We start from the raw sequence: 106129 nt of genomic DNA, 5'->3' as shown, positions 1-106129 counted from the left end.
GCTCGGGTATATACCAATGTTGTTAGTCCCCGTGATTGGCTGGGTGCTGGACTGTATAAAATTACTCTTACCATCCAGCGTGTCAGCCGCGGCCCCCCGGGGGGGGGGGCCCCGCTTCTCGTTGTGCGGAACGGCCGAGCGACGGCCGGGGCCGCTGCGGTACCCTGGCGCCATGCGTGCCGTACGCCTTCTGCTTACCGAGCCGCGCTGATCAGTACCGACCCTTCGAGACGGTCGGCATCGGCGCGGCGTCCCCTCCTGTGCGAGGGGTTTTTTCGTTTGGGCAGGCAGAGACGGCAGAGACGATCGATGGAGCTTCAGAAATCATGAGCGAGACGAACACCCCGGCCCCCGAGGCGGCCGAGGGGCACCGTTACACGGCTGCCATGGCCGCCGACATCGAGGCACGCTGGCAGGACGTATGGGACGCGGAGGGCACCTACGAGGCGCCGAACCCGAGCGGTGACCTGGCCGGTGACCCCGCGGTCGTCGCCCGGCCCAAGAAGTTCATCATGGACATGTTCCCGTACCCGTCCGGCGCGGGGCTGCACGTCGGCCACCCGCTCGGGTACATCGCCACCGACGTCTTCGCCCGCCACCAGCGGATGTCCGGCCACAACGTCCTGCACACCCTGGGCTTCGACGCCTTCGGCCTGCCGGCCGAGCAGTACGCCGTGCAGACCGGCACGCACCCGCGCGTGTCGACCGAGGCGAACATCGCGAACATGAAGGTCCAGCTGCGCCGGCTGGGCCTGGGCCACGACAAGCGCCGCTCGGTCTCCACGATCGACCCCGAGTACTACAAGTGGACGCAGTGGATCTTCCTGCAGATCTACAACTCCTGGTACGACACCGACGCGAACAAGGCCCGCCCGATCGCCGAGCTGGTCGCCGCGTTCGAGGACGGCACCCGTGAGGTCCCCGGCGGCCGCTCCTGGGCGGAGCTGACCGCGGGCGAGCGGGCCGACGTACTGAACGGCTTCCGGCTGGCCTACGCCTCCGACGCGCCCGTGAACTGGTGCCCCGGGCTGGGCACCGTACTGGCCAACGAGGAGGTCACCGCGGACGGCCGCTCCGAGCGCGGCAACTTCCCGGTCTTCAAGGCCAAGCTGAGCCAGTGGAACATGCGGATCACGGCCTACGCCGACCGCCTGCTGGACGACCTGGACGCGCTGGACTGGCCCGAGGCCATCAAGCTGCAGCAGCGCAACTGGATCGGCCGCAGCGAGGGCGCGCGCGTCGACTTCCCCGTCGGTGACGCGGGCGCGATCACCGTCTTCACCACCCGCCCCGACACGCTGTTCGGCGCGACCTACATGGTCCTGGCGCCCGAGCACGAGCTGGTCGGCTCCGTCGTCCCGGCCGCCTGGCCCGAGGGCACCCACTCCGTGTGGACCGGCGGCTACGCCACCCCGGCCGAGGCCGTCGACGCGTACCGCAAGCAGGCCGCCTCGAAGTCGGACGTCGAGCGGCAGGCCGAGGCCAAGGACAAGACCGGCGTCTTCACCGGCGCGTACGCGACCAACCCGGTCAGCGGCGAGCAGGTCCCCGTCTTCATCGCCGACTACGTCCTGATGGGCTACGGCACCGGCGCGATCATGGCCGTTCCGGCGCACGACGCCCGCGACTTCGAGTTCGCGCGCGCCTTCGAGCTGCCGATCCGCTGCGTCGTCGAGCCCACCGACGGCCGCGGCACCGACCCGGCCGAGTGGGACGACGCCTTCGTCGCCCACGACGCGAAGCTGGTGAACTCGGCCGGTGAGGGCATCTCCCTGGACGGCCTGGGCGTCGTCGAGGCCAAGGCCGCCATCACGGACTGGCTGGCGGGGCGCGGCATCGGCGAGGGCACCGTCAACTTCCGCCTGCGCGACTGGCTGTTCAGCCGCCAGCGGTACTGGGGCGAGCCCTTCCCGATCGTCTACGACGAGGACGGCGTCGCGCACCCGCTGCCCGAGTCGATGCTGCCGCTGGAGCTGCCGGAGGTCGAGGACTACTCCCCGCGTACCTTCGAGCCCGACGACGCCACCTCCAAGCCGGAGACCCCGCTGTCGCGCAACGAGGCGTGGGTCGACGTGGAGCTGGACCTGGGCGACGGCGCGGGCGTCAAGCGCTACCGGCGCGAGACCAACACCATGCCCAACTGGGCCGGCTCCTGCTGGTACGAGCTGCGCTACCTGGACCCGACCAACGCGTCGGCCCTGGTCGACCCGGAGATCGAGCAGTACTGGATGGGCCCGCGCGAGGGCGCGCCGCACGGCGGCGTCGACCTGTACGTGGGCGGCGCCGAGCACGCGGTGCTGCACCTGCTGTACGCGCGCTTCTGGTCCAAGGTCCTGTTCGACCTGGGCCACGTCTCCTCGGCCGAGCCGTTCCACAAGCTGTTCAACCAGGGCATGATCCAGGCGTACGCCTACACCGACGCGCGCGGCGTCTACGTGCCGGCGGCCGAGGTCGAGGAGCGCGACGGCGCCTACTTCTACCAGGGCGAGCCGGTCAAGCGCGAGCACGGCAAGATGGGCAAGTCCCTGAAGAACGCCGTCACGCCCGACGAGATCTGCGAGGAGTACGGCGCGGACACCCTGCGCCTGTACGAGATGGCCATGGGTCCGCTGGACGTCTCGCGCCCGTGGGACACGCGCGCGGTGGTCGGCCAGTACCGGCTGCTGCAGCGCCTGTGGCGCAACGTCGTCGACGAGGAGACCGGCGCGGTCACCGTCGTGGACGCGGAGCCGGGCGAGGACACCCTGCGCGCCCTGCACAAGGCGATCGACGGAGTCGGCGGGGACATGGCGGGCCTGCGGTTCAACACCGCCATCGCCAAGATCACCGAGCTGAACAACACGCTGACGAAGGCGGGCCGGCCGCTGGAGCGCTCGGTCGCCGAGCGGCTGGTGCTGCTGGTCGCCCCGCTGGCGCCGCACATCGCGGAGGAGCTGTGGCACCGCCTGGGCCACACCGACTCGGTGGTCCACCAGGACTTCCCGGTCGCGGACCCGGCGTACGTGGTGGACGAGAGCGTCACCTGCGTGGTGCAGGTCAAGGGGAAGGTCAAGGCGCGCCTGGAGGTGCCGCCGACCATCTCCGAGGCCGACCTGGAGCAGCTGGCGGTCACCGACGAGGGCGTCGTGGCGGCGTTGGGCGGGGCCGAGATCCGCAAGGTGATCGTGCGCGCGCCGAAGCTGGTGAACATCGTCATCTGAGGGTGACCGGCCCGCCCCCGCGGCGGGTCATGAGGGTCATCCCGTACGGGCAGGTTGGGGGTTCGTCTGGAACCCCTGGCCTGCCCGTGGCGTTTACCGTGGAGGGAGCGGGGACGGCGGACGAAAGGGAACCTCATGGAGGCGGGCGCTTTGATCATCTTTGCCCTGTTGGTGCTGTTCGCCTTTCTGGGGCTGGGTGTGTGGGTCACGGTGAAGGCCGTCGGAGCGGCCAAGCGGGGCGTTGACCGGACGATCAGCCAGGCCCGGCGCACCGTCGAGGACACGACCCTGAAGGCCAAGAGCTTCAGCCAGGTCGGGGTCACGGGGGCGCTGGCACAGCTGCGGCTGGACCTGCGGACGTCGATGCGGGCCACGCAGCAGGCGCTCTACCAGGGGGTGCAGTCGGACGCCTCCCTGAAGGAATCGATCTCCCTCTTCGAGCGGCTGAGCGCCCACGGGCACGAGCTGGACGACGAGCTGAAGCGGCTGGAGCAGGAGCCGGACCGGCGGCGCATCGCGGAGGGCCTTCCCGACCTGCGGGAACGCACCGCGAAGGTCACGCAGGCCGCGGATTCGCTGCGGTGGGCGGCGCGCGACCGTGCGCGCAGGTTCGCGGACGACGACCTGACGGCGCTGTCCGAGCAGATCGAGATGGAGTCGGGCGCGCTGCGGGACTGGTCACGGGAGTCGGTGGACGACCTCGCCGCGGCCGCGGCCGCGTGGGACGCGGGTGTGGACGCGGGTGTGGCGGGCGGGTCGGTGCCCGGGACGCAGCGTGGTGCGGGTGCGGGTGCGGGTGCGGGCGTCGAGGGCAGTGGGCAGTCTGAGCCGCGGGGTGCGGCCGGGGAGTCACGGCCGGCCGCGCTGAACCCGGCGGCACCGGCTGCCCGGCACCCCTGGCAGAAGGCCCCGCGGCCGGAGGCCACCACCTGAGGGCGGGGTGCCAGGTGGGTCCGCAGGGGCGGGTGCGAGGGTCCGGGCTGCCGGATCGAGGCGTGTGGCGGTAACCTCCGGCTCATGTCCCGCCATGTCGCGATCGTCACCGATTCCACGGCCTACCTGCCCCCTTCGGCGATGGCGCGGCACGGAATCACCTCCGTCCCCCTGACCGTGGTCCTGGGGGACCAGGCCCTTGAGGAGGGCACGGAGATCTCGGCCCGCAGCCTGGCCGTGGCCCTCCAGAAACGCCGGTCGGTCACGACCTCCCGCCCCGGCCCGGAGGAGTTCGTACGGGCCTACCGGGCGGCGGCGGAGGCGGGCGCGACCGGAATCGTCAGCCTGCACCTCTCCGCCGAGTTCTCCGGCACCTACGACGCCGCCGTGGTCGCGGCGAAGACGGCTCCCGTACCGGTCCGGGTCGTCGACACCGGGATGGTCGCGATGGCCCTCGGCTTCTGCGCCCTCGCCGCCGCGGAAGCGGCCGACGCCGGGGGCTCCGTCGACGAGGCCGTCGCCGCCGCCGAGAAGCGGGCCGGGGAGATGTCGGCGTACTTCTACGTGGACACCCTCGACTACCTGCGCCGCGGCGGCCGGATCGGGGCCGCGCAGGCGCTCCTCGGCTCGGCACTGGCGGTCAAGCCGCTGCTGACGCTGGACGGCGGGCGGATCGAGATGCTGGAGAAGGTGCGGACGGCCTCGAAGGCCATCGCCCGCCTGGAGGAGCTGGCGGTCGAGCGGGCCGGGACGCGGAGCGTCGACGTCGCCGTGCACCACCTGTCGGCGCCGGAGCGGGCCGAGAAGCTCGCGGAGCGGCTGCGCGAGCGGATCCCCGGTCTGGTGGAACTGCACGTGAGCGAGGTCGGGGCGGTGATCGGCGCGCACACCGGGCCGGGGCTGCTGGCGGCGGTCGTTTCGCCCCGCTGATCACCGGAACGGGTGACGGGGTTATCCACAATGGGGGCTCCATCCACCGGAATTGAGGGTTCCGAACGGGGGTCGGGGATCGGGCCTAGCGTCGGGGCATGACGACTTTGCGAGCGCGTGTGGCGAGGCCCTCCGAGGCCTCCGAGGTGGTGGACGGGGCGCCCGGCGGTGAGGGGCCTGACCCCGGTGCCGGGGTGGTGGGCCGTGCGGCCGGGGCCGGTGGTGGCGGGGCCCGGGTTGGTGGGGCCGGGGTCCGGGCTGGCGCTGCCGGCAGCGGGCCGGGGCGGTGGCGCGGCTCTGACGGACGGCTGCGGGAGCGGAGGCGGGCAGGGCCCGACCCCGCCGTACTGCGGCGCCGTGCCGAAGCTCTGTTGGGGGGTGCGGCGCCACCGGGGGTGGTGGGCGCTGAGTCGGGTGCGGGTGCGGGTGCGGGTGCGGGGGCTGAGGCCGGTGGGGTTCGGGTGGCCGATCCGCCGGGGGATGTGGAGCCCTGGCTGGGTGCCTATCCGCGGGCTTGGCCCGAGCCGGCGGGGGCTGCTGCCGGGGCCGTGGGGGCGGGGGTGGCGGGCGGGCCGCCGGACGAGGGCGGCGGGGGCGAGCGGCCGGTGGAGAGGGCTGCGCGTGGTCCGGAGCCGGGTGGGGGTGCCGTCGAGGCCGGTGCCGGGGCGTCTGCCGGTGCCTTTGGGGGAGCCGGGGTCCGGGAGGGCGTCGGGGGTGTTGCCGCCGGGGCGGGGGTTCCGGGTGGGTGGCGGCTGGGGGTGCGGGAGCGGCTGCCGGTGTGGTTGCAGGCCCGGTGCGGGGTGGAGCCGCGGACGGTGGCCGCCGTCGCCGTGGTGCTGGCCGCGGCCGTGGGGTTCGCCGCCCAGCAGTACTGGTCCGGGCGGCCGCAGGCGGTCACGGCCCCGGCGGTGGTCGCCCCGGTATCGGCAGCGGCATCGGCCGTGCCGGTGGGGCCCGGGTCCGCTACGGCGGGCACCCGCATCGTGGTGGACGTCGGCGGCAAGGTCCGGGAGCCCGGGGTGCGGCGGCTGCCCGGTGGCTCCCGGGTCCAGGACGCGCTGACCGCCGCCGGAGGAGTGCGGCCCGGCACCGACACCACCGGGCTCAATCTGGCCCGGGTGCTGGTGGACGGCGAACAGGTGCTGGTGGGGGCCACCGCGCAGCCCGCTCCGGGGGGTGGTGGGCCCGGGGGCGGGCCGCCCGGCCCCGGCCCGCTGAGCCTCGCCACCGCGACCGTGGAGCAACTGGACGGACTGCCCGGGGTGGGCCCGGTGCTGGCCCGGCACATCGTCGACTTCCGCACCGCCCGGGGCGGGTTCCGGGGTGTGGAGGACCTCCGGCAGGTCGACGGCATCGGCGAGCGCAGGTTCGCAGACCTGCGCGGGCTGGTGCGGCCGTGAGCGCCCCCGGGGAGCTCGGCGTGGCGCGCGGTGGGCCGGAGCAGGCCGGGCTCGGGCCGGCGGCGGGGGCCGGGGCGGGGGCAGGGGCGACGGACCTGCGGCTGGCGGGGCCCGCGGTGGCCGCCTGGGGGGCTGCCGCCCTCGCGCTCGGGCTGCCCGTGGGGTGGACCGCCGCCGGGGCGGGGCTCGCGGTGGCCGCGGCGGGGGTGCTGCTGCTGGCGGCGGGTCGCCGGGCGCAGCCGGCCTGGCGGGTCGGGGTGGCCGCGGCTGCCGCGCTGCTGTGCGCGGCCGCCGGGGCGGGGGTGGCCGGGCTGGAGCGGGCCGAAGCCCGGGCGGGGCCGGTGGCGGGGCTGGCCCGGGAGCACGCCCGGGTCCTCGCGGAGCTCACCGTCGGGTCCGACCCCCGGGCCGCCCGGGGCGGGAGCGGGCCGCCCGTGGTGGCGCTGGACGCGGTGGTGACCCGGGTGACGGGGCCGGACGGGACGCGCACCCGGGTGCGGACGCCGGTACGGGTGCTGGCCGGGCATCCGGGATGGGCCGGGCTCCAGCCGTCGACCCGGGTGGCGGTGGTCGCCCGGCTGGCGCCGGGCCGGGACGGGGAACGCGCCGTGGCGCTCCTGCGTCCGGCGGCGGACGCCCCGCCCGTGGTGAGCGGGGGCCCCGATGCGGCGCAGCGCGTCGCCGGGACCCTGCGCGCCGGGCTGCGGGAGGCCACCGAGGGGCTCCCGGCCGATGCCAGGGCCCTGCTGCCGGGGCTGGTGGTCGGGGACACCTCCCGGGTGCCGCCCGATCTGCACGCGGCGTTCGAAGCCACCGATCTGCTGCACCTGCTGGCCGTCTCCGGATCCAACCTGACGGTGGTGCTGTACCTGCTCATCGGGGCCCCGTCCCGGGCGCAGCACGTCGAGCGGAGCGGGCTCGCGCCCCGGCTGGGGCTCTCGCTGCGGGCCACCGCGCTGGGCGGGGCCGCGCTGACGCTGGGCTTCGTGGCGGTGTGCCGGCCCGAGCCCAGCGTGCTGCGGGCCGCCGCCTGCGGGGCGGTGACCCTGCTCGCCCTCGCCACCGGGCGGCGCAGGTCCCTGATCCCGGCGCTGGCCGGGGCGGTGCTGCTGCTGGTGCTGTACGACCCGTGGCTGGCCCGGAGCTACGGGTTCCTGCTCTCGGTGCTGGCCACGGGGGCGCTGCTGACCCTCGGGCCCCGGTGGGGGCAGGCCCTGCGGCGGCGCGGGATGCGGCCGCGCCTCGCCGACGCCCTGGGGGCCGCCGCCGCGGCGCAGGCGGTGTGCGCGCCGGTGGTGGTCGTGCTTTCCGCCCGGGTGAGTCTCGTCGCGGTGCCGTGCAACCTGCTGGCGGAGCTCGCGGCGGGGCCGGCCACGGTGCTCGGCTTCGCGGCGCTGGCCATGGCCCCGGTGTGGATGGGGGCGGCGAAGCTGCTCGCCTGGTGCGCCGGGGTGCCGGCCGGGTGGATCGCCGCCGTGGCCCGGACCGGGGCCCGGCTGCCGGGGGCGGAGCTGCCCTGGCCGGGCGGGCTCGGCGGGGGGCTGTTGCTGGGGGTGGTCACGCTGGCCGTCGTCGGGTTCGGGGTCCGGTACGGGCGGCTGCGGGCGGTGCGGTGGGGGCTGGTGGTGTTGCTGCTGGTCGTGGTGCTGAGGCCGCCCCTGCTGACCCGGACGCTGACCGGCTGGCCGCCGCCGGACTGGCGATACGTCCAGTGCGCCGTCGGCCAGGGGGACGCCGCCGTACTGTCCGCCGGGCCGGGGACGGCCGTCGTCGTGGACGCGGGGCCGGAGCCCGCGCCGGTGGACGCCTGTCTGCGCGCCCTGGGTGTGAGTCGCGTCCCACTGCTCCTGCTGACCCACTTCCACGCGGACCACGTCGGAGGGCTCTCCGGGGTGCTGAGGGGCCGGTCCGTCGGTGTGATTCAGACCACCACCCTGGAAGAGCCGCCCGGGCAGGCCGCGATGGTGCGGCGGCTCGCCGCCGCGGCCGGGGTGCCCGTGGTGGCGGCGGGTGCGGGGGAGCGGCGCCGGGCCGGGCCGCTGGAGTGGCGGGTGCTGTGGCCGTCAGCCTCCGGGCCGCCGCCGGAGGGACCCAACGACGCCAGCGTCGTCCTGCTGGTGCGCACGGCGGGGCTGACGCTCCTGCTGCCGGGCGATCTCGAACCGCCTTCCCAGCAGGCCCTCTTGAGGGAGCATCCGGAGCTGGGGCCGGTGGACGTCCTCAAGGTGGCCCATCACGGTTCGGCGCACCAGGACCCCGGGCTGCTGGAAAGGATCCGGCCACGGCTCGCCATCGTCCCCGTCGGTGCGGACAACCGCTACGGGCACCCCGCACCGGGTACGCTCTCGCAGCTGAAGGCCCGTGGGACGGCCGTGCTGCGCACCGACGAGGACGGCTCCGTGGCCGTCACCGCGAGCGGTGCGGGAATGCGAGCGTTTCCGGCCGGACGGCGGCGGACCCGGCCCGGGCATACCGGGCGCCACCGCTCTGTTTGCCCACAACCCGACAGCATGATCGAATGCGTCTTCGCCAGAGCGGTCCAAGTCCACACAGCACGGGGGTGCATCAGCCATGTTCGGACGCCGACGGGGGATGGAGACGGCCGGAAGTGCCGGCTCACACACATCAGCGACCCTGACCCTGCCGCCCACGGCCCGGCTGCTCAGCTGCCGGGTGCTCGACACGGTCCACCAGCCGGTGCGCCAGGCCAAGTTCGAGGTCACCGACCCGATCGGCAGACGGGTCGTCACCGGGGAGACGGACCCCTACGGGGGGTTCACGGCCGCCGTGCCGGAGGGGGAGTACCGGCTCTCCGTCACCGCCGAGGGCTACGCGCCCTTCCACGGAGCGACGCTGGTGGGGGACCCGGCGCAGCCCGGCACGGCGGAGATCATCCTGGACGCGGTGGAGCCGCCGCTGCTGCCGCAGCCCGGGCACTGGGAACTCGACCCGACGCACTCGTCGATCGTGTTCACCGCCCGCCACATCGGCTTCGCCCGGATCCACGGCCGGTTCACGACCTTCGCCGGCGCGGTACGGATAGCCGAGCGCATGGAGGACTCCTCCATGCACGTCATCATCGACGCGGCCAGCATCGACACGGGTCTGCGGATGCGGGACGACCACCTGCGGTCCGCGGACTTCCTCGACGCCGCCCGCTACCCGACGGTGGAGTTCTACAGCGAGCGCTTCATCCACCGCAGCGGCAGCCGCTGGGCGGTGGCCGGGGCGCTCACCCTGCACGGCGTCAGCCGGTCCGTGACCCTCGACACCCAGTACCTGGGCACCGGTACGGGCCTGGAGGGGGAGCCGCGGGCGGCCTGCCGGTCCACCGCCGAGCTGCCCCGCGAGGACTTCGCCCTGAACTGGCAGTCGATCCTGGCGCACGGCGTCGCGGCGATCGGGCCGAGCGTGGAAGTGGGGCTGGACGTCCAGATCGTCCACAAGGCGTAGGCGCCGGTCCGCCGTTACGGGGCTTCCAGCCAGCCCTCGTACTCGGCGGCGAGGCCGTCCAGCGCGGTGGCGTCGAGCCGTTCCCGCGGGTCCTCGACGACGACCAGCCACTGGGCGTCCTCGGCGTCGTCCTCGCCGGCGAGGGCGTCGCGGACCAACTGGGGTTCCTCGGGCAGGCCGAAGCGGTCGGCGGCCTCCCGGGCCACCTCCTCGGCGGCGTCGCGGTCGGGCAGGACCAGTACATGTCGCACGTTCACCCGACCATTCTCGGGCACCGGGAGCGGGGGACTGTCGGTGGGCCGTGGGATGCTGGGGACGATGGCCACCAGGAAGAACCCCACCGACGAACCGCTTGCCCCGCTCACCCTCGCGGTGGGGCAGGAGGACCTGCTGCTCGACCGTGCCGTGCGGGAGGTGGTGACGGCGGCCCGCGCCGTCGACACCGACACCGATGTGCGCGACCTCACCTCCGACCAGCTCCAGCCCGGCACGCTGGCCGAACTGACCAGCCCCTCGCTGTTCTCCGAGCGCAAGGTCCTGATCGTCCGCAACGCGCAGGACCTGGGCGCGGACACGGTGAAGGAGGTCAAGGCCTACATCGCCGCGCCGTACGAGGAGATCTCCCTGGTCCTGCTGCACGCCGGCGGGGTCAAGGGCAAGGGCCTGCTGGACGCGGCCCGCAAGGCGGGGGCCCGGGAGGTCGCCTGCCCGAAGATGACGAAGGCGGCGGACCGGCTGTCCTTCGTACGGGGCGAGTTCCGGACGCTGGGGCGTTCCGCGACCCCCGAGGCGTGCCAGAACCTGGTCGACGCGATCGGCAGCGACCTGCGGGAACTGGCGAGCGCCGTGACGCAGCTGTGCGCGGACGTCGAGGGCACCATCGACGAGGCCGTGGTCGGCCGCTACTACACCGGCCGGGCCGAGGCCTCCAGCTTCACCGTCGCCGACCGGGCGGTGGAGGGGCGGGCCGCCGAGGCCCTGGAGGCCCTGCGCTGGTCCCTGTCCACCGGGGTGGCACCGGTACTGATCACCAGCGCGCTGGCCCAGGCGGTCCGGGCGATCGGGAAGCTGGCCTCCGCACCGCGCGGGGCCCGCCCGGGCGACCTCGCGCGGGACCTCGGCATGCCGCCGTGGAAGATCGACCGGGTCCGTCAGCAGATGCGCGGCTGGTCGGCGGACGCCGTCTCCGACGCGCTGCGCGCCGTGGCCGCGGCCGACGCGGGGGTCAAGGGCGGCGGCGACGACCCCGAGTACGCCCTGGAGAAGGCGGTCGTCGCCGTGGCCCGCGCGGCCCGCCCCCAGCGCCACTGACCGCGCCCCCGGGCAGCACGAAAGCCCCGGTCGCCGCCCTGGGGAAGGGTGGTGGCCGGGGCTTTCGTCTACTGCTGGAGTGCGCCGCACCCGCGTGGCGAACGCAGGCCGCGTGCGGCGCGGTGAGCCGGTCCGGAGCGGGAGAGAGGGCCCGCTGGGTCCTTACCGGCGTTTCACATCAGAGCTCAGCCCTGGAGGGTGGCAACCTTGGTGGCCAGCGCCGACTTCTTGTTGGCGGCGGCGTTCTTGTGGATGACACCCTTCGAGACAGCCTTGTCGAGCGCACGCGCGGCGGCGCGGGAAGCCACGGTGGCCTTCTCGACGTCACCGGCGAGGACGGCCTCGCGGGCCTTGCGGATCGCGGTCTTGAGCGACGACTTGACGGCCTTGTTACGCAGGCGCGCCTTCTCGTTGGTCTTGTTCCGCTTGATCTGGGACTTGATGTTCGCCACGAAAGAGCCTTTTCAGGTTCAGAGTTTGATCTTCGGATTGTGTCCCGACAGCTGAGAGGGCATACGAGACACAGCTGCCCAGGCTACCAGGCGCGCTCCGACCGGCCCAAACCGAGCGCACTGCCCCGTCCATGGGACCATGGGAGTCTGCGTAAAGATCCGACGAGAGCCGGAAACGCTTCCGACTGCGACCCGAGAATCAGGACACTGCGTGCCCGCGATCCCCAGCCACGTGCCCGAGCCGAGCCGTACCGACCCGGCGCTGATCCGCAACTTCTGCATCATCGCGCACATCGACCACGGCAAGTCGACGCTCGCCGACCGGATGCTGCAGCTCACCGGCGTCGTCGACCAGCGGCAGATGCGCGCCCAGTACCTCGACCGCATGGACATCGAGCGTGAGCGCGGCATCACGATCAAGTCGCAGGCGGTCCGTCTGCCCTGGTCCCCCACGGAGGGTGAGGGGCAGGGCAACACGCACATCCTGAACATGATCGACACCCCCGGCCACGTCGACTTCACCTACGAGGTCTCGCGCTCCCTCGCCGCCTGCGAGGGCACGGTCCTGCTCGTGGACGCCGCCCAGGGCATCGAGGCGCAGACCCTCGCCAACCTGTACCTGGCGATGGAGAAGGACCTCGCGATCGTCCCGGTCCTGAACAAGATCGACCTGCCGGCCGCCCAGCCGGAGAAGTTCGCCGAGGAGCTGGCGAACCTGGTCGGCTGCCAGCCGGAGGACGTGCTGCGGGTCTCGGCGAAGACCGGTCTCGGCGTGGACGCGCTGCTGGACAAGATCGTCGCCACGGTTCCGGCCCCGGTCGGCCCGAAGGACGCCCCGGCCCGCGCGATGATCTTCGACTCGGTCTACGACTCGTACCGCGGCGTCGTGACCTACGTCCGTGTCGTCGACGGCCAGCTCAACAAGCGCGAGCGCATCCGGATGATGTCCACCGGCGCCACCCACGAGCTGCTGGAGATCGGCGTCTCCTCCCCGGAGATGACCCCCTCCGACGGTCTGGGCGTCGGCGAGGTGGGCTACATCATCACCGGCGTGAAGGACGTCCGTCAGTCCAAGGTCGGTGACACCATCACCAGCCTGAACAACGGCGCGACCGAGGCCCTCGGCGGCTACAAGGACCCGCGTCCGATGGTCTTCTCGGGCCTGTACCCGCTCGACGGTTCGGACTACCCGGACCTGCGCGAGGCCCTGGACAAGCTCCAGCTCAACGACGCCGCGCTGGTCTACGAGCCGGAGACCTCGGCGGCGCTGGGCTTCGGCTTCCGCGTCGGCTTCCTCGGCCTGCTCCACCTGGACGTGGTCCGCGAGCGCCTGGAGCGCGAGTTCGGCCTCGACCTGATCGCCACCGCGCCCAACGTGGTCTACCGGGTGGTGCTGGAGGACGGCAAGGAAGTCACCGTCACCAACCCGAGCGAGTTCCCCGAGGGCAAGATCAAGGACGTGTTCGAGCCGGTCGTGCGGGCCACCCTGCTCGCGCCCTCCGAGTTCATCGGCGCGATCATGGAGCTGTGCCAGCAGCGCCGCGGCACCCTCCTCGGCATGGACTACCTCTCCGAGGACCGCGTCGAGATCCGCTACACCCTCCCGCTCGCGGAGATCGTCTTCGACTTCTTCGACCAGCTGAAGTCCAAGACGCGCGGTTACGCCTCCCTCGACTACGAGCCCACCGGCGAGCAGGCCTCCGGCCTGGTCAAGGTCGACATCCTGCTGCACGGCGACAAGGTCGACGCCTTCTCCGCCGTCACCCACAAGGACGCCGCCTACGCCTACGGCGTGCGCCTGGTCGCCAAGCTGCGCGAGCTCATCCCGCGGCAGGCCTTCGAGATCCCGATCCAGGCCGCGATCGGCTCCCGCGTCATCGCCCGCGAGACCATCCGCGCCATCCGCAAGGACGTCCTCGCCAAGTGCTACGGCGGCGACATCTCCCGCAAGCGCAAGCTGCTGGAGAAGCAGAAGGAGGGCAAGAAGCGGATGAAGATGGTCGGCTCCGTGGAGGTCCCGCAGGAGGCCTTCATCGCCGTCCTCTCCAGCGACGAGTCCGGCGCCAAGAAGAAGTAACCGGCCGGTAACCGACAGCTGCCACGAGCCGCAGTACCAAGCGGTCGCCAAGGGCGGGTCAAGAAGCACCCTCACCCCATGTCGGACAAAAGGGCCCACATGCCTACGCATGGGGGCCCTTTTCGTTATCAAGCGGCCGCTCGGGAGCCCTTACGCGGCGGGCGCACGGCCTCTACGCTGATCACTGCTCGATGGTTACTCGCCAGTTTCAAAAGCTGCCAGCACCACCCGCCCGTCCCAAGCGCCCCCACGCCCACGCCCTGCCGCGTGGACCGGTCCGGAGGATGTCGTGAGCGACACACAGACCATGATCGAGAACCGCCCGCCCACCGTGGCGGCCCTCTTCCTTGACCGCGTCGCCGCCACGCCGAACGCGGAGGCCTACCGCTTCCCCGTGCCGGCGGCCGGTCCGGAGGGCGGCCCCGACGACTGGAAGTCGCTCAGCTGGGGCCAGGCGGCCGAGCGGGTCTTCGCCATCGCCGGCGGTCTGATCTCGCTCGGCCTGCGCTCCGAGGAGCGCGTCGCGCTCGCCTCCAACACCCGGGTCGAGTGGATCCTCGCCGACCTCGGCGTGATGTGCGCGGGCGGCGCGGTCACCACCATCTACCCCAGCACCAACGCGGAGGAGTCCTCGTACATCCTCGCGGACTCCGAGAGCCGGGTGCTGATCGCCGAGGACGCGGCCCAGCTGGCGAAGGCGCGCGAGCGCCGGGCCGGCCTGCCGAACCTCGCCCACGTGGTGGTCCTGGAGGCGGCCGACGCGGTTCCCGCCGAGGGTGACCCCGAGGGCTGGGTGCTCTCCCTCGCCGACCTGGAGGCGCGCGGCAACGCGCACCTCGCCGAGCATCCCGAGGCGGTCCGGGAGCGGATCGCGGCCATCACCGCGGACCAGCTCGCCACCCTGATCTACACCTCCGGCACCACCGGCCGCCCCAAGGGCGTCCGGCTGCCGCACGACAACTGGTCGTACATGGCCAAGGCCACCGTGGCCACCGGGCTGATCACCAAGGACGACGTCCAGTACCTGTGGCTGCCGCTGGCCCACGTCTTCGGCAAGGTGCTGACCTCCGGGCAGATCGAGGTCGGCCACGTCACCGCGGTCGACGGCAGGATCGACAAGATCATCGAGAACCTGCCGGTCGTCCAGCCGACCTACATGGCGGCCGTCCCGCGCATCTTCGAGAAGGTCTACAACGGCGTGGCCGCCAAGGCCCGGGCCGGCGGCGGCGCCAAGTACAAGATCTTCCAGTGGTCGGTGGGCGTCGCCCGCGAGTACGCCAAGGTCACCCAGGACAACTTCCGCCGCACCGGCCAGGCCACCGCGCCCTTCGGCCTCGCCACCAAGCACAAGATCGCCGACGCGCTCGTCTACTCCAAGCTCCGCGAGGCCTTCGGCGGCAACCTGCGCGCCGCCGTCTCCGGCGCCTCCGCGCTCGCCCCCGAGATCGGGTACTTCTTCTCCGGCGCGGGCATCCACATCCTGGAGGGCTACGGCCTCACCGAGTCCAGCGCGGCCTCCTTCGTCAACCCCGGCGAGGCCTACCGCACGGGCACCGTCGGCAAGCCGCTGCCCGGCACCGAGGTCCGCATCGCCGACGACGGCGAGGTCCTGCTCCGCGGCCCCGGCATCATGCAGGGCTACCACGGCCAGCCCGACAAGACCGCCGAGGTGCTGGAGAGCGACGGCTGGCTGCACACCGGCGACATCGGCGAGCTGTCGCCCGACGGCTACCTGCGCATCACCGACCGCAAGAAGGACCTGATCAAGACCTCGGGCGGCAAGTACGTCGCCCCGGCCGAGGTCGAGGGCCAGTTCAAGGCGATCTGCCCGTACGTGTCGACCATCGTCGTGCACGGCGCCGACCGGAACTTCTGCTCCGCCCTGATCGCCCTCGACGAGCCGTCGATCCTGGTCTGGGCGGCCGAGAGCGGCCTGGAGGGCAAGACGTACGCACAGGTCCTGGCGGCGCCCGAGACCAGCCGTCTGATCGAGACGTACGTCCAGACCCTCAACGAGGGCCTCCAGCGCTGGCAGACGGTCAAGAAGTTCCGCCTCCTGCCGCGCGACCTGGACGTCGAACACGGCGACCTCACGCCCAGCCTCAAGCTGAAGAGGCCGGTCGTCGAGCGCGAGTTCAAGTACCTCATCGACGAGATGTACGAGGGCGCCCGCGAGGCCTGACCGGGCGCGCCGGCGAGCGCGTAAACGACCTTCGGGCAGTGCGGGACAATGGATCCATGCCTTCCGCACTGCCCGACGGTGAACCCATGCCCGAAGACGGCTCGCTGCCGTCGCACGCCCTGGCGGGTGCCGGGGACCGGCCGCTCGGGTTCTACCTGCACGTTCCGTACTGCGCCACGCGCTGCGGCTACTGCGACTTCAACACCTATACGGCCACCGAGCTGCGGGGCACCGGCGGCGTGCTCGCCTCCCGGGAGAACTACGCCGACACCCTGATCGACGAGGTCCGCCTGGCCCGCAAGGTGCTCGGCGACGACCCCAGGGCCGTACGGACCGTCTTCGTGGGCGGCGGCACGCCCACGCTGCTGCCCGCGCGGGACCTCGTACGGATGCTCGCGGCGATCCGGGACGAGTTCGGGCTGGCCGAGGACGCCGAGGTGACCACCGAGGCCAATCCGGAGTCCGTGGACCCGGCGTACCTCGCGGAGCTCCGCGCGGGCGGCTTCAACCGGATCTCCTTCGGCATGCAGAGCGCGAAGCAGCACGTCCTGAAGGTGCTGGACCGCACGCACACCCCCGGCCGGCCGGAGGCCTGCGTCGCGGAGGCCCGCGCGGCGGGCTTCGAGCACGTCAACCTGGACCTGATCTACGGCACGCCCGGCGAGTCCGACGAGGACTGGCGGGCCACCCTGGCCGCCGCCCTCGGCGCGGGCCCCGACCACATCAGCGCCTACGCCCTGATCGTCGAGGAGGGCACGCAGCTGGCCCGCCGGATCCGCCGCGGCGAGGTCCCGATGACCGACGACGACGTCCACGCCGACCGGTACCTGATCGCCGACTCCGTCATGGCCGCGGCCGGGTACTCCTGGTACGAGGTGTCGAACTGGGCCACCACCGAGGCCGGGCGCTGCCTGCACAACGAGCTGTACTGGCGCGGCGCCGACTGGTGGGGCGCCGGTCCCGGCGCCCACTCGCACGTCGGCGGGGTCCGCTGGTGGAACGTCAAGCACCCCGGCGCCTACGCGGCGGCCCTGGCCGAGGGGCGCTCCCCGGGCGCGGGGCGCGAGCTGCTGTCGGCCGAGGACCGGCGCGTGGAGCGGATCCTGCTGGAGCTGCGCCTGGCAGACGGCGTCCCGCTGTCGCTGCTCGCCCCGGCCGGGCTCGCCGCGGCCGGCCGGGCGCTGGCCGACGGGCTGCTGGAGGCGGCCCCCTATGAGGCCGGCCGCGCGGTACTGACCCTGCGCGGGCGGCTGCTGGCCGACGCGGTGGTCCGGGACCTGGTGGACTGACCGGCCGGCCCCGCCCCCCGGGCGGGGCCTACGCCGGGGCCGTGACGAAGTCGATCAGCTCCTCGACGCGGCCCAGCAGGACGGGCTCCAGGTCCCGGTACGAGGTCACCCGCGACAGGATGTGCCGCCAGGCGGCCCCGGTGTTCTCGGGCCACCCCAGGGCCCGGCACACGCCCGTCTTCCAGTCCTGGCCGCGCGGGACCACCGGCCACGCCGCGATGCCGAGCGCGGACGGTTTCACCGCCTGCCAGACGTCCACGTACGGGTGGCCCACGACCAGCACGTCGGGGCCGTCCACGGACGCCGCGATCCGGGACTCCTTCGAGCCCGGCACCAGGTGGTCCACCAGTACGCCGAGGCGGGCGTCCGGGGCCGGGGCGAAGCCGGCCACCACCGCGGGCAGGTCGTCGACGCCCTCCAGGTACTCCACGACGACCCCCTCGACGCGCAGGTCGTCGCCCCAGACCCGCTCCACCAGCTCGGCGTCGTTGCGGCCCTCCACGTAGATCCGCCCCGCCCGCGCCACCCGGGCCCGCGCGCCCGGGACGGCCAGCGAGCCCGAGGCCGTACGGGCGGGCGCGGCGGACGCCCGCGAGGGGCGGACCAGGGTCACCGCCGCGCCCTCCAGCAGGAAGCCGGCCGGCTCCATCGGGAAGACCCGCCGCTTGCCGAAGCGGTCCTCCAGGGTCACGGTGCCCGCCTCGCAGCCCACCACGGCCCCGCAGAAGTCGGTGCCCGCCACCTCGACCACCAGGTCGGGGTCGGCGGGCACCTCGGGCACGGGCCGGGCGCGCTTCCACTGCGGGGTCAGGTCGGGGGAGTACTCACGCATCCGGCCGACGATAGGAGAGCGGCCCCGCTCACGCCTCCGACACGCCGAACCGGGCGGCCAGTGTGGCGCGTTGCGCACGGACGAAGGCGGCGTCGACCACCGCACCGTGCCCCGGCACGTACAGGGCGTCCTCCCCGCCCAGGGCGAGCAGCCGGTCCAGGGCCGCGGGCCACTGGCCGGGCACCGCGTCCGGGCCGGCCTGGGGTTCGCCCGACTCCTCCACCAGGTCCCCGCAGAACACCGTCTCCCGCTCGCCCGGTACCAGCACGGTCAGGTCGTGCTGCGAGTGCGCGGGCCCGAGGTTGGCCAGCAGCACCCGGGCGCCGCCCAGGTCCAGCGTCCGCTCGTCCGACACCGGGTGCTCCGGCGCCCGCAGCAGGGCCGCCGACCCGGCCGCCTCCGCCCCGTCCAGACCGTGGTGGGAGGCGCTCGCGCACAGCTCCTCGCGGCCGCCCGGGGTCCCCAGGAGCCGGTCCAGGCCGACCGCCCCGTAGAACGCGGCGTCCGCGAAGGCGGGAGAGCCCAGCACGTGGTCGAAATGTCCGTGGGTGAATGCGATATGGGTCACGCTCCGGCCGGTCAGCCGCTCCGCTTCCGACCGCACCAGGGCCCCCTCGCGCACGCACGAACCGGGGTCGACCAGGAGCACCGACTCGTCTCCCACCACCAGTCCCACCGTGCAGTCCCACACCGGAAGCCGTCTGCGCCCGACCCGTCCGGTCAGCCGTTCCCAGCCCGCCTCTTCCCAACGTACGTCCATGCGGCGACGCTACCCTGGCGGGCCGCCCTTGCCCGGGGCGTACCGCCCACCCGTACACTGACCGGGGGTTCTCTGGCACTCGGGTGCTCAGAGTGCCAACGAAGGGCCGGAAGGGCCCGGGGTGACCCGGCCGCGACCGGTCCGCCGGGAGCGATCGACGACCGATCGTGACCGACCGATGACCGACCGATGACCGACCGACCGCATCCGGAGGTGTGCGCGATGCTCAGTGAACGCAGACTCGAAGTGCTGCGCGCCATCGTCCAGGACTATGTCGGAACGGAGGAGCCGGTCGGCTCCAAGGCCCTCACCGAGCGGCACCGGCTCGGCGTCTCGCCCGCGACCGTGCGCAACGACATGGCCGTGCTGGAGGAGGAGGGCTACATCGCCCAGCCCCACACCAGCGCGGGCCGGATCCCCACGGACAAGGGCTACCGCCTCTTCGTCGACCGCCTCGCCGGGGTCAAGCCGCTGTCCACGCCCGAACGAAGGGCGATCCAGAACTTCCTCGACGGCGCCGTCGACCTCGACGACGTGGTCGGCCGCACCGTGCGGCTGCTCGCGCAGCTCACCCGGCAGGTCGCCGTCGTCCAGTACCCCTCGCTGACCCGCTCCACCGTCCGGCACGTCGAGCTGCTGTCGCTGGCCCCGGCCCGGCTGATGCTCGTACTGATCACGGACACCGGGCGGGTCGAGCAGCGGCTCGTCGACACCCAGACCCCCTTCGGCGAGATCTCCCTCGCCGATCTGCGGGCACGGCTCAACAGCCGGGTCGTCGGCCGACGGTTCACCGACGTGCCGCAGCTCGTGCAGGACCTTCCGGAGTCTTTCGAGGCGGACGACGACCGGGCGACCGTCAAGGCCGTCCTGGCGACGCTCCTCGAAACGCTGGCCGAGGAGGCGGAGGAGCGGCTGATGATCGGCGGCACCGCCAACCTCACCCGCTTCGGACATGATTTCCCCCTGACGATCAGGCCGGTGCTCGAAGCGCTTGAGGAGCACGTCGTGCTCCTCAAGCTGCTGGGCGAGGCCAGTGAGTCGGGGATGGCCGTACGCATCGGTCACGAGAACGCCTACGAGGGGCTCAACTCCACGTCGGTCGTCTCGGTCGGCTACGGTTCGGGCGGCGAAGCAGTCGCCAAACTCGGCGTGGTCGGACCGACCCGCATGGACTACCCCGGAACGATGGGAGCGGTACGCGCAGTGGCACGTTACGTCGGACAGATCCTGGCGGAGTCGTAAGTGGCCACGGACTACTACGCCGTACTCGGCGTGCGCCGCGACGCTTCCCAGGACGAGATCAAGAAGGCCTTCCGGCGCCTCGCGCGTGAACTCCACCCGGATGTGAATCCGGATCCGAAGACGCAGGAGCGCTTCAAGGAGATCAACGCGGCTTACGAGGTGCTCTCGGACCCGCAGAAGAAGCAGGTCTACGACCTCGGCGGCGACCCGCTGTCCTCCTCGGGCGGCGGCGGTGGCGCCGGCGGCTTCGGAGCCGGCGGCTTCGGCAACTTCTCGGACATCATGGACGCCTTCTTCGGCCAGGCCTCGCAGCGCGGACCGCGCTCGCGGACCCGCCGGGGCCAGGACGCCATGATCCGTCTGGACCTGGAACTGGACGAGGCCGCCTTCGGGACGACCAAGGACATCCAGGTCGACACGGCCGTCGTCTGCACCACCTGCTCGGGCGAGGGTGCCGCTCCCGGCACCTCCGCGCAGACCTGTGACATGTGCCGCGGCCGCGGCGAGGTCTCGCAGGTCACCCGGTCCTTCCTGGGCCAGGTCATGACCTCGCGCCCCTGCCCGCAGTGCCAGGGCTTCGGCACCGTCGTCCCGACCCCGTGCCCCGAGTGCGCGGGCGACGGCCGGGTCCGCTCCCGCCGCAGCCTGACGGTCAAGATCCCGGCCGGCGTCGAGAACGGCACCCGGATCCAGCTCGCGGGCGAGGGCGAGGTCGGCCCCGGCGGCGGCCCCGCCGGCGACCTGTACGTGGAGATCCACGAACTGCCGCACCCGACCTTCCAGCGCCGCGGGGACGACCTGCACTGCACCGTCACCATCCCGATGACGGCGGCCGCGCTCGGCACCAAGTGCCCGCTGGAGACGCTGGACGGCCTGGAGGAGATCGACATCCGGCCCGGCACCCAGTCCGGCCAGGCGATCCCGCTGCACGGGCGCGGCGTCACGCACCTGCGCGGCGGCGGCCGCGGCGACCTCATCGTGCACGTCGAGGTCACCACCCCCGCCAAGCTCGACGCGGCGCAGGAGGACCTGCTGCGCCAGCTCGCGAAGCTGCGCGGCGAGGAGCGCCCGACCGGCCAGTTCGCCCCCGGCCAGCAGGGCCTCTTCAGCCGTCTGAAGGACGCCTTCAACGGCCGCTGAGCGACACCGAACGGCCTGTACGAGCCCGGTCCGGGGACGCCCCGGACCGGGCTCCGTGCTTCCCTCACGCGGGCAGGAAAGCGGACTATGCCAGGCGAATTGCCGTGATTCGGTGCGGTGCGCCGGACGTGGCACGATGCAGTCCATGTCCTCCGCACCGAACGGTCTCCACCAGTACCCGATCGTGCAGGCCCCCATGGCGGGCGGGGTGTCCGGCCCGGCCCTCGCCGCCGCCGTGTGCGAAGCGGGCGGGCTGGGTTACCTCGCCGGCGGCTACAAGACCGCCGACGGCATGTACCAGGAGATCAAGCAGCTGCGCGGGCTCACCCGCCTGCCCTTCGGCGTCAACCTCTTCCTCCCGCAGACCGGCTACGTCGACCCCGCCGCCGTCGAGGCCTACCGCGGCCAGCTCGCCGGCGAGGCCGCCTGGTACGGGGTCTCGCTCGCCGAAGAGGACATCATCGGCACCTGCGACGACGGCTACGACGCCAAACTCGCCATCCTCCTGGAGGACCCGGTCCGGGTCGTCTCCTTCACCTTCGGCTGTCCCGCCCCCGAGGCCCTCGCCCGCCTGCGCGCGGCCGGTACGCACACCGTCGTCACCGTGACCTCCGTCGACGAGGCGCGCGCCGCCCAGGACGCGGGCGCCGACGCCGTCTGCGTCCAGGGCGTCGAGGCGGGCGGCCACCAGGGCACCCACCGCGACGACCCGGAGACCGACGGCACGGCGGGCGTCGGCCTGCTCGCGCTGGTCGCGCAGGTGCGCGAGGCCGTGGCGCTCCCGATCACCGCCGCGGGCGGCCTGATGCGCGGCGCGCAGATCGCGGCGGTGCTCGCGGCGGGGGCGGAGGCGGCGCAGCTCGGCACGGCCTTCCTGGTCTGCCCGGAGTCCGGCGCGCACCCCCTGCACAAGAACGCCCTGACCGACCCGCTGTTCGGGCACACCGAACTGACCCGGGCCTTCTCCGGCCGCCCCGCCCGGGGTCTGGTCAACCGCTTCATGCGGGAGCACGGACCGTACGCTCCGGCCGCCTACCCGCAGGTCCACCACATCACCGCCGGGCTGCGCGCGGCGGCCGCCGCGGCGGGTGACCCGCAGGGCATGGCCCTGTGGGCGGGGCAGGCGCACCGGCTGGCGCGGGCCCTGCCCGCGGGACAGCTGGTGGAGGTGCTGGCGGCCGAGCTGGCCCAGGCGCAGAGCGCGTTGAAGGTGTTGCAGATGAGGAGAGCGTCATGACGGCCCCCGTGTTCGTGGTCGAAGAGGTCCCCGTGGGGCCCGAGTTCGTGCTGGACGGCCCCGAAGGGCGGCACGCGGTGTCGGTCAAGCGGCTGAACCCGGGGGAGGAGCTCGTCCTCACCGACGGCCGGGGGCACTGGGCGGACGCCGTCGTCAAGGCGGCGGAGGGCAAGGACCGCCTGGTCGTCTCCGTCACCGCGACCGCCGAGGAGCCCGAGCCGGCCGTACGGATCACCGTGGTGCAGGCGCTGCCCAAGGGCGACCGGGGCGAGGTCGCCGTCGAGACGATGACGGAGACCGGCGTCGACGCCATCGTCCCGTGGCAGGCCTCCCGCTGCATCACCCAGTGGCGCGGGGAGCGCGGGGCGAAGTCCCTCGCCAAGTGGCGGGCCACCGCCCGGGAGTCGGGCAAGCAGTCCCGCCGGGTGCGGTTCCCCGACGTGGCCGAGGCCCTGTCCACCAAGCAGGTCGCCGCGCTGCTGGCCGGGGCGGACCTGGCCATGGTGCTCCACGAGGACCGGGAGACCGCCTCGCAGGCCCTGGCGACCGCCCCGCTGCCCGCCGCCGGCTCCGTGGTGCTCGTCGTCGGCCCCGAGGGCGGGGTGTCCCCCGAGGAGCTGGCCGCCTTCGCCGGGGCCGGGGCCCACCCGTACCGGCTGGGCCGCTCGGTGCTGCGGACCTCGACGGCGGGGACGGCCGCCACCGCGGTCCTGCTGGCGCGCACCGGCCGCTGGTCGTAGTCCGCTACAGGCGAGCCCGACGGCCGGCGGGCGGGCGGTTACGATGCCCCGACCGATCAACGACACGGGAGGCACGGCCATGGCCGGGGAACCGCAGGCGGACTGCCTGTTCTGCAAGATCGTCGCGGGTACCATCCCGGCGACCGTGGTCCGCGAGACCGAGACGACCGTCGCCTTCCGCGACATCAACCCGCAGGCGCCGACGCACGTCCTGGTCATCCCCAAGGCGCACTACCCCGACGGCGCCTCCCTCGCCGCCGCCGAGCCGGCCATCGCCGCCGACGTACTGCGCGAGGCCGGGCAGGTCGCGGCCGACGAGAAGATCGTGGAGCACGGCTACCGGGTCGTCTTCAACACGGGTGCCGGAGCCGGGCAGACCGTCTTCCACGCCCATGCGCACGTCCTCGGCGGCCGCGGCCTCCAGTGGCCCCCCGGATAGCGCGTGTCCGTACGAGAGTTCGTGGTCCTGGGCACCGCCAGCCAGGTACCCACCCGGCACCGCAACCACAACGGCTACCTGCTGCGCTGGGACGGCGAGGGCATCCTCTTCGACCCGGGCGAGGGCACGCAGCGCCAGATGCTGCGGGCCGGGGTCGCCGCGCACGACATCAACCGCATCTGCGTCACCCACTTCCACGGTGACCACAGCCTCGGCCTGGCCGGGGTGATCCAGCGGATCAACCTCGACCGGGTCCCGCACCCGGTGACCGCGCACTACCCGGCCTCGGGGCAGAAGTTCTTCGACCGGCTCCGCTACGCCACCGCCTACCGGGAGACGGTCCGGCTGCGCGAGGAGCCGGTGGAGCGGGACGGGACCCTGGCCGACGGGCCCCCGTACCGCCTGGAGGCGCGGCGGCTCTCGCACCCGGTGGAGTCCTTCGGCTACCGGGTGACCGAGCCGGACGGGCGCCGGATGGTTCCGGAGCTGCTCGCGCGACACGGGATCAAGGGCCCGGACGTGGGCCGGATCCAGCGCGAGGGGCGGCTGGGCGAGGTCTCCCTGGAGGACGTCAGCGAGCACCGGGCCGGGCAGCGGTTCGCCTTCGTCATGGACACCCGGCTGTGCCCCGGGGTGGACGAGCTGGCGCAGGGCTGCGACCTGCTGGTCATCGAGTCGACCTTCCTCGAAGCCGACGCCGCGCTGGCCAGCGACCACGGCCACCTCACCGCGGGCCAGGCGGCCCGGGTCGCCCGGGACGCGGGCGTGCGGCACCTGGTGCTGACGCACTTCTCGCAGCGCTACCCCGACCCGTCGGAGTTCGAACGCGAGGCCCGCGCGGCCGGCTTCGAGGGCGAGCTGACGATCGCGGCGGACCTCGTACGGGTTCCCGTGCCCAAGCGCCCGTAGGCCCGCCCGCCGCCCGCTGTCCGCCGCCCCGCTGTCCGCCGCCCCCGTGCCGGCCGGCTTCCCGTCCGGTGCGGGGCGTGACCGGGCATGTGCGCGCGGTGAGGTGCGTCACACTGGGTTTCGTTCCTGTCGGACACGGGCAGGGCTCGCAGCTTTCCACCCCTGCACCGCAAACACAGAAACGACACTTCAACGGGGAGCACATCGTGACCAGTCGGGACAGCCGCACCATCCGCCCGGGCAAGCTGGACCCGCTGGGCCCGCTGCGCGATCCCCAAGACCCGGCCTGCGACGTCTTCCTGACCGGCACGGTCTTCCTCGACATCATCTTCACCGGCCTCGACTCCGCCCCCGTGCGCGGTACGGAGTCCTGGGCGCGCGGCATGGGGTCCAGCCCCGGTGGCGTCGCCAACATGGCCACCGCCCTGGCCCGGCTCGGCCTGCGCACCTCGCTGGCCGCCGCGTTCGGCGACGACCACTACGGCGAGTACTGCTGGGACGCCCTCGAACAGGGCGAGGGCATCGACCTGTCGATGTCGCGGACCGTCCCCGGCTGGCACAGCCCCGTCACCGTCTCCATGGCCTACGAGGGCGAGCGCACGATGGTCTCCCACGGCCACGAGGCCCCGCCCCCCACCGGCCCGGGCCCCTTCCCCTGGTGTCCTCCGCAGACCCGCGCCGCCGTCGCCTCGCTCGCGGCCGGCCCGGGCGAGGGGTGGGTCGCCGAGGCGGCCCGCCGGGGCTCGCGGATCTTCGCCGATGTCGGCTGGGACGACACCGGGCGCTGGGACCTGGACGCCCTGCCCGACCTCGGCCACTGCGAGGCCTTCCTGCCCAACGCGGGCGAGGCGATGCGCTACACCCGGACCGAGTGTCCGCGCGCCGCGGCCCGCGCCCTCGCGGAGAAGGTGCCGGTCGCGGTGGTGACCATGGGAGCGGAGGGCTCGTACGCGGTGGACGGCCGCACCGGGGAGACGGCCGAGGTCCCGGCGATCACGGTGGACGCCCTGGACCCGACCGGCGCCGGGGACGTGTTCGTGGCCGGCTTCGTCACCGGCAGCCTGGCGGGCTGGCCCCTGGCCGACCGGCTCGCCTTCGCGGGGCTGACCGCCGCCCTCTCGGTGCAGGAGTTCGGCGGCTCCCTCTCGGCACCGGGCTGGCCCGAGGTGGCCCACTGGTGGCGCACCGCCCCGGAGGCCCTGCGCGGCCGCTACGGCTTCCTCGACGCCCTGCTGCCGCCGGGTGCCACCCCCGCCGCGCGCCGCCGCGCGGTGCCCACCATCGGCTTCCGCCACCCCGTGTAGGCCGGGCCGGGGCGGGCCCCGGGCCGCCCGCCCGCGTCCCGTACGGGAACGGCGGGGGAACACCCGGGTGCCGGACCGGAAAACCCCTCGGGGATGCCCGGGCGTGGACGTACCCTTGGTACTCCGGAGGTCGACGACCCGAGCGGCCCCTCAGCGGGAGGTATGCGCAGGCCACAGTGCCGGCCCATGACTCAGACACCGACAGCCCACACCCCCGCGCCGGGCCAGGCGCGAGCCCACTTCACCGTACCGGCGAAGCACCCGATGGTGACGGTGCTCGGCTCGGGCGACGCGCTGCTGCGCGTGATCGAGAAGGCTTTCCCGAAGGCCGACATCCATGTTCGGGGCAATCAGGTCAGCGCGATCGGACCGGCGGACGAAGTCGCCCTGATCCAGCGCCTGTTCGACGAGATGATGCTGGTGCTGCGCACCGGGCAGTCGATGACGGAGGACGCAGTGGAACGCTCGATCGCCATGCTCAAGGCCAACGGCACCGGTGGTGGCGAGGCGGAGACCCCGGCCGAGGTGCTCACCCAGAACATCCTCTCCAGCCGCGGGCGCACCATCCGCCCCAAGACCCTCAACCAGAAGCGGTACGTCGACGCGATCGACAAGAACACGATCGTCTTCGGCATCGGCCCCGCCGGTACCGGAAAGACCTACCTCGCCATGGCCAAGGCGGTCCAGGCCCTGCAGTCCAAGCAGGTCAGCCGGATCATCCTGACCCGCCCGGCGGTCGAGGCGGGCGAACGCCTCGGCTTCCTCCCCGGCACCCTCTTCGACAAGATCGACCCGTACCTGCGCCCCCTGTACGACGCCCTGCACGACATGCTGGACCCGGACTCGATCCCCCGCCTGATGGCGGCGGGCACCATCGAGGTCGCGCCGCTGGCCTACATGAGGGGTCGCACGCTCAATGAGGCCTTCGTGGTGCTCGACGAGGCGCAGAACACGACCACCGAGCAGATGAAGATGTTCCTGACCCGGCTCGGCTTCGATTCGAAGATCGTGATCACCGGTGACGTCACGCAGGTGGACCTGCCCGGCGGCGCCCGCAGCGGTCTGCGGCAGGTGCAGGACATCCTCGAAGGAGTGCCCGACATCCACTTCTCGCGCCTCACGTCCGAGGATGTCGTCCGGCACAAGCTGGTCGGCCGTATCGTCGACGCGTACGAGAAGTACGACGACGGCCAGCAGGCCGCGAACGGCCACCAGCGGAAGTAGAGCTCAGCGCACCATGTCGATCGACGTCAACAACGAGTCCGGAACCGAGGTCGACGAGCAGGCGATCCTCGACATCGCCCGCTACGCGCTCACCCGGATGCGGATCCACCCGCTGTCCGAGCTCTCCGTCATCGTCATCGACGAGGACGCCATGGAGCAGCTCCACATCCAGTGGATGGACCTGCCCGGACCGACCGACGTCATGTCCTTCCCGATGGACGAGCTCCGGCCGCCGTCGAAGGACGACGAGGAGCCCCCGCAGGGGCTCCTCGGTGACATCGTGCTGTGCCCCGAGGTGGCCAAGAAGCAGGGCGAGGACGCCCCGACGCAGCACTCCATGGACGAGGAGCTCCAGCTCCTGACCGTCCACGGGGTGCTGCACCTGCTCGGCTACGACCACGAGGAGCCGGACGAGAAGGCCGAGATGTTCGGGCTCCAGGCGGCCATCGTCGACGGCTGGCGCGCCGAGCGCGGCATGACCGGTCCGTCGCCCGCGCCCACCGTCTCGTGACCGCGCCCCAGCTGATCGCCGGCGCGGTACTGCTGGTCGTGGTGGCCTGGTTCGCGGCGTGCGCCGAGTCCGGGATCGCACGGATCTCCAGCTTCCGGGCCGAGCAGGCCGTACGGGAGGGGCGGCGCGGCAGCGCGAAGCTGGCGCAGGTCGCCGGGGACCCGACCCGCTACCTGAACGTGGCGCTGCTGGTCCGGGTCACCTGCGAGATGGCGGCGGGCGTGCTCGTCACGTACGTGTGCCTCGATGAGTTCGGGGAGAACTGGACCGCGCTGCTGGTGGCCATCGGCGTCATGGTGCTGGTCTCGTTCGTGGCGGTGGGCGTGTCCCCGCGCACGATCGGCCGCCAGCACCCGCTCAACACCGCGACGGCGGCCGCGTACGTCCTCGTGCCGCTGGCGCGGGTGATGGGGCCGATCCCGCAGCTGCTGATCCTCATCGGCAACGCGCTCACGCCCGGCAAGGGCTTCCGCAAGGGGCCGTTCGCCTCCGAGGCGGAGCTGCGGGCGATGGTGGACCTGGCGGAGAAGGAATCGCTGATCGAGGACGACGAGCGCCGGATGGTGCACCAGGTCTTCGAGCTCGGCGACACGCTCGTGCGCGAGGTGATGGTGCCGCGCACCGACCTGGTCTGCATAGAGCGGTACAAGACGATCCGTCAGGCGACGACGCTCGCGCTGCGGTCCGGCTTCTCGCGGATCCCCGTGACGGGGGAGAACGAGGACGACATCGTCGGGATCGTGTACCTGAAGGACCTCGTGCGCCGCACGCACATCAGCCGCGAAGCGGAGTCCGACCTGGTCTCGACGGTGATGCGGCCGGCGGTGTTCGTGCCCGACACCAAGAACGCGGGCGACCTGCTGCGCGAGATGCAGTCGGTGCGCAATCACGTGGCCGTGGTCATCGACGAGTACGGCGGCACGGCGGGCATCGTCACGATCGAGGACATCCTGGAGGAGATCGTCGGTGAGATCACCGACGAGTACGACCGGGAGATCGCGCCGGTGGAGGAGCTGGGCGGGGACCGCTACCGGGTGACGGCGCGGCTCGACATCACGGACCTGGGCGAGCTCTTCGGGGTCGAGGCCTTCGACGACGAGGACGTGGAGACGGTCGGCGGGCTGCTGGCCAAGGCCCTGGGCCGGGTCCCGATCGCGGGGGCCTCGGCGGTGGTGGAGCTGCCGGACGGGCGCCCGCTGCGGCTGACGGCGGAGTCGCCGGGCGGCCGGCGGAACAAGATCGTGACGGTGCTCGTGGAGCCGGCGGAGCCGGTGGACGGGGCCGCGGAGGAGGAGGACGGATGACCCCGGCGGAGCTGCGCGCCCTGTGCCTGGACTTCAACGCGGCCGTGGAGGAGTTCCCCTTCACGCCGGAGACCTCGGTGTTCAGGGTGCTGGGGAAGGTGTTCGCGCTGACGGCGCTGGATGCCGAGCCGCTGAAGGTCAACCTCAAGTGCGATCCGGAGGAGGCGCTGCGCCAGCGCGCGGAGCACGCGGCGATCGTCCCGGGCTGGCACATGAACAAGCGGCACTGGAACACGGTGACGGTCGGCGAGTTGCCGGACGCGCTGGTGCGGGAGCTGGTGGAGGACTCGTACGACCTCGTCGTGGCGGGTCTGCCGAAGGCGGAGCGGCTGCGGCTCGACCGTCCCTGAGCTTCCGTTCCATGGAATGCCCGAGGGTCGAAGGTCATGGGGAAGCGGGACCTTCGGATCATAGGGAACGCGCACGGTGCGCTTAGGTTTGTCCCTGTGCCCGAGGGGTGGGGACGGAGGGGAGGGCGCCTCGGCGGGGTCGTCGCACGACCGCGCCGAGGCGCTCCCTAAGCTTTCCCCCATGAGCGAGAGCACCGTGGGCACCGGGATCGACCCCGAGGACAGCAAGATCATCACGTTGGCGCGCAGCGCCCGGGCCCGCAACGGGGTTCCGGAGGGCGCGGCGGTCCGCGACGAGACCGGCCGTACGTACGTCGCCGGGACCGTGGAGCTGGACTCCCTGAAGCTGAGCGCCCTCCAGACGGCGGTCGCCATGGCGGTGGCCAGCGGGGCCCGGTCCCTGGAGGCGGCGGCCGTGGTGAGCGCCGCCGACGCGCCGGCCGAGGCCGACCGCGCGGCGGTCCGCGACCTCGGCGGCCCGGAAACCCCGGTCCTGCTGGCCGGCCCGGACGGCACCCTGAAGTCCACGACTCCGGCGGGCGGCTGAGGGCTAGGCCGTCAGGAGCCGGGCCGTCTCCGTGTGACCGAAGCGGGCCGCCCACTGGGCCGGGGTCCGCTCCCGCCAGGGCAGACGCGGGTCCGCTCCGTGTTCCAGGAGGATCCGGGCCGTTTCCGTGTGCCCCTCGGCCGCGGCCCGGCCCAGGGCGGTGGCGTGCAAGCGGTTCCGCCGGTCGGGCCGGGCCCCGGCGGAAAGCAGCTGCCGCACGACGGCGGTGTGGCCCCGGGTGGCCGCCTGGACCAGGGGCAGTTCCTCCCGGTACGGGCCCGTGACCTGCTCGGGGTCCGCGCCGGCCGTGAGCAGGAGCCGTACCGGATCCGCCCGGCCCGCGCAGACCGCGAGGTCCAGCGCCGTACGGCCCTCGGCGCTGCGCGCGTCGGCGTCGACGCCCCGGCCCAGCAGCCGCGCGATCTCGGCCGCGTCGCCCGCCTCCGCCGCCCGTACCAGCTCGTCCGCGCCGCACCTGTCCGTCGTATGGTCCACGGGCCCATCCTGGCACCCCGCCCCCGGCCCCCGGGCCCGTTCAGGCGGCGGCCGCGGCCTCCGTGGGGGCGGGTCGGCGGCGGATGACGACCGCCATCAGCGCGGCGATCGCGCACAGCGCGCCCGAGGCGTACCAGACGAGGTCGTACGAGCCGAAGGCATCGCGGGCCAGGCCGCCCAGGAAGGCCACCACCGCGGCGCCCACCTGGTGCGAGGCCAGGACCCAGCCGAAGACGATCGCGCCGTCCTCGCCGTAGTGCTCGCGGCACAGGGCGATCGTGGGCGGGACGGTCGCGACCCAGTCCAGGCCGTAGAAGACGATGAAGAGCAGCATCGGCGGATGTACGGAGGGGGCCAGCAGCATCGGCAGGAAGAGCAGCGAGACCCCGCGCAGCGCGTAGTAGACGACGAGGAGGCGGCGCGCGTCGAAGCGGTCCGTCAGCCAGCCGGAGAACACCGTGCCGGCCACGTCGAAGACGCCGATCACCGCCAGCAGTCCGGCGGCCGCCGTCACCGGCATGCCGTGATCGTGGGCCGCGGGCACGAAGTGGGTCTTGACCAGGCCGTTCGTCGAGGCTCCGCAGATCGCGAAGGTGCCCGCGAGCAGCCAGAAGGGGCCGGTCCTGGCCGCCTTGAGCAGGACCGTCACCGCCCGGCGGGCGGCTCCCGGGACGGGCGCCGGCTTGGCCGCGTACGTGCCCCCGTACGGGGTGGTCCCGATGTCGGCCGGATGGTCGCGCAGCAGCAGCCATACGAAGGGCACGACGGCCAGGGCCGCCAGCGAGACGGTGACCGCGGCCGGGCGCCAGCCGTGGTGCTCCACCAGCCAGGCCAGCAGCGGCAGGAAGATCAGCTGGCCGGAGGCTCCGGCGGCGGTCAGGATGCCGGTGACCAGGCCGCGCCGGGCGGTGAACCAGCGGTTGGTCACGGTCGCGGCGAAGGCCAGCGCCATGGAGCCGCTGCCCAGGCCGACCAGGACACCCCAGTACAGGACCAGCTGCCAGGCGGAGGTCATCCACACCGTGGCCACCGAGCCGACGGATATGACCGTCAGCGCGACGGCCACGACGCGGCGGATGCCGAAGCGGTCCATCAGCGCGGCCGCGAAGGGCGCGGTGAGCCCGTAGAGCGCGAGGTTCACGGAGACGGCGAAGCCGATCGTGCCGCGCGACCAGTCGAACTCCTGGTGCAGCGGCTCGATGAGCAGCCCGGGGAGGGAGGCGAAGGCGGCGGCGCCGATGATCGTCACGAAGGCGACGGCCGCGACGAACCAGGCTCGGTGGATGCGGTGAGTGGTGGCCGCGGGGGCGGGCGAGGGTGCTGTCTGCGTCGTCACGACGACAGCTTCCGGCCCGCGGGACCCCGTACGACAGTGGCCTGACCGACATGCTTCGATACGATCGGGCCATGGCCACCGACCGTGAGACCCCGGACGCCACCGCATCCGCATCCGCGTCCGCCACCGCCACCGGCGCCCCGGGCGCGCCGCGGGCCCACCGCGTCGTCGTCCTCGCTCTCGCCGGGCTGCTGCCCTTCGAACTCGGCATCCCGCACCGGATCTTCGGCCGCGCCAAGGATCCGGCCGGGCGGCCCTGCTACGAGATCCTCACCTGCGGCCTCGCCCCGGGCCCGGTGCCCACGGACGCCGACTTCGCGGTGACGGTCGAGCACGGTCCGGAGCTGCTGGCCACGGCCGACACGGTGGTGGTCCCGGCCTCCTACGAACTGGGGCCGGTGCACGACGAGGGACGGCTGACCGGCGAACTCGCCGCCGCCCTCGCCCGCATCCGGCCCGGCACCCGGCTCGTGTCCATCTGCACGGGCGGGTACGTGCTGGCCGCCGCGGGCTACCTGGACGGCCGCCGGGCCACCACCCACTGGGCCTCGGCCGAGCACTTCCAGCGGATGTTCCCGGCCGTACGGGTCGACCCCGGGGTGCTCTACACGGACGACGGCGACGTGCTCACCTCCGCCGGGGTCGCCGCCGGGATCGACCTGTGCCTGCACATCGTCCGCCGCGACCACGGAGCGGCCGTCGCCAACGAGGTGGCCCGGCGGACGGTCGTGCCGCCCCACCGGGAGGGCGGGCAGGCGCAGTTCATCGACCGGCCCGTGCCCGAACCACAGCAGGCCAGCACCACGGCCGCGCGCGCCTGGGTGCTGGACCGGCTGCACGAGCCCCTGCGGCTGACCGACCTCGCCCGCCAAGAGGCCGTGTCCGTACGCACCTTCACGCGCCGCTTCCGCGAGGAGTCGGGGGTCAGCCCCGGGGAGTGGATCACCGCCCAGCGGGTGGAGCGGGCCCGGCGGCTGCTGGAGCGGACCGAGCTGCCGATCGAGACGGTGGCGCGGGAGACGGGCTTCGGGACGGCGCAGTCGCTGCGCAAGCACGTCCAGGCGGCGCTGGGGGTGAGCCCGACGGCCTACCGGCGCACCTTCCGGGCGGCGGAGCCGGGCGGTCCGGGGGCTGGGTCCGCCACCCCGCCATCTCCTGATGGGCCATCAGTCGCTGCCGGGTCCGTGCATTGACTTCTCCCGGCGCCCGCTCGTGAATGGCCCCCTGTCGGGGCGACGGAACGCGGGGGGCGGGCAGTGCGAACAGGCGCGCGCAGCAGGGGATGGCGGGCGGCCGTCGGCATGACGGTGCTCGCGGCCGCGAGCGGGGGCGCGCTCGGCGGGCCCGCCGCCGCCGTGGGGGAAACGCCCCCGGGCCGGGTGGAGTTCCCCACGCGCTGCCTGCCGCCCCAGGAGGCCGGAGCGCCGCCCGCCGACGGCCCCACCACGGCCCGGATCAGCGTCGACGACCCGGCCCCTCGGGTGGGCGACACCGTCACCGTGACCTACCGGGTGGCCCGGACCCCCGCCGTGAACCCGCTGACCTCCACGCTGCCCGCCGACGTGCTCACCCCGGCCGGCCGGGTGGTGCTCGGCGGCGCGCAGAGCGGCGAGGTCACCGTGGTCGGTGCCACGCACAACGAGCCCGTACCGGCGGGGGCGGCCCTGCCCGAGGTCACCATGACCGGCACCTTCACCGTCACCGCCCCCGGCGCGATCACCCTCGCCCCCGGCGGCTACACCCTGCACACCGGCCACCTGCTCGATCTGGACACCGTCTGCGAGGTGACCGGCGCGCCCGTCTCCGCACGCCTCACCGCGACCCCGCTGCCCACCGCCAACCTGCGCCGCGTCCTGCTCACCACCGCCTACGGGGCGCCGGGCGCCCGGGCCCGGGTCACCGCGGCGGGCTTCGCCCCGGGCACCGCCGTGACCGTGGCCGGCCGTGCGGGCGCCGCCGAGACGGCCGACCGGGCCGCGGGCACCGCCGACGCCCGCGGGGAGGTCACCGTCGAGCTGCCCGTCACGGACCGGGCGACGACCGCGCTGGTGGCGTACGAGGGCCCGGCCTGGTCGGCGCGGCGAGGATCGGCCCCGGCCCCGTACGCGGTGGTCGAGCCCGCCGCACCGGCGCGGGGCACCCAGCAGGTGACCGCCACCGTCGAGCCGGGCACCCTGGCCATGACCCAGACGGGGGACGCGGTGACCCTCGGCGCGGTGCCGTACGGGGACGGCGGCGCGGCCCCGGGCCGGATCGGCACCGTCACCGTCAAGGACGCCCGCGGCGGCCCGGCGGGGTGGTCCCTGACCGGCCGGGTCACCGACTTCGCGGGCCCCGGCGGCCTGCGCCTGCCGGCCGGCTCCCTGTCCTGGACGCCCTCCTGCACCGCGGCGCCGGGCAGCCCCAGCCCCTGTACGCCGGGCAGCGCGGGCCCGGTCGGCCCGGACGCCGCGGTCCTGGCGGCCGCCCCCGACGCCCCGGTGACCGGGGGAACCTTCACCGTCGACGCCACGGTCGAGCTCCGCCTGCCCGCCTACACCCCGCCGGGGGCGTACACGGCGGTGCTGACCCTGACGCTGTCGTGACGCGGGTCGGCCCCGCCGGGCACCGCTGCGGCCGCGTGCCGGGCGTGGCACTGGCGGTCCTGGCGGTCCTGGGGGTGGCGTTCGGGCTCGGCCTCTTCCCGCTGCCCGGGACCGCCGCCCCGGCCGCCGCCGCCGACAACGGGCAGTGGTCCGTCCTGCCCGCGGCCACCGCCGTCGGTCAGCGCCCGTACTTCTACCTCGCCGCCGCGCCCGGCGGGACCGTCCGGGACACCGTCACCGTCGCCAACCGCACCGACCGGCCGCGCACCTTCCGGCTCTACGCCGCCGACGCCTACAACACCGCCCGCGACGGCGGCTTCGCGCTGCGCGGCCCCGACGAGCCGCGCCGGGCGGCGGCCGCCTGGGTACGGCTGGACCGGGAGCGGGTCACCGTGCCGCCCCGGGGCGCGGTGGACGTCGGCTTCGGCCTCACCGTCCCCGACCGGGCCGAACCCGGGGACCACCCCGGCGCCGTCGTGGCCCTGGAGGAGGACGCCTCGGCCGCCGCGGGCGCCCCCGGCATCGGTGTCCGGCAGGCCGTCGGGGCCCGGCTGTACCTGCGGGTCAGCGGCCCCACCGCCGCCGCCCTCGCGGTGGAGGACGTACGGGTCGCCGCCGACGGCCGGGGCGCGGAGGTCTCGTACACCCTCCACAACCTCGGCAACGTCACCCTGCGCCCCCGCGCCGCCCTCACCGCCGCCGGGGCCCTGGGCCGGCCCCTGTCCGGCCGCGCGCTCGGCGGCCTGCCGGCCGAGCTGCTGCCCGGCCGGCAGGTCCGCCTCTCCACCCGCTGGACGGACCCGCCGGCCCTGGAGTGGGCCCGCGTCACGGTGCGCGCCGAAGCCTCCGGAGTGAGCGCCACGGGGGCCGCCGACCACGCCGCGCACCCCCTGCTCGTAGCCTTCGTGGCACTCGCGACGGCCCTCGTGGCGGTGGGCTGGTCGGCGCTGGGAGCCGCATCGGGGAGAATGGCCCGTATGAGCGATCGTTCCCCCGAGCCCACCGCCCCGCACCGCGCGGGCTTCGCCTGTTTCGTCGGCCGCCCCAATGCGGGCAAGTCGACCCTGACCAACGCGCTCGTGGGCACCAAGGTCGCGATCACCTCCAACCGGCCGCAGACCACCCGCCACACGGTCCGCGGCATCGTGCACCGCCCCGACGCCCAGCTCGTCCTGGTCGACACCCCCGGCCTGCACAAGCCGCGCACGCTGCTCGGCGAGCGGCTGAACGACATCGTGCGGACCACCTGGGCCGAGGTCGACGTGATCGGTTTCTGCCTGCCCGCCGACCAGAAGCTCGGCCCCGGCGACAAGTTCATCGCCAAGGAGCTCGCGGGGATCAAGAAGACCCCCAAGATCGCCATCATCACCAAGACCGACCTGGTCGAGTCCAAGGTGGTGGGCGAGCAGCTCATCGCCGTGCACCGGCTCGCCGAGGAGCTCGGCTTCGAGTGGGCCGAGATCGTCCCCGTCTCGGCGGTCGGCGACACCCAGGTCCAGCTGCTGGCCGACCTGATCGCCCCGCTGCTGCCGGAGAGCCCCCCGCTGTACCCGGAGGGCGACCTCACCGACGAGCCCGAGATGGTCATGGTCGCGGAGCTGATCCGCGAGGCCGCGCTGGAGGGCGTGCGCGACGAGCTGCCGCACTCCATCGCCGTGGTGGTCGAGGAGATGATCCCGCGCGAGAACCGGCCCGCGGACCGGCCGCTGCTCGACATCCACGCCAACGTGTACATCGAGCGCCCCAGCCAGAAGGGCATCATCATCGGCCCCAAGGGCTCGCGCCTGAAGGAGGTCGGGATGAAGTCGCGCAAGCACATCGAGGCGCTGCTCGGCACCCCGGTCTTCCTCGACCTGCACGTGAAGGTCGCCAAGGACTGGCAGCGCGACCCCAAGCAGCTCCGCAAGCTCGGCTTCTAGGCCGCCGCGGCTAGCGCAGCCGCCGCACCACCACCGCGTTGTCCGTACGGGTCCCGGGCGTGCCGTCAGGCAGGTTCTGGACCCGTTCGTGTTCCGCGGCGAGCAGCACCTCCCAGGCCCCCTCGGGCAGTTCGAGCTCCGCCACGACCTGGTCGGGGGTGGGGAAGCGGACCGCCCGCTGGTCCTCGTCCATGGCCGCGGTGTCCTGCCAGGGCGCCCAGCCCGCGTGGCCGGCCACCAGCAGCACCCCGCCCAGGGCCACGGCGCGGGCGGCCGTGCGCAGGATCCGCTCGCGCGGGAACGCGCCGAAGGTGTGCAGGAAGCAGGCGGAGACCAGGTCGTACTCCCCGGCGGGGAACGATTCGGCGAGGTCGTGCCGCTCCCACGTGACGCGGTCGCCGACCCCGGCGTCACGGGCGTGGGCGGCCGCCCGCTCCAGAGCCACCCCGGAGATGTCGGTCCCGGTGACCCGCCAGCCCCGCCGGGCCAGCCAGAGGGCGTCGCCGCCCTCGCCGCAGCCGAGGTCCAGGGCGCGGCCGGGGGCCAGGCCGGAGACCTCGCGGACCAGGATGGCGTTGGGGTCACCGCTCCAGACCCGCTCGCGGTAGCGGTCGTCCCAGTAGGACTCCCCCCAGCCGCTTCCGGTGCTCTGCTGCTGCTGTGCGTGCTGCTGGTGGTCGGACACGGGGCCTCCGAGGTGGTGCCGGTAGGGACACCGCCGATGCTGCGCCGCCCGTACGGACCCGGCAAACATCGTTGCCGTTCCGGCAAATCCGGCGGCCTACGCCTCCGGGGCCTACGCCTCCGGGGGCTCCGCGATCAGGGCCGTTCCGACGCGGCGGAATCCGGCGCGGCCGTAGATCCGGGCCACGTCCTCGTCACCGGCCGACAGGAACACCGTCCGGGCCCCCCGCTGCCGGGCCTGCGCGACCAGGGCGGCTGTCACCGCGAGGGCCAGCCCCTGGCGCCGGGCGGCGGGCAGCGTCCCGACGCCGACCACCTCGGCGACGTCGCCGACCGGGTTGTACTGGCCGGAGCAGAGCACCACCCCGTCGCGCACGGCCGCCGCCATGCCGGTGCGCCCTTCCCTCAGCATCGCTGCGACCCGGTCCCGGCGGGCCCGCGTCTGCGGGTCCTCCAGCGCCCGCGCCAGTGCGGCGGGGCCGGCCTCGCCCGGGGCCGTCCCCGGCGCGGCGAAGGCCAGGGCGGGCACCGTCACCGCCGCTCTCAGCAGCGGGTCGTCGGCGCCGATCAGCCGTACCTCCGGGTGCGGCGGGAGCGGCTCGGCAGTGGCGTCCAGCACCATCAGCGGGTGCGCGTGGACGTGCAGCCCCGCCGCCTCCACCGCGGCCCGCAGGGAGGGGCTGGATTCGGCCACCCATTCGAAGGACTCGGGCACCTTCAGTTCCCGCTGCCGCTCCAGCACCTTCCGTACGTCGGCGGCGGTGGCACCGGAGCCGCCGGGCGTGGGCCGGGCGTAGTAGGCCCAGCCGTCGCCCTCCTGGACGAAGAGGGTCAGGGGGCCGAAGTCCTCGCCCCGTGCGCCGCCCACACGGGGGACGGTGTCGTAGTAGCGCTCCAGGGCGGCCAAGATCGTTTCAGTCACCCGGACATCCAAGCAAAGCCGCCGCGCCCGGTCACCCGGTTTCGGCGGCCCGCCTCAGGCGCCCTCCTTGAGCAGCCGCGAGATCAGGCTCCGCTGGGCGTCCGAGAGGTGCGGGTCCCGGCAGGACACCGTCCGCCCGTCCACCGTGATCCGGTACGAGAACCCGTCCCGCACCCCGTCCGCGCCCCGGGCGGCCCCCGGGGCGGGCCGCAGGGCCAGCAGGGCCAGGGCCCGCAGCTCGTCCTCGTCGGCCCGGCCCGAGGTGTCCACCTCGGCCCGGCGCTCGATCCCCGCGAAACCGCCCGTCCGCACCACTTCGATCCGCATGCGGCCTTCCTACCCCGGAACCGCCCGTTACCCCAGACCCACCGTCGCCCAGGCCTTCTGCAGGGCCCGGTGCTCGGCGCCGCCGTCCCCGTAGCGGGCCACGGCCGCCGCCACCGACAGCCGGGCGAAGTCCGCGAAGTCCGCCCGCGCGTCCAGCTGCCCGCCGGTCAGGGTGTCGTACCAGATCTGCCCCGCCCGCTCCCAGGCCTTGCCGCCGAGCTCGCTCGCCGCGATGTAGAAGGCGTGGTTGGGGATGCCGGAGTTGATGTGGACCCCGCCGTTGTCGCTGGAGGTGGTGACGTAGCCGTCCATCGTGGCCGGCTGCGGGTCCTTGCCGAGCTCGTCGTCGTCGTACGCCGTGCCCGGCGCCTTCATCGAGCGCAGGGCCACCCCGCTCACGTTCGGCCCCAGCAGCCCGGCCCCGATCAGCCAGTCCGCCTGGTCGGCGCTCTGCCCGAGCGAGTACTGCTTGATCAGGGAGCCGAACACGTCGGACATGGACTCGTTGAGGGCTCCCGACTGGCCGTGGTAGTCGAGGTTCGCCGTGTACTGGGTGACGCCGTGGGTCAGCTCGTGCCCGATGACGTCCACCGACACGGTGAAGTCGAGGAACAGGTCCCCGTCCCCGTCGCCGAAGACCATCTGCCGGCCGTCCCAGAAGGCGTTGTCGTAGTCCTGGCCGTAGTGCACGCTCGCGTCCAGCGCCAGCCCGGAACCGTCGATCGAGTTCCGTCCGTAGCCCTTCAGGAAGAGCTCGTACGTGGCGCCGAGCCCGGCGTAGGCACGGTTCGCGGTGGCGTCCTTGACCGCCTCGTCGCCCTCCCCGCGCACCTTCTTCCCGGGCAGCCGGGTGCGGTGCTGGGCGTCGTAGACCGTCCGGCGGGGCCCCTCCCCGCCCGGCGCGTCCGCCCCGTCCGCGACGATCCCGCGGACGGCGCTGACCCGCCGCCGGGTCCGCAGGGAGGCGTCCAGTTCGAGGGTGCGCTGTGCGGCGTCGGCCCGCGCGGAGTCCGCGGAGCGGGCCACGCTGTCGAGCAGGTGCGGCGGGACGACGGTGCAGAAGACGGGGTGGGCGGCGGAGGTGCGGCGGGGGGAGAGGTAGGCATCCATGCCCGGCAATGTGGCAGTGGGTCACTCCTGTGTCACTAGCCGCAACCATGATTCATTCGACTGTCTGAAAGGCGTTACGGCGCGTTGACGGATCACCCCGACCTCGGTCGAACACAAGAGACGTAGCTCACAAAAGGTACAAATCGGACACGAGGGTCTTGCATACTGAAACACGTCCTCGCGATGCGGGGCAGCTCGGTTAGGCTCGGCCCATCATGCGTTTCGGGCTGCTTCTCCTTAGCTGCCGCGGCGAGGGTCTGTAGTCGTAGGCCGGCCCCCTCCCCGCGGAGTTTGGTGTTGCGGTTTTTACGACCGCCGCCGGCCGTCCCAGCGAACTACACGCGGACACGCGAGGAGCCCCACACCATGAGCCAGCAGCCTTTTGTCGGTCGCCCCACGCCCATCACCAACGCGACCCACACCCAGAAGTCCTCCGGCATGCCGATCCACAAGTACGGCCGGTACGAACAGGTGGACATCTCCGACCGGACCTGGCCGGACGCCCGCGTCACCAAGGCCCCCCGCTGGCTCTCCACCGACCTGCGCGACGGCAACCAGTCGCTGATCGACCCGATGACCCCCGCCCGCAAGCGCGAGATGTTCGACCTGCTGGTGCGGATGGGCTACAAGGAGATCGAGGTCGGCTTCCCGTCCTCCGGCGAGACCGACTTCGCCTTCGTGCGCTCCATCATCGAAGAGGGCGCGATCCCGGACGACGTCACCATCTCCGTACTGACCCAGGCCCGTGAGGACCTGATCGAGCGGACCGTGGAGTCCCTGGTCGGCGCCCGCCGCGCCACCGTCCACCTGTACAACGCCACCGCCCCCACCTTCCGCCGCGTGGTCTTCCGCGGCTCGAAGGAGCAGATCAAGCAGATCGCCGTCGACGGCACCCGCCTGGTCATGGAGTACGCCGACAAGCTGCTGGGCCCGGAGACCACCTTCGGCTACCAGTACAGCCCGGAGATCTTCACCGACACCGAGCTGGACTTCGCCCTGGAGGTCTGCGAAGCCGTCTGCGACGTGTGGCAGCCGGCCGAGGGCCGCGAGATCATCCTGAACCTGCCCGCCACCGTGGAGCGCTCGACGCCCTCCACCCACGCCGACCGCTTCGAGTGGATGGCCCGCAACCTGACCCGCCGCGAGCACATCTGCATCTCCGTACACCCGCACAACGACCGCGGCACCGCCGTCGCCGCCGCCGAGCTGGCCCTGATGGCCGGCGCCGACCGCATCGAGGGCTGCCTGTTCGGGCAGGGCGAGCGCACCGGCAACGTCGACCTGATCACGCTGGGCATGAACCTGTTCTCCCAGGGCGTCGACCCGCAGATCGACTTCTCGCAGATCGACGAGATCCGCCGCACCAGCGAGTACTGCAACCAGATGGAGGTCCACCCGCGCCACCCCTACGCGGGCGACCTGGTCTACACCGCCTTCTCCGGCTCCCACCAGGACGCCATCAAGAAGGGCTTCGACGCCATGGAGGCCGACGCGGCCGCCAAGGGCGTCACCGTCGACGACATCGAGTGGGCCGTCCCGTACCTGCCCATCGACCCCAAGGACGTCGGCCGCTCCTACGAGGCGGTCATCCGGGTCAACTCGCAGTCCGGCAAGGGCGGCATCGCCTACGTCCTGAAGAACGACCACAAGCTGGACCTGCCGCGCCGCATGCAGATCGAGTTCTCGCGGATCATCCAGGCCAAGACCGACGCCGAGGGCGGCGAGGTCACGCCGAAGGCGATCTGGGACGTGTTCTCGGACGAGTACCTGCCCAACCCCGAGAACCCGTGGGGCCGCATCCAGCTGCGCTCCGGTTCGACGGCCACCGACAAGGACGGCACGGACACGCTGACCGTCGAGGCGGTCGTGGACGGGGTCGAGGCCGTGCTGACCGGCACCGGCAACGGTCCGATCTCGGCCTTCTTCGACGCGCTGGCCGGCATCGGCGTCGACGCCCGCCTGCTGGACTACACCGAGCACACGATGAGCGAGGGCGCCTCCGCCGTGGCCGCCTCGTACATCGAGTGCGCGATCGACGGCCGTGTCCTGTGGGGCATCGGCATCGACGCCAACACCACCCGCGCCTCCCTGAAGGCGGTCATCTCCGCCGTCAACCGCGCGGGCCGCTGACGCCCGTACGAGAGCCCCGTCCCCGCCGGCCGCGCGGGGACGGGGCTCCGTCGTCCCCGCGCCCCCGTACGGGCCCCCGGCGGCCCTCGGCGGGGGCAGGGCGGCGGGCCTCGGAGGGGCTCGGCGGCGCGCCCGGCCGCGGGGGCGCAACTCGGCCAACTGCGGGCCCCCGCACGAGGTTGTCTTGTCACACGACTGACGCATGCTCACCGATGTGGCTAACATCACGCCAACCCGGCGATGTTGCCGGAAGGTTACGGAGGTGCGACGTGCTGCCAGTTCGGGGTGGGGACGGCCGGAAGCTGACGGCCTGGGGCATCCGTACCACCTGGAGCACCGTGGGCGACGGGGAGTTCTTCTGCCCCGGCTGCGGCGGTGACCGCAACTACCGCAGGCGGACCGGACGCCGGCGCTTCACCGTGCTGGGCGTTCCGCTGCTGCCGCGCGGCCACGCCGGGCCGGTCGTGGAGTGCCAGGCCTGCCGCCGGCGCTTCGACACCGAGGTGCTGGACCACCTCACCACCACCCGCTTCTCCTCGCTCCTGCGCGACGCCGCGCACACGGTGGCGCTGGCCGTGCTGGCCGCGGGCGGGACCGCCTCGCGCAGCGCGCTGGAGGCCGCCGTGTCGGCCGTACGGGCCGCCGGGTTCCAGGACTGCACCGAGGAGCAGCTGGAGTCCCTCGTGGAGTCCCTGGCCACCGACGAGGGCCGGATCGGGCTGTACGACGGGCCCGAGTGCTGCGGGGCCGCGCTCTCGATCGAGCTCCACGAGGCGCTGGAACCGCTGGCCCCCCACCTGGCCGGTCCGGGCCGCGCCTCGATCCTGCTCCAGGGCGCGCGGATCGCCCTCGCCGACGGGCCCTACATCCCGGCCGAGCGCGAGGTGCTGGCCACCGTCGGCGCCGCGCTGCGGATGGGCTCGGACGAGGTGGCCCTGCTGCTGTCGGCGGTGCGGGCGCCTTAGCGGCCGCGCGTACGCGGTTCCGGGCCCGGCGGGGGACCTCCCGCCGGGCCCGGCCGCGTTCCGGGCCGGCCGTGTTTCCGGGCCGGCCGGGGGCCCGTCCCGGGGGCCGTGCCGCCCCCGCTCGTATCCGAAAGCGTCCGGATCCCTTCGTTCCGAGGTAACGATCCGGTCCGGCATGGCCGAACAGCGGCGGTTCGCGGGCCGCGGCCGGGGGCGGAGGCCCTTCCCCCCGCGCCTGCCGGTCCACGCCTCGGACGGCCGGAACCCCGTACCCGCACAGGCGCCTCCGGGCCTGTGTGAACCCCGTACCCGCAGGTCGGGGCGGTGCGGTGGGCAGGCACGCAAGGGAAGCCGGGTCGTTCGCGCCCCGTTTCCCTTACCGCTGTGACACGCCTCGGCGCCACTGGTGGAATCTCCAGATCGGGCCGCCCACAGCCTCAACACTTTGTGGAAGTCGACGATATGTGTGAGACCTCCCACAGGCGTTCAATTCCGGTCACACGACGAGACGCCGCCGGAAACACAGCGGGGCTTCGATCTACGTGTTCTCCCTGACACCCCGGCGGACCAACGGGTTAGCGACCCACTCCGTCCGGGGACCACCAGATTCCTCTCACTCACCTACCTTTCGAAGGGCAAGGCAGAGATGGCACGTGTCGCCGCCCGGCTTTCCACCGACGGAGAGCAGAGCACGCACCCGGTCGACGAGGTGCTCCCCCTCCCCAAGCTCGCGCTGTACGGCTTCCAGCACGTACTCGCCTTCTACGCCGGCGCGGTGATCGTCCCGATCATCGTGGGCAGCGCGCTCAAGCTGACCCCGCAAGAGCTCGTCTACCTGATCAACGCCGACCTCTTCACCTGCGGCATCGCCTCGATCGTGCAGGCCTGGGGCATCGGCCGGGTCGGCGCCCGGCTCCCGATCATCCAGGGCGTCACCTTCACCGCCGTCTCCCCGATGATCGCCATCGGGCTCGGCGCCGGTGGCGGTACGGCCGCCCTGCTGGTGATCTACGGCGCGGTCATCACCGCCGGCCTGGCCACCTTCGCGTTCGCCTGGCTGCCCGCCAGGGCCTTCCGCGCCGTGATGCGGCTCTTCCCGCCGGTGGTCACCGGTACGGTCATCACCATCCTCGGCATCGTGCTGCTGCCCGTCGCCCTCAAGGACACCGTCGGCGGCGCCCCGCTGGTCGGCGACGGCGGGGACCCGGCGCAGCTGGCCTACGCGGCCGGCACCATGTTGTTCGTCCTCGTACTGATGCGGGTCGGCGGGCAGTTCCTGTCCAGCATCGCCGTCCTGCTCGGCCTCGTCGGCGGCACCCTCGTCGCCTTCCTGCTCGGCGACGCGAAGTTCGGCGCGGTCTCCACCTCGGACTGGATCGGCGTCACCACCCCCTTCCACTTCGGCGCCCCGAAGTTCGAATGGTTCCCGATCTTCCTGATGCTGATCGTCATGCTGATCACCATGGTGGAGACCACCGGTGACACCTACGCGGTCGGCGAGATCGTCGGCAAGGACATCGACAGCGAGACCGTGGCCCGCGCCCTGCGCGCCGACGGCGCCGCCACCGCCGTCGGCGGCCTGCTGAACTCCTTCCCGTACGTGGCCTTCGCCGAGAACGTCGGCCTGGTCCGGGTCACCAAGGTCAAGAGCCGCTTCGTGGTCGTCGCCGCGGGCGTCATCATGATCGTCCTCGGGCTGCTGCCGAAGGCCGCCGCGATGGTCGCCGCGATCCCGCCGGGCGTGCTCGGCGGCGCCGCCACCGTGATGTTCGGCATGGTCGCCCTGGCCGGCATCCAGACCCTCGGCAAGGTGGACCTGAAGGAGGAGAAGAACGCCCTCATCGTCGGCGTCTCCCTCGCCTTCGCGCTCTTCCCGGCCACCATCCCCGCCTTCTTCGAGAAGCACCTGAGCGCGGACCTGTCCTCGCTGCTCAACAGCGGCGTCACCCTCGGCGCCACCGCCGCGATCGTGCTCAACCTGCTCTTCAACGGGCTCTCCAAGGGCGCCGGGCAGGATGCCGGGCAGGACGCCGCGCCCGATCCCTTGGGGGCCGCGGAGTCCTCCCCGGCCGTGCCCGCCCCGGTGCTGTCCGCCGCCGTGGTGCCCGCCCCGGCCGCGCCCGCCGAGGTGCCCGCCGCCGGAGCCGCCGCCGGGGCCGAGAAGGCCGACGACGCCGCCACCCCGGCGTCCTGAACCTCCCAAGGGGTGCCGCCCCCGCCCGGACCCCGGTCCGGGCGGGGGCGAGCGCTGTCCCCGCGCGGGGCCCCGTACAGGTGACAATGGGCGCATGAGTCTGTTCCGCGACGACGGCATCGTGCTGCGCACCCAGAAGCTGGGTGAGGCGGACCGCATCATCTCGCTGCTCACCCGCGGTCACGGCCGGGTACGGGCCGTCGCGCGCGGGGTGCGGCGCACGAAGTCCAAGTTCGGCGCCGGGCTGGAACCTTTCTCCCACGCCGACGTGCAGTTCTTCGCCCGCGGCAGCGAGCTGATCGGCCGCAGCCTGCCGCTGTGCACGCAGACCGAGATCATCGCCCCTTACGGCAACGGCATCGTCACCGACTACGCCCGCTACACGGCCGGCACCGCGATGCTGGAGACCGCCGAGCGCTTCACCGAGAACGAGGGCGAACCCGCCGTCCAGCAGTACCTGCTCCTCGTCGGGGCCCTGCGCACCCTCTCGCGCGGCGAACACGAACCGCACCTCATCCTCGACGCCTTCCTGCTGCGCTCCCTCGCCGTCAACGGCTACGCGCCCAGCTTCGAGGACTGCGCGAAATGCGGCATCCACGGCCCCAACCGGCACTTCTCCGTCGCCGCGGGCGGGGTGATATGCGGGGACTGCCGCGTTCCCGGCTCCGTCGTACCCTCGTCGGAGGCCATCGCCCTCCTCAGCGCGCTGCTGACGGGCGACTGGAAACACGCGGACGCCTGCGAGGCGCGCCACGTCCGGGAGGGCAGCGGGCTGGTCTCGGCCTATTTGCACTGGCATCTGGAGCGCGGGCTACGCTCCCTGCGATACGTCGAGAAATAGGAGCTGGGCACATGGCACGACGCGGGATTCTGGGACGCTCTCGCCGCGAGTACAAGGTTCCCGAGCCGCACCCGTCCGGTGCGCGCCCCCCGAAGATCCCCGGTGAGCTGGTCCCGAACCACGTCGCCGTCGTCATGGACGGCAACGGCCGCTGGGCCAAGGAGCGCGGTCTGCCGCGCACCGAGGGCCACAAGGTGGGCGAGGGCGTCGTGCTCGACGTGCTCAAGGGCTGCCTGGAGATGGGCGTCAAGAACCTGTCCCTGTACGCCTTCTCGACGGAGAACTGGAAGCGCTCGCCCGACGAGGTCCGCTTCCTGATGAACTTCAACCGCGACGTGATCCGCCGCCGCCGCGACGAGATGAACGAGCTGGGCATCCGCATCCGGTGGGTCGGCCGCATGCCGAAGATGTGGAAGTCGGTGGTCCAGGAGCTCCAGGTGGCCCAGGAGCAGACCGTCGACAACGACGCCATGACCCTGTACTTCTGCGTGAACTACGGCGGCCGCGCCGAGATCGCGGACGCGGCGCAGGCCATCGCGCGGGACGTGGCGGCCGGGCGGCTGGACCCCTCGAAGGTCAACGAGAAGACCTTCGCGAAGTACATGTACTACCCGGACATGCCGGACGTGGACCTCTTCCTGCGCCCCAGCGGCGAGCAGCGCACCTCCAACTACCTGCTCTGGCAGAGCGCGTACGCGGAGATGGTCTACCAGGACGTGCTGTGGCCCGACTTCGACCGCCGCGACCTGTGGCGGGCCTGCCTGGAGTACGCCCAGCGCGACCGCCGCTTCGGCGGCGCGGTCCCGAACCAGTCGGAGAACCCCGCGGGCTGACCGCCCGCCCGCCCGCCGCCGGCCCGGCCCCACCGGTGGGGGCCTAGGCTGGGCTGTCATGGACATGTATGGGGGGAGCGTCGAGCTGGTGTACCGGCTCACGCCGCAGGACATGGCGTACGGGCTGGACGCGCGGGCCCGGGCCACGCGGGCGGGGCGGCGGGCGCGACGGCTGCTGGTCGCGATCGGGGTGCTGCTGCCGCTGGGCGGTGCGCTGGACCTCTGGAAGGGCGAGCGGCCCGCCACGGGCGCCGTCATGGTGGCCCTGGGCGCCGCCGCCTGGCTGCTGCGGTGCTACGGGACCCGGCTCACCGCGCGGGGCTTCACGGGACTGCTGGCCAAGGCGGGCGAGATGCGGACCACCGTGGACGACACCGGGATCCGGCTGGTCGCGGCCGACAGCGACACCCGGGTCGGCTGGCGGCTCCAGCCCCGCTACGTCGAGACGGAGCACGTCTTCGTGATGCTCAGCGAGGACCGCAGGGCCGTCGGGCTCACGGTGCTGCCCAAGCGTGCGGCGACGGACCCGGCCGACATCGACCGGATCCGTTCGATCTTCGACCGGAACCTGACCCGGGCGAGCTAGCCGGCGGCCGCGCAATCGGCGCAGGTGCCGAAAATCTCCACCGTGTGGGCCACGTTCACGTAGCCGTGCTCGGCCGCGATGGACTCGGCCCACTTCTCCACCGCGGGGCCCTCGACCTCCACCGCCTTGCCGCACTTGCGGCAGACCAGGTGGTGGTGGTGCTCACCGGTGGAGCAGCGCCGGTACACGGACTCGCCGTCGCTGGTGCGCAGCACGTCGACCTCGCCGGCGTCCGCCAGGGACTGGAGGGTGCGGTAGACGGTGGTCAGGCCCACGGAGTCGCCGCGGTGCTTGAGCATGTCGTGCAGCTCCTGGGCGCTGCGGAACTCGTCCACCTCGTCCAGCGCCGCCGCCACGGCGGCCCGCTGCCGGGTGGACCGTCCTCGTACTGGCGCGGTATTCATCTCGCCAGGCGCAGTCGCCACCGGTTCCTCCTCGTTTCGGCCTCGGCTCATTGTGCCAGGCGGCCGCTCCGGCTAGACCTCCACGCCTTCCCGGGTACAGACCTGCTCGGAGGTCACGGCGGCCCGCGCACGGCGCCTGGCCAGCGGCGCGGACAGGGCCGTGGTCGCCGTGAAGACCGCGATGGCGAGCAGCACGATCGTCGCTCCGGACGGCGCGTCGATGTAGTACGTGGCCGTCGTGCCGGCGAGCGAGACCACGACGCCGATGACCATGGCCAGGGTCAGGGTCGCGGTGAACCCGCGCGTGATCCGCTGGGCAGCGGCGACGGGGATCACCATCATGGCGCTGACCAGCAGCAGGCCGACGATGCGCATCGCGACCGTCACGGTGACGGCGGCGGTGACGGCCATCAGCAGGTTCAGGGCGCGCACCGGCAGCCCGGTGACCCGGGCGAACTCCTCGTCCTGGCTGATCGCGAACAGCTGGCGGCGCAGCCCCAGCGTGACGGCGACGACGAAGAAGGCGAGGACGACGACGGCCGTGATGTCCTCGGCCGAGACGGTGGTGATGGAGCCGAAGAGGTAGCTGCTCAGGTTGGCGGTGGAGCCGCCCGGCGACAGGTTGATGATCATCACGCCGCCCGCCAGACCGCCGTAGAAGAGCATGGCGAGGGCGATGTCCCCGCTGGTCTTGCCGCGGGAGCGGATCAGCTCCATGCCGACCGCGCCGATCACCGCCACCAGCGTGGCCATCCACACCGGGCTGGCGTTGAGCAGGAAGCCGAGCGCGACGCCGGTCATGGCCACGTGCCCGATGCCGTCGCCCATGACGGCCTGCCGGCGCTGGACGAGGTAGGTGCCGATCGCCGGAGCCGTCAGACCCACCAGGAGGGCCGCGAGCAGGGCCCGCTGCATGAAGGCGTAGTCGAGGATCTCCATCAGCTCAGCAGTCCCGTCCGCAGGGGTTCGGCGTCGTGCGCCGCGTGGGGGTGTACATGGTCGTGGCCGGGCAGGGCGTGCTGCCCCACGGCCTCCGGGGGCGGGCCGTCGTGCGTGACGCAGCCGTCGCGCAGGACGACGGCCCGGTCGATCAGCGGCTCCAGCGGGCCCAGCTCGTGCAGGACGAGCAGGACGGTCGTACCGGCTGCCACCTGCCGGCGCAGGGCGTTCGCCAGGACCTCCTGGTTGGCCAGGTCCACGCCGGCCATGGGCTCGTCCATGATCAGCAGTTCGGGTTCCACGGCGAGCGCCCGGGCTATGAGCACCCGCTGGTGCTGGCCGCCGGAGAGGGCGTTGACCGACGCGTCGGCGTACCCCTCCATGTCGACCAGGGCCAGGGCGCGCTCGACGGCGGCCTTGTCCGCCTTGCGCAGGAGCCCGAAGCGGGTGCGGGCCAGCCGGCCCGCGGAGACGACCTCGCGGACGGTCGCCGGGACGCCGCTGGCGGCGGTGGTGCGCTGGGGGACGTAGCCGATCCGCGACCACTGGCGGAAGCGCTGGAACTCGGTGCCGAAGAGGGACAGGGAGCCGCCGGTCAGCGGGACCTGTCCGACCACGGCGCGTACGGCGGTGGACTTGCCGGAGCCGTTGGCGCCGAGCAGGGCGACGACCTCTCCGCTGCGCACCACGAGGTCGATCCCGCGCAGCACGGGGCGCGAGCCGAGCGAGGCCGTGGCCCCGCGCAGGGATATGACGGTCTGGTCCGGGCCCTCTTGCGGCGTGGACTGCATGGCGCGCGCCTCCGTTACTGCCATTACTTGCTCCCGAGTGCCTTCTGGAGGTTCTTCAGGTTGGACCGCATGACCTCGAAGTAGTCAGCGCCCTGGGACTTGTCGGTGATTCCCTCGAGGGGGTCGAGGACGTCGGTCTGCAGACCGGTGTCCCGGGCGAGGCTCTTGGCCGTCTTGTCGCTGGCCAGCGTCTCGAAGAAGACGGTGGAGACATGGTCCTGCCTGGCGACGGCCTGGAGCTCCTTCATGCGGGCCGGGCTGGGCTCGGCCTCGGGGTCGACGCCCGAGATGCCCTCCTGATCGAGCCCGTAGCGCTCCGCGAGGTAGCCGAAGGCGGAGTGGGTGGTGATGAAGGTCTTGGAGGCGCTGTTCTTCAGCCCGTCCTTGAACTCGGTGTCCAGGGCTCCCAGCTTGGTCACCAGCTCGTCGGTGTTCTTGCGGTAGTCGGCCGCGTGGTCCGGGTCGGCCTTCTCCAGGGCCGCGCCCAACCCCTTGGCGATCTCCGCGTACTTGACGGGGTCGAGCCATACGTGCGGGTCCGCGCCGCCCTCGCCGTGGGCGTGATCGTGGCCCCCGGCCTCGCCCTCGGCGGCGTGGTCGTGGCCGTCGTGGCCGGAGGCGCCGTGCACTTCCAGCGGCGTGAGGGTGGCGGCGTCGACGACGTTCTTCACGCCGGACTGGGCCACGGCCTTGTCCACGGCGGGCTGGAGGCCCTTGAGGTAGAGCACCACGTCGGACTCGGAGAGCCGGCCGGTCTGCTTCGGGGTGATCTCCAGGTCGTGCGGCTCGACGCCCGGCTTGGTGAGGCTGTCGACCGAGACGTGGTCCTTGCCGATCTGCTCGGCGAGGAACTGCATCGGGTAGAACGACGCCGTCACGGCGAGCTTGCCGTCCTTGCCGCCACCACCGCCGGAGGCCGTCCCGGAGCAGGCGGTGAGGGCCGTCGCGGCGAGGGCGACGGCACCGGCGAGGGCGGCGGTGGGTATGAGGCGTCGTACGTTCATGACATCCATTTTCATCAAAGATGGAAACGATTGTCAAAAACCCAGGTGGGCGGCCCGCGCGCCCCCGTGGAAGGGGTCCCCGATTTGATAGGGGGGGTGTGGGCGCCGGTAACCTGAAGACTTCGCCGTTCGTCCTCGTAATGAAGAGAGCACCGTGGCCGCCGACAAGATCGAAACCATCGTCAGCCTGAGCAAGCGCCGTGGCTTCGTTTTCCCTTGCAGTGACATCTACGGCGGCTCCAGGGCTGCCTGGGACTACGGTCCGCTCGGTGTCGAGCTCAAGGAGAACATCAAGCGCCAGTGGTGGAAGGCGATGGTCACCGGGCGCGAGGACATCGTCGGCCTCGACTCGTCCGTGATCCTGGCCCCCGAGGTCTGGGTGGCCTCCGGCCACGTCGCGACCTTCTCGGACCCGCTGACCGAGTGCACCGCCTGCCACAAGCGTCACCGCGCGGACCACCTGGAAGAGGCGTACGAGGCCAAGCACGGCCGTCCGCCGGCCAACGGTCTTGCCGACATCAACTGCCCCCACTGCGGTGTGAAGGGCCAGTTCACCGAGCCCAAGCAGTTCTCCGGCATGCTGGAGACCCACCTCGGCCCGACCCAGGACTCGAAGGCGTACCTGCGCCCGGAGACCGCCCAGGGCATCTTCACCAACTTCGCCCACGTGCAGACCACCTCGCGCCGCAAGCCGCCCTTCGGCATCGCGCAGATGGGCAAGTCCTTCCGCAACGAGATCACTCCGGGCAACTTCATCTTCCGCACGCGCGAGTTCGAGCAGATGGAGATGGAGTTCTTCGTCAAGCCGGGCGAGGACGAGCAGTGGCAGGAGTACTGGATGGGCGAGCGGTGGAACTGGTACCGCGACCTCGGCATCCGCGAGGAGAACATCCGCTGGTACGAGCACCCGAAGGAGAAGCTGTCCCACTACTCGAAGCGCACCGCCGACATCGAGTACCGCTTCAACTTCGGTGGTAACGAGTTCTCCGAGCTCGAAGGCGTCGCCAACCGCACGGACTTCGACCTCAAGGCGCACTCCGCCGCCTCCGGCCAGGACCTCACGTACTTCGACCAGGAGGCCGGCGAGCGCTACACCCCGTACGTCATCGAGCCGGCGGCCGGCGTGAACCGCGCCATGCTCGCCTTCATGCTCGACGCGTACAACGAGGACGAGGCCCCGAACGCCAAGGGCGTCATGGAGAAGCGCACCGTGATGCGCCTCGACCCGCGCCTGGCGCCGATCAAGGTCGCCGTCCTGCCGCTGTCCCGCAACCCGCAGCTGTCGCCGAAGGCCAAGGGCCTGGCCGCCGACCTGCGCAAGAACTGGAACATCGAGTTCGATGACGCGGGCGCCATCGGCCGCCGCTACCGCCGCCAGGACGAGGTCGGTACGCCGTTCTGCGTCACCGTCGACTTCGACACCCTGGACGACAACGCGGTGACCGTGCGCGAGCGCGACACCATGAAGCAGGAGCGCGTCTCCCTGGACCAGATCCAGAGCTACCTCGGCAGCCGTCTGCTCGGCTGCTAGGCCAGGACGTACGAAGGCCGGTGGCCCGGTGCGCGATCAGCGCACCGGGCCACCGGCCTTTCGCTTTCCCGTACGCGCCGCTACGCGGGCGCCGCACCGTCCCCGGCGGCCGCGGCCCCGGCCAGGGCGGCCGCCCGGGCCTCCCCCTCGGCCTGGGCCCGCTTCGAGTAGCGGACGGTCCACAGGATCAGACCGCCGAGGAACCCGTAGATCAGGAACGGGTTCAGGATCACCATCGTGGACGTGGGCAGCGTGAAGGCCAGCACGACGCGCAGGGCCGCCTCGACGAGGTAGGCCACGCCCCAGACGGCGGTCATGTGGCGCATCACCCTGCGGAAGTCCGGGTACTGCCAGAGGCCGTTGAACTCGGCCACGCCCTCCTTGGTGCCGTCGGTGCCGAACTTGCGGCCGAAGTAGAACATCAGCGGCCGCGGGGCGAGCAGCGTGGCGAGGCAGAGGAGGCCGAACAGCCCCGTCACGGCAGAGTCCTTGATCAGCAGGGTCCGGGCCGAGTGGGTGCCGACGAGGGTGACGAACGCGGTGATCACGAGGAACACCAGCGTGACGATGGCGAACTCGTCGAGCTTGCGGCGCCACGCCACGTTGACGGCGCTGTCGAGCACCGGCCAGATGCCGCTGACCAGGAGCGCCGAGAACTCGCTCCAGCCGTGGTCCTCGGTGAGGGTGTTGTAGGTCAGGATCGGGGCGACCACGTTGAGGCCGATGGTCAGGATCCAGCCGAGGGCGAAGGCGGCGCCGGAGCGCGCGGGCGGTTTCTGGTGTGCGGTGCCGGCTGACATGGTTCCCCCTGGTGCGTGCCTGACTGACGTGCGGTAAAGGGACCGTAAGGACACCGCACGGGCACGGACAAGGCGGGCCGGACCAAAATGATCGCCAAGCTGTCCGGACGGCCGGATTCCGACACCGGCCCCCAACGGGCCCCGGGCAGGCCCCGCACAGTCGCCCAAGTCCCGGCCGAGCCGCAGGTCAGGCGCGCAGACCCCGGATGATCAGCGAGGTGACCGCCTCGAACTCGGTGACGATCGTCGGCGAGAGCCAGTCCGCCGCGTACTGCGGATCATGGAAGCGCCCGGTGGCGTCGAAGACGGCGCGGGCGGCGGCCGGGACGTCGGGCGCGGCCAGCGTGCCGGCGGCGACGCCCTCCGCGATGATCCGGGTCAGCTGCTCGATGAGCTGGCTCAGGTGGGCGTCGACCACCCCGCTGTTCTCGGCCAGCAGCACGGTGTACGTGGCGAACAGCTCCGGATCGGCCCCGGCCTTCTGGCGCTTGGCGGCGAAGAGCGCCTCCAGCCATGACTCCAGCTTGGAGGGGGCCGCCTCGGCCGGCGCCGAGGTGATGTCCTCGAGCATGACCTCGCTCTTGGCGAGCCAGCGCTCGGTGACGGCCTCGCGCAGCGCCGCCTTGGACGGGAAGTGCCGGTACACGCTGCCGTGGCTGACGCCCAGCGCCCGCGCCACGTCCACCACGGTCGCCTTGCCGGGACCGAAGCGGCGCAGCACTTCCTCGGTGGTTTCGAGGATGCGCTCGGGGGTCAGGGGCTCGGCAGCAGCGGGGGGCATGGGTACGACCGTACCGCTCGCTCAGTGCTCGCTGTCGAGGTGGGCCATCTGGGCCGCCGGGTAGCGCTCGCCGGCCGCGGCTCCGGCCGGGACGGCCTCCTCGATGGCGGCCAGATCGGCCTCGGTCAGCTCCACCCGCATGGCACCCAGTGCCTCGGCCAGCCGGTCCCGGCGACGGGCGCCCACCAGCGGGACGAGGTCCAGGCCCTGCTTCGGCCCCTGCGCGAGCACCCAGGCGATGGCGGTCTGGGCGACGCTCACGCCCTTCGCCTCGGCGATCTTGCGCAGCGCCTCGACGAGGTCGAGGTTGCGCTGGAGGTTGTCGCCCTGGAAGCGGGGGCTCATGCCCCGGAAGTCGCCGGGGGCCAGCTCGCGGTCGCGGCTGAAGTGCCCGCTGATCAGCCCGCGGGAGAGCACCCCGTACGCCGTGACGCCAATGCCCAGCTCGCGGGCGGTCGGCAGGATCTCGGCCTCGATGCCGCGGGAGATCAGGGAGTACTCGATCTGGAGGTCGGAGATCGGGGCCACCGCGGCGGCCCGGCGCAGGGTGTCCGCGCCGACCTCGGAGAGGCCGATGTGGCGGACGTGCCCGGCCTGGACGGCTTCGGCGATGGCTCCGACGGTCTCCTCGATCGGGACGTCCGGATCCACGCGGGCGATCCGGTAGATGTCGATGTGGTCCCGGCCGAGCCGCTGCAGGGAGTAGGCCAGGAAGTTCTTGACGGCCGCGGGCCGGCCGTCGTAACCGGTGAACCCGCCCTCGACGGTGCGCAGGGCCCCGAACTTGACGCTGGTCAGCGCCTGTTCGCGGGCGGCGGTGGGGGCGGTGCGCAGGGCTTCGTTGATGAGCAGCTCGTTGTGGCCCATGCCGTAGAAGTCGCCGGTGTCGAGGAGCGTGCTCACGCCGGCGGGGGCGGCCTCCAGGAAGGCGTGGATGGTCGCGAGGGACTCGGCCCGGTCGGCCTCGCCGTAGAGCGCGGACATGCCCATGCAGCCCAGCCCCAGCGGAAAGACGGTGGGGCCGGTGGCGCCGAGCCGGCGGGGGGTCGCGGTGGTGTTCTCGTTCGTCGTCATGGAACGAGAATGGCATGACGGGTGACAGATTTCAATATCTGTCACCCGTCAGTGTGAGCGACCGCGGTCCGGGGGCCGGGTGGCCGCCCCGGACCGGGAAGGAAAGGAGGAGGCGTGGGAGGGGGAGGGAGCGGGAGGGGGAAGCGGGAGGGGAGGGCGTCAGGCGAGCGGGGGAGCGGCTGCCGTGGCGGAAGGGGCGAGGGAGGGTTCCAGCTCGCGGGCCGTCCGGCGGGCCGTCGCGTCGGCCCAGGGGCCGGTGGTGGCGGCGCCGACGACCAGGACCAGCAGCCCGCAGGCGGTGATGATCCACCAGGCGGGCCGGGTGGCCGCCGCGAAGTCCCCGCCGCCGGCCGTCCCGGCGGCCAGCACCGCGCCGATCACCGCCACGCCCAGGGCCCCGCCGGTCTGCCGGCTGGTGGAGGCCACGGCGGCCGCGACCCCCGCCTGGGCGCGCGGCATCCCGGACACCGCCGTATTGGTGATCGGGGCGTTGACCAGCCCGAAGCCGATGCCGAAGAGCACGTACCCGGCGAACATCAGGGACGTGGAGCTCTCCGCGGAGAACACCGCGAACAGCAGCCCGCTCGCCCCCATGGTCACCCCCGCCACCAGCAGCGGCAGCCGCGGCCCCCGGGCGGCCACCAGCCGCCCCGAGACGGGCGCGCACAGGAAGGCGAAGGCCGCCATCGGCAGCATGTAGAGCCCTGCGTCCAGGGCGCTCAGCCCGCGCACGTCCTGGAGGTAGAGGGTGTTCAGGAAGAGGAAGCCCGACAGCGCGGCGAAGGCGCTCACCGCCAGCACCGTCGCCCCGCTGAAGGGCACGCTCCGGAAGAACCGGGGGTCGATCAGCGGCTCCGCGCGCCGGGGCTCGTACACCAGCAGCCCCACCAGCGCGGCCACCGCGGCCGCGCCGCAGCCGAGGGTCTGCGCGGAGGTCCAGCCCGCCTCCGGGGCCTCGATGATCGCGTACGTCACCGTGCCGAGCAGGGCCATCACCAGCAGCTGGCCCACCGGGTCGGGCCGCCGCGGCCGGTCGGACCGGGACTCGGGGATGTAGCGCAGGGTCAGGGCGAGGGCCACGAGGCCGACGGGGAGGTTCACCCAGAAGATGGACCGCCAGCCCACGGAGTCCACGAGCAGCCCGCCGATCAGCGGCCCGGCGGCCATCGAGATGCCCACCACCGCGCCCCACACGCCGATGGCGCGGGCCCGCTCCTTGGGGTCGGTGAAGGTGTTGGTGATGATCGACATGGCGACCGGGTTGAGCATCGAGCCGCCGACGGCCTGGATCATCCGGAAGGCGATCAGCCATTCGAGGGTCGGGGCGAGCGAACAGAGCACCGAGCCCGCCGTGAAGAGGACCAGGCCCGCCGCGAAGACCTTCCGGCGGCCGATCCGGTCCGCCGTCGAGCCGGCCAGCATCAGCAGCGAGGCGAGGACGAGGGTGTACGCGTCGATCGTCCACTGCATGCCGGAGACCGAGGCGTGCAGGTCGCGGCGCATCGACGGGAGCGCGACGTTCAGGACGGTGTTGTCGAGGCTGACGATGAGCAGGCTCATGCAGCAGATCGCCAGGACGAGCACACGCCTCCGGGGACTCATGTGATGCATATTGCCGATAGTACGGCTAACTAACGAACAAGGCGTGCGCGACAATGGGGGGATGACCACGCTTCCCCCGCCCCTCGCGATCGGCCCGCACACCGTGCAGCCCCCGGTGGTGCTCGCGCCGATGGCAGGCATCACCAATGCCCCGTTCCGCACCCTCTGCCGCGAGTTCTCGGGCGGCAAGGGGTTGTTCGTCAGCGAGATGATCACGACCCGCGCCCTGGTCGAGCGCAACGACAAGACCATGCAGCTGATCCACTTCGACGCCACGGAAAAGCCCCGCTCGATTCAGCTGTACGGGGTGGATCCGGTGACGGTCGGCAAGGCCGTGCGGATGATCGTCGAAGAGGACCGCGCCGACCACATCGACCTGAACTTCGGCTGCCCCGTCCCCAAGGTCACCCGGAAGGGCGGCGGCTCGGCCCTGCCCTACAAGCGCAACCTGCTGCGCGCGATCCTGCGCGAGGCCGTCGCGGGCGCCGGGGACCTGCCGGTGACCATGAAGATGCGCAAGGGCATCAACGACGAGCACCTCACCTACCTCGACGCCGGCCGGATCGCCGTCGAGGAGGGGGTCACCGCCATCGCGCTGCACGGCCGCACCACCGCCCAGCACTACGGCGGCACCGCCGACTGGGACGCCATCGCGCGGCTCAAGGAGCACGTGCCGGAGATCCCGGTGCTCGGCAACGGCGACATCTGGTGCGCCGAGGACGCGCTGCGCATGGTCCGGGAGACGGGCTGCGACGGTGTGGTCGTCGGGCGCGGCTGCCTGGGGCGGCCGTGGCTGTTCAACGACCTGGTCGCGGCCTTCGAGGGCCGCCCGGAGGACTTCCACAAGCCGACCCTGCGCGAGGTCGCGGCCACCATGCACCGGCACGCGCAGCTGCTGGGGGAGTGGATCGGCGACGAGGCCCGCGGGGTGATCGACTTCCGTAAGCACGTGGCCTGGTACCTCAAGGGCTTCGCCGTCGGGTCGCAGATGCGCGGCAAGCTGGCGGTCACCTCCTCCCTGGCCGAACTGGACGCTCATCTGAGCGAGCTGGATCTGGATCAGCCGTGGCCCGACGACGCGGACGGCCCGCGCGGCCGGACGTCCGGAAACAACCGGGTTGTCCTGCCCGAGGGCTGGTTGAAGGATCCGTACGACTGCGCCTGGGTGGGCGAGGACGCCGAGCTGGACACCTCCGGAGGCTGACAAATCGCCCTCAGCGCGGCGTGATATACGCCACGCATGGGAGATGTTTCGCTCAGATGAGCGCAGAAGTCACGGGTAAGACTTTCAAAGGGTGGCACTGGGTGCCACCCTTTCTGCGTTCAAGACTTGAACGCAAATGGATCGATGATCGCTCATCCGAGCGTGATCAGGCCCGAAAATGCCTCCCCTTCTTCGGGAAGTGAAGGTGAAGGAGGGGTTTTCCATACCCGTGAGTTACTTTCGATCTGCTGGCGCACGGGTGGTTACAGCCTCATGACGACCAAGTGGACGTACCCAGAAGCCTTCGATCTGGGTATGTTCCTGGCCGTCAGGGCAGCCACCCGAGTCCTCGAGGAGTCGAGACCCGTGTCGGAAAACAAAGATCAGAAGCTCGTCTACGACTTCACCGAGGGCAACCGGGACCTCAAGGACCTTCTCGGCGGCAAGGGAGCCAACCTCGCCGAGATGACCAACCTTGGTCTCCCCGTGCCTCCCGGCTTCACCATCACCACCGAGGCCTGCAAGGTCTACCTGGAGAGCGGCTCGGCCCCGGCCGCGCTGCGCGACGAGGTCAGCGCGCACCTCGCCGCCCTCGAGGCGAAGATGGGCAAGAAGCTGGGCCAGTCGGACGACCCGCTGCTGGTCTCCGTCCGCTCCGGAGCCAAGTTCTCCATGCCGGGCATGATGGACACGGTCCTCAACATCGGCCTCTCCGACGAGTCGGTCGCGGGCCTCACCGCCCAGTCCGGCGACGAGCGCTTCGCCTGGGACTCGTACCGCCGTCTGATCCAGATGTTCGGCAAGACCGTCCTCGGTGTCGAGGGCGAGCTCTTCGAGGACGCCCTCGACGAGGCCAAGGCCGCCAAGAAGGTCACCGTCGACACCGACCTCGACGCCGCGGACCTGAAGAAGCTGGTCGCGTCCTTCAAGAAGATCGTCGCGAAGGAGGCCGGCCGCGAGTTCCCGCAGGACGCCCGCGAGCAGATGGACCTCGCCGTCGAGGCGGTCTTCAACTCCTGGAACACCGACCGCGCGAAGCTCTACCGCCGTCAGGAGCGCATCCCCGGCGACCTGGGCACCGCCGTCAACATCTGTTCCATGGTCTTCGGCAACCTCGGGCCCGACTCCGGCACCGGCGTCGCCTTCACCCGCGACCCCGCCAGCGGCCACCAGGGCGTCTACGGCGACTACCTGCAGAACGCGCAGGGCGAGGACGTCGTCGCGGGCATCCGCAACACCGTCCCGCTGGCCGATCTGGAGCAGATCGACAAGGTCTCGTACGACCAGCTCATGACGATCATGGAGACGCTGGAGACCCACTACAAGGATCTCTGCGACATCGAGTTCACCATCGAGCGCGGCCAGCTGTGGATGCTCCAGACCCGCGTCGGCAAGCGCACCGCGGGCGCCGCCTTCCGCATCGCCACCCAGCTCGTGGACCAGGGCCTGATCGACGAGGCCGAGGCGCTCCAGCGCGTCACCGGTCACCAGCTGGCGCAGCTGATGTTCCCCCGCTTCGACGACGCGGCCAAGACCACCCTGCTGGGCCGCGGCATCGCCGCCTCCCCGGGCGCGGCGGTCGGCAAGGCCGTCTTCGACTCGTACACGGCCGTCAAGTGGTCCCGCTCCGGCGAGAAGGTCATCCTGATCCGCCGCGAGACCAACCCGGACGACCTGGACGGGATGATCGCCTCCGAGGGCATCCTGACCTCGCGCGGAGGCAAGACCTCGCACGCCGCCGTCGTCGCCCGCGGCATGGGCAAGACCTGCGTCTGCGGCGCCGAGGAGCTCGACGTCGACACCAAGCGCCGCCGGATGACGGTCGGCGAGACGGTCATCGAAGAAGGCGACGTCGTCTCCATCGACGGCTCCACCGGCAAGGTCTACCTCGGTGAGGTACCCGTCGTACCGTCCCCGGTCGTCGAGTACTTCGAGGGCCGCATGCACGCCGGAGCCGACGACGCCGACGAGCTCGTCGCCGCCGTGCACCGGATCATGGCCTACGCGGACCGCGTCCGCCGCCTGCGGGTGCGCGCCAACGCCGACAACGCCGAGGACGCGCTGCGCGCCCGCCGCTTCGGCGCCCAGGGCATCGGCCTGTGCCGCACCGAGCACATGTTCCTCGGTGAGCGCCGCGAGCTGGTCGAGCGCCTGATCCTGGCGGACACCGACGGTGAGCGCGAGGAGGCACTCAGTGCCCTTCTGCCGCTGCAGAAGAAGGACTTCGTCGAGCTGTTCGAGGCGATGGACGGACTGCCCGTCACGGTCCGCCTCCTGGACCCGCCGCTGCACGAGTTCCTGCCCGACATCACCGAGCTGTCGGTGCGCGTCGCCCTCGCCGAGTCCCGCAAGGACGCCAACGAGAACGACCTGCGCCTGCTCCAGGCCGTGCACAAGCTGCACGAGCAGAACCCGATGCTGGGTCTGCGCGGCGTCCGCCTCGGTCTGGTCATCCCCGGTCTGTTCAAGATGCAGGTCCGGGCCATCGCCGAGGCCGCGGCCGAGCGCAAGAACGCCAAGGGCGACCCGCGCGCCGAGATCATGGTCCCGCTCGTGGGCACCGTCCAGGAGCTGGAGATCGTCCGCGAGGAGGCCGACCAGGTCATCGCCGAGGTCGAGGCCGCGACGGGCACGGAGCTCAAGCTGAGCATCGGCACCATGATCGAGCTGCCCCGCGCCGCCCTGACCGCCGGCCAGATCGCCGAGGCCGCGCAGTTCTTCTCCTTCGGCACGAACGACCTGACCCAGACCGTGTGGGGCTTCTCCCGCGACGACGTCGAGGCCAGCTTCTTCACCGCGTACCTGGAGAAGGGCATCTTCGGGGTCTCGCCGTTCGAGACCATCGACAAGGACGGCGTCGGCTCGCTGGTCCGCAGCGCCGTGGAGTCCGGCCGGGCCACCCGCCCCGACCTCAAGCTGGGCGTCTGCGGCGAGCACGGCGGCGACCCGGAGTCGGTGCACTTCTTCCACGAGGTCGGCCTCGACTACGTCTCCTGCTCGCCCTTCCGGATCCCGGTGGCGCGCCTGGAGGCCGGTCGCGCGGCCGCCGAGTCGAAGGGCTCCGACAGCCGCTGACCCCGCGGGGACCGGTCACCGCCGGTCCCGCTCAGACTGCGCCCGCCCCCGGTGGCCTGACCACCGGGGCCGGGCGCGCCTTCTTTTCGAAGGCGGGGTATCGCCGCATATTCAACGAAGTCTTTACGGCACCAGGCGGTGGACGGATCCCCACCCGTCCACCGCCTGCCGCCTATCGCCAGGCACGTCGGCGCTTCCCTGTGCGACCGACCGCCAGGCCCCGCAAAGCCCCCCACGGCCTTCACGGAGCGTTTCGGTCGCACCGGAGTGTGCCCGGCGGAGTACAGGATTTCGCTTGTCACGTCCCTGCCGAAAGGGGTTTCAACTGTGGCCGAAAGGGCGTGGTGACCACGTGTGACGGCATGCATACTCATGGGGCGGGGGGATTGCGGTTGCACAGCTGGGGGTTCGGTGCTTCGTATCCATTTCACTGGAGTGGACCTGGCACGCGTACGGATGGCAGGGCGTCCCGATGCGTTGTGGGAAACGATTCTTAGTTTTCACCGCTTAAGAGACCGGCGTGATGCCCGGTTGTTCGGTGAATGGCGTACGGAAACCCGGAGCCGGTTGAATGGTGAAACAAGGCTGCTCGGCGCGCTCATACCCGCGCGCGGCTATTTCCCGGATTTCCTGACGCCCGCCGAGGGGCAGTACGGGTGGGACGTCGGCCTCGACGCCCTGCGCGGGCTGCGCTCCGAGCGGCTGCGGCGCGAGCTGTCCCTCGTGGGATCCGGCTCCGGTACGGGCTTCGGCGCGGCCTTCGGGACCCCGCCGCCCTCCCGGCTGCGGGAGTTCATCGACGGCGGCACCAAGCACCTGCCGCGGCTGCTGGCGGAGCTGCGCGGGTACCACCGGGCCGCCGTGGAGCCGTACTGGACCCACATCCAGGCCCAGATCGAGGCCGAACGGGCCGCGCGCGGCCGGGCCCTGCTCGACGGCGGCGCCGACGAACTGCTCGCCTCGCTGCCGCCGATGCTGCGCTGGCGGGCGCCGGTGCTCGAATGCGAGTACCCGGTGGACCGCGACGTACGGCTGCGCGGGCGCGGGCTGCTGCTCCAGCCGTCCTTCTTCTGCCGCCGTACCGCGGTCACCCTGCACGATCCGGAGCTGCCGCCCGTGCTGGTCTATCCGGCCGCGGCCCAGCTGGCGTCGGCGTCGGCGGGCGGGGAGGCCGCCCGGCCGGCGGAGGAGCAGCGCCAGCGCACCCTCGGCAAACTGGTGGGCCACACCCGTTCCGTGGTGCTGCGGGCGATCGGCGACGGGGCCACCACCAGCGAACTGGCCCGCCGGGCCGGGGTCTCCCTGGCCTCGGCGAGCCAGCACGCCTGCGTGATGCGCGAGGCGGGCCTGGTCACCACCCTGCGCCACGGCAACGCCGTCCTGCACACGGTGACCCCGCTGGGCGCGGCCCTCCTCAAGGGCGGCGCCGTGGCGTCCTGAGGGCGGCGGGTCCGGGCCCGCGCACCCCCGGGAAAAAATTTCCCGGGGGAGCGATGAGTCCGGGGGCGGGCCCCGGTCTACCCCTCGACAGCCCACGCGAGAGAAGAGACACCGAGATGACCACCATGATCTTCGTCAACCTGCCCGTGAAGGACCTCGAAGCGACCAAGTCCTTCTGGGGCAAGCTCGGTTACTCCTTCAACGCCCAGTTCACCGACGAGAACTGCGCCTCCATGCCCATCACCGACAGCATCGTCGCCATGTTCCTCACCGAGGCCCGCTACAAGGACTTCACCCACAAGGCCATCGCCGACGCCACCACCACCTCCGAGGTCCTGCTCTGCCTGAGCGCCGAGAGCCGCACCGCGGTCGACGCGCTGGTCGACGGGGCCTTGGCGGCCGGGGCCAGTGAGCCCCGTCCGGCCCAGGACCACGGCGTCATGTACGGCCGGGCCTTCGACGACCTCGACGGCCACACCTGGGAGATCATGTGGATGGACCCGTCGATGGTCCAGGGCTGACGGTCCCGCGAGGCCGACCGCGAAGCCGGCCCGCGAGGCCGGCCCGGCCGCTTCTCCTACGAGGTCGCGGCGGTCCGCACCGGATACGTCCGGACCGCCACCTCCCCGTCGTCCAGGCAGCGCCCCGACTCCAGGTCGAAGCGCTGCTTCAGCAGCGGCGAGGCCACGAACGCCTTCCCCGCCGCCCGCCCCAGCAGCCCCCGCGAGAGGACCTGGGCCCCGGTGAAGGGGTCGCGGTTGCCGATCGCGTACGGGCGCCCGGCCCGGTCGAGGAACACCGCCGCCTGGCTCCCGTCGGGCAGCAGGGCGGCGACGCCCCGCCCCGGGGTGAGCGCGGACAGCTCGCACACCGTCAGCCAGCCCTCCGCCACCTTCAATTCCAAGGTCATCGGACCCCTCCGATCGTCAGGACGGCCAGATCGGGCTTGACCTGGTCGCGTTCGGGGACGAACCGCACCGTCGGGTCGGGGGCGCCGGGCGCGTTCACGAAGGACACGAAGCGCCGCAACCGCTCGGGGTCCCGGAGCGTCTGCGCCCACTCGTCGCGGTAGTGCGCCACGTGCCCGGCCATCAGCGCCTCCAGCTCCGCGCACAGCCCGAGGGAGTCGTGCACGATCACGTCCCGCAGGTGGTCCAGGCCCCCCTCCAGCCGCTCCAGCCAGGTGGAGGTCCGCTCCAGCCGGTCGGCGGTGCGGATGTAGAACATCAGGAACCGGTCGATGAGCCGCACCAGTTCGGCGTCCGACAGGTCCTGGGCGAGCAGGTCCGCGTGGCGCGGGACCGCGCCGCCGTTGCCGCCGACGTAGAGGTTCCAGCCGCTCGCCGTCGCGATGACGCCGAAGTCCTTGCTCTGCGCCTCCGCGCATTCGCGGGCGCAGCCGGACACCGCCGACTTCAGTTTGTGCGGGGCGCGCAGGCCCCGGTAGCGCAGCTCCAGGTCGATGGCCATGCGGACGCTGTCCTGGACCCCGTAGCGGCACCAGGTGCTCCCCACGCAGGACTTCACCGTCCGCAGGGCCTTGCCGTACGCGTGCCCGGACTCGAACCCGGCGTCGACGAGCCGGGACCAGATGCCGGGCAGCTGGTCGACGCGGGCGCCGAAGAGGTCGATGCGCTGGCCGCCGGTGATCTTCGTGTAGAGGCCGAAGTCGCGGGCCACCTCGCCGATCACGATCAGCTTGTCCGGGGTGATCTCCCCGCCCGGGATGCGCGGCACGACCGAGTACGAGCCGTTGCGCTGGAGGTTGGCCAGGAAGTGGTCGTTGGTGTCCTGGAGGGCGGCCTGCTCCCCGTCGAGGACGTAGCCGCTCGCGCCGAGGGAGGCGGCGAGGGAGGCGATCACCGAGGCGACCGCGGGCTTGCAGACCTCGCAGCCGTCGCCGCCGCGGGCCTCCGCGCGGCCGTGGGCGTCCAGGATCTCCCGGTACGAGGTCAGGCGCCGGGTCCGGACGATCTCGTAGAGCTCGGCCCGGCCGTGCGGGAAGCAGCCGCACAGCCCCTGCTCGGCGGGGGCCGGCAGCAGCTGGCCGATCACCTTCAGGCAGCCGCCGCAGCCGGTGCCCGCCCGGGTGCACCGCTTGACCTCGGGCAGGGTCGCGCAGGCGGTGACCGCCTTCTTGGTGACGTTGTGGCAGGAGCAGACCACCGCCGAGTCGGGGAGCGCGGACGGGCCCAGTCCGGTCGCGGGTCCGAGCCCGGCGGGCAGTACCAGCTGCTCGGGGGCGACCGGCGGCACGCTGCCGGTGAGCGGGCGCAGCAGCCCGTACGCCTCGGCGTCGCCGACCAGCACCCCGCCGAGCAGGACCCCCTCGGGGGAGACCACGAGCTTCTTGTAGACGCCCGAGCGGGAGTCGGACCAGACGACGGCCAGGCTGCCGGGCGCCGTGCCGTGCGCGTCGCCGAAGGAGGCCACGTCCACGCCGAGCAGTTTGAGCTTGGTGGACGGGTCGGCCCCGGTGAACTCCTTCGCGCGGCCGAGCAGGTCCTCTGCGGCCGTCTCGGCCATCTCGTAGCCGGGCGCGACCAGCCCGTAGACGCGGCCGTCGGCCGCCTGGGCGCATTCGCCGACGGCGTAGACGCGCGGGTCGCCGGTGCGGCAGCGGGCGTCGACGACGATCCCGCCGCGCTCGCCGACGGCCAGCCCGCAGGCGCGGGCCAGCGCGTCGCGGGGGCGGATCCCGGCGGAGAAGACGACGAGGTCCGCCTCGACGGCCGAGCCGTCCGAGAGCCGCATGCCGCTGACGCGGCCGTCCTCCCCGGTCAGTACCTCCTCGGTGGCGACGCCGGTGTGCACGGTCAGCCCCATCGACTCGACGGTGCGCAGCAGGGCCGCGCCGCCGCCCTCGTCGACCTGGACGGGCATCAGGCGCGGCGCGAACTCCACCACGCGCGTGTCCAGTCCGAGCCCCTTCAGCGCGCCGGCCGCCTCCAGACCGAGCAGCCCGCCGCCGACGACGGCCCCGCTCGTGCGGGTCTTCGCGTAGGCCTCGATCGCGAGGAGGTCCTCGACCGTGCGGTACACGAAGCAGCCGGGCGCGTCCCGCCCGGGGACGGGCGGCACGAAGGGGGCGCTGCCGGTCGCCAGGACGAGCACGTCGTACGGGAACACCCGCCCGGAGCGGGAGGTGACCGTACGGGCGTCCCGGTCGATGCTCTCGGCGGGGTCGCCGAGGTGCAGCGCGATGCCGTGGCGCTCCATGAACCCGTCCGGGGTGAGGGACAGGGCGTCGGGGGTGCTGCCGGAGAAGTACGAGGTGAGGCGTACGCGGTCGTAGGCCGGCCGGGGCTCCTCGGCGAGCACCGTGACGCGGTGGGTCGCGGTGGCGCCGCGCTCGGCGAGGGCCTCCAGGTAGCGCTGGCCGACCATGCCGTGGCCGATCAGTACGATCGCGGGCAGGCGCTCGGTCATGTCAGGGGCCTCCGTCGTCGGCGAGAGGGCGGAACGGGACGTCGTGTTCCCGAGCCTGGGCGCCCGCTGTTTCCCCGCCGCGCCACCGCTGTTACCCGGACGGAACGCCGTCCTCAGCGCCGGGATTAAGGGTCGGTGAGGCCTCCCTCAAGGCCGTCTTAAGGACCACGGGGAGGGCGCCCGGCCCGCTTAGCGTGGGCGCCATGGGAGATGCGGCGGTGCGGGTCAAGGGCGGGGTGCTGGGCGGGGCGGGGCTGGTCGTCCTGCTCTGGGCGGCCCAGGTGCGCCCCTCGGCCCGGCTCGACGCGCTGTTCGCCACCGCCGCGCACCTGACCGGGCTGCTCGCCGGGTACGGGATCCTCGTGCTGCTGTTCCTGATGGCCCGGGTGCCCGCCGTGGAGCACGGCGTCGGCGCCGGCCGGCTCGCCCGCTGGCACGCGCTGGGCGGCCGCCACGTGCTCCTGCTCTGCTTCGGCCACGGCCTCCTGGCCCTGCTCGGCTACGCCGTCCACGAGGGGGCCGACCTGCTCACCGCCGTACGGGACCTGCTCGGCTATCCGTGGCTCGCGGCCGCCGCGGCCGGGACCGTCCTGCTGGGCGTGGTCGGCGTGAGCTCCGCCCGGGCCGTACGCCGCCGGGTCGCGCACGAAACCTGGCGCGGGGTGCACCTGGCCGTGTACCTCGCCGCCGCCCTCGCCTTCGGCCACCAGCTCGCCGGGCCCGATCTGGCGGCCGCCGCCTGGTTCTGGGCCCTGGCCCACGCCGCCGTCGGCGTGCCGCTGGTCTGGTACCGGGCCGTGGTCCCCGTACGGCAGGCCCTGCGGCACGCGCTGCGGGTGGCCGAGGTGCGGGTGGAGGGGCCCGGTGTGGTCTCCGTCGTCGTGCACGGGCAGCACCTCGCGGAACTGCGCGCCGAGCCCGGCCAGTTCCTGCGCTGGCGCTTCCTGACCCGGCGGCTCTGGTACACGGCGCTGCCCTTCTCGCTGTCGGCGCCGGTGCGCGGCACCGCCCTGCGGATCACCGTCAAGGGGATCGGCGGACACTCCCGCCGGATCCGGCGGCTGCGCCCCGGAACGCGTGTCCTCGCCACCGGGCCGTTCGGGGCGCTCACCGCCGCCCGGCGGACGCGGCCCAAGGTGCTGCTGATCGCGGGCGGGCTCGGGATCACCCCGATGCGGGCCCTGTTCGAGACGCTGCCCGGCGGGCCCGGGGAGATCACCCTGCTCTACCGGGCCGGGGCGGAGGACCAACTCGTGCTGCGGGCCGAGCTGGAGGCCATCGCCGCCGGGCGGCAGGCCGGCCTGCACTACCTGCTCGGGCCGTCCGACGGGGCCTATGACCCGCTGGCCCCGCGGGCGCTGGCCGCGCTGGTGCCGGACCTGGCGGAGCACGACGTGTATCTGTGCGGGCCGCCCGGGATGACGCAGGCCACGCGGGGCGCGCTGCTGCGGGCCGGGGTGCCGGCCGGGCGCGTCCACACCGAGTGCTTCACCTTCTGAGCCGCGCGTTCCCGAGCCCCTTCCCGAGCCCCTTCCCGCCCCCCTTCCCGCTCCCCGCCGTCCGTTCCGAGAGGCTCCCGCGTCATGCGCCACCCCCTGCACGTAGCCGTGCCCGTGACCCCGCCGGGGCCCCGCGCCGCCGGCCGCCCCGCCGCCCGGCACCGCCGGCCCCGCCGGGACTCCGCCCTGCGGGCCGGGGTGGCCGCGCCGGCCCGCGTACCGCCCGCGCGGCGGCTCGCGGCCGGGCTGGGGCTGACCTGCGTGCTGGTGGCCACCGCCCTGACGGCGCTGGTGGAGCCGGCCGTTCCGGCGGCCCCGGACCGGGTGCCCGCCAGGCAAAGCTCAACCTTTGCGCAAGTTTCCGGCGATTGATGGCTCCTGCATGGATCCGATCCATAGGGTCGGCCCGTGCCTGACATATCACTGACCATGATCATCGTGCTGTGCGTCGCCGCAGCCGCCGCCGGCTGGATCGACGCGGTGGTCGGCGGCGGCGGACTGCTGCTCCTGCCCGCCCTGCTGCTCGGCCTGCCGCACGCCCACCCCGCCACCGTGCTCGGCACCAACAAGGCGGTGGCCATCGTCGGCACCACCGGGGCCGCCGTGACCTTCGCCCGCAAGGCCCCGGTGGACGTGAAGCTCGCCGTCCGGATCGGTCTGGCCGCGCTCGCCGGATCAATGGGCGGGGCCGCGCTCGCGGGCGGGATCAGCAAGGACGCGCTACGGCCGCTGATCATGGGGGTGCTGGTGGTGGTGGCCGCCGTGGTCATCTTCAAGCCGGGCTTCGGCGCCGCACCCTCCACCACGCCCGTCTCCCGGCAGCGGGTGCTGCTCGCCATCGGCCTCGCCGGTCTCGGCATCGGCTTCTACGACGGCCTGATCGGGCCCGGCACCGGCACCTTCCTGGTGCTGGCCCTCACCGCACTGCTCCACCTCGACCTGGTCACCGCCTCCGCCACCGCCAAGATCGTCAACGTGTGCACGAACGCCGGGGCGCTCGCGATGTTCGCGTACCAGGGGATGGTGCTGTGGCAGCTGGCCGCGCTGATGGCGCTCTTCAACCTGGCCGGGGGCATGATCGGCGCCGGGATGGCCCTCAGGAAGGGCAGCGGCTTCGTCCGGGGCGTGCTGCTGACGGTGGTCGGCGCGCTCGTGATCAAGCTGGGCTTCGAACAGTGGGGATGACGGGGCCGCCGCCCGCCCGCGGCTCTGACGCGCGGTGCCGTCCCGCGACGGCCCGCGAGGGCCTCAGTACGTCCCCGTGAGGTGGGCGAAGACGACCACGTTGCCCTGGTAGCCGGTCCGAGGGGAGAACCCGCCGCCGCAGGTGATCACCCGGAGCTCGGCGCGCGGCGCGGGGCCGTACACGCGCGCGTCCGGGAAGGCCTTGGCGTCGTAGACCTCGACCGCGTGGACCGTGAACACGGCCGTATGTCCGTCCGCGCGGGCGATCTCGATCTGGGCGCCCCGGCGCAGCGCGCCCAGGTGGTAGAAGACGGCCGGGCCGCTGGCGTCGTCGACGTGGCCCGCGATGACCGCGGTGCCCGTCGCGCCGGGCGTGGTCCCGTCGCGGTACCAGCCCGCGAGCTCGCGCCGGGTCGGCGGGGGCACTTCGAGGCCGCCGTCGCGGTCGAGGCCGAGCCCGGTGAGCGGGGCGTCGACGCGGATCGAGGGGATCCGGATCCGGCTGGGCGGGGAGCCGGTGAGGGGGGCGATGGCCCCCGGGTAGCGGGCCCCCGCGCTCAGCGCCTCGGCGGCGGAGGGCAGCGGCGGCCCGACCGGCTCGCGGGAGCCGCTGGTCACGAGCCAGATGCCGATGACGGCGACGATCGCGACGAGTCCGGCGGGGCCGCGCAGGGCGCCCGGGGCCGCTCCGGCCGCGGGGTGTCCGTGCGGGACCCGGAAGCCGCGGTGCATGCGTACCCCCTCACCTCGCCGTTCGGGTCTGCCTCGCCGTTCGTGGGACTGGCCGTCGCCCGGCCCCGCGAACGGGGGGGACCTCGCGGGGCGGGCGACGGGGGGCGGTACCGGTCGGACCGCGGCCGGAGCCGCGGTGGGCGCCCGTCAGCTCCGCGTGCCGCTCGCCCGGCGACGCAGGAGCCAGGTACCGCCGACGGCGGCCGCGGCCAGTGCGGCCGCTCCCGCCGTGATCGTGGCGGGGTCGGTGGCGGTCGTCGTGCCACCACCCACCCCGGACTGCACGCGGCCCTGGGGGCCGTGCTCGCCGACGACCAGGTCGCCGGTGGCGAACTTGCCGTTCGCGCAGGTCGCACCGATGCCGTAGGTGCCGGGCTTCAGCCCGTGCTCGACCCGGAACTGGCCCTCGACCACTTCCTTGTGGGTGCCCGGGACCAGCTTGAAGCGGCCGCCGCCGACCGTGCTGGCATCGCCCTCGGCCCGGCTGCCGGGTCCGCAGGCCTTGGTGTTCACCGTGACCGTGGTGCCCGGGGCGGCGGACTTCGGCCAGATCTCCAGCACGGCGAAGTCCCCGGGGGCGAACGGGGCCATGCCGAGGTCCGCGGCGGCCACCGCTGCGGCCACCGGGCCGGCGAAGGCGACCGCCGTCAGCGCGGTGGCGGTGAGCACGTGGGCGGTGCTGCGGCGCATGACTCACTCCTGGGGGCACGGGGTCGTGTCTCGAGGAAAACCGGCGCACCCGCCGCGCGCCTGCTGATGGAGCGTCAGATCGATCCCGCAGTGCCCCTCCGGAGGATGCAGACGCAGGTCAGAGGCAGTGTGAGGCCATCCGGGACCCCCCTCCCCGTCCGGGTGACGGGAGGTCCCCCCGCCGTCAGGCCCGCGGCAGGGCCACCGAGGCGGCCGCGCCCGAGGGCGCCGGGTTCGAGAGGGTCACGACGGCGCCGATCACCTGAGCCTGCCCGAAGGCGATCGTCAGACCGAGCCCCGTGCCCTGGCCGCGCTCCGCCGTCCCCGTCCTGAACCGGCTCGGCCCCTCCCGCAGCAGGCTCCCCGGGAAGCCCGGGCCGTGGTCCCGTACCGTCACCGAGGCGCCGGACACCGTCACCGTGACCGGCTCCGCCCCGTGCCGCCGGGCGTTCTGCAGCAGGTTCGTCAGGATCCGCTCCAGCCGCCGGGCATCGGTCCGCACCAGCGCACCGCCGCCCTCGCCGGACGCGCCGACGAGCTCCGCCGCCACTCCCGAGCGCCGGGTGATGGAGGCGACCAGCGACCCCAGCCGGTGCTCCTCCAGCCGCGCCTCCTCCCGCTCCGCGTCCAGCCGCGCCACCTCCAGCAGGTCCTCCGTCAGCGTCCGCAGCGCCCCGATCCGGTCCCGCACCAGCTCCGTCGGCCGCCCGGGCGGCAGCAGCTCGGCCGCCGTGTGCAGCCCCGTCAGCGGGGTCCGCAGTTCGTGCGCCACGTCCGCCGTGAACCGCTGCTCGGCCTCCAGCCGGCGTTGCAGGCTGGCCGCCATGGTGTCGACCGCCGAGGCCAGCTCGTCCACCTCGTTGCGGTTCCCGGGCACCGCCGTGAAGCCGATCCGGGCATCCAGGTCGCCCGCGCTGATCCGCCGCGCCGTCTCGGCGGCCGACCGCATGTCCTTGCTGAGCCGGCTCGCCATCAGGGCCCCGCCGACCGCCGAGAGGGCCACCACCCCGGCCCCGGAGGCGATCAGCGTGCCGTCCAGCTCCGCCAGTTCGGCCTGCTCGGCGGCGAGCGAGTGCCGCACCGTCAGGACCTGCCCGCCGCCGACCGGCCGCGCCGCCCACACCGCCGGATCCGGTCCGGCCAGCTCCAGGTAGGTGGTCCGCCGTCCCGCCAGCGCCGCCGCGCGCAGCGGCGCCGGGGTGCCGGGGCAGTCGATGCGGGCATGGGCCTCCCCGACCTTGTCGTAGTCGAGCCGGCCGGTGAGCTCGTACACCTGCCGTACGCGGACCAGCTGCTCGGTCGCGCTCTTGCGGGCCGCGTCGGCGATCTGCCGCATCCGCGCCTCGTGGATCAGGACCCCGATGGTGACCGCGACCAGCGAGCAGCCGACCGCCAGCAGGACGGCGATCTTCCAGCGCAGCCCGAGGGCCCGGATCCGCGCGCGGCCGCGGTGGAGCGGGGCCCTCACCGGGAGGACCGCTCGCCGGCGGCGGAGGCGCCGTCGGGCCCCGGCGCCGCGGGGTCCTTGGCGTAGCGGCGCTCGTCGCTGACCACCGTCATCCGTTCGCCGTCCCAGCGGTAGCGGACGGCCTGCTCGGAGCCGTCGTCGGCCGCGGTGCGGACCAGCAGGTCCCGGCCGAGGGACTCGGCGGCCATCCCCCGTCCGATGGTGAAGAGGACGGGGACGATCCGGGTGCCCTCGGCGGTGTAGACGCTCAGCACGGTGCGGCCCGTCTCGGTGTCGGCGGCGATCAGCAGCTCCTTCTTCCCGTCGCCGGTCACGTCGAGGAGCACGGGCGGGCGGATCCCGGGCCGCCCGGGAGCGTTGATCTTCCCCGGGCCCAGGAACTGCCTCATCCGCTTGTCCGCCCGTACGACGTCCAGCTCGTTCACCGCCCCGAGGCCCTCCGCGCCGACCTCCGGCCCGTTCGGCAGCGGCGACGGCGCGGGCGCGCGGGTACCGGTGGCGGCGCCCGTGCCCGGGGGTGAGGCCTCGGCCCAGGCGGGCCAGAGCGTCTGCGGCAGCGGCTGGGGGGACACCGGAGCCACCGGCTCGCCCGTGGCGAGCCCGTCGGGCGAGGCGCAGCCGCCGAGGGCCGGCGCGAGGGCGCCCAGCAGCAGGGCGGCGGTGGAAAGGCGGAGTGATCGCGTCATGGAGGAGGGAACCGTGGGGTGGGGGAGGGGTCGGCTCCCGACGGTAGCCGCGAGGGGTCACGGGGGCCGGGAGATCGTGTAACAGCGGTGCGTACGGTGGGCGTGCGCGGCGAAGACGGGACCTTGGGCCCGGGCCGCGCACCGTCAGTCGTAGTCGAGGGGAGGGCCCTGTGACATCGGTCGAACGGCCGGAATCAGTCGTGCTGCCGTTCTTCGTGTACGGGACGCTGCGGCCGGGGGAGGTCAACCACGACCTGTTCCTGCGCGGACGCACGGCGGCCGAGGAGCCCGCGTCGCTGCCCGGCGCGGTGCTCTACGAGGGCCCCGGGTACCCGTACGCGGTCGAGCGGCCCGGTTCCGCCGTGGCCGGGGAGCTGATCACCGCGGCGCCGGAGGCGTACGGGGATCTGCTGGCCGCGCTGGACCGGCTGGAGGAGTACCGCGGCCCGGGCCGTCCGGACAACCTCTACGACCGGCTCGCCCGGCCGGCCGTGCGCCCCGACGGCGTCCGCGTCCTCGCCTGGGTCTACCTGGCCGCCGCTCCGCTGGCCGCCCGCCTCGCGCGTTCGGGCACCGAGATCCCCGGCGGCGACTGGCACCGCCGCAACAGGGGCGAAACAGCCTAGAGTCCCTCGGCGCCGCGGTTGCGCAGGCGCCGGCCGTACTGCTGGAGGACCCACAGCTCCTGCTGGATCGCCGCGTGCTGCTCCGGCGGGGCCTGCGGGCTCAGCCGGGTCAGCGCGCCCTGGATCTCCAGGACCCGGCGGTCGACGGCGCGCAGGCGGACCTGGACGAGCTGGACGCCCGCGTAGATCTCGTCCACCGTCTTGGCGTGGATGGCCTCCACCGCCAGCTCCGTGACCATCGCGCGGACGGTGTCGTTCGGAGCGGCCTCGCGCACCCGGGCCAGGTAGTCGTCGGTGCCCTGCGCGGCGCCGCCGGCGTCCTGGATGGCCTGGCGGACCGCCGCGTACGGCGGGGCGGTGAACTCGTCGATCCCGTACGCGTCGAAGGCGGGCGAGACCAGGGCCGGGCGCTGGAGCGCCAGCTTGAGGAGCTCGCGCTCGGTGCGGTGGGCCGGGCTGCGCAGGTTCAGCGCGGGTCCGCCGCCGTTCGGCGACGGCGGCGCCGGGGCCGGCTCCTGCTGGCGGGCCCGGCCCTGCTGCTGCGGCTGGTTGCCGCGCTCGCGGGCCCAGCGGGCCAGCTGTGCGACCCGCTTGACGACGAACTGCTCGTCGAGGATGCCCAGCATCCCGGCGAGCTGGACCGCCGACTCGTGCTGGATCGAGAGGTCCTTGATGCTGGCGACGACCGGCGCGGCCTCGGCCAGCGCGGCCGCCCGCCCCGCCGGGTTCTCCAGGTTGTGCCGGGCCACGATGTGCCGCAGGGCGAACTCGAACAGCGGGGTGCGGGCCTCCACCAGCCCGGACACGGCCGCGTCGCCCTGCGCGAGGCGCAGGTCGCAGGGGTCCATGCCGCCGGGGGCGATGGTGATGGAGGTCTCCGCGGCGAACTTCTGGTCGTCCTCGAACGCGCGCAGCGCCGCCTTCTGCCCGGCCGCGTCCCCGTCGAACGTGAAGATCACCTCGGCGGTCGCGTTGTCCATCAGCAGCCGCCGGAGGATCTTGATGTGGTCCCCGCCGAAGGCGGTGCCACAGGTGGCGATCGCGGTGGTGACCCCGGCCAGGTGGCAGGCCATGACGTCGGTGTAGCCCTCGACGACCACGGCCCGGGAGGTCTTTGCGATCTCCTTCTTGGCCAGGTCGATGCCGTAGAGGACCTGGGACTTCTTGTAGATCGCCGTCTCGGGGGTGTTCAGGTACTTCGGCCCGTTGTCGTCGTCGCGCAGCTTGCGCGCGCCGAAGCCGACGACCTCGCCGCTGATGTCGCGGATGGGCCACATGAGGCGGCCGCGGAAGCGGTCGATGGGCTTGCCGCTGCGGCTGTCCTGGGCCAGTCCGGAGAGGATCAGCTCCTTGTCGCTGAAGCCCTTGCCGCGCAGGAACCGGGTCAGGTGGTCCCATCCGGCCGGGCTGTAGCCCACGCTGAAGTGCTCGGCCGCCGCCTGGTCGAAGCCGCGCTCCGCCAGGAAGCGGCGGCCGATCTCCGCCTCGGCCCCGCCGAGCTGCTCCGCGTAGAAGAGGGCCGCCGCCTTGTGGGCCTCGACCAGGCGGATGCGCTCGCCGCGGCCGCTGGTGCCGGCGGTGTAGCCGCCCTCCTCGTACCGCAGGGTGATGCCGGCCTGGCCGGCCAGCCGCTCGACCGCCTCCGAGAAGGAGAGGTGGTCGATCTTCATGATGAAGTCGAGGGTGTCCCCGCCCGCCTGGCAGCCGAAGCAGTGGTAGAAACCCTTGCTCGGGCTGACCTGGAAGGACGGGGACTTCTCGTCGTGGAAGGGGCAGAGGCCCTTGAGGTTGCCGCCGCCGGCGTTGCGGAGCTGGAGGTACTCGGAGACCACGGCGTCGATCGGGACCGCGTCCCGTACCGCCTTCACGTCGTCGTCGTTGATCCGTCCTGCCACGCGTGAAGTCTACGGCCGTGCGCGGACAGTGCGGTCAGCCCCCCTGGGCGGCGAGCAGCGAGTCGAGCGGAACCTCCGGGTCCGTGAGCCGGTCGGCGTTCACCGTGCGCCCCGACCTGATCAGGGCCTGGATGCGCTCCGTGACGTCCCACACGTTCACGTTCATCCCGGCCAGCACCCGGCCCTCGGAGAGCCAGAAGGCGATGAACTCGCGCTTGCCCACGTCCCCGCGGATCAGCACCTGGTCGTAGCTGCCGGCCGGGGCGTAGCCCGAGTACTCCAGGCCGACGTCGTACTGGTCGGAGAAGAAGTACGGGACCCGGTCGTAGCTGACCTCCTGGCCCAGCATCGCCCGGGCGGCGGCCGGGCCGCCGTTGAGGGCGTTGGCCCAGTGCTCCACGCGCAGCCGGGACCCGATCCACGGGTGGTGGGCGGCGGCCACGTCCCCGGCGGCGAAGACGTCCGGGTCCGAGGTGCGCAGGGACTCGTCGACCGCGATCCCGCCGCCGTGCTCCCGGTCGACCAGGGCCAGCCCGGAGGTCTCGGCGAGCGCCGTCCGGGGGGCGGCGCCGATCGCGGCGAGCACCGCGTGCGCCGGGTGCTCCTCGCCGTCCTCGGTGCGGGCGGCCAGCACCATGCCGTCGTGGCCGACGATCTCGGTGAGGCGGGCCCCGAAGTGGAAGCGGACCCCGTGCTCGGCGTGCAGGTCGGTGAAGAGCCGGCCCACCTCCGGGCCGAGCACCGCGTACAGCGGTGTGGCCTCCGGTTCGACCACGGTGACCTCGGCCCCGTACTCGCGGGCCGCGGCCGCGACCTCCAGGCCGATCCAGCCCGCGCCCGCGATCAGCAGGTGGCCGTTGTCCCGGCCCAGGGCGGCCAGGACGCCGCGCAGCCGCTCGGCGTGGGCGAGGCGCCGCAGGTGGTGCACCCCGGCCAGGCCCGTGCCGGGCACGTCCAGGCGCCGCGGCTCGGCGCCGGTGGCCAGCAGCAGCTTGTCGTAGTGCAGCAGGGTGCCGTCGCCCAGGCGGACCGTCTTGGCCTCGCGGTCCAGGTGCACCGCGGGCTGCCCGAGGTGGAGCTCGATCTCGGCTCCGGCGTACCAGGACGGCTCGTGGACGAAGACGCTGTCGCGCTCGTCCTTGCCCACCAGGTAGCCCTTGGACAGCGGTGGCCGCTCGTACGGATGCTCGCGCTCGTCCCCGATCAGGATCACCCGCCCCGTGAACCCCTCCGCCCTCAGCGTCTCGGCGGCTTTCGCCCCGGCGAGCCCTGCGCCGACGATGATGAACGTCTGGTGTGCGTCGACCACCTGATGCCTCCTCATAACCTCTTCGTCACATGCGACCACATGCGAGCGTCCCGCACCGAGCCTGCCGCGTGAAGGGGGGATGGCCCGATCGGCTCACCCTTCGGCGCGTCGTCCGCGTCTGGTGAGACGGGCGTGCAGGGAGCGGGCCGAGGAGTCCGTCAGGCAGGCGATCTGGTCGACCACCGCCCGCTTGCGGGCCTTGTCGTCGGGCGCGGCGTCGAAGATCGCCCGGAACTGGGGGTCGAGCCCCTCGGGCGCGCGGGCGCTCAGGGCCTCGGCGAGTTCGGCCAGGACGATGCGCTGGTCCGCGCGCAGCCGTTCCTGTTCGTCGCGCTGCATCACGTACAGGTCGGCGACCGCCTTGAGGACGGCGCATTCGTTGCGCGCCTCGCGCGGCACCACCAGCTCGGCCTCGTACCGGGTGAGCCGACCGGTGCCGTACGCCTCGCGGGTGGCGCCCTCGGCGGCCAGGCAGAAGCGGCCGATGAGCTGGCTCGTGGCGTCCTTCAGGCGGGCCTGGGCCACCGCCGAGCCGTCGTACCCGTGCGGCCACCAGTCCTGTTCCATCAAACGGTCCAGGGCCTCGCGCAGTTCCTCGGGGGCGGTGCCGGCGGGCACGTAGCGGCCGATCGCGACCTGCCAGATCGTGGCCCGCTCGGGCTCGGCGAAGAGCAGGTTGGGGTCGAGGTGCCCGGCGTGCAGACCGTCCTCGAAGTCGTGCACGGAGTAGGCCACGTCGTCCGCCCAGTCCATGACCTGGGCCTCGAAGCACTTGCGGTCGGCGGGGGCGCCGCGGCGCAGCCAGTCGAAGACCGGCAGGTCGTCCTCGTAGGCGCCGAACTTCACCGAGCCGGGGTCGGTCGGGTGGTCCCCGCGCGCCCAGGGGTACTTGGTGGCGGCGTCGAGGCAGGCGCGGGTGAGGTTGAGGCCGACGCTCACCAGGGTCCCGCTGTCCGGGTCGGTGACGAACCGCTTGGGCTCCAGCCGGGTCAGCAGGCGCAGCGACTGGGCGTTGCCCTCGAAGCCGCCGCAGTCCTTGGCGAACTCGTTGAGGGCTTCCTCGCCGTTGTGCCCGAACGGGGGGTGGCCCATGTCGTGGGAGAGGCAGGCCGCCTCGACCAGGTCGGGATCGCAGCCGAGGGCGGCGCCGAGCTCCCGGCCGACCTGCGCGCACTCCAGGGAGTGGGTCAGCCGGGTACGGGGGCTCGCGTCCCAGTCGTAGGACCGGGTGCCCGGGGTGACGACCTGGGTCTTCCCGGCGAGCCGGCGCAGCGCGGCGGAGTGCAGCACGCGGGCGCGGTCGCGCTGGAAGGCGGTGCGGCCGGGGCGCTTGTCGGGCTCGGCTGCCCAGCGCTCGGTGGCGGAGGGGTCGTAGGAGTCGTAGGCGGGAGCGTGCGTGGTGCCTTCCATGCTCAGACGTTAACCGCAGTGACCGACAATCCGAGCAATCCGAACGAACACAGCCTTTATGCGGTGGCCAGTTCCCGTCGGCCGCCGGCGCCGCGGGCGAGGGCCTCGTCGTAGCGCCGCAGGACCAGCCGGGCCAGCGCCGGGTGGTCGCCGAGCGGGGCGGCGGCCGGGCCGGGCGCGGCGGCGGCGCACGCGGCGGAGAAGCGGCCCGGGGCGGCGAAGTACGAGGCCACGGCGGGCCGGTGGTGGCCACGGGCGGCCAGGGCGCGCAGGGCGTCCGGCACGGCGGGGGCGGCTCCGGAGGCGTAGGCGGGGACCACCGGCACCGCGCCGAGCCGTTCGGCGAGCAGGGCGGCGGTGCGGCGGGTGTCGGCGGCCGCGTCCGGATCGCGGGATCCGGCGGCGGCCAGCACCACGGCCGTGGCCGGGCTCCAGCCGGCCTCCAGGAGCCGCTCGACCAGGGCCTCCACCAGCAGGGGGTGGGGGCCGAGCGGGGCCGCGATCCGGATCCGCAGGTGCCCGGCCCGGGCCGCGGCGGCGGGGAGGTCCCGTTTGACGTGGGTGCCCCGGCCGAGCAGCAGCGGTACGACCACCGCCGCGCCACGGGCTTCGCGAAGGGCGTCGCCGAGCAGGGGCCGGTTCAGCTCGATGTGGCCGAGGCGCACGTCGAGGCGCGGGCGGAGCTCGCGGACCCGTTCGAGGAGGGCGAGGGCGGTGTGCGGGGCGCGGGGGTCGCGGCTGCCGTGGGCCACGGCGACGAGGGTGGGCTGCATGGGCGGTCTCCGTGGTGCCGGGCGCGGGGCGGGCGCAGCCCGCTGAGCTGGCTGCCGAGCTGGTCGGTGATCCGGGTCAGCAGCTCGGCCGCGCCGCCGAAGGGGAGGGGATGGCTTTCGGGAGGGTGCACCGGCTCCGTCATGGACCGATCCTGCGCGGTGGAGGTTGCGGTGGCGTTGCGCCGGGGTGACGGGTCGTTTCCGCCCGCTCACTCCCTCACTCGCTCATTCGTACGGGTGAAAGGCGGGCCGGGCGGAACTGGCGGGGCCGGGCGGTTCGTCAATCCGTGCGAACGATGTGTGGAGCGAGGGGGCGGTCATGGGGAAGTCCGAGCAGGTCACGGGGGACGGGCGGGTCGGGGAGCCGGCGGCGGGATCCCTGCCGGAGCCGGTCGCGCGTGCGGGGCGGTGGCGCACGGTGCGGGCGCGGCGGCGTGCCGTGCGGATCGTGATGGGGCTGTGCGTCCTGGCGCTGCTGCCCTCGGCGTGGACCCACGCGGCGGCCGACGGGCGGCTGCGGACCACGGCCCGCGCGCCCGACGCGGGGGTGGCCGTGGTGTTCGGGGCGGGCCTGTGGAACGGCCGCCCGACCCCGTACCTGGCCAACCGGCTCGACGCGGCAGTGGAGCTGTACCGCGCCGGCAAGGTGAAGGTGGTGCTGGTCACGGGGGACAACGGCCGTACGGAGTACGACGAGCCGGACGCGATGCGCACCTACCTCACGAAACACGGGGTGCCGGACGACAAGGTGGTCAGCGACTACGCCGGCTTCGACACCTGGGACTCGTGCGTGCGCGCCCGGGAGATCTTCGGGGTGCACCGGGCGGTGCTGGTGAGCCAGGGGTTCCACATACACCGGGCGGTGGCCCTGTGCCGGGCGGCGGGCCTGGAGGCGTACGGGGTCGGGGTCGACGACGCGCATGACGCCACCTGGTACTACGGCGGGGTCCGCGAGGTGTTCGCGGCGGGCAAGGCGGCCCTTGACGCGGCGTTCCGCCCGGATCCGACCTTCCTCGGCCCGAAGGAGGAGGGGGTGTCGCGGGCCCTGGGGGCTCTGGCAGACTGACGCCGCGATCGGCCTATGCCGATTAGTCATATACCTATGTGTACGGCAGGGGCGTGGAACCGTGGCTGTGGTGGATCTGAGCGGCAAGGTCGTCGTCATCACCGGTGGGGCGCGCGGCCTCGGTGCGGCGATGGCGCGGACGGTCGTCGACGGTGGCGGCCGGGTGCTGATCACCGACGTGCTGGAGACGGAGGGCGCCGAGACCGCGGCCGAGCTGGGCGACGCGGCCCGCTTCCTGCGGCACGACGTGACCAGCGAGGACGAATGGCGGGCGGCCCTGGAGTACGCGGTCGCCGAGTTCGGCCGGATCGACGGGCTCGTCAACAACGCCGGGATATCCACCGGCCAGTTCCTGGAGCACGAGAGCGTCGAGCACTTCCGCCGGGTCGTCGAGATCAACCTGGTCGGTGTGTTCATCGGCATCAAGGCGGCGATCCCGCTGCTCCGGCGGAGCGGCGGCGGTTCCATCGTCAACATCTCCTCCGCCGCCGGTCTCACCGGCCTGGCCCTCACCGCCGGGTACGGCGCCTCCAAGTGGGCCGTGCGCGGGCTGTCGAAGATCGGCGCCGTGGAGCTCGCCGAGGCGCGGATCCGCGTGAACTCCGTACACCCGGGCATGACCCTGACCCCGATGACGGCACCGGTCGGCATCCGGGCCGGCGAGGGCAACTACCCCGGAGCCCCCCTGGGCCGGGTCGGGGTCCCCGAGGAGATAGCCGCGGCCGTCGCCTTCCTGCTCTCGGACGCCGCCGGGTACATGACCGGCGCCGAACTGGCCGTGGACGGCGGCTGGACGGCCGGTCTGACCGTGAAGTACCTCACGGGCCAGTAGTCCCGGTGGCCGGGCGGCCGAGACCATCTCTTGCCGGAGTCTTGGCCGCCGCTTTGGCGAGCGGTCCGCGTGCCCGAACTACCGTTCCCGCCATGGTCTTTCGCCCCGCACAGCCCCAGGCCTCCCGCGGCCTTCCGGTGCTCCCGTACCGCAAGCCGACCCGCGGCCGCGACTACTGGGTGCTGGACGACGTGCTGCCCGACGCGGACGCCGTGCGGGCCCGCTGCCTGGCCAAGGAGGACTGGGTCCAGGGAGCCCCGCACAAGCCCGAACCCTGGCCCGGACTGCGGGCCATGCCCGGGCTGGAACCGGCCGAACTGGCCGGTGTGGAGCGGCTGGTGCGGCAGGCCACCGGGGCGAAGCGGATCTGGCCGCAGAACCCGGAGGGCGCGGGCACCTTCAACCACAACTGCGTCCAGGTCGTCGGCAAGGACGAGTGCGAGCCCCGCCCGCACACCGACTCCCGCACCCTGTGCCGCTACGCCGCCGTGCTCTACCTGAGCCCGGGCACGCCCAAGGACTGCGGCACCAGCTTCTACCGCCAGAGCCTGCCGGGCGGGGTCCTCGGCGGCAACCAGGTCCTCGCCCCGCACAACAACCTCGTCGACGCCCTCGGCACCCGCTTCGTCCCGGAGGACTCCTTCACCGAGGACGTCCGCGTCCCCCACCGATACAACCGCCTCCTGCTCTACTCCGCCAACCTGATCCACAGTGCGACCGGTTACTGGGGAACGACCCTGGAGGACAAGCGGATGACGGCCGTCTTCTTCTGGATGGCCTAGGCGGGACCCGGCGGCGCGCCGGGCCCCCCTCCACCGGCCTCCTCCGCGTCGGCGCCCACCCCGTCGGCGCCCGCCCCGTCGGCGCCCGCCCCGTCGGCGCCCACCCCGTCGTCCGCCGACAGGTCGCTGTCGTACAGCACGAGTTCCCGCTCCTCCGAGCGGATCTCGTACCCCGCCGCCACCAGCTCCGCTATCAGCGTGTCGCAGGCCGCCGTCGCCCGCGAGGCGGAGCCGCGGACCCGCTGGGTGACGAAGCGCTCCTGGTGACCGTCGGGCCCCGGCGGCAGGCGGCGGGCGTTCCACGACACGTGCGCCCCGTGCAGGAGCACCAGGGCCTCCAGCACCGCGTGGTCGTAGCCGGCCGGCAGCAGCAGCTCCAGATGGTGTTCGAAGTAGCCCCCGCCCGGCCCCGCGGGCTCCGTGCTCCAGGGCACCGTCTCTATCGTGACCCGCACCGGGTCGAAGCCTGCGGCCCGCAGCTGCGGCACCAGCCGCTCGTGGCCCGTGCGGTCGGGCAGTGTCAGCATCGGCTGCGAGCCCGTCCTGCCCCGGCCGGGCACGAGGTGCGTCACCTTCAACTCCCGTGCACCGGCCCAGGATTCGAGACGGTCCAGCTCCGCGGCGTCCGGGCAGCGGACCGTCACGTGGGTTTCGTGGGTTCCGTACGAAGACATGATGTCGATCATCTCGGACATGCGTCCGATCCGCATCGGGGTTCCCGGCGGGGGGTAACCATCCGGTCACGCACCGGACTCAGAAAGTGCTCGCACGCCCCTCGTGGCGGCGATGTGTCGTACCCCACACTGAGGTGCGGTGCTCGAGTCCTCGCCAGCCCTGGAGGTCGCCCCCGTGCAGACCCAGACCCTGACCGTGAACGTGAGCCACCCCGCCGGGACGCCGCTCTTCCCGGAGGCCGAAGCAGCGGACGAAGCAGCGGACGAGGCCGTGGACGAAGCAGCGCACGAGACAGCGGACGAAGCAGCGGAGCACGACCCCGACCCCGATCCCGACCCCGATCCCGCCGCGGACGCGGCCGCGGACGCCGCCGGCGACGACGAACCCGAGATCGTGGAACTGATCGAGCAGGTGCCCCCGCAGCGCGCCCGCGCCGCGGACGCCGCGGCCGGCCCCTCCGCCGACCTCTTCCGCCAGTACCTGCGCGAGATCGGCAGGATCCCGCTGCTGACCGCGGCCGAGGAGGTCGACCTCGCCCGCCGCGTGGAAGCCGGCCTCTTCGCCGAGGAGAAGCTCGCCGGCGCGGCCGACCTCGACTCCCAGCTCGCCGTGGACCTCGACCGGCTCGTCGTCATGGGCCGCATGGCCAAGCGCCGGCTCATCGAGTCGAACCTGCGCCTCGTCGTCTCCGTCGCCAAGCGCTACGTCGGCCGCGGCCTCACCATGCTCGACCTGGTCCAGGAGGGCAACCTCGGACTGATCCGGGCCGTCGAGAAGTTCGACTACGCCCGCGGCTACAAGTTCTCCACCTACGCCACCTGGTGGATCCGGCAGGCGATGTCCCGGGCCCTGGCCGACCAGGCCCGCACCATCCGCGTCCCCGTCCATGTCGTCGAGCTGATCAACCGCGTCATCCGCGTCCAGCGCCGCATGCTCCAGGAACGCGGCTACGAGCCCACCGCCGAAGAGGTCGCCGTCCACCTGGAGCTGACCCCCGAGCGGGTGCTGGAGGTGCTCCGCCTCGCCCAGGAGCCGGTCTCCCTGCACGCACCGGTCGGCGAGGAGGACGACGTCGCCCTCGGCGACCTCATCGAGGACGGCGACGCCGCCTCCCCGGTGGAGTCCGCCGCGTTCTTCCTGCTCCGCGAACACCTGGAAGCCGTGCTCTCCACCCTCGGGGAACGCGAGCGCAAGGTCGTCCAGCTCCGCTACGGACTCGCCGACGGCCGTCCGCGCACCCTGGAGGAGATCGGCCGGATCTTCGGCGTGACCCGCGAGCGGATCCGTCAGATCGAGTCCAAGACCCTCAACAAGCTGCGCGACCACGCCTTCGCCGACCAGCTGCGCGGCTACCTGGACTGACGCCGCCCGCGCCCGGACAGACGGAAGGGGGCGCCCCGCGAGGCGCCCCCACCCGTCGTACCGCCCGAGGACTAGTCGACCTCGGCCACCGCCTGCGCGAACTGCGCCGCGTACAGCCGCGCGTACGCGCCGTCCGAGGACAGCAGCTCCTCGTGCGTGCCCTGCTCCACGATCGAGCCGTTCTCCATCACCAGGATCACGTCCGCGTCGCGGATCGTGGACAGCCGGTGCGCGATCACGAAGGACGTACGGCCGTGCGCCAGGCGCGCCATCGCCTTCTGGATCAGCACCTCGGTACGGGTGTCCACCGAGCTCGTCGCCTCGTCGAGGACCAGGATCACCGGGTCCGACAGGAACGCCCGGGCGATGGTGATCAGCTGCTTCTCGCCGGCGCTGACGCCCGCGCCCTCGTCGTCCAGCACCGTGTCGTAGCCGTCCGGCAGGGTGCGTATGAAGCGGTCCGCGTGCGCCGCCCGGGCGGCCTCCTCGATCTCCTCGCGCGTGACCTCGCGCGAGGCACCGTAGGCGATGTTCTCCGCGATGGTCCCGCCGAACAGCCAGGTGTCCTGGAGCACCATGCCGATGCCGCTGCGCAGTTCCTCGCGGGTCATCTTGGCGATGTCCACCCCGTCCAGGGCGATCTCGCCGCCCGTGACCTCGTAGAACCGCATCAGCAGGTTGACCAGCGTGGTCTTGCCCGCGCCGGTCGGTCCGACGATCGCGACGGTCTGGCCCGGCTCCACGCTCAGCGAGAGGTTCTCGATGAGCGGCTTGTCGGGCTCGTAGCGGAACGCCACCTTGTCCAGCGTGACCTGGCCGCGCAGCTCCTCCGGACGCTCCGGAACCTCCGCGTCCGGCTCCTGCTCCGCCGCGTCCAGCAGCTCGTACACCCGCTCCGCCGAGGCGACGCCCGACTGCACGAGGTTCGCCATCGAGGCCACCTGCGTCAGCGGCATCGAGAACTGGCGCGAGTACTGGATGAAGGCCTGCACGTCACCGATCGACAGGGTGCCCGAGGCCACCCGAAGACCACCGACGACCGCGATCAGCACGTAGTTGATGTTCGAGACGAAGAACATCACCGGCTGCATGACGCCGCTGACCAGCTGCGCCTTGAACGAGGCCCGGTACAGCTCCTCGTTCTGCTCGGCGAAGACCGCCGCGGACTCCTTCTGCCGCCCGAACACCTTCACCAGCGTGTGGCCGGAGTACATCTCCTCGATGTGGGCGTTCAGCGCGCCGGTGCTCTTCCACTGCGCCACGAACTGCGGCTGCGACTTCTTGCCGATCTTCGCCGCGATCAGCACCGACACCGGTACGGTCGCCACCGCGACCAGCGCCAGCAGCGGCGAGATCCAGAACATCATCACCAGGACGCCGACGATCGTCAGCAGCGAGTTGAGCAGCTGCCCCATCGTCTGCTGGAGCGTCTGCCCGATGTTGTCTATGTCGTTCGTCGCCCGGCTCAGCACCTCGCCGCGCTTCTGCTGGTCGAAGTACGACAGCGGCAGCCGCGACAGCTTCGCCTGCAGCTCCTCGCGCATCCGGTAGACGGTGCCGTTCATCACGTGGTTCGACAGCCGCGTCGCCACCAGCATCAGCAGGCCCGCCAGGGTGAACGCCAGCAGCGCCCAGAGCGCCACGACGCCGACGGCGCCGAAGTCGATGCCCTTGCCCGGGGTGAAGTCGAGGCCGGACAGCATGTCCGCCATCCCGCCCTGCCCCTTGGCGCGCAGCCCCTCCAAGGCCTGCTCCTTGGTCAGCCCGGCCGGCATCTGCCGGCCGACGATCCCGCCGAACACCAGGTCGGTGGCCTCGCCGAGGATCTTCGGCCCGACCACCGCGCAGCCCACGCTGCCGACCACGGCCGCGACCATGCCCCCCAGCTTGGCCCGGTCGTACGCCAGCTGGCGCAGCAGCCGCTTGCCCGACCCCTTGAAGTCCAAGGACCTCTGGACCGGGCCCGTCATCATCCGTCCTCCGGGCCCGCTCATGCGGCCTCCGCCTCCGTCAGCTGGGAGAGCACGATCTCCCGGTAGGTCTCGTTTCCGGCCATCAGTTCGTGGTGCCGGCCCTCGCCCACCACCTGTCCCTCGTCCAGGACGATGATCCGGTCGGCGTCGCGGATCGTCGAGACCCGCTGGGCCACGATCACCACCGTCGCCTCCTCGGTCTCGCGGGCGAGCGCCGAGCGCAGTGCCGCGTCCGTCGCGTAGTCCAGGGCGGAGAAGGAGTCGTCGAACAGATAGATCTCGGGCCGCTGCACCAGGGTGCGGGCGATCGCGAGACGCTGGCGCTGGCCGCCGGAGACGTTCGTACCGCCCTGGGTGACGGGCGCGTCGAGCCCGCCGGCCAGCGCCGACACGAAGTCCTTGGCCTGGGCCACCTCCAGGGCGTGCCACAGTTCCTCGTCGGTCGCGTCCGGGCGCCCGTAGCGCAGGTTCGAGGCGACGGTCCCGGAGAACAGGTACGGCTTCTGCGGAACCATGCCGACCGTCCGGGCCAGCAGCTCCGGGTCGAGGCGGCGTACGTCCTCACCGTCGACGAGGACGTCGCCGCCGGTCGCGTCGAACAGCCGGGGCACCAGGCCGAGCAGCGTGGACTTGCCGCTGCCGGTGGAGCCGATCACGGCGGTGATCTCGCCGGGGCGGGCCACCAGGTCCACCCCGCGCAGCACCGGGACCTCGGCGCCCGGGTAGCGGAAGTCGGCACCGCGCAGTTCCAGCTGCCCGCGGCGCAGGAGCTTGCGCACCGGCTCGGCCGGCGGGACGACGCTGGTGTCGGTGTCCAGGACCTCCTGGATGCGCTCCGCGCAGACCTCGGCGCGCGGCACCATCATGAACATGAAGGTGGCCATCATCACGGACATGACGATCTGCATCAGGTAGGCGAGGAAGGCCGTCAGCTGGCCGATCTCCATGCCGCCGCTGTCCACGCGCATCGCGCCGAACCAGATGACGGCCACGCTGGAGACGTTCACGACGACGATGACGGTCGGGAACATCAGCGCGAGCAGCTTGCCCGAGGCGAGGGAGACGGCCGTCAGGTCGGAGTTGGCGGTGCGGAACCGCCCCTCCTCGTACTCGTCGCGGACGAAGGCGCGGATCACGCGGTTGCCGGTGATCTGCTCGCGCAGCACCCGGTTCACGGTGTCCAGGCGCACCTGCATCTGACGGAACAGCGGGCGCGTCTTGTAGACGATCGCGCCGACCGCCAGGCCGAGCGTGGGCACCACCGCGAGCAGTACGCCCGACAGCTTCACGTCGAGGGAGAGGGCCATCACGATGCCGCCGACGCACATGATCGGCGCCGAGACCATCAGCGTGAAGGTCATCAGGACCAGCATCTGGACCTGCTGGACGTCGTTCGTCGTCCGGGTGATCAGCGACGGCGCGCCGAACTGGCCCAGCTCGCGGGCGGAGAAGCTCTGCACCCGGTCGAAGACGGCGGCCCGGACGTCGCGGCCGAGCGAGGCCGCGGTACGGGCGCCGTAGTAGACGGCGCCGACGTTGCAGAGGAGCTGGATGAGCGAGACACCGAGCATCAGGGCGCCGGAGCGCAGGATGTAACCGGTGTCACCGTTGACGACACCGTGGTCGATGATGTCGGCGTTGAGGGTGGGCAGATAGAGGCTCGCACTGGTTTGCAGCAGTTGCAGCAGCACCAGTGCGGCGATCGGTTTCCGGTACGGACCGAGGTGGGTCCGCAGAAGTCGTATGAGCACGCGCAGGCTCCGGTCGGCATGATCGAGGGGTTCGGTCCATCTTCTGCCAACCGGCGGGGTGATCCCCACCCGTTTTCGCAAAGCCCGGTCAAAAGGAGTAGGCCACCCTGCGCCCCACGCCCTACCCTGCGCCGCCCGCGGCACCCCCGTGAGACGGCCTACGCCTGGAAGGCCCCGGGGTGCAGCTGCTCACGGGTGGTCACGTACTGCTGGCGCACGGCCTGCCAGGCCGGGAGCTCCTCGCCCGGCTCGAACACCTGCGCCGCGGCGGCCGGCCAGACCGGCGGGGTGTGCGGGGCCAGCGTGCCCTGCCGCACCCCCAGCGCCCAGGCCGCCTGCCGGGCCGCGCCGAGCGCCGCGTAGTCCGCCGGCGCCGGTACGACGACCTGCGTCCCGAACAGCCCCGGAGCGGCGGCCTGTACGGCGGGCAGCTCGGCGGCCGCGCCCAGCAGGAACACGCGCCGGATGGCCACCCCCCGGTGCCGGAGCACGTCGAGGGCGTCCACCAGCCCGCAGAGCATGCCCTCGAAGGCGGCCCGCGCCAGGTGCTCGGGCTTCATCGAGTCCCGGCGCAGCCCGGACAGGGTCCCGGCCGCGTGCGGCAGGTTCGGGGTCCGCTCGCCTTCCAGGTAGGGGAGCAGGACGAGGCCGTGGGCGCCCGGGGTCGACTTCAGCGCGAGCGCGCTCAGCCCCTCCAGGTCGGTGCCCAGCAGTTCGGCGGTGCCGCGCAGGGCCCGTACGGCGTTGGAGGTGTTCACCACCGGCAGGTGCATGCCGCCCGCGTCGGCCAGCGAGGTGATCAGCCCGCCCGGCTCCGACAGCGCCTCGTGGTGCACGGCCATCACCGATCCGGACGCGCCCAGCGAGACCACCGCGTCGCCCGGCCCCAGGCCCAGCCCGAGCGCGGCGGCCATGGTCTCCCCGGTCCCGGCCGATATCAGCAGGCCCTCGGGGGTCATCCCGGCGGCGTCGGCGGGGCCGAGCACCTCGGGCAGCAGCGCCTGGTGCCCGAGCGCCAGCTCGACCAGGTCGGGACGGTAGGAACCGGTGGCCGCCGACCAGTACCCGGTGCCGGACGCCCCGGCCCGGTCGGTGGTGCGGCGCGCGGGCCGGCCGAGCAACTGCCAGACGAGCCAGTCGTGCGGGGACATGACCACCGCGACCCGGCGTGCGGCCTCCGGCTCGGTACGGGCCAGCCAGGCCAGCTTCGCGACCGGCTGCGCCGCGTGCGGGACGGAGCCCACGGCGGCGACCCAGGCCTGCCGCCCCCCGAGCGCGTCGATCAGCTCGGCGGCGGCCACCTGCCCGCGCTTGTCGTTGCCGACCAGCGCGGGCCGGACCAGCGCGCCCTGCGCGTCCAGCGGCAGCACGCCGTGCTGCTGCGCGGAGACGCCGATGGCCTGGACGCCCTCCAGCAGCCCGCCGCCGGCGGCTTCGCCGAGGGAGAGCAGCCAGGCCTGCGGATCGGTTTCGTGGGGGACGGACTCACCCGCGGACTGTGGATGGGGCGCGTAGCCCTGGCGCAGCACGGCGCCCGTCTCCGTGTCACAGACCACGATGCGAGTGAAGGTGGAAGAGCTGTCCAGCCCGGCGACTATCCCCATGTGGAGAATTCTGCCGCACGCCGGGCCGGACTCATCGCGTCCGGAAAGCGCCCTCAGGTGTTGCTGGTGCCCCACTCGTCCTCAGGGGCCCCGCCCGCCCTGCCGCGCAGCGTCCGCACCCGCTCGGCCAGCGAGTCCGGAAGGGCGTTCCCGACCTTGTCGCCCACCACCGCGAACGCCTTGCCCGCGACGGCGCGCCCGCTCTGACCGGCGGTTTCGGCGGCGTTGCGCACCGCCGGGTTCTGCGCGATCTGCTGCGCCGACTTCCGGAGCTGCTCGTACCGCTCGCGCCCGGCCCGGGTTCCGAGCACGTACCCGACGGCCAGTCCGACCGCGAACGTGACCTTGTACCGCATGGCTGTCACCCTTCGTCGTGTGGTGCCCGGCCCGCTGTGGATACCGATTGGCGGAGCACCCCCCTGCTTGCGCTAATCTATGACTCGCAACGGGCAGTCGCCCCCCGGCAAGGCCGGAGGTGGGCTGTTCGGTGCACCGCAGCAATCCCCTGTAGCTCAATTGGCAGAGCAGCCGGCTGTTAACCGGCAGGTTACTGGTTCGAGTCCAGTCGGGGGAGCGCGGTCCCCTGTAGCTCAATTGGCAGAGCAGCCGGCTGTTAACCGGCAGGTTACTGGTTCGAGTCCAGTCGGGGGAGCAAAGAAGAAGAGGACCCGGGCGGGTCCTCTTTCTTTTTGTCCCGATCCGGGAACCGGGCAGCCTTCGGCGCGGTCTCCCGGAACAGGCGTTGCCGATCATGCGAGGCATCCGAGGCAGGAGATCGTATGAGCGGCTATGCTGCGGCAGACGGCGCGCACACATGTACGCGCCACGCCGTAAAGGGGCGGTAGCTCAGCCGGTTAGAGCAGCGGACTCATAATCCGTCGGCCGTGGGTTCGAGTCCCACCCGCCCCACTTCTGCCCATACGGCATGCAGAAACGATAAGGCGGCCCCGAGGGGCCGCCTTTCGCATGTCCGGAGAGCGAAGCCCCGATGCGGGGCCCAGCCGGGATGCGGGGCTCAGTCCCAGCCGATCACCGGGGAGTCGTGGGTGGGCCGGTGCGGGGTTCGGGGCATTCGGGCCTCTGGGGGGAGTGGCTGGGGGCGGGGGCCCTGGGGCGCGGGCCGGTGGGGCCATCCTGCTGGGTGTGGGGGACGGGGAGAAGGGGATGCCGGTGGCACCAAGGTGACTGACAGCTTGGTGCCGCGTATGGATCCGGTGGAGACGCCTTCGGGAGCATGCCTCCGGGGGCGGATTCGTGCCGGGGGGCTGACTTCATGCTGGAAGCGTTGGGGCTGGACGCGCGCGTCGAGGGCGTCTACCGGGAGATGCTCGTGGACCCGGCCGGCGGCGTGGCCGACATGGGGGTGCGGCTCGGGCTGACCGAGGAGCAGGTGCGCGAGGCCCTGGACCGGCTGGTCGACCTCGAACTGCTCGCCGCCTCCCGCGAGCACGCGGGCGGGCTGCGCACCGTCAGCCCCGAGGCCGGGCTGGAACTGCTCCTGCGCCGGCAGGAGGAGGAGCTGATCCGCCGCCAGCAGGAGCTGGCCCTGAGCAAGGCGGCCGCCGCGCGCGCCGTGGCGGAGTACGCGGTCCTGCGGCCGGGCACGGAGACCGACGGCGCCGAGCGGCTGGTGGGGCTCGACGCCATCCAGTCCCGGCTGGAGGTCCTCGCCCGGGGGCTCACCCGGGAATGCATGGCGATCATGCCCGGCGGTGCCCAGTCGCAGGCGAGCCTGGACGCGTCGAGGCCGCTGGACCGGGACGCGCTCGCCCGGAACGTCGGCATGCGGGTGGTCTACCAGGACAGCGCCCGCAACGACCCGGCCACCCTCGCCTACGCGCTGTGGACCGTCGAGCTGGGCGGCCAGGTGCGCACCAGCCCCGTCCTGCCGCCCCGGCTGGTGATCTTCGACCGGGCCACCGCGATGGTCCCCATCGACCCCGCGAACTCCCGCCTCGGCGCCCTGTGCAGCACGGCCCCCGGCATCGTCGCCTCCCTGGTCACCCTCTTCGAGCAGACCTGGGGGACGGCGGTGCCGCTCGGCGCCGCCCGTGAGCAGCCCGACACGGACGGGATCACCGCCGGCGAGCGGGAACTCCTCAAGCTGCTGGCCAGCGGGATGACCGACGAGGCTGCCGGCAAGCGCCTCGGGGTCTCGCTGCGCACCGTGCGCCGGCAGATGTCCGGGCTGATGGAACGCCTCGACGCGACGAGCCGGTTCGAGGCCGGTCTGCGGGCCGCCCGGCGCGGATGGCTCTGAGGAGGCTTCCCGGAATTCCGGGGCTTCCGGGACCACCCGCTGCCGTGCGTCGCTGCCGTGCGTCGCTGCCGTGCGTCGCAGCCGTGTGCCGCAGCCGTGTGCCGCGGCCGCGGGCGGTGGCCGCCCGCGGCCGCGGGGCCGGCGCGGCTAGTAGGTCTCCGTCTCCTCCACCAGGAGGCGCAGCACGTCCGTCACCTCCCCGCGGCGGGCGAACTCCGCCCGCTGGCGGGCCGCGCCCGAGCCGTCACGGAGCAGGCCGCCCAGGGTCTTCGCCGCGTGGTCGAGGTCCCCGGCGGCGGCCAGTTCCGGAGCGACCAGGTCGAGCAGGGCCTCCGCCAGGTCGGCCGCCGGGAGCTCGGCGCCCGTGTACGGGTCCAGGCCGAACCCCTCCAGCCCGTCGTGCGCCGCCCGCCAGCGCGCGAGGCGCAGCACCTCGTCCCGTACGGGCGGATCGGGACGCTGCTCGGCGATCTCCCGCAGGGCCGTAGCCACCAGGGCGCGGCCCAGCTCGGCCTGGAGGACGGCCGTGTCGATGTCCGGGGACATGTCGGGCGCCCGGATCTCCAGCGTGGGCCAGTTCCCGGACGGGCGGAGGTCCCAGTAGACCATCTTGGTGTCCAGGGCCGCCCCGGAGCCGAGCAGGGTCTGCACCGAGCGCCGGAAGTGGGCCGTGGACGTGAAGTGCGGGGGCGGGCCCGCCGAGGGCCAGCCCGACCAGGCCATGGCCCGCCAGCTGGAGTGGCCGGTGTCGCGGCCGTTCCAGAAGGGGGAGTTGGCGGCCAGCGCGATCAGCGTGGGCAGCCACGGTCTGACCCGGTTCGACACGGCCACCGCCGTGTCCACGTCGAGGGTGCCGATGTGGATGTGGCGGCCGCAGCTGACCAGGGTGTCGGTCAGGGCGCCGAAGCGGCGGTGCTGCTCGCGCTGGCGGGGCTCGTCATCGGTCAGGTGCAGCGGCCCCGGCACGGCCACGACGGGCGAGGGGGCGGCCAGCAGCCGGCAGCCGTGTTCGCGGGCCGCCGCGGCGAGGGTGCGCCGCAGCGCGGCGAGCTCCGCGCGCAGGGTGGCCGCCGAGTCGGCGACCGGGGTGGCTATCTCCACCTGGTAGCGGGTTCCCTCGGCGTGCACCTGCGCGGGAAGCCCGGCGACGGTGGCGAGCACGAGCGGTGCGGCCGGGACCACCCGCAGGGTGTCGGTGTCGACGAGGAGGAACTCCTCCTCGACGCCGATCGTGAGGGGGGTGGTGACACCGCCCGTGGTGCGCAGGCCTCTGTCCGCGGGGCTGGAGAGAGTGGTGGGGGCCGGGTGGCCGGCCCGGCCCGAGTGGCCCGTGTGGCCGGTGTCACTGGTGCTCGTGGTGCTGTTGCCAGGTTCGATCACTACGCCTCCCTGGACATACGAGTCTTTCATCATGTGCCGACAGGAGGCCGGACGGGCGGGCCGATTCGGTCAAATCTCCGCTGGAGGTGGCGGGTTAGCGGCGAGCGGAACCCGCTGCTGGGGCCCCGGGTCACGGTGGGGAGGACGTTGCGGGTGTGTGAACGCCGACCTCGCTCCAGGGGCGCGCGACCGGCCGCTGGTTATCATCCGCTGTGACCGGTACCGCCTCGCCTCCCCGCCCCCGACGCCGCATATTCGCCGACCTGACGCCCCTGCGCACCTCCGCCCACTACCGGCGGCTGTGGGTCGGCAGCACCATCTCCTGGATGGGCCAGGCGATGACCGCCCTGGCCATCTCCCTCCAGGTCTACGCGATCACCGGGTCCAGCTTCTCGGTCGGACTGGTCGGGCTCTTCTCCCTCGTCCCGCTCGTCGCCTTCGGTCTGTACGGCGGGGCCATCGCCGACACCGTGGACCGCCGCAAGCTCGGCCTCTACAGCGCGACCGGGCTCACCGTGCTCTCCGTCGGGCTGGCCGCCGCCGCGCTGCTCGACTACCACCGGGTCTGGCTGCTCTACACCGTCGTCGCGCTCCAGGCGGTCTGCGGGGCGCTGAACGGGCCCGCCCGGTCGGCCATGATCCCGCGGCTGCTGCCCGCCGAGCAGCTGCCCGCCGCCAACGCGCTGAACTCCGTCACCATGACCTCCGGGATGACGGCCGGCCCGGTGCTCGGCGGGCTCATCGTCGGCTGGTGGGGCTACCAGGCGGCGTACCTGATCGACGCGGTGACCTTCGTCGCGGCCCTGTACGCCATGTGGCGGCTGCCCTCGATGCTGCCGGAGGGGCGCAAGGGGCGGGCCTCGGTGCTGGACGGGCTGCGCTTCCTCGGGACCCGGCCCAACATCCGGATGACCTTCTTCACCGACCTGGCCGCCATGGTGCTGGCCCATCCGAGGGCGCTGTTCCCGGCGATCGCCGTGCTCTGGTACGGCGGTGACGCCAAGACGGTCGGCCTGCTGGCGGCGGCCCCGGCCGTGGGGGCGCTGCTGGGCGGGCTGTTCTCCGGCTGGCAGGGGCGGATCCGGCGGCACGGGCTGGCGATCCTGCTCTCCGTCGCCGGGTGGGGGCTGGCCGTCGCCGTCTTCGGGCTGACCCGGAACCTGTGGCTCGGGCTGTTCTTCCTGGCGCTGGCCGGGGCCGCCGACACCATCTCGATGGTGTTCCGTTCGACGATGCTCCAGGCGGCGACCCCGGACGGGATGCGGGGCCGGCTCCAGGGCGTGTTCATCGTGGTCGTCGCGGGCGGACCCCGGCTCGGGGACTTCCTCGCCGGGACCGCCGCCGACCTCACCTCGCCGGCCGTCGCGATCACCGGGGGCGGTGCGGCCTGCGTGCTGGTGGTGGGCCTGCTCGCCGCCCGCTGGCGCGCCTTCGCCCGCTACGACGCCCGCTCGCCGCAGGCGTAGGCCCGGGCGGGGGCGGCTCGGCCGTCCGCACGAGGACCGGGCCCGGGCAGGGTCGCCACCGGCTACGACGGCGCCGGCGGGACCACGTCGCGCGCCACCCCCAGGGCCACCAGGTCCTGGGGGCGGACGCGCAGCTGGTCGGCGGTGGCGGGGGCCTGCTCGGCGGGGCGTTTGAGGATGGCCGCCGCGAGCTCCGGGGCGATGACGGAGAAGTAGCTGTCCGGGGTGACCCAGGTGTTCCCGGGCGCGGCCAGGGCGAGCGCCCCGCCGGAGCCGCCCTCGCCGATGAGGAGGGTGGTCACGGGGACCCCGGCCGCCGCGACCGCCGCGAAGGCGTCGGCGATGGCCGGGCCGGCGCCCGCGTGTTCGGCGGCGGCGTCGTTGGCCGCGCCGGGGGTGTCCACCAGGGTGAGCACCGGGATTCCGAGCCGGTCCGCGAGGCGGATCACGCGGGCCGCCGTACGGTAGCCCGCCGGGCGGGTGGCGGTGCCGCACTGGGCCGCGTACGCGACCGCCCGGCCCCCGCGCAGGCCGATCCCGCACAGCATGCCGGGGTCGGCGGCGCCGGCCCGGTCCCCGCGCAGCGGGAGCCGCAGCTCGAAGTACGCGTCCAGGTACGCCCCGGCGCGCGGCCGGCCGGGGTGGCGGGCCTGCCGGACGGCGTCCCAGCCGGTCTTCGGGGGTGCTACGTCGGCCAGCGCGGCCGGGGGTTCGACGGGCTCGGTGGCGCGGGGCGCGGCCAGCACCCGCAGCCAGTCGCCGAGGACGGCCGGGAGTTCCGCGGCGGGCACGACGGCGTCCACGTGCCCGGCGGCGTACTGCCCCTCGGCGGTGTAGGCCGCCGGGTCCGCGTCCGCCGGGCGCACCCGGGACCCGGCGAATCCGACCTGCGCCCCGGGCAGCGCGAGCACCACGTCGGCGCCCGCGCCGAGGGTGGCCCAGCCGCCGCCGGTGGTGGGGTCGCGCAGCACCGCGATCTGCGGGAGGCCGGCGGCGCGGGTCAGCACGCACTGGCGGGCCACGCGCTGGAGCTGGCTCAGCGCGAGCATCCCCTCCTGCATGCGGGAGCCGCCGGTCGCGATCAGGGAGACCAGGGGCAGGCGGTGCGCGCGGGCGTGGGCGTAGGCGGCTTCGAGGCGGTCGCCGGTGCGTTCGCCGAGGGATCCGCCGAGGAAGCCGAACTCGAAGGAGATCAGGGTGGCTTCGCGGCCCCCGACGCGGGCGGTGCCGGTGACGACGGACTCCCGCTCGCCGGTGCGGGCCGTGGCGCGGGCGCGGGAGGCGTCGTAGCCGGTCCAGCCGAGGGGGCCGTCGTCGGGGGACTCCCTCGGCGGGGCGGGGAGTTCGGCGAAGCTGCCGGGGTCGGTGAGGGCGGCGATGGCGGCGCGGGCCGAGAGGCGGGTCGTCACGCGGTCACCCTAGGCGGTGGTCTGCCGCCCCGCGAGCGCCTTCCGCGCGGGGCCGGGGGGTCAGAGGGGGGCTTCCCATGTGGTGGTCGTGCCGGTCGGGGAGGCGGGGGTGTGGCCGTCGTCGGTGACCGTCAGACGGGCGCGGGCCGATGTGGCTTCGACCAGGACCTCGATCGCGGTGATTCCGCTGCGGCGGTGGGCGGCGGCCAGGGCGCCGCGCAGGGCGGCGAGGAGGTCGGCCGCCACCTGCTCCGGCAGCAGCGCGTCCACGGCGCCCGTGAACTGCACCGACGGCTGGAACCCCAGCAGGACCGCCGCCCCGCCCGTCTCGCGCAGCACCCGGCCCCGGAAGGTCGTCGGGGCGTCGCTGGGCGGCTGCTGGAGGGCGAAGATGGCCGTGCGGACCTCCTGGATGGTGGAGTCCAGTTCGTCGACGGCACGGCTCAGCTCGTCGCCCACGGTGTCCCCGCTCGGCGCGTTCGCGGCCCGGCGGCGGGTGCTCTCCAGCATCATCTCCGTCGCGAACAGCCGCTGCACCACCAGGTCGTGCAGGTCCCGCGCGATCCGGTCGCGGTCCTCGTACACGGCGAGCTGCTCCCGGTCGTGCTGGGCGTCGGCCAGTACGAGGGCCAGCGCGGCCTGCGAGGCGAACTGCGAGGCCAGCAGCCGGTCCACCGCGTCGTACGGGGGCCCGCCGCGCTCGCGCGGCAGGGCCAGGGTGCCGATCAGCTGGCCGCCGCTCTGCAGCGGCAGCATCATGCTGGGGCCGAACCGCTCCCGGACGTGGGTGGTCATCCGGGGGTCGGTGGCCGAGTCCTCGATGAAGACCGGCTCCCCGCCGAGGAGCTGGACGAGTACGGGCGAGCCGGGGGCGATGGCGGTGCCCACGAGGTCGCCGGGGTCCCCCTGCGTGGAGGCGGCCACGATCTCCATGCCGCCCTCCGGGGTCGGCTGGAGCACCACGCCGGCCGCCGCGTCCGCGAGCAGCCGGGCCCGTTCGGCCACGCACCGCAGGGCGTCCGCGGCGGGGCGGCCCGCGAGCAGGGTGGTGGTCACGGCGGCGGCGCCCTCGATCCAGCGCTCCCGGCGCCGCGCCGTCCCGTACAGCCGCGCGTTGCCGATCGCTATGCCCGCCTGCGAGGCCAGGACGCGGACCAGCGCGACGTCCTCCTCCGTGAAGGTGCCGCCGCCGGCCTTCTCGGTGAGGTAGAGGTTCCCGAACACCTCGGTGTGCACCCGGATGGGCACGCCGAGGAAGCTGCGCATGGGCGGGTGGCCGGGCGGGAAGCCCACCGAGCGGGGGTCCTTCGTCAGGTCCTCCAGGACCAGCGGCCGGGGGTCGCCGATGAGCGCGCCGAGCACGCCGCTGCGGCCGTCGGGCAGGCGGGGGATCGCGGCCCGTTCGGCCTCGCTCATGCCGACGGTGAACAGCTGGGTCAGCCGGGCGCGCTCGGGGTCGACGACCCCGAGCGCGCCGTACCGGGCCCCGCAGAGCTCGGCGGCCGAGTTCACGATGTGCTGGAGCGTGGAGTGGAGCTCCAGCTCGGAGCCGACGCTGAGCACCGCCTCCAGCAGCACGGGGAGGCTGGCGGGCCGGTCGGCCGCCGTCGCGGGCCCGGCCCGCGGCGACGGCTCGGCCTCCGCCGCGGGCCCGGCCTGCGGATCGCGCGTGTCCCGCGTCATTCGGCCAGCGGGTTGAGGACCATCGGGGCGATCTTCCCTTCGAGCATCGCGCCGAGACCCATCACGGCGCACACGTCGGGCCGTTCCGCGATGGCCACGGGCATTCCGGTCGCGTCCCGCAGCATCTGGTCCAGCCCCGGCAGCAGGGCGCTGCCACCCACCATCATGATCCCCCGGTCCGTCAGGTCCGCGACCAGGTCCGGAGGGCAGTCGCGCAGGATCTTGCCGATGCCGTCGATCACGGCCGTCAGCGGGGTGTGGATCGCGTCGCGGACGGCGGCGGTGTCCACGTGGACGGAGCGGGCCAGCCCGGTCGCCACGTCGCGGCCGTGGATCAGGGTGGAGGCCGGGCCCTCGGAGGTGATGCCGTTGCCGTGCAGGGCCAGCTGGAGCGGCCGGACGGCCTGGCTGGGCAGCATCAGCTCGTGCGCGTGGCGCAGGTGCTGGACCACGGCGTGGTCGATGGCCTCGCCGCCGATCGGGATGCGCTCGGCGGTGACGATCGAGCCGAGGGAGAGGACCGCCACCTGGGTGGCCGCCGCCCCGCACACCATGATCATCGTCGCGGTCGGCTGCTCCACGGGCAGGCCGCAGCCGACGGCCGCCGCGATCAGGGTGTCGACCAGTTCGACCCGCCGGGCACCGAGCCCGACGAGGGTCTCCACGGTCGCCCGCTGCGCGAGCGGGTCGGCGTCGTGCGGGGTGCAGGCGGCGGCCCGCAGCCGGGGCTTGCGGCGCAGGGCGCGCCGCAGCTTCTCGCCGAGCAGGTGGCGCAGCATCCGCTGGGCCATCTCGATGTCGACGACGGTGCCGCCGGAGACGGGACGTACGACCCGGATGTAGTCGGGCGTGCGTCCGGTCATCCGTTCGGCGAAGCTGCCGACGGCGATGAGCGCGCCGGTCCGCGTGTTCACCGCGGCGACGCTGGGCTCGTCCACGACCAGTCCGGCGCCCTTGACGTAGACGCGTGTCCTGGCGGCTCCCAGGTCGACGGCGACGTGGCAGCGGCGCAACTGCTCAAGACTGACGGTCACGGCAGATCCTCCCGAGTGCGCTGACGCAAGAAGACCGGCTGCTGCCGGTCGCAATTCATATCTTCTCGGGTAAATGGGTCAACACGCCCGTTGAAATGCTCCGGGTGGGGTGTGCCGTACGGGGCGCAAGGTGCTGCACGGGGGTGGATTTCTGTACCGACAGGCACGACGATGCGCGCACCGTCCGTGCTACTCGCCCGTAACAAGGTAAAGGAGTCCCCGTGCTGACGCTCCGCCAGAAGTTCCTGGCGCTCCTGGCCCTCTGCCCCGCCCTGCTCCTGCCCTTCCCGGCGCAGGCGGCCGACGCCCCGTCCGTTCGGACCGCCCCGCGCGTCCCGGTGGTCTTCGTCCACGGCTACAACGCCGACCCGGGCGTCTGGGGGTCCCTGCGCGAGGACCTGAAGGCCGACGGGTACGCGGACGCGGACCTCTTCTCCTTCGGCTACGACACCCACCAGTCCGTCAACGAGGTCCTCTCGGGCCGGCTCGCCGCCTACGTGGACCAGGTCCGGGCGCGGACCGGCGCGGCCCGGGTCGACCTGGTCGGCCACTCCTTCGGCTCGCTCGTCAGCCGCTGGTACGTGAAGTTCGGCGGCGGAACGGCGGCCGTGGACCACTGGGTCTCCCTGGCCGGCCCCAACCACGGCACCTCCACCGCCTGGGCCTGCGCCCTGTGGGACCAGGCCTGCCGGGACATGACCCCGGGGTCGTACGTGGTGAAGAACCTCGCCGCCGGGGACGAGACCCCCGGCGCGGTGAAGTACGCGACCTTCTGGTCGGGCTGCGACGAGGTGGTCAACCCGGACGACAGTGTCCCGCTCGCCGGAGCCCTCAACACGCCCGTCGGCTGCCTGAAGCACAACGACCTGCTCGGCGACGACGCCACCTCGGCCGGCGTCCGCGCCTTCCTCGCCTCCTGAGCCCCGGACGCCCCTAACCAGTGGCCGCGGCCACTGATCCGTCCGCCGGCCGGACGTCCTGGAGCAGGCCGTACGTGAACTCCGCCACCAAGGGCCGCCCCGACGCGGTGAACGCCAGCCGCCAGCGCGTCGGCGCGGTGCCCTCCATCGGCCGGACCGGCGCGTAGGCGCGGGCCACCTCGTCCACCGTCGCCGACCAGGGCCGCAGGTCCCCGGCCGTCTCCAGTACGGGGCCCGGCGCGCCCGGGGCCCGCACCAGCCACTCGTTCCACACCGCCCCGTCCGGCGCCGCCAGCACCTCGAAGCGCAGCTCCGGCCAGAGCGGCAGCGCCCACAGCAGCGCCTCGCACTCCAGGTCCCCGATCGTGCGCCGTGAGGCCGACTCCGGCGGGCCGAGCACCGACCGGTAGCGGGCCAGGGCCCCGCGCGCCCGGGGCGAGCGGACCATCGCCTGCCAGCGCCGGTTCGCCTCCCGCTGCTCGGCGAGGGTGGCGCCCAGGCGCAGCCGGGCCGCTTCGGCGAGGTCCGGCTGGAAGTCGGCCATCCGGCGCAGCAGCACCAGCTGGAAGGCGGCGGGGCCGAAGGAACCGGGTGTTGCGGGCATGGCGGACATGGCGGGCATGGAGGCCAGGATTCCACACAGGATCCTTACGTTCCCGGAATACGGACGTTGCCGAGGAACGCATAGCCTGCGGACGCCATGAACTACTGCCCCGCCTGCCGCAGACACCTCAACGGCGCGCTCGCCTGCGCCGGGTGCGGAACCCCGGCCGAGTACCTGATGCCCGCCGCGCCGCCCGGCCCCGCCGAGGCGCAGCCACCGCAGCCCGCGCTGGCGGAGGTCTTCGCCGACTCGCTGGTGGTGCTGTCCTCGCCGCAGGGCGGCCGGGCCGGCAACCGCCGGCGGGCCGTGACCCAGCGCAGGCGCCGCCGGACCGTGCTGGCGGTCGGCCTGGGGCTGCTGCTCGCCACCGGGGGCTCGATGGCGGTGGCCCGGATCGTGACGGACGGCGGGGGCGTCGACCGCGCCGCCGAGGTGGTGCTGACCGACGACGCGGGCCCCAAGCGGCCCGATCCGCTGCCCAGCCTGGCCGGCGCACCCGCCGACCCTTCGGCCCCGCCGTCGGCGAAGGCCGCCGCCGGGGCGGCGAAGACGGCCGGGGCCGGGGGCGGGCCGAGCGGGTCCGCGCAGCCGGGGGAGGGGGCGAGCGCCTCCGCCTCGGCGTCGGCGGAGCCGTCGCAGAGTGCTTCCGGGAACGGTGCCTCCGTACGGCCCTCGAAGCCGGGGCAGCCCGCGCCCGGTCCCACCGGTACGGCGAAGCCGCCCGGTCAGACCCCGCAGCCGTCGGCGACCAAGCCCGCTCCGCCGGCGCCCAAGCCCACCCCGAAGCCGACCAAGAGCTGCGTGTTCTGGATCTTCGGCTGCTCCTGACGGGCGGCCCGGCGGCTGACGACCCGACGTACGGCCTGGCGTACGGCCCGACGGGCTGAGCCGGGGGCGTTTCAGGCCAGCATGCGCCTGAGCAGGTCCCGCAGGGCCGTGCGCTCCTCGGCCGACAGCCCGGCCAGCGGCTCGCGCGCGAAGTCCAGCGACTCGCGCAGCCGCTCCGAGGTCTGCAGCCCCTCCTCCGTGGGCGCGGCCAGCTTCACCCGGCGGTCGGCCGGGTCCGGGCGGCGTTCGACCAGGCCGCGGGTCTCCAGGCGGTCGACGATCCCGGTCACGTTCGAGGGCTCGCAGCGCAGCTTCCGCGCGATGCGGCGCATGGGGAGCGGCTCCAGCGACAGCATGGTCAGCACCCGGGCCTGGGCGCCGGTGAGCTGGTGGCTGGCGGCCGCGTCCTCGTACTCCATGTGGTAGCGGGCCACGACGTCGCCGATGAGTTCGACGACCTCGACGGTCACTGGGTCTGCGCGACGACTGGGCATGCATCCAGCGTACCCATTTACTTGACAACATGAAATATCCAGGCGCATGGTTGTTTCACCTAGTGAAGTATCTGCCGTCCCGTACGGCTCCCTCGCCCCAGGAGTTCCGCATGTCTCAGATCCCCGCCGTCAGCCGCGAGTGGCACCTCGTCCGCCGTCCGCAGGGCTGGCCGGTCGCCGAGGACTTCGCCCTGCGCGAGGCCCCCGTCTCCGCCGAGCCCGCCCCCGGCCGGATCCTGGTGCGCAACCTCCACATGTCCGTGGACCCCTACATGCGCGGCCGGATGAACGACACCAAGTCCTACATCCCGCCCTTCCAGCTCGACGAGCCGATGCAGGGCGGTGCGGTCGGCGAGGTCGTCGCCTCCGCCGCCGAGGGCTTCGCGGTCGGCGACCACGTCCTGCACCACCTCGGCTGGCGCGAGTACGCGGAGCTCGACGCGCAGCACGCCACCAAGGTCGACGCCTCCCTCGCCCCGCTCTCCGCCTACCTCGGCGTCCTCGGCATGCCGGGCCTGACCGCCTACGCCGGACTCTTCGAGGTGGCCTCCTTCAAGGAGGGCGACGCCGTGTTCGTCTCCGGCGCGGCCGGTGCCGTCGGCAGCCTCGTCGGCCAGTTCGCGAAGATCAAGGGCGCCTCCCGGGTGATCGGCTCCGCCGGCTCGGACGAGAAGGTGACGCTGCTCACCGAGAAGTACGGCTTCGACGCCGCCTTCAACTACAAGAACGGCCCCGTCGCCGAGCAGCTGCCCGCCGCCGCCCCCGAGGGCATCGACGTCTACTTCGACAACGTCGGCGGCGACCACCTCGAAGCGGCCATCTCCGCCCTCAAGGTGCACGGCCGCGCCACCCTGTGCGGTGCCATCGCCGGCTACAACGACACCGAGGCCGCCCCCGGCCCGCGCAACCTGATGATGGTCATCGGCAAGCGCCTGCGCCTCCAGGGCATCCTGGTCGGCGACCACGCCGGGCTCCAGCAGCAGTTCGTCCAGGACGTGGCCGGATGGCTGTCCTCCGGTGAGCTGCGCTACGACGAGACCGTCGTCGAGGGCGTGGAGAACGCCACCGACGCCTTCCTCGGAATGCTGCGCGGGGACAACACCGGAAAGATGATCGTTTCTTTCACCGGTTAGGCTCACTCCACACCGTCGCGATCGTGGGCGCGCATCGCGGCGATTCATCTGGAGGATCTTCTTCATGTCCATCACGCAGTCCGACGTCGCGTACACCGCTGTCGCCACCGCCGAGAACGGCCGTGACGGCCGCGTCGCCACCGACGACAAGCAGCTCGACGTCGTCGTGAACCCGCCGAAGGAGCTCGGCGGCAGCGGTGCGGGCACCAACCCGGAGCAGCTGTTCGCCGCCGGCTACAGCGCCTGCTTCCAGGGCGCCCTCAGCGTCGCGGCCCGCAACGAGAACGTCGACGTCGCCGGTTCCACCGTGACCGCCGAGGTCGGCATCGGCAAGAACGACGAGGGCTTCGGCATCATCGTCAAGATCACGGCTTCGATCCCGACCGTGGACGCCGCCACCGCCAAGGACCTGGTCGAGAAGGCCGACCAGATCTGCCCCTACTCCAAGGCGACCCGCGGCAACATCACGGTCGAGCTCAACGTCGCCTGACCCGCACCGCACCGCACCGCATCGCACGCCGCGTCTGTGGCGTGACAGTGACGGCCGCACCCCCCGGGGTGCGGCCGTCGCCGTTTAAACTGGGCCGCATGCGTGATCTTGTGGGGGGATTCCGGTATCTGCTGGCCGGACAGGGATGGGTGTTCCGCAACGGCCGCTGGCTGGGCTTCGGCCTGCTGCCGGGCCTGGTCTCGCTGCTGCTCTACGCGGCCGCCCTGACCGGCCTCTTCTACGGCGCCGACGACTTCACCGCCTGGGCCACGCCCTTCGCCTCCGACTGGTCCTCGCCCTGGCTCGGCCTCTTCCGCGGGTTCCTGACCGCGCTGGTCGTCTCCCTCGGGCTGTTCCTGACGGTGATCACCTTCACCGCCGTGACCCTGCTCGTCGGCCAGCCCTTCTACGAGTCCCTCTCCGAGCAGGTCGACCGCAGCGAGGGCGGCGAGGTCCCCGAGTCGGGGCGCTCGCTCTGGGAGGACCTGTGGATCTCCGCCCGGGACAGCCTGCGGCTGCTGGTGCGGGTGCTGCTCTACGGGATCCTGCTGTTCGCCCTCGGGTTCGTCCCGGTCGTAGGCCAGAGCGTCGTCCCGGCGATCGGGTTCTGCGTCTCGGGCTTCTTCCTCACCCAGGAGCTCACCTCCGTCGCCCTCCAGCGCCGCCGGGTCGACCTGGACGAGCAGCTGGCCCTGCTGCGCGGACGGCGCGCGCTGGCGCTCGGTTTCGGGGTGCCGCTGGTGCTGGTGTTCCTGATCCCGCTGGTCGCGGTCTTCCTGATGCCGGGTGCGGTGGCGGGGGCGACCCTGATGGTGCGGGACCTGACCGGCGCGGACGGGTCCGCGGACGGTCCCGGGGAGGAGCCGGAGGGGGAGGCGGGTCCGGAGCGGCCCGCGCGGGCCCCGGCGGGCGGGTTCGGTCCGCCGCCGCCCTCGTTCCCGTAGCCGCCGGCGCCGCATCCGGCCCGGTCACCGGGCGCGGCCCGGCCGGGGGCGCTCAGGGTGCGGGCGCGATGTCGGCGACGGCCACGCCCGGGGCGCGGTCGTCGGCCTCGGCGAGCAGCCCCCCGCCCGGCGCCCACACCGCCGAGCGGCCGCAGCCCGTCCACGGGCCCGCCGGGCCGGTGTGGTTGGCGAGGACCACGTAGAGGCCGTGCTCCGCCGCGATCCCGGGGTACACGCTCGCCCGCTCGGCGATCCCGCCGCCCGTGCCGTACAGGGAGCTCGCCAGGTGCACCCGGCAGCCGTCGGCGGCGGCCCGGCCGGTCAGCTCCGGGAAGTGGTTGTCGAAGCAGACGCCGAGCGAGAAGCGGATCCCGCCGAGCTCGAAGCGCCCGTCGGCCGTGCCCGGGGCGAACACGTCCCGCTCGTGCCGGAACAGGTGCCGCTTCGCGTACGTCGTCACGTGCGCGCCGTCCGCGTCGAACACCAGGGTCGCGAGGGCCGGCAGCGGCCCGCCGGTGCGCACCGCGGCGTTGACGGCGGTCGCGGTCCCGGCGGAGCGGACCGGGTCCAGGCGCGGGTCGTCGGCGCCGTCCAGCCACAGGCCGGGGTCCCCGGCCAGCGCGGGCAGCTCGTAGCCGGTGAGGGCGAGCTCCGGGAACACCACCAGCGCGGCCCCCTCGTCGCGGGCCCGGACGGCCAGGGCGGCGGTCAGGGCGGCGTTGGCGGGGACGTCGGCGGGGACGCAGGTCAGCTGCGCGGCGGCGATCCTCATGGCCCCAGGGTGACAGGATCCGCGCACCGGGACGGCCGCGGGGGTCGACGTCCGGGCCCTCGGCCACGATGCTGGAACGGCACACCCGCATCCGGCACGTGACGGGGGGTCATGCCGTGGAGGGTCATGTCATCGGGGGTCAGGGCGCTCGGGGCGCTCGGGGTGGTCACGGCGCTCGGGGTGGCCGGCGGTGACGGCGCCCGGCTGGCTGTACCCGGTCCTCACCGCCGCCTTCCTGGTCCTCGCGTACCGCACGGTGCGCACCAGCGGCGCCGGGCTGCGGGTGGCCGTGGCGTTCATGGCCGTACTGAACGCGGGGCTGCTGTGGCTGCTGTGGGAGACGGGGCCGCCCTGGTCGGTGCCGGTGGTCGCGGCGGTCTCCCTGGTGGCGGCCGTGGTGAACCTGCGCGCCGCCGCGCTCGCCCTGATGGCCCGGATCGAACGGATCGACCTGGCCGGGTTCCGCTCCCTCGTGGAGACCGTGGCGCAGGCGCCGGGGCCGCAGGTGATGGGCGTCTGCGCGCTGCACACCGGCACGGTGGCGCTGACCGCCTTCGGTGACGACGCCCGGCCCGAGGGGCGGCAGTTCCACCTGCCGCCCGGCGCCCACTGCCCGCTGTGCCTGGTGGAGGACCAGATGCGGGACTTCCTCGTGGAACCGGAGCCGCTGCTGCGGGAGTACCGGGCCCATCTGCGGGCGGGCAGCAGCCGCCACCTGCTGATCAAGCGCCGCTCGCCGGAGGATCCCTGGACGGGCCGGCTGCGCGACCGGGCCTTCTACCGGGTCCCGGAGGTGCGCCCGCCCTGCCCGGTCCACGACCCGCTGTTCACTCCGTAGCGGCGCCGGGGGCCGGGGCGGCCGGGCCCCGCAGGAGGGTGAGGAAGGCGCGGAACGCGGCCGGCATGTCCACCGCGTCGGGGGCGAGCAGCCACTGGTACTGGAGGCCGTCCATGACCGCCGTCAGCAGCGGGGCGGCCTGCTCCGGGGTGAGGCCGGAGGGCAGTCGTCCGCCGAATTCGGCGCGCAGCACCGCGGCCATCTCCCCCCGGACCTGGGCGTACCGCTCGGTGAAGAACTCCCGCGCCGGGTGGCCGTCGGTGACGCTCTCGCCGAGCAGCGCCGAGAAGGTCTGCACGATGCCGGGCCGCATGGCGTTGTACTCCACCAGCGAGTCCAGCAGGTCCAGGCGCCAGGTGCCCGCGGAGGCGCGCGAGCCGCCGCCCGTGTCCCAGCGGTCGCGTTCCTCCAGGACGGCCACCAGCAGGGCCTCCTTGGTGGGGAAGTAGTGCAGCAGCCCCTGCTGGGTGAGGCCCACGCGCTCGGCGACGGAGCTCAGCGACGCTCCCCGGTAGCCGCGCTCCGCGATCACCTCGACGGCCGCGCGGACGATCTCACCGCGCCGTTCCTCGCTCTTCGCCCTGGCCATCGCCCGGCACTCCTTCCGTTTCGTACTCGCCAGAAGGACCGTACGACATATGGATATCACGAAAAGATCACAACCCCTACCGGTCTACAGGTAACAGGTCCACGATGGGGGCACCAGACGCACCGCACCGCACCCAACGAGGAGGCACGGCCGTGACCGATGCCGATCAGTCCCGCGACCGGATCCGCGAAGACGCCGTGGAAACGGCTCTCGGCAAGCTGGATCTCGACACCAAGACCCGTCTCCTGGCGGGCCAGGACATGTGGTCCCTGCCGGCCCTCCCCGGGATCGGCCTCGGTTCCCTGGTGATGTCCGACGGGCCCATCGGCGTACGGGGCGTCCGCTGGAGCGCCGACGACCCCTCTGTCGCCCTGCCCTCCCCGAGTGCGCTCGCCGCGTCCTGGGACCCCGGGCTCGCCCGCCGCGCCGGCCGGCTGCTCGCCCAGGAGGCCCGCCGCAAGGGCGTCCACGTCGTCCTCGCCCCCACCGTCAACCTGCACCGCACCCCGCTCGGCGGGCGCCACTTCGAGTGCTATTCCGAAGACCCCTGCCTGACCGGGGCCATCGGCGCGGGCTACGTCAACGGGGTCCAGGACGGCGGGGTCGGCACCACCGTCAAGCACTTCGTCGCCAACGACGCCGAGACGGAACGCTTCACCGTCGACTGCGTCATCGCCCCCCGGCCGCTGCGCGAGCTGTACCTGGCGCCCTTCGAGGCCATCGTCGCGGGCGCCCGCCCCTGGGGCGTCATGACCTCCTACAACCGGGTCAACGGCACCTCGATGACCGAGAACCAGTACCTGGTCAACGAGGTCCTGCGCGGCGAGTGGGGCTTCGACGGCTACAACGTCTCGGACTGGATGGCCGCCCGCTCCACCACCGCGGACATCCTCGGCGGCCTCGACGTGGCCATGCCCGGCCCGCAGACCGTCTACGGGCCCGCCCTCGCCGCCGCCGTCCGCGCCGGGGAGGTCCCCGAGGCCGCCGTCGACGGGGCCGTGCGCAACGTCCTGCGCCTCGCCGCCCGTGCCGGCCTGCTGGACGGCGCCCCCGCCGCGGTCTCCGAGCCGCCGGCGGAGCTCGACGGGCAGGCCCTGGCCCGCGAACTGGCCGTCCGCGGCTTCGTCCTCGTGCGCAACGCCGGAGGCGCCCTGCCGTTCGACCCGGCTGCCCCGCGCTCCGTCGCCCTCTCCGGCGCCGCCGCCCGCGACGCCCGCGTGCTCGGCGGCGGGTCCGCGACCGTCTTCCCCGAGCGGGTGGTGTCCCCGCTCGACGGGCTCACCGCCGCGCTCCCCGAGGGCGCGCTCAGCTACAGCGTCGGGGCCGACCCGAGCGAGGAACCCGTCCCCGCCGACAAGGGCTTCGAGCTGCGCGCCGTCTGCCGCGACGCCTCCGGGACCGTCCTGGGCGAGGGCGGCCTGCCCAGCGGCCAGGTCCAGTGGATCGGCGACGACCTGCCCGAGGGCGCCACGTACGAGACGATGGCGAGCATCGAGGTCACCGGCACCTTCGTGCCACGCGAGAGCGGCGAGCACACCTTCGGCACCCGCGGACTGGGCGCCTTCACCCTCGCCGTCGGCGGCCGGACCCGGTGGGAGGGGGTCCAGGAGATGGGCGGCGAGGCTGACCCCTTCGAGGCCTTCTTCGGCGCCCCCCGCGAGCGCGCCCGGCTGTTCCTGACCGAGGGGGAGCCCGTCGAGGTCTCGCTGACCTACCAGGTGCCCGACATGAGCGCGCTCCCGCTCAAGGCGATCATGTTCTCCCTGCTCCACCTCGGCCCGCGGCTCGACCCCGACGAGCTGATCGCGCAGGCCGCCCGGGCCGCCCGGGAGGCCGACACCGCCGTCGTGGTCGTCGCCACCACCGACCGCGTGGAGTCCGAGGGCTACGACCGCCGCGACCTCACCCTCCCGGGCCGCCAGGACGACCTCGTGCGCGCCGTCGCGGCCGCCAACCCGAACACCGTGGTCGTCGTCAACGCCGGCTCCCCGGTCGAGATGCCCTGGCGCGAGGACGTCGCGGCCATCCTGCTCACCTGGTTCCCCGGGCAGGAGGGCGGGGCCGCGCTGGCCGACGTGCTCCTCGGACACGCCGAGCCGGGCGGACGCCTGCCCACCACCTGGCCCGCCGCCCTCGCCGACGCGCCCGTCACCGAGGTCATCCCCACCGACGGGCGCCTGGAGTACGAGGAGGGCCTCTT

General features: G+C 73.2%; 93 protein-coding genes, 3 tRNA genes and 1 pseudogene (1 of these 97 cut by a window edge). 56 read left to right on the top strand and 41 right to left on the bottom strand.

The window, feature by feature from the left end:
• Positions 1-326 precede the first annotated feature (326 nt).
• The 6 genes and pseudogenes from leuS (at position 327) to ACFYYT_RS08845 (ending at position 9916) form a co-directional block, all read left to right on the top strand.
• A complete protein-coding gene (gene leuS / locus ACFYYT_RS08870; protein WP_351819017.1) occupies positions 327-3200 on the top strand; it encodes a leucine--tRNA ligase in 2874 nt (957 codons plus the stop codon).
• Positions 3201-3335: 135 nt separating this feature from the next.
• Positions 3336-4133 (top strand): hypothetical protein, encoded by a 798-nt coding sequence (locus ACFYYT_RS08865; protein ID WP_351819020.1) that lies wholly within the window; start codon positions 3336-3338, stop codon positions 4131-4133.
• A gap of 84 nt (positions 4134-4217) precedes the next feature.
• Positions 4218-5063 carry a DegV family protein gene (locus ACFYYT_RS08860; protein ID WP_351819023.1) on the top strand — a complete coding sequence of 282 codons (846 nt, stop codon included), beginning with the start codon at positions 4218-4220 and terminating at the stop codon, positions 5061-5063.
• 815 nt (positions 5064-5878) lie between these two features.
• Complete coding sequence (locus ACFYYT_RS08855) at positions 5879-6463, top strand: helix-hairpin-helix domain-containing protein (protein WP_388607236.1); 585 nt, start codon at positions 5879-5881, stop codon at positions 6461-6463.
• Positions 6460-8898: pseudogene (locus tag ACFYYT_RS08850) on the top strand (ComEC/Rec2 family competence protein); the annotation flags it as partial. The gene ACFYYT_RS08855 and the pseudogene ACFYYT_RS08850, both read left to right, overlap by 4 nt.
• A gap of 136 nt (positions 8899-9034) precedes the next feature.
• The gene (locus ACFYYT_RS08845) at positions 9035-9916 is read left to right on the top strand and encodes a YceI family protein (protein WP_351819025.1); all 882 of its coding nucleotides are present in this window, start codon (positions 9035-9037) and stop codon (positions 9914-9916) included.
• 14 nt (positions 9917-9930) lie between these two features.
• Here the strand turns inward: ACFYYT_RS08845 and ACFYYT_RS08840 are convergent, their stop codons facing one another.
• Entirely contained in the window at positions 9931-10173 is a 243-nt protein-coding gene (locus ACFYYT_RS08840) for a hypothetical protein (protein ID WP_351819028.1), read from the bottom strand.
• Between the two features lie 61 nt (positions 10174-10234).
• Between ACFYYT_RS08840 and holA the strand changes: the two genes are divergently transcribed.
• Entirely contained in the window at positions 10235-11227 is a 993-nt protein-coding gene (gene holA / locus ACFYYT_RS08835) for a DNA polymerase III subunit delta (RefSeq protein ID WP_351819031.1), read from the top strand.
• 185 nt (positions 11228-11412) lie between these two features.
• On the opposite strand, the gene rpsT is transcribed toward holA, so the two are convergent.
• On the bottom strand, positions 11413-11679 hold the full coding sequence (gene rpsT / locus ACFYYT_RS08830; protein WP_266838956.1) for a 30S ribosomal protein S20: 267 nt from the start codon (positions 11677-11679) through the stop codon (positions 11413-11415).
• A 211-nt stretch (positions 11680-11890) separates the two neighbouring features.
• Here rpsT and lepA point away from each other — a divergent pair, with 211 nt between their 5' ends.
• The 3 genes from lepA (at position 11891) to hemW (ending at position 17227) form a co-directional block, all read left to right on the top strand.
• Complete coding sequence (lepA, locus tag ACFYYT_RS08825) at positions 11891-13756, top strand: translation elongation factor 4 (RefSeq protein WP_351819034.1); 1866 nt, start codon at positions 11891-11893, stop codon at positions 13754-13756.
• A gap of 289 nt (positions 13757-14045) precedes the next feature.
• A complete protein-coding gene (locus ACFYYT_RS08820) occupies positions 14046-15938 on the top strand; it encodes an AMP-dependent synthetase/ligase (protein ID WP_351819037.1) in 1893 nt (630 codons plus the stop codon).
• 56 nt (positions 15939-15994) lie between these two features.
• On the top strand, positions 15995-17227 hold the full coding sequence (gene hemW / locus ACFYYT_RS08815) for a radical SAM family heme chaperone HemW (RefSeq protein ID WP_351819040.1): 1233 nt from the start codon (positions 15995-15997) through the stop codon (positions 17225-17227).
• A 28-nt stretch (positions 17228-17255) separates the two neighbouring features.
• Here the strand turns inward: hemW and ACFYYT_RS08810 are convergent, their stop codons facing one another.
• Both ACFYYT_RS08810 and ACFYYT_RS08805 read right to left on the bottom strand, forming a co-directional pair.
• A complete protein-coding gene (locus ACFYYT_RS08810; protein WP_351819043.1) occupies positions 17256-18059 on the bottom strand; it encodes a DUF3097 domain-containing protein in 804 nt (267 codons plus the stop codon).
• A gap of 28 nt (positions 18060-18087) precedes the next feature.
• Entirely contained in the window at positions 18088-18819 is a 732-nt protein-coding gene (locus tag ACFYYT_RS08805; protein ID WP_351819046.1) for an MBL fold metallo-hydrolase, read from the bottom strand.
• A gap of 222 nt (positions 18820-19041) precedes the next feature.
• Here ACFYYT_RS08805 and hrcA point away from each other — a divergent pair, with 222 nt between their 5' ends.
• From hrcA to ACFYYT_RS08745, 12 genes are all read left to right on the top strand, one after another.
• A complete protein-coding gene (hrcA, locus tag ACFYYT_RS08800; RefSeq protein WP_351819207.1) occupies positions 19042-20061 on the top strand; it encodes a heat-inducible transcriptional repressor HrcA in 1020 nt (339 codons plus the stop codon).
• On the top strand, positions 20062-21201 hold the full coding sequence (gene dnaJ, locus ACFYYT_RS08795; RefSeq protein ID WP_351819049.1) for a molecular chaperone DnaJ: 1140 nt from the start codon (positions 20062-20064) through the stop codon (positions 21199-21201). It begins immediately after the preceding gene.
• Between the two features lie 145 nt (positions 21202-21346).
• Entirely contained in the window at positions 21347-22438 is a 1092-nt protein-coding gene (locus ACFYYT_RS08790; protein ID WP_351819052.1) for a nitronate monooxygenase, read from the top strand.
• Positions 22435-23178 carry a 16S rRNA (uracil(1498)-N(3))-methyltransferase gene (locus ACFYYT_RS08785; RefSeq protein ID WP_351819055.1) on the top strand — a complete coding sequence of 248 codons (744 nt, stop codon included), beginning with the start codon at positions 22435-22437 and terminating at the stop codon, positions 23176-23178. Before ACFYYT_RS08790 ends, ACFYYT_RS08785 begins: the two co-directional genes overlap by 4 nt.
• Positions 23179-23257: 79 nt before the next feature.
• Entirely contained in the window at positions 23258-23617 is a 360-nt protein-coding gene (locus ACFYYT_RS08780; protein WP_351819210.1) for a histidine triad nucleotide-binding protein, read from the top strand.
• A 3-nt stretch (positions 23618-23620) separates the two neighbouring features.
• Entirely contained in the window at positions 23621-24526 is a 906-nt protein-coding gene (locus ACFYYT_RS08775; protein ID WP_351819057.1) for a ribonuclease Z, read from the top strand.
• Between the two features lie 206 nt (positions 24527-24732).
• On the top strand, positions 24733-25830 hold the full coding sequence (locus ACFYYT_RS08770) for a PfkB family carbohydrate kinase (protein ID WP_351819060.1): 1098 nt from the start codon (positions 24733-24735) through the stop codon (positions 25828-25830).
• 186 nt (positions 25831-26016) lie between these two features.
• Positions 26017-27054 (top strand): PhoH family protein, encoded by a 1038-nt coding sequence (locus ACFYYT_RS08765; RefSeq protein ID WP_351819063.1) that lies wholly within the window; start codon positions 26017-26019, stop codon positions 27052-27054.
• 13 nt (positions 27055-27067) lie between these two features.
• Positions 27068-27565, top strand: a complete 498-nt coding sequence (gene ybeY, locus ACFYYT_RS08760) for an rRNA maturation RNase YbeY (protein ID WP_351819066.1) — start codon at positions 27068-27070, stop codon at positions 27563-27565.
• Entirely contained in the window at positions 27562-28869 is a 1308-nt protein-coding gene (locus ACFYYT_RS08755) for a hemolysin family protein (RefSeq protein ID WP_351819069.1), read from the top strand. Before ybeY ends, ACFYYT_RS08755 begins: the two co-directional genes overlap by 4 nt.
• Entirely contained in the window at positions 28866-29219 is a 354-nt protein-coding gene (locus tag ACFYYT_RS08750) for an MmcQ/YjbR family DNA-binding protein (protein WP_351819072.1), read from the top strand. Before ACFYYT_RS08755 ends, ACFYYT_RS08750 begins: the two co-directional genes overlap by 4 nt.
• A 181-nt stretch (positions 29220-29400) precedes the next feature.
• The gene (locus tag ACFYYT_RS08745; protein WP_351819075.1) at positions 29401-29766 is read left to right on the top strand and encodes a cytidine deaminase; all 366 of its coding nucleotides are present in this window, start codon (positions 29401-29403) and stop codon (positions 29764-29766) included.
• Positions 29767-29769: 3 nt separating this feature from the next.
• Here ACFYYT_RS08745 and ACFYYT_RS08740 read toward each other — a convergent pair whose 3' ends face one another.
• The gene (locus ACFYYT_RS08740; protein ID WP_351819077.1) at positions 29770-30261 is read right to left on the bottom strand and encodes an ankyrin repeat domain-containing protein; all 492 of its coding nucleotides are present in this window, start codon (positions 30259-30261) and stop codon (positions 29770-29772) included.
• A 40-nt stretch (positions 30262-30301) separates the two neighbouring features.
• The gene (locus ACFYYT_RS08735; RefSeq protein WP_351819079.1) at positions 30302-31597 is read right to left on the bottom strand and encodes an MFS transporter; all 1296 of its coding nucleotides are present in this window, start codon (positions 31595-31597) and stop codon (positions 30302-30304) included.
• A gap of 71 nt (positions 31598-31668) precedes the next feature.
• Here ACFYYT_RS08735 and ACFYYT_RS08730 point away from each other — a divergent pair, with 71 nt between their 5' ends.
• The 3 genes from ACFYYT_RS08730 (at position 31669) to era (ending at position 36101) form a co-directional block, all read left to right on the top strand.
• Positions 31669-32790, top strand: coding sequence for a helix-turn-helix domain-containing protein (locus tag ACFYYT_RS08730; RefSeq protein WP_351819081.1), 1122 nt, complete (start codon positions 31669-31671; stop codon positions 32788-32790).
• 108 nt (positions 32791-32898) lie between these two features.
• Complete coding sequence (locus ACFYYT_RS08725) at positions 32899-34182, top strand: beta-xylosidase (RefSeq protein ID WP_351819213.1); 1284 nt, start codon at positions 32899-32901, stop codon at positions 34180-34182.
• A 968-nt stretch (positions 34183-35150) separates the two neighbouring features.
• The gene (era, locus tag ACFYYT_RS08720; RefSeq protein WP_351819216.1) at positions 35151-36101 is read left to right on the top strand and encodes a GTPase Era; all 951 of its coding nucleotides are present in this window, start codon (positions 35151-35153) and stop codon (positions 36099-36101) included.
• A gap of 10 nt (positions 36102-36111) precedes the next feature.
• On the opposite strand, the gene ACFYYT_RS08715 is transcribed toward era, so the two are convergent.
• From ACFYYT_RS08715 to ACFYYT_RS08700, 4 genes are all read right to left on the bottom strand, one after another.
• Positions 36112-36786, bottom strand: a complete 675-nt coding sequence (locus tag ACFYYT_RS08715; protein ID WP_351819084.1) for a class I SAM-dependent methyltransferase — start codon at positions 36784-36786, stop codon at positions 36112-36114.
• Positions 36787-36897: 111 nt separating this feature from the next.
• Positions 36898-37707, bottom strand: coding sequence for a GNAT family N-acetyltransferase (locus ACFYYT_RS08710; protein ID WP_351819087.1), 810 nt, complete (start codon positions 37705-37707; stop codon positions 36898-36900).
• 54 nt (positions 37708-37761) lie between these two features.
• The gene (locus ACFYYT_RS08705; RefSeq protein ID WP_351819090.1) at positions 37762-38034 is read right to left on the bottom strand and encodes a protealysin inhibitor emfourin; all 273 of its coding nucleotides are present in this window, start codon (positions 38032-38034) and stop codon (positions 37762-37764) included.
• 27 nt (positions 38035-38061) lie between these two features.
• On the bottom strand, positions 38062-39144 hold the full coding sequence (locus ACFYYT_RS08700) for a M4 family metallopeptidase (RefSeq protein ID WP_351819093.1): 1083 nt from the start codon (positions 39142-39144) through the stop codon (positions 38062-38064).
• A 366-nt stretch (positions 39145-39510) separates the two neighbouring features.
• On the opposite strand from ACFYYT_RS08700, the gene leuA reads away from it, so the two are divergent.
• From leuA to ACFYYT_RS08670, 6 genes are all read left to right on the top strand, one after another.
• Entirely contained in the window at positions 39511-41274 is a 1764-nt protein-coding gene (gene leuA, locus ACFYYT_RS08695) for a 2-isopropylmalate synthase (RefSeq protein WP_351819096.1), read from the top strand.
• Positions 41275-41543: 269 nt separating this feature from the next.
• The gene (locus ACFYYT_RS08690) at positions 41544-42239 is read left to right on the top strand and encodes a TerB family tellurite resistance protein (RefSeq protein WP_351819099.1); all 696 of its coding nucleotides are present in this window, start codon (positions 41544-41546) and stop codon (positions 42237-42239) included.
• Between the two features lie 646 nt (positions 42240-42885).
• Entirely contained in the window at positions 42886-44433 is a 1548-nt protein-coding gene (locus tag ACFYYT_RS08685) for a nucleobase:cation symporter-2 family protein (RefSeq protein WP_351819101.1), read from the top strand.
• 94 nt (positions 44434-44527) lie between these two features.
• Positions 44528-45274: a DNA repair protein RecO gene (gene recO / locus ACFYYT_RS08680; RefSeq protein WP_351819103.1), complete on the top strand. Its 747-nt coding sequence runs from the start codon at positions 44528-44530 to the stop codon at positions 45272-45274.
• Between the two features lie 11 nt (positions 45275-45285).
• Positions 45286-46107 (top strand): isoprenyl transferase, encoded by an 822-nt coding sequence (locus ACFYYT_RS08675; RefSeq protein WP_351819106.1) that lies wholly within the window; start codon positions 45286-45288, stop codon positions 46105-46107.
• A 58-nt stretch (positions 46108-46165) separates the two neighbouring features.
• A complete protein-coding gene (locus ACFYYT_RS08670; RefSeq protein WP_351819109.1) occupies positions 46166-46693 on the top strand; it encodes a YcxB family protein in 528 nt (175 codons plus the stop codon).
• Here ACFYYT_RS08670 and ACFYYT_RS08665 read toward each other — a convergent pair.
• From ACFYYT_RS08665 to ACFYYT_RS08650, 4 genes are read right to left on the bottom strand one after another with little or no spacing between them, the layout of a single operon-like run.
• Positions 46690-47118, bottom strand: coding sequence for a transcriptional repressor (locus tag ACFYYT_RS08665; protein WP_323183433.1), 429 nt, complete (start codon positions 47116-47118; stop codon positions 46690-46692). The two genes, ACFYYT_RS08670 and ACFYYT_RS08665, sit on opposite strands and share 4 nt — an antisense overlap.
• 51 nt (positions 47119-47169) lie before the next feature.
• Positions 47170-48036 (bottom strand): metal ABC transporter permease, encoded by an 867-nt coding sequence (locus tag ACFYYT_RS08660; RefSeq protein WP_351819112.1) that lies wholly within the window; start codon positions 48034-48036, stop codon positions 47170-47172.
• Positions 48036-48851, bottom strand: a complete 816-nt coding sequence (locus ACFYYT_RS08655; protein ID WP_351819114.1) for a metal ABC transporter ATP-binding protein — start codon at positions 48849-48851, stop codon at positions 48036-48038. Before ACFYYT_RS08655 ends, ACFYYT_RS08660 begins: the two co-directional genes overlap by 1 nt.
• Positions 48851-49831, bottom strand: a complete 981-nt coding sequence (locus tag ACFYYT_RS08650) for a metal ABC transporter substrate-binding protein (RefSeq protein ID WP_351819117.1) — start codon at positions 49829-49831, stop codon at positions 48851-48853. Before ACFYYT_RS08650 ends, ACFYYT_RS08655 begins: the two co-directional genes overlap by 1 nt.
• A gap of 154 nt (positions 49832-49985) precedes the next feature.
• Between ACFYYT_RS08650 and ACFYYT_RS08645 the strand changes: the two genes are divergently transcribed.
• Complete coding sequence (locus tag ACFYYT_RS08645; RefSeq protein WP_351819120.1) at positions 49986-51362, top strand: glycine--tRNA ligase; 1377 nt, start codon at positions 49986-49988, stop codon at positions 51360-51362.
• An 80-nt stretch (positions 51363-51442) separates the two neighbouring features.
• Here the strand turns inward: ACFYYT_RS08645 and ACFYYT_RS08640 are convergent, their stop codons facing one another.
• From ACFYYT_RS08640 to ACFYYT_RS08625, 4 genes are all read right to left on the bottom strand, one after another.
• A complete protein-coding gene (locus ACFYYT_RS08640; protein WP_351819123.1) occupies positions 51443-52162 on the bottom strand; it encodes a VC0807 family protein in 720 nt (239 codons plus the stop codon).
• A gap of 187 nt (positions 52163-52349) precedes the next feature.
• On the bottom strand, positions 52350-52943 hold the full coding sequence (locus tag ACFYYT_RS08635; protein WP_351819126.1) for a TetR family transcriptional regulator: 594 nt from the start codon (positions 52941-52943) through the stop codon (positions 52350-52352).
• Between the two features lie 21 nt (positions 52944-52964).
• A complete protein-coding gene (locus ACFYYT_RS08630) occupies positions 52965-54017 on the bottom strand; it encodes an aldo/keto reductase (RefSeq protein ID WP_351819129.1) in 1053 nt (350 codons plus the stop codon).
• Between the two features lie 159 nt (positions 54018-54176).
• Positions 54177-55628 carry an MFS transporter gene (locus ACFYYT_RS08625; protein WP_351819132.1) on the bottom strand — a complete coding sequence of 484 codons (1452 nt, stop codon included), beginning with the start codon at positions 55626-55628 and terminating at the stop codon, positions 54177-54179.
• 52 nt (positions 55629-55680) lie between these two features.
• On the opposite strand from ACFYYT_RS08625, the gene dusB reads away from it, so the two are divergent.
• From dusB to ACFYYT_RS08605, 4 genes are all read left to right on the top strand, one after another.
• A complete protein-coding gene (gene dusB / locus ACFYYT_RS08620; protein WP_351819135.1) occupies positions 55681-56823 on the top strand; it encodes a tRNA dihydrouridine synthase DusB in 1143 nt (380 codons plus the stop codon).
• Positions 56824-57189: 366 nt separating this feature from the next.
• Entirely contained in the window at positions 57190-59898 is a 2709-nt protein-coding gene (ppdK, locus tag ACFYYT_RS08615; RefSeq protein WP_351819138.1) for a pyruvate, phosphate dikinase, read from the top strand.
• Positions 59899-60309: 411 nt separating this feature from the next.
• Entirely contained in the window at positions 60310-61338 is a 1029-nt protein-coding gene (locus ACFYYT_RS08610) for a winged helix-turn-helix domain-containing protein (protein ID WP_351819140.1), read from the top strand.
• 116 nt (positions 61339-61454) lie between these two features.
• Positions 61455-61859, top strand: coding sequence for a VOC family protein (locus ACFYYT_RS08605; RefSeq protein ID WP_351819142.1), 405 nt, complete (start codon positions 61455-61457; stop codon positions 61857-61859).
• A 56-nt stretch (positions 61860-61915) separates the two neighbouring features.
• On the opposite strand, the gene nirD is transcribed toward ACFYYT_RS08605, so the two are convergent.
• Both nirD and nirB read right to left on the bottom strand, forming a co-directional pair.
• Positions 61916-62248 (bottom strand): nitrite reductase small subunit NirD, encoded by a 333-nt coding sequence (gene nirD, locus ACFYYT_RS08600; protein WP_351819145.1) that lies wholly within the window; start codon positions 62246-62248, stop codon positions 61916-61918.
• On the bottom strand, positions 62245-64767 hold the full coding sequence (nirB, locus tag ACFYYT_RS08595) for a nitrite reductase large subunit NirB (protein WP_351819147.1): 2523 nt from the start codon (positions 64765-64767) through the stop codon (positions 62245-62247). Before nirB ends, nirD begins: the two co-directional genes overlap by 4 nt.
• Before the next feature lie 203 nt (positions 64768-64970).
• On the opposite strand from nirB, the gene ACFYYT_RS08590 reads away from it, so the two are divergent.
• The 3 genes from ACFYYT_RS08590 (at position 64971) to ACFYYT_RS08580 (ending at position 67451) form a co-directional block, all read left to right on the top strand.
• Positions 64971-66266: a ferredoxin reductase family protein gene (locus ACFYYT_RS08590; protein ID WP_351819150.1), complete on the top strand. Its 1296-nt coding sequence runs from the start codon at positions 64971-64973 to the stop codon at positions 66264-66266.
• 84 nt (positions 66267-66350) lie between these two features.
• Positions 66351-66638, top strand: a complete 288-nt coding sequence (locus tag ACFYYT_RS08585) for a hypothetical protein (RefSeq protein WP_351819153.1) — start codon at positions 66351-66353, stop codon at positions 66636-66638.
• A 36-nt stretch (positions 66639-66674) separates the two neighbouring features.
• On the top strand, positions 66675-67451 hold the full coding sequence (locus ACFYYT_RS08580; RefSeq protein WP_351819156.1) for a TSUP family transporter: 777 nt from the start codon (positions 66675-66677) through the stop codon (positions 67449-67451).
• A gap of 63 nt (positions 67452-67514) precedes the next feature.
• Here the strand turns inward: ACFYYT_RS08580 and ACFYYT_RS08575 are convergent, their stop codons facing one another.
• The 4 genes from ACFYYT_RS08575 to ACFYYT_RS08560 form a co-directional block, all read right to left on the bottom strand.
• On the bottom strand, positions 67515-68183 hold the full coding sequence (locus ACFYYT_RS08575; protein ID WP_351819158.1) for a class F sortase: 669 nt from the start codon (positions 68181-68183) through the stop codon (positions 67515-67517).
• Positions 68184-68330: 147 nt separating this feature from the next.
• The gene (locus ACFYYT_RS08570; protein WP_351819160.1) at positions 68331-68873 is read right to left on the bottom strand and encodes a hypothetical protein; all 543 of its coding nucleotides are present in this window, start codon (positions 68871-68873) and stop codon (positions 68331-68333) included.
• A 184-nt stretch (positions 68874-69057) separates the two neighbouring features.
• A complete protein-coding gene (locus ACFYYT_RS08565; protein WP_351819162.1) occupies positions 69058-70341 on the bottom strand; it encodes a HAMP domain-containing sensor histidine kinase in 1284 nt (427 codons plus the stop codon).
• Positions 70338-71027 (bottom strand): hypothetical protein, encoded by a 690-nt coding sequence (locus ACFYYT_RS08560; protein WP_351819165.1) that lies wholly within the window; start codon positions 71025-71027, stop codon positions 70338-70340. The genes ACFYYT_RS08565 and ACFYYT_RS08560 overlap by 4 nt, the downstream gene beginning before the upstream one ends.
• Before the next feature lie 170 nt (positions 71028-71197).
• Here ACFYYT_RS08560 and ACFYYT_RS08555 point away from each other — a divergent pair, with 170 nt between their 5' ends.
• Positions 71198-71653 (top strand): gamma-glutamylcyclotransferase family protein, encoded by a 456-nt coding sequence (locus ACFYYT_RS08555; RefSeq protein ID WP_351819168.1) that lies wholly within the window; start codon positions 71198-71200, stop codon positions 71651-71653.
• Here the strand turns inward: ACFYYT_RS08555 and dnaG are convergent.
• The 4 genes from dnaG to ACFYYT_RS08535 all read right to left on the bottom strand — a co-directional run bounded on the left by dnaG (position 71650) and on the right by ACFYYT_RS08535 (position 77040).
• Positions 71650-73548 (bottom strand): DNA primase, encoded by a 1899-nt coding sequence (gene dnaG, locus ACFYYT_RS08550; protein ID WP_351819171.1) that lies wholly within the window; start codon positions 73546-73548, stop codon positions 71650-71652. The genes ACFYYT_RS08555 and dnaG overlap by 4 nt on opposite strands.
• Before the next feature lie 34 nt (positions 73549-73582).
• A complete protein-coding gene (locus ACFYYT_RS08545) occupies positions 73583-74857 on the bottom strand; it encodes an FAD-dependent oxidoreductase (protein WP_351819174.1) in 1275 nt (424 codons plus the stop codon).
• 93 nt (positions 74858-74950) lie between these two features.
• Entirely contained in the window at positions 74951-76267 is a 1317-nt protein-coding gene (locus ACFYYT_RS08540) for a deoxyguanosinetriphosphate triphosphohydrolase (protein ID WP_351819177.1), read from the bottom strand.
• A 56-nt stretch (positions 76268-76323) separates the two neighbouring features.
• Positions 76324-77040 (bottom strand): sirohydrochlorin chelatase, encoded by a 717-nt coding sequence (locus ACFYYT_RS08535; protein WP_388607201.1) that lies wholly within the window; start codon positions 77038-77040, stop codon positions 76324-76326.
• Positions 77041-77491: 451 nt separating this feature from the next.
• On the opposite strand from ACFYYT_RS08535, the gene ACFYYT_RS08530 reads away from it, so the two are divergent.
• The 3 genes from ACFYYT_RS08530 (at position 77492) to ACFYYT_RS08520 (ending at position 79720) form a co-directional block, all read left to right on the top strand.
• On the top strand, positions 77492-78106 hold the full coding sequence (locus ACFYYT_RS08530) for an ElyC/SanA/YdcF family protein (RefSeq protein ID WP_351819219.1): 615 nt from the start codon (positions 77492-77494) through the stop codon (positions 78104-78106).
• A gap of 67 nt (positions 78107-78173) precedes the next feature.
• Positions 78174-78938: a glucose 1-dehydrogenase gene (locus ACFYYT_RS08525; RefSeq protein WP_351819222.1), complete on the top strand. Its 765-nt coding sequence runs from the start codon at positions 78174-78176 to the stop codon at positions 78936-78938.
• A 92-nt stretch (positions 78939-79030) separates the two neighbouring features.
• Positions 79031-79720 (top strand): DUF6445 family protein, encoded by a 690-nt coding sequence (locus tag ACFYYT_RS08520; RefSeq protein ID WP_351819180.1) that lies wholly within the window; start codon positions 79031-79033, stop codon positions 79718-79720.
• On the opposite strand, the gene ACFYYT_RS08515 is transcribed toward ACFYYT_RS08520, so the two are convergent.
• Entirely contained in the window at positions 79717-80415 is a 699-nt protein-coding gene (locus ACFYYT_RS08515; RefSeq protein WP_351819183.1) for a hypothetical protein, read from the bottom strand. The genes ACFYYT_RS08520 and ACFYYT_RS08515 overlap by 4 nt on opposite strands.
• A 154-nt stretch (positions 80416-80569) precedes the next feature.
• Between ACFYYT_RS08515 and ACFYYT_RS08510 the strand changes: the two genes are divergently transcribed.
• A complete protein-coding gene (locus ACFYYT_RS08510; protein WP_388607571.1) occupies positions 80570-81757 on the top strand; it encodes an RNA polymerase sigma factor in 1188 nt (395 codons plus the stop codon).
• Between the two features lie 71 nt (positions 81758-81828).
• Here ACFYYT_RS08510 and ACFYYT_RS08505 read toward each other — a convergent pair whose 3' ends face one another.
• The 4 genes from ACFYYT_RS08505 to ACFYYT_RS08490 form a co-directional block, all read right to left on the bottom strand.
• Positions 81829-83751 (bottom strand): ABC transporter ATP-binding protein, encoded by a 1923-nt coding sequence (locus ACFYYT_RS08505; RefSeq protein WP_351819189.1) that lies wholly within the window; start codon positions 83749-83751, stop codon positions 81829-81831.
• A complete protein-coding gene (locus ACFYYT_RS08500) occupies positions 83748-85481 on the bottom strand; it encodes an ABC transporter ATP-binding protein (RefSeq protein WP_351819192.1) in 1734 nt (577 codons plus the stop codon). Before ACFYYT_RS08500 ends, ACFYYT_RS08505 begins: the two co-directional genes overlap by 4 nt.
• Positions 85482-85639: 158 nt before the next feature.
• Positions 85640-87085, bottom strand: coding sequence for an FGGY family carbohydrate kinase (locus ACFYYT_RS08495; RefSeq protein ID WP_351819195.1), 1446 nt, complete (start codon positions 87083-87085; stop codon positions 85640-85642).
• A 53-nt stretch (positions 87086-87138) separates the two neighbouring features.
• Positions 87139-87441: a YtxH domain-containing protein gene (locus ACFYYT_RS08490; protein WP_351819198.1), complete on the bottom strand. Its 303-nt coding sequence runs from the start codon at positions 87439-87441 to the stop codon at positions 87139-87141.
• 145 nt (positions 87442-87586) lie between these two features.
• On the opposite strand from ACFYYT_RS08490, the gene ACFYYT_RS08485 reads away from it, so the two are divergent.
• The 4 genes from ACFYYT_RS08485 to ACFYYT_RS08470 all read left to right on the top strand — a co-directional run bounded on the left by ACFYYT_RS08485 (position 87587) and on the right by ACFYYT_RS08470 (position 89345).
• A tRNA-Asn gene (locus tag ACFYYT_RS08485) sits at positions 87587-87659 on the top strand.
• A gap of 5 nt (positions 87660-87664) precedes the next feature.
• Positions 87665-87737 (top strand) — tRNA-Asn (locus ACFYYT_RS08480).
• A 183-nt stretch (positions 87738-87920) separates the two neighbouring features.
• A tRNA-Ile gene (locus ACFYYT_RS08475) sits at positions 87921-87994 on the top strand.
• Positions 87995-88358: 364 nt separating this feature from the next.
• Positions 88359-89345, top strand: coding sequence for a helix-turn-helix transcriptional regulator (locus tag ACFYYT_RS08470; protein ID WP_351819201.1), 987 nt, complete (start codon positions 88359-88361; stop codon positions 89343-89345).
• 147 nt (positions 89346-89492) lie between these two features.
• Here ACFYYT_RS08470 and ACFYYT_RS08465 read toward each other — a convergent pair whose 3' ends face one another.
• Positions 89493-90725: a glutamate--cysteine ligase gene (locus tag ACFYYT_RS08465; RefSeq protein ID WP_351821375.1), complete on the bottom strand. Its 1233-nt coding sequence runs from the start codon at positions 90723-90725 to the stop codon at positions 89493-89495.
• A 212-nt stretch (positions 90726-90937) separates the two neighbouring features.
• Here ACFYYT_RS08465 and ACFYYT_RS08460 point away from each other — a divergent pair, with 212 nt between their 5' ends.
• Entirely contained in the window at positions 90938-92191 is a 1254-nt protein-coding gene (locus tag ACFYYT_RS08460) for an MFS transporter (protein ID WP_351821378.1), read from the top strand.
• Positions 92192-92253: 62 nt separating this feature from the next.
• Here ACFYYT_RS08460 and ACFYYT_RS08455 read toward each other — a convergent pair whose 3' ends face one another.
• From ACFYYT_RS08455 to ACFYYT_RS08445, 3 genes are read right to left on the bottom strand one after another with little or no spacing between them, the layout of a single operon-like run.
• Positions 92254-93600, bottom strand: coding sequence for a carboxyl transferase domain-containing protein (locus ACFYYT_RS08455; protein WP_351821381.1), 1347 nt, complete (start codon positions 93598-93600; stop codon positions 92254-92256).
• 60 nt (positions 93601-93660) lie between these two features.
• Positions 93661-95283, bottom strand: a complete 1623-nt coding sequence (locus tag ACFYYT_RS08450) for a GAF domain-containing protein (protein ID WP_351821384.1) — start codon at positions 95281-95283, stop codon at positions 93661-93663.
• Positions 95280-96317: a rod shape-determining protein gene (locus tag ACFYYT_RS08445; protein WP_351821387.1), complete on the bottom strand. Its 1038-nt coding sequence runs from the start codon at positions 96315-96317 to the stop codon at positions 95280-95282. Before ACFYYT_RS08445 ends, ACFYYT_RS08450 begins: the two co-directional genes overlap by 4 nt.
• Before the next feature lie 221 nt (positions 96318-96538).
• Here ACFYYT_RS08445 and ACFYYT_RS08440 point away from each other — a divergent pair, with 221 nt between their 5' ends.
• The gene (locus ACFYYT_RS08440; protein ID WP_351821390.1) at positions 96539-97237 is read left to right on the top strand and encodes a triacylglycerol lipase; all 699 of its coding nucleotides are present in this window, start codon (positions 96539-96541) and stop codon (positions 97235-97237) included.
• 13 nt (positions 97238-97250) lie between these two features.
• Here the strand turns inward: ACFYYT_RS08440 and ACFYYT_RS08435 are convergent, their stop codons facing one another.
• Positions 97251-97850, bottom strand: a complete 600-nt coding sequence (locus ACFYYT_RS08435) for a hypothetical protein (RefSeq protein ID WP_388607569.1) — start codon at positions 97848-97850, stop codon at positions 97251-97253.
• An 87-nt stretch (positions 97851-97937) separates the two neighbouring features.
• Here ACFYYT_RS08435 and ACFYYT_RS08430 point away from each other — a divergent pair, with 87 nt between their 5' ends.
• The gene (locus ACFYYT_RS08430) at positions 97938-98669 is read left to right on the top strand and encodes a hypothetical protein (RefSeq protein WP_351821396.1); all 732 of its coding nucleotides are present in this window, start codon (positions 97938-97940) and stop codon (positions 98667-98669) included.
• A 71-nt stretch (positions 98670-98740) separates the two neighbouring features.
• On the opposite strand, the gene ACFYYT_RS08425 is transcribed toward ACFYYT_RS08430, so the two are convergent.
• Positions 98741-99163: a MarR family transcriptional regulator gene (locus ACFYYT_RS08425; protein WP_351821399.1), complete on the bottom strand. Its 423-nt coding sequence runs from the start codon at positions 99161-99163 to the stop codon at positions 98741-98743.
• A gap of 110 nt (positions 99164-99273) precedes the next feature.
• Here ACFYYT_RS08425 and ACFYYT_RS08420 point away from each other — a divergent pair, with 110 nt between their 5' ends.
• The 3 genes from ACFYYT_RS08420 to ACFYYT_RS08410 all read left to right on the top strand — a co-directional run bounded on the left by ACFYYT_RS08420 (position 99274) and on the right by ACFYYT_RS08410 (position 101730).
• Entirely contained in the window at positions 99274-100296 is a 1023-nt protein-coding gene (locus tag ACFYYT_RS08420) for an NADP-dependent oxidoreductase (RefSeq protein ID WP_351821402.1), read from the top strand.
• A gap of 64 nt (positions 100297-100360) precedes the next feature.
• Complete coding sequence (locus ACFYYT_RS08415) at positions 100361-100786, top strand: organic hydroperoxide resistance protein (protein ID WP_351821405.1); 426 nt, start codon at positions 100361-100363, stop codon at positions 100784-100786.
• Between the two features lie 98 nt (positions 100787-100884).
• The gene (locus ACFYYT_RS08410) at positions 100885-101730 is read left to right on the top strand and encodes an EI24 domain-containing protein (protein ID WP_351821407.1); all 846 of its coding nucleotides are present in this window, start codon (positions 100885-100887) and stop codon (positions 101728-101730) included.
• 52 nt (positions 101731-101782) lie between these two features.
• Here ACFYYT_RS08410 and ACFYYT_RS08405 read toward each other — a convergent pair whose 3' ends face one another.
• Complete coding sequence (locus ACFYYT_RS08405) at positions 101783-102502, bottom strand: carbon-nitrogen hydrolase family protein (RefSeq protein ID WP_351821410.1); 720 nt, start codon at positions 102500-102502, stop codon at positions 101783-101785.
• A 190-nt stretch (positions 102503-102692) separates the two neighbouring features.
• Between ACFYYT_RS08405 and ACFYYT_RS08400 the strand changes: the two genes are divergently transcribed.
• Entirely contained in the window at positions 102693-103340 is a 648-nt protein-coding gene (locus ACFYYT_RS08400) for a hypothetical protein (RefSeq protein ID WP_351821413.1), read from the top strand.
• Here ACFYYT_RS08400 and ACFYYT_RS08395 read toward each other — a convergent pair.
• Positions 103330-103929, bottom strand: a complete 600-nt coding sequence (locus ACFYYT_RS08395) for a TetR/AcrR family transcriptional regulator (protein WP_351821416.1) — start codon at positions 103927-103929, stop codon at positions 103330-103332. The genes ACFYYT_RS08400 and ACFYYT_RS08395 overlap by 11 nt on opposite strands.
• A gap of 104 nt (positions 103930-104033) precedes the next feature.
• Between ACFYYT_RS08395 and ACFYYT_RS08390 the strand changes: the two genes are divergently transcribed.
• Positions 104034-106129 carry the 5' portion of a beta-glucosidase gene (locus tag ACFYYT_RS08390; RefSeq protein WP_388607187.1) on the top strand. The gene runs 403 nt beyond the window's last position, so 2096 of the gene's 2499 nt are visible here — the first part of the coding sequence; it begins with the start codon at positions 104034-104036; its stop codon lies beyond the right edge, outside the window.

This window comes from Streptomyces sp. NPDC002032 (assembly GCF_042890765.1).
Taxonomy (GTDB): domain Bacteria; phylum Actinomycetota; class Actinomycetes; order Streptomycetales; family Streptomycetaceae; genus Streptomyces.
Note: the sequence above shows the minus strand (reverse complement) of the source record. Positions and strands in the feature narration are given on the sequence as shown.

Excerpts from the sequence above, each read along its gene's own strand:
- leuS (WP_351819017.1), top strand. The coding sequence starts at position 327 with ATGAGCGAGACGAACACCCCGGCCCCCGAGGCGGCCGAGGGGCACCGT.
- ACFYYT_RS08865 (WP_351819020.1), top strand. The coding sequence starts at position 3,336 with ATGGAGGCGGGCGCTTTGATCATCTTTGCCCTGTTGGTGCTGTTCGCC.
- ACFYYT_RS08860 (WP_351819023.1), top strand. The coding sequence starts at position 4,218 with ATGTCCCGCCATGTCGCGATCGTCACCGATTCCACGGCCTACCTGCCC.
- ACFYYT_RS08845 (WP_351819025.1), top strand. The coding sequence starts at position 9,035 with ATGTTCGGACGCCGACGGGGGATGGAGACGGCCGGAAGTGCCGGCTCA.
- holA (WP_351819031.1), top strand. The coding sequence starts at position 10,235 with ATGGCCACCAGGAAGAACCCCACCGACGAACCGCTTGCCCCGCTCACC.
- hemW (WP_351819040.1), top strand. The coding sequence starts at position 15,995 with ATGCCTTCCGCACTGCCCGACGGTGAACCCATGCCCGAAGACGGCTCG.
- ACFYYT_RS08810 (WP_351819043.1), bottom strand. The coding sequence starts at position 18,059 with ATGCGTGAGTACTCCCCCGACCTGACCCCGCAGTGGAAGCGCGCCCGG.
- ACFYYT_RS08805 (WP_351819046.1), bottom strand. The coding sequence starts at position 18,819 with ATGGACGTACGTTGGGAAGAGGCGGGCTGGGAACGGCTGACCGGACGG.
- hrcA (WP_351819207.1), top strand. The coding sequence starts at position 19,042 with ATGCTCAGTGAACGCAGACTCGAAGTGCTGCGCGCCATCGTCCAGGAC.
- ACFYYT_RS08790 (WP_351819052.1), top strand. The coding sequence starts at position 21,347 with ATGTCCTCCGCACCGAACGGTCTCCACCAGTACCCGATCGTGCAGGCC.
- ACFYYT_RS08785 (WP_351819055.1), top strand. The coding sequence starts at position 22,435 with ATGACGGCCCCCGTGTTCGTGGTCGAAGAGGTCCCCGTGGGGCCCGAG.
- ACFYYT_RS08780 (WP_351819210.1), top strand. The coding sequence starts at position 23,258 with ATGGCCGGGGAACCGCAGGCGGACTGCCTGTTCTGCAAGATCGTCGCG.
- ACFYYT_RS08765 (WP_351819063.1), top strand. The coding sequence starts at position 26,017 with ATGACTCAGACACCGACAGCCCACACCCCCGCGCCGGGCCAGGCGCGA.
- ybeY (WP_351819066.1), top strand. The coding sequence starts at position 27,068 with ATGTCGATCGACGTCAACAACGAGTCCGGAACCGAGGTCGACGAGCAG.
- ACFYYT_RS08750 (WP_351819072.1), top strand. The coding sequence starts at position 28,866 with ATGACCCCGGCGGAGCTGCGCGCCCTGTGCCTGGACTTCAACGCGGCC.
- ACFYYT_RS08745 (WP_351819075.1), top strand. The coding sequence starts at position 29,401 with ATGAGCGAGAGCACCGTGGGCACCGGGATCGACCCCGAGGACAGCAAG.
- ACFYYT_RS08730 (WP_351819081.1), top strand. The coding sequence starts at position 31,669 with ATGGCCACCGACCGTGAGACCCCGGACGCCACCGCATCCGCATCCGCG.
- ACFYYT_RS08725 (WP_351819213.1), top strand. The coding sequence starts at position 32,899 with ATGACGGTGCTCGCGGCCGCGAGCGGGGGCGCGCTCGGCGGGCCCGCC.
- era (WP_351819216.1), top strand. The coding sequence starts at position 35,151 with ATGGCCCGTATGAGCGATCGTTCCCCCGAGCCCACCGCCCCGCACCGC.
- ACFYYT_RS08705 (WP_351819090.1), bottom strand. The coding sequence starts at position 38,034 with ATGCGGATCGAAGTGGTGCGGACGGGCGGTTTCGCGGGGATCGAGCGC.
- ACFYYT_RS08700 (WP_351819093.1), bottom strand. The coding sequence starts at position 39,144 with ATGGATGCCTACCTCTCCCCCCGCCGCACCTCCGCCGCCCACCCCGTC.
- leuA (WP_351819096.1), top strand. The coding sequence starts at position 39,511 with ATGAGCCAGCAGCCTTTTGTCGGTCGCCCCACGCCCATCACCAACGCG.
- ACFYYT_RS08685 (WP_351819101.1), top strand. The coding sequence starts at position 42,886 with ATGGCACGTGTCGCCGCCCGGCTTTCCACCGACGGAGAGCAGAGCACG.
- recO (WP_351819103.1), top strand. The coding sequence starts at position 44,528 with ATGAGTCTGTTCCGCGACGACGGCATCGTGCTGCGCACCCAGAAGCTG.
- ACFYYT_RS08675 (WP_351819106.1), top strand. The coding sequence starts at position 45,286 with ATGGCACGACGCGGGATTCTGGGACGCTCTCGCCGCGAGTACAAGGTT.
- ACFYYT_RS08670 (WP_351819109.1), top strand. The coding sequence starts at position 46,166 with ATGGACATGTATGGGGGGAGCGTCGAGCTGGTGTACCGGCTCACGCCG.
- ACFYYT_RS08660 (WP_351819112.1), bottom strand. The coding sequence starts at position 48,036 with ATGGAGATCCTCGACTACGCCTTCATGCAGCGGGCCCTGCTCGCGGCC.
- ACFYYT_RS08655 (WP_351819114.1), bottom strand. The coding sequence starts at position 48,851 with ATGGCAGTAACGGAGGCGCGCGCCATGCAGTCCACGCCGCAAGAGGGC.
- ACFYYT_RS08650 (WP_351819117.1), bottom strand. The coding sequence starts at position 49,831 with ATGAACGTACGACGCCTCATACCCACCGCCGCCCTCGCCGGTGCCGTC.
- ACFYYT_RS08640 (WP_351819123.1), bottom strand. The coding sequence starts at position 52,162 with ATGTCAGCCGGCACCGCACACCAGAAACCGCCCGCGCGCTCCGGCGCC.
- ACFYYT_RS08635 (WP_351819126.1), bottom strand. The coding sequence starts at position 52,943 with ATGCCCCCCGCTGCTGCCGAGCCCCTGACCCCCGAGCGCATCCTCGAA.
- ACFYYT_RS08630 (WP_351819129.1), bottom strand. The coding sequence starts at position 54,017 with ATGACGACGAACGAGAACACCACCGCGACCCCCCGCCGGCTCGGCGCC.
- ACFYYT_RS08625 (WP_351819132.1), bottom strand. The coding sequence starts at position 55,628 with ATGCATCACATGAGTCCCCGGAGGCGTGTGCTCGTCCTGGCGATCTGC.
- dusB (WP_351819135.1), top strand. The coding sequence starts at position 55,681 with ATGACCACGCTTCCCCCGCCCCTCGCGATCGGCCCGCACACCGTGCAG.
- ACFYYT_RS08605 (WP_351819142.1), top strand. The coding sequence starts at position 61,455 with ATGACCACCATGATCTTCGTCAACCTGCCCGTGAAGGACCTCGAAGCG.
- nirD (WP_351819145.1), bottom strand. The coding sequence starts at position 62,248 with ATGACCTTGGAATTGAAGGTGGCGGAGGGCTGGCTGACGGTGTGCGAG.
- nirB (WP_351819147.1), bottom strand. The coding sequence starts at position 64,767 with ATGACCGAGCGCCTGCCCGCGATCGTACTGATCGGCCACGGCATGGTC.
- ACFYYT_RS08590 (WP_351819150.1), top strand. The coding sequence starts at position 64,971 with ATGGGAGATGCGGCGGTGCGGGTCAAGGGCGGGGTGCTGGGCGGGGCG.
- ACFYYT_RS08585 (WP_351819153.1), top strand. The coding sequence starts at position 66,351 with ATGCGCCACCCCCTGCACGTAGCCGTGCCCGTGACCCCGCCGGGGCCC.
- ACFYYT_RS08575 (WP_351819158.1), bottom strand. The coding sequence starts at position 68,183 with ATGCACCGCGGCTTCCGGGTCCCGCACGGACACCCCGCGGCCGGAGCG.
- ACFYYT_RS08570 (WP_351819160.1), bottom strand. The coding sequence starts at position 68,873 with ATGCGCCGCAGCACCGCCCACGTGCTCACCGCCACCGCGCTGACGGCG.
- ACFYYT_RS08560 (WP_351819165.1), bottom strand. The coding sequence starts at position 71,027 with ATGACGCGATCACTCCGCCTTTCCACCGCCGCCCTGCTGCTGGGCGCC.
- ACFYYT_RS08540 (WP_351819177.1), bottom strand. The coding sequence starts at position 76,267 with ATGGAAGGCACCACGCACGCTCCCGCCTACGACTCCTACGACCCCTCC.
- ACFYYT_RS08535 (WP_388607201.1), bottom strand. The coding sequence starts at position 77,040 with ATGCAGCCCACCCTCGTCGCCGTGGCCCACGGCAGCCGCGACCCCCGC.
- ACFYYT_RS08530 (WP_351819219.1), top strand. The coding sequence starts at position 77,492 with ATGGGGCTGTGCGTCCTGGCGCTGCTGCCCTCGGCGTGGACCCACGCG.
- ACFYYT_RS08520 (WP_351819180.1), top strand. The coding sequence starts at position 79,031 with ATGGTCTTTCGCCCCGCACAGCCCCAGGCCTCCCGCGGCCTTCCGGTG.
- ACFYYT_RS08515 (WP_351819183.1), bottom strand. The coding sequence starts at position 80,415 with ATGTCCGAGATGATCGACATCATGTCTTCGTACGGAACCCACGAAACC.
- ACFYYT_RS08505 (WP_351819189.1), bottom strand. The coding sequence starts at position 83,751 with ATGAGCGGGCCCGGAGGACGGATGATGACGGGCCCGGTCCAGAGGTCC.
- ACFYYT_RS08495 (WP_351819195.1), bottom strand. The coding sequence starts at position 87,085 with ATGGGGATAGTCGCCGGGCTGGACAGCTCTTCCACCTTCACTCGCATC.
- ACFYYT_RS08490 (WP_351819198.1), bottom strand. The coding sequence starts at position 87,441 with ATGCGGTACAAGGTCACGTTCGCGGTCGGACTGGCCGTCGGGTACGTG.
- ACFYYT_RS08470 (WP_351819201.1), top strand. The coding sequence starts at position 88,359 with ATGCTGGAAGCGTTGGGGCTGGACGCGCGCGTCGAGGGCGTCTACCGG.
- ACFYYT_RS08450 (WP_351821384.1), bottom strand. The coding sequence starts at position 95,283 with ATGACGCGGGACACGCGCGATCCGCAGGCCGGGCCCGCGGCGGAGGCC.
- ACFYYT_RS08435 (WP_388607569.1), bottom strand. The coding sequence starts at position 97,850 with ATGTCCGCCATGCCCGCAACACCCGGTTCCTTCGGCCCCGCCGCCTTC.
- ACFYYT_RS08430 (WP_351821396.1), top strand. The coding sequence starts at position 97,938 with ATGAACTACTGCCCCGCCTGCCGCAGACACCTCAACGGCGCGCTCGCC.
- ACFYYT_RS08425 (WP_351821399.1), bottom strand. The coding sequence starts at position 99,163 with ATGCCCAGTCGTCGCGCAGACCCAGTGACCGTCGAGGTCGTCGAACTC.
- ACFYYT_RS08420 (WP_351821402.1), top strand. The coding sequence starts at position 99,274 with ATGTCTCAGATCCCCGCCGTCAGCCGCGAGTGGCACCTCGTCCGCCGT.
- ACFYYT_RS08415 (WP_351821405.1), top strand. The coding sequence starts at position 100,361 with ATGTCCATCACGCAGTCCGACGTCGCGTACACCGCTGTCGCCACCGCC.
- ACFYYT_RS08410 (WP_351821407.1), top strand. The coding sequence starts at position 100,885 with ATGCGTGATCTTGTGGGGGGATTCCGGTATCTGCTGGCCGGACAGGGA.
- ACFYYT_RS08405 (WP_351821410.1), bottom strand. The coding sequence starts at position 102,502 with ATGAGGATCGCCGCCGCGCAGCTGACCTGCGTCCCCGCCGACGTCCCC.
- ACFYYT_RS08395 (WP_351821416.1), bottom strand. The coding sequence starts at position 103,929 with ATGGCCAGGGCGAAGAGCGAGGAACGGCGCGGTGAGATCGTCCGCGCG.